The organism is Geomonas agri, assembly GCF_020179605.1.
In the GTDB taxonomy this organism is placed as follows: domain Bacteria; phylum Desulfobacterota; class Desulfuromonadia; order Geobacterales; family Geobacteraceae; genus Geomonas; species Geomonas agri.
Map to the genome: position 1 here is coordinate 1,151,262 of NZ_JAINZO010000001.1, position 97,124 is coordinate 1,248,385.

The 97,124-nt window shown below is 61.1% G+C and carries 85 protein-coding genes, 2 tRNA genes and 1 riboswitch (1 of these 88 only partly in view); of the genes, 60 read left to right on the forward strand and 27 right to left on the reverse strand.

Going from position 1 to position 97,124, the window contains the following annotated elements; translation table 11 throughout:
* Window positions 1-1,148, reverse strand: partial view of a cache domain-containing protein gene (locus K7R21_RS05005; protein WP_224982178.1) — the 5' portion only. Its footprint begins 841 nt before the window's first position; the window shows 1,148 of its 1,989 coding nt (coding positions 1-1,148); it begins with the start codon at window positions 1,146-1,148; its stop codon lies off the left edge, out of view.
* Window positions 1,145-2,512 (reverse strand): sigma-54-dependent transcriptional regulator, encoded by a 1,368-nt coding sequence (locus K7R21_RS05010; protein ID WP_224982179.1) that lies wholly within the window; start codon window positions 2,510-2,512, stop codon window positions 1,145-1,147. Before K7R21_RS05010 ends, K7R21_RS05005 begins: the two co-directional genes overlap by 4 nt.
* A gap of 269 nt (window positions 2,513-2,781) precedes the next feature.
* Here K7R21_RS05010 and fdnG point away from each other — a divergent pair, with 269 nt between their 5' ends.
* From fdnG to K7R21_RS05040, 6 genes are all read left to right on the forward strand, one after another.
* Complete coding sequence (gene fdnG / locus K7R21_RS05015; protein WP_224982180.1) at window positions 2,782-5,811, forward strand: formate dehydrogenase-N subunit alpha; 3,030 nt, start codon at window positions 2,782-2,784, stop codon at window positions 5,809-5,811.
* Window positions 5,808-6,647, forward strand: coding sequence for a 4Fe-4S dicluster domain-containing protein (locus K7R21_RS05020; RefSeq protein ID WP_224982181.1), 840 nt, complete (start codon window positions 5,808-5,810; stop codon window positions 6,645-6,647). Before fdnG ends, K7R21_RS05020 begins: the two co-directional genes overlap by 4 nt.
* Entirely contained in the window at window positions 6,648-7,850 is a 1,203-nt protein-coding gene (gene nrfD / locus K7R21_RS05025; protein WP_224982182.1) for an NrfD/PsrC family molybdoenzyme membrane anchor subunit, read from the forward strand.
* A 152-nt stretch (window positions 7,851-8,002) separates the two neighbouring features.
* Window positions 8,003-9,406 (forward strand): formate dehydrogenase accessory sulfurtransferase FdhD, encoded by a 1,404-nt coding sequence (fdhD, locus tag K7R21_RS05030; protein WP_224982183.1) that lies wholly within the window; start codon window positions 8,003-8,005, stop codon window positions 9,404-9,406.
* A 73-nt stretch (window positions 9,407-9,479) separates the two neighbouring features.
* Window positions 9,480-9,653 (forward strand): twin-arginine translocase TatA/TatE family subunit, encoded by a 174-nt coding sequence (gene tatA / locus K7R21_RS05035; protein ID WP_224982184.1) that lies wholly within the window; start codon window positions 9,480-9,482, stop codon window positions 9,651-9,653.
* Between the two features lie 177 nt (window positions 9,654-9,830).
* A complete protein-coding gene (locus K7R21_RS05040) occupies window positions 9,831-10,292 on the forward strand; it encodes a bacteriohemerythrin (RefSeq protein WP_224982185.1) in 462 nt (153 codons plus the stop codon).
* Between the two features lie 269 nt (window positions 10,293-10,561).
* Here K7R21_RS05040 and K7R21_RS05045 read toward each other — a convergent pair whose 3' ends face one another.
* A complete protein-coding gene (locus tag K7R21_RS05045) occupies window positions 10,562-11,317 on the reverse strand; it encodes an SDR family oxidoreductase (protein ID WP_224982186.1) in 756 nt (251 codons plus the stop codon).
* A gap of 284 nt (window positions 11,318-11,601) precedes the next feature.
* On the opposite strand from K7R21_RS05045, the gene K7R21_RS05050 reads away from it, so the two are divergent.
* From K7R21_RS05050 to pdhA, 4 genes are all read left to right on the forward strand, one after another.
* A complete protein-coding gene (locus K7R21_RS05050) occupies window positions 11,602-12,459 on the forward strand; it encodes a DUF302 domain-containing protein (protein ID WP_224982187.1) in 858 nt (285 codons plus the stop codon).
* Between the two features lie 4 nt (window positions 12,460-12,463).
* Window positions 12,464-12,817 carry a DUF488 domain-containing protein gene (locus K7R21_RS05055; RefSeq protein ID WP_224982188.1) on the forward strand — a complete coding sequence of 118 codons (354 nt, stop codon included), beginning with the start codon at window positions 12,464-12,466 and terminating at the stop codon, window positions 12,815-12,817.
* Window positions 12,818-12,883: 66 nt separating this feature from the next.
* Window positions 12,884-14,821 carry an aconitate hydratase gene (locus tag K7R21_RS05060; protein WP_224982189.1) on the forward strand — a complete coding sequence of 646 codons (1,938 nt, stop codon included), beginning with the start codon at window positions 12,884-12,886 and terminating at the stop codon, window positions 14,819-14,821.
* Window positions 14,814-15,791, forward strand: coding sequence for a pyruvate dehydrogenase (acetyl-transferring) E1 component subunit alpha (gene pdhA / locus K7R21_RS05065; RefSeq protein ID WP_224982190.1), 978 nt, complete (start codon window positions 14,814-14,816; stop codon window positions 15,789-15,791). Before K7R21_RS05060 ends, pdhA begins: the two co-directional genes overlap by 8 nt.
* A gap of 115 nt (window positions 15,792-15,906) precedes the next feature.
* Here pdhA and K7R21_RS05070 read toward each other — a convergent pair whose 3' ends face one another.
* The 3 genes from K7R21_RS05070 to K7R21_RS05080 form a co-directional block, all read right to left on the reverse strand.
* Complete coding sequence (locus tag K7R21_RS05070; protein WP_224982191.1) at window positions 15,907-17,640, reverse strand: cation:proton antiporter; 1,734 nt, start codon at window positions 17,638-17,640, stop codon at window positions 15,907-15,909.
* The gene (gene secF, locus K7R21_RS05075; protein WP_224982192.1) at window positions 17,640-18,602 is read right to left on the reverse strand and encodes a protein translocase subunit SecF; all 963 of its coding nucleotides are present in this window, start codon (window positions 18,600-18,602) and stop codon (window positions 17,640-17,642) included. The genes K7R21_RS05070 and secF overlap by 1 nt, the downstream gene beginning before the upstream one ends.
* Before the next feature lie 291 nt (window positions 18,603-18,893).
* Window positions 18,894-19,235, reverse strand: a complete 342-nt coding sequence (locus tag K7R21_RS05080) for a hypothetical protein (protein WP_224982193.1) — start codon at window positions 19,233-19,235, stop codon at window positions 18,894-18,896.
* A gap of 198 nt (window positions 19,236-19,433) precedes the next feature.
* Here K7R21_RS05080 and K7R21_RS05085 point away from each other — a divergent pair, with 198 nt between their 5' ends.
* From K7R21_RS05085 to K7R21_RS05095, 3 genes are all read left to right on the forward strand, one after another.
* On the forward strand, window positions 19,434-20,420 hold the full coding sequence (locus tag K7R21_RS05085) for an alpha-ketoacid dehydrogenase subunit beta (protein WP_224982194.1): 987 nt from the start codon (window positions 19,434-19,436) through the stop codon (window positions 20,418-20,420).
* 9 nt (window positions 20,421-20,429) lie between these two features.
* A complete protein-coding gene (locus K7R21_RS05090; RefSeq protein WP_224982195.1) occupies window positions 20,430-21,941 on the forward strand; it encodes a 2-oxo acid dehydrogenase subunit E2 in 1,512 nt (503 codons plus the stop codon).
* Window positions 21,942-22,235: 294 nt separating this feature from the next.
* On the forward strand, window positions 22,236-22,631 hold the full coding sequence (locus K7R21_RS05095) for a response regulator (RefSeq protein WP_183346240.1): 396 nt from the start codon (window positions 22,236-22,238) through the stop codon (window positions 22,629-22,631).
* 37 nt (window positions 22,632-22,668) lie between these two features.
* Here K7R21_RS05095 and K7R21_RS05100 read toward each other — a convergent pair whose 3' ends face one another.
* Complete coding sequence (locus tag K7R21_RS05100) at window positions 22,669-24,288, reverse strand: methyl-accepting chemotaxis protein (protein ID WP_224982196.1); 1,620 nt, start codon at window positions 24,286-24,288, stop codon at window positions 22,669-22,671.
* 226 nt (window positions 24,289-24,514) lie between these two features.
* On the opposite strand from K7R21_RS05100, the gene K7R21_RS05105 reads away from it, so the two are divergent.
* Together K7R21_RS05105 and K7R21_RS05110 are read left to right on the forward strand one after the other, a co-directional pair.
* A complete protein-coding gene (locus tag K7R21_RS05105) occupies window positions 24,515-24,952 on the forward strand; it encodes a PaaI family thioesterase (RefSeq protein WP_224982197.1) in 438 nt (145 codons plus the stop codon).
* 163 nt (window positions 24,953-25,115) lie between these two features.
* Window positions 25,116-25,538, forward strand: coding sequence for a hypothetical protein (locus K7R21_RS05110; protein ID WP_224982198.1), 423 nt, complete (start codon window positions 25,116-25,118; stop codon window positions 25,536-25,538).
* 3 nt (window positions 25,539-25,541) lie between these two features.
* On the opposite strand, the gene K7R21_RS05115 is transcribed toward K7R21_RS05110, so the two are convergent.
* A complete protein-coding gene (locus K7R21_RS05115; protein WP_224982199.1) occupies window positions 25,542-26,579 on the reverse strand; it encodes a rhomboid family protein in 1,038 nt (345 codons plus the stop codon).
* A 147-nt stretch (window positions 26,580-26,726) separates the two neighbouring features.
* Between K7R21_RS05115 and K7R21_RS05120 the strand changes: the two genes are divergently transcribed.
* Window positions 26,727-27,290 (forward strand): pyridoxamine 5'-phosphate oxidase family protein, encoded by a 564-nt coding sequence (locus K7R21_RS05120; RefSeq protein WP_224982200.1) that lies wholly within the window; start codon window positions 26,727-26,729, stop codon window positions 27,288-27,290.
* Between the two features lie 20 nt (window positions 27,291-27,310).
* On the opposite strand, the gene K7R21_RS05125 is transcribed toward K7R21_RS05120, so the two are convergent.
* A complete protein-coding gene (locus K7R21_RS05125) occupies window positions 27,311-27,490 on the reverse strand; it encodes a putative signal transducing protein (protein ID WP_224982201.1) in 180 nt (59 codons plus the stop codon).
* A gap of 28 nt (window positions 27,491-27,518) precedes the next feature.
* Window positions 27,519-28,028 carry a DoxX family protein gene (locus K7R21_RS05130; protein ID WP_224982202.1) on the reverse strand — a complete coding sequence of 170 codons (510 nt, stop codon included), beginning with the start codon at window positions 28,026-28,028 and terminating at the stop codon, window positions 27,519-27,521.
* A 476-nt stretch (window positions 28,029-28,504) separates the two neighbouring features.
* Here K7R21_RS05130 and K7R21_RS05135 point away from each other — a divergent pair, with 476 nt between their 5' ends.
* Window positions 28,505-28,861, forward strand: coding sequence for a response regulator transcription factor (locus K7R21_RS05135; RefSeq protein WP_224982203.1), 357 nt, complete (start codon window positions 28,505-28,507; stop codon window positions 28,859-28,861).
* A gap of 458 nt (window positions 28,862-29,319) precedes the next feature.
* Window positions 29,320-30,189 (forward strand): type 2 periplasmic-binding domain-containing protein, encoded by an 870-nt coding sequence (locus K7R21_RS05140; protein ID WP_224982204.1) that lies wholly within the window; start codon window positions 29,320-29,322, stop codon window positions 30,187-30,189.
* Window positions 30,190-30,301: 112 nt separating this feature from the next.
* Here the strand turns inward: K7R21_RS05140 and K7R21_RS05145 are convergent, their stop codons facing one another.
* The 3 genes from K7R21_RS05145 to K7R21_RS05155 all read right to left on the reverse strand — a co-directional run bounded on the left by K7R21_RS05145 (window position 30,302) and on the right by K7R21_RS05155 (window position 34,156).
* Window positions 30,302-30,703, reverse strand: a complete 402-nt coding sequence (locus K7R21_RS05145; protein WP_224982205.1) for a bacteriohemerythrin — start codon at window positions 30,701-30,703, stop codon at window positions 30,302-30,304.
* Window positions 30,704-30,770: 67 nt separating this feature from the next.
* Window positions 30,771-32,777, reverse strand: a complete 2,007-nt coding sequence (locus tag K7R21_RS05150; RefSeq protein WP_224982206.1) for a cache domain-containing protein — start codon at window positions 32,775-32,777, stop codon at window positions 30,771-30,773.
* Window positions 32,777-34,156, reverse strand: coding sequence for a sigma-54-dependent transcriptional regulator (locus K7R21_RS05155; RefSeq protein ID WP_224982207.1), 1,380 nt, complete (start codon window positions 34,154-34,156; stop codon window positions 32,777-32,779). The genes K7R21_RS05150 and K7R21_RS05155 overlap by 1 nt, the downstream gene beginning before the upstream one ends.
* A 369-nt stretch (window positions 34,157-34,525) precedes the next feature.
* Between K7R21_RS05155 and K7R21_RS05160 the strand changes: the two genes are divergently transcribed.
* The 7 genes from K7R21_RS05160 to K7R21_RS05190 all read left to right on the forward strand — a co-directional run bounded on the left by K7R21_RS05160 (window position 34,526) and on the right by K7R21_RS05190 (window position 43,980).
* Window positions 34,526-34,870, forward strand: a complete 345-nt coding sequence (locus K7R21_RS05160) for a hypothetical protein (protein ID WP_224982208.1) — start codon at window positions 34,526-34,528, stop codon at window positions 34,868-34,870.
* A gap of 54 nt (window positions 34,871-34,924) precedes the next feature.
* Window positions 34,925-35,401 carry a DUF3124 domain-containing protein gene (locus K7R21_RS05165; protein WP_224982209.1) on the forward strand — a complete coding sequence of 159 codons (477 nt, stop codon included), beginning with the start codon at window positions 34,925-34,927 and terminating at the stop codon, window positions 35,399-35,401.
* A 34-nt stretch (window positions 35,402-35,435) separates the two neighbouring features.
* Window positions 35,436-38,150 carry a cation-translocating P-type ATPase gene (locus K7R21_RS05170; protein ID WP_224982210.1) on the forward strand — a complete coding sequence of 905 codons (2,715 nt, stop codon included), beginning with the start codon at window positions 35,436-35,438 and terminating at the stop codon, window positions 38,148-38,150.
* Between the two features lie 18 nt (window positions 38,151-38,168).
* Window positions 38,169-40,148, forward strand: coding sequence for a monovalent cation:proton antiporter family protein (locus K7R21_RS05175; protein ID WP_224982211.1), 1,980 nt, complete (start codon window positions 38,169-38,171; stop codon window positions 40,146-40,148).
* Window positions 40,149-40,283: 135 nt separating this feature from the next.
* Window positions 40,284-42,788, forward strand: a complete 2,505-nt coding sequence (locus K7R21_RS05180) for a glycogen/starch/alpha-glucan phosphorylase (protein WP_224982212.1) — start codon at window positions 40,284-40,286, stop codon at window positions 42,786-42,788.
* A 154-nt stretch (window positions 42,789-42,942) separates the two neighbouring features.
* Complete coding sequence (locus K7R21_RS05185) at window positions 42,943-43,440, forward strand: chemotaxis protein CheW (RefSeq protein WP_224982213.1); 498 nt, start codon at window positions 42,943-42,945, stop codon at window positions 43,438-43,440.
* 357 nt (window positions 43,441-43,797) lie between these two features.
* The gene (locus K7R21_RS05190; RefSeq protein ID WP_224982214.1) at window positions 43,798-43,980 is read left to right on the forward strand and encodes a hypothetical protein; all 183 of its coding nucleotides are present in this window, start codon (window positions 43,798-43,800) and stop codon (window positions 43,978-43,980) included.
* A gap of 153 nt (window positions 43,981-44,133) precedes the next feature.
* Here the strand turns inward: K7R21_RS05190 and K7R21_RS05195 are convergent, their stop codons facing one another.
* From K7R21_RS05195 to K7R21_RS05215, 5 genes are all read right to left on the reverse strand, one after another.
* Window positions 44,134-45,684, reverse strand: a complete 1,551-nt coding sequence (locus K7R21_RS05195) for a Ppx/GppA phosphatase family protein (protein WP_224982215.1) — start codon at window positions 45,682-45,684, stop codon at window positions 44,134-44,136.
* 86 nt (window positions 45,685-45,770) lie between these two features.
* Window positions 45,771-46,295, reverse strand: a complete 525-nt coding sequence (locus K7R21_RS05200) for a helix-hairpin-helix domain-containing protein (RefSeq protein ID WP_224982216.1) — start codon at window positions 46,293-46,295, stop codon at window positions 45,771-45,773.
* Between the two features lie 44 nt (window positions 46,296-46,339).
* Window positions 46,340-46,861: a SixA phosphatase family protein gene (locus K7R21_RS05205; protein ID WP_224982217.1), complete on the reverse strand. Its 522-nt coding sequence runs from the start codon at window positions 46,859-46,861 to the stop codon at window positions 46,340-46,342.
* Window positions 46,862-47,293: 432 nt separating this feature from the next.
* On the reverse strand, window positions 47,294-47,590 hold the full coding sequence (locus K7R21_RS05210; protein WP_224982218.1) for a hypothetical protein: 297 nt from the start codon (window positions 47,588-47,590) through the stop codon (window positions 47,294-47,296).
* A gap of 9 nt (window positions 47,591-47,599) precedes the next feature.
* Window positions 47,600-47,842 carry a hypothetical protein gene (locus K7R21_RS05215; RefSeq protein ID WP_224982219.1) on the reverse strand — a complete coding sequence of 81 codons (243 nt, stop codon included), beginning with the start codon at window positions 47,840-47,842 and terminating at the stop codon, window positions 47,600-47,602.
* Between the two features lie 308 nt (window positions 47,843-48,150).
* Between K7R21_RS05215 and K7R21_RS05220 the strand changes: the two genes are divergently transcribed.
* A complete protein-coding gene (locus K7R21_RS05220) occupies window positions 48,151-49,443 on the forward strand; it encodes an amidohydrolase (protein WP_224982220.1) in 1,293 nt (430 codons plus the stop codon).
* Window positions 49,444-49,689: 246 nt separating this feature from the next.
* Here the strand turns inward: K7R21_RS05220 and K7R21_RS05225 are convergent, their stop codons facing one another.
* Complete coding sequence (locus K7R21_RS05225) at window positions 49,690-51,246, reverse strand: DUF3300 domain-containing protein (protein ID WP_224982221.1); 1,557 nt, start codon at window positions 51,244-51,246, stop codon at window positions 49,690-49,692.
* 100 nt (window positions 51,247-51,346) lie between these two features.
* Window positions 51,347-53,740, reverse strand: a complete 2,394-nt coding sequence (locus tag K7R21_RS05230; RefSeq protein WP_224982222.1) for a PAS domain-containing hybrid sensor histidine kinase/response regulator — start codon at window positions 53,738-53,740, stop codon at window positions 51,347-51,349.
* Window positions 53,741-54,144: 404 nt separating this feature from the next.
* On the opposite strand from K7R21_RS05230, the gene K7R21_RS05235 reads away from it, so the two are divergent.
* Genes K7R21_RS05235 through K7R21_RS05245 form a run of 3 tightly spaced genes read left to right on the forward strand, consistent with a single transcriptional unit; the run spans window position 54,145 to window position 56,799 of the window.
* Window positions 54,145-55,194, forward strand: a complete 1,050-nt coding sequence (locus K7R21_RS05235) for an energy-coupling factor ABC transporter permease (protein WP_224982223.1) — start codon at window positions 54,145-54,147, stop codon at window positions 55,192-55,194.
* A gap of 37 nt (window positions 55,195-55,231) precedes the next feature.
* A complete protein-coding gene (gene cbiQ, locus K7R21_RS05240) occupies window positions 55,232-56,044 on the forward strand; it encodes a cobalt ECF transporter T component CbiQ (protein WP_224982224.1) in 813 nt (270 codons plus the stop codon).
* Window positions 56,041-56,799: an energy-coupling factor ABC transporter ATP-binding protein gene (locus K7R21_RS05245; RefSeq protein ID WP_224982225.1), complete on the forward strand. Its 759-nt coding sequence runs from the start codon at window positions 56,041-56,043 to the stop codon at window positions 56,797-56,799. The genes cbiQ and K7R21_RS05245 overlap by 4 nt, the downstream gene beginning before the upstream one ends.
* Window positions 56,800-56,876: 77 nt before the next feature.
* Here the strand turns inward: K7R21_RS05245 and K7R21_RS05250 are convergent, their stop codons facing one another.
* The gene (locus K7R21_RS05250; protein ID WP_129126184.1) at window positions 56,877-57,077 is read right to left on the reverse strand and encodes a cold-shock protein; all 201 of its coding nucleotides are present in this window, start codon (window positions 57,075-57,077) and stop codon (window positions 56,877-56,879) included.
* Window positions 57,078-57,345: 268 nt separating this feature from the next.
* Here K7R21_RS05250 and K7R21_RS05255 point away from each other — a divergent pair, with 268 nt between their 5' ends.
* Window positions 57,346-57,807 carry a YaiI/YqxD family protein gene (locus tag K7R21_RS05255; protein WP_224982226.1) on the forward strand — a complete coding sequence of 154 codons (462 nt, stop codon included), beginning with the start codon at window positions 57,346-57,348 and terminating at the stop codon, window positions 57,805-57,807.
* Window positions 57,808-58,060: 253 nt separating this feature from the next.
* Complete coding sequence (locus tag K7R21_RS05260; protein ID WP_224982227.1) at window positions 58,061-59,407, forward strand: molecular chaperone DnaJ; 1,347 nt, start codon at window positions 58,061-58,063, stop codon at window positions 59,405-59,407.
* A gap of 76 nt (window positions 59,408-59,483) precedes the next feature.
* Here the strand turns inward: K7R21_RS05260 and K7R21_RS05265 are convergent, their stop codons facing one another.
* Both K7R21_RS05265 and K7R21_RS05270 read right to left on the reverse strand, forming a co-directional pair.
* Window positions 59,484-60,620 carry a trans-sulfuration enzyme family protein gene (locus K7R21_RS05265; protein WP_224982228.1) on the reverse strand — a complete coding sequence of 379 codons (1,137 nt, stop codon included), beginning with the start codon at window positions 60,618-60,620 and terminating at the stop codon, window positions 59,484-59,486.
* On the reverse strand, window positions 60,617-61,762 hold the full coding sequence (locus K7R21_RS05270; protein WP_224982229.1) for a trans-sulfuration enzyme family protein: 1,146 nt from the start codon (window positions 61,760-61,762) through the stop codon (window positions 60,617-60,619). The genes K7R21_RS05265 and K7R21_RS05270 overlap by 4 nt, the downstream gene beginning before the upstream one ends.
* Before the next feature lie 71 nt (window positions 61,763-61,833).
* Window positions 61,834-61,940: riboswitch (SAM riboswitch) on the reverse strand.
* A 444-nt stretch (window positions 61,941-62,384) separates the two neighbouring features.
* Here K7R21_RS05270 and K7R21_RS05275 point away from each other — a divergent pair.
* The 10 genes from K7R21_RS05275 to K7R21_RS05320 all read left to right on the forward strand — a co-directional run bounded on the left by K7R21_RS05275 (window position 62,385) and on the right by K7R21_RS05320 (window position 75,207).
* Complete coding sequence (locus tag K7R21_RS05275; RefSeq protein WP_224982230.1) at window positions 62,385-62,939, forward strand: MucR family transcriptional regulator; 555 nt, start codon at window positions 62,385-62,387, stop codon at window positions 62,937-62,939.
* Between the two features lie 632 nt (window positions 62,940-63,571).
* On the forward strand, window positions 63,572-66,052 hold the full coding sequence (locus K7R21_RS05280) for an AMP-binding protein (RefSeq protein ID WP_224982231.1): 2,481 nt from the start codon (window positions 63,572-63,574) through the stop codon (window positions 66,050-66,052).
* A 24-nt stretch (window positions 66,053-66,076) separates the two neighbouring features.
* Window positions 66,077-67,330, forward strand: a complete 1,254-nt coding sequence (locus tag K7R21_RS05285) for a spinster family MFS transporter (protein ID WP_224982232.1) — start codon at window positions 66,077-66,079, stop codon at window positions 67,328-67,330.
* A 26-nt stretch (window positions 67,331-67,356) separates the two neighbouring features.
* Window positions 67,357-68,055 (forward strand): outer membrane lipoprotein LolB, encoded by a 699-nt coding sequence (locus K7R21_RS05290; RefSeq protein ID WP_224982233.1) that lies wholly within the window; start codon window positions 67,357-67,359, stop codon window positions 68,053-68,055.
* A gap of 246 nt (window positions 68,056-68,301) precedes the next feature.
* Window positions 68,302-68,586 (forward strand): hypothetical protein, encoded by a 285-nt coding sequence (locus K7R21_RS05295; RefSeq protein WP_224982234.1) that lies wholly within the window; start codon window positions 68,302-68,304, stop codon window positions 68,584-68,586.
* A 134-nt stretch (window positions 68,587-68,720) separates the two neighbouring features.
* A complete protein-coding gene (locus K7R21_RS05300) occupies window positions 68,721-69,785 on the forward strand; it encodes an AI-2E family transporter (RefSeq protein ID WP_224982235.1) in 1,065 nt (354 codons plus the stop codon).
* A 54-nt stretch (window positions 69,786-69,839) separates the two neighbouring features.
* Window positions 69,840-70,766 carry a hypothetical protein gene (locus K7R21_RS05305; RefSeq protein WP_224982236.1) on the forward strand — a complete coding sequence of 309 codons (927 nt, stop codon included), beginning with the start codon at window positions 69,840-69,842 and terminating at the stop codon, window positions 70,764-70,766.
* Between the two features lie 31 nt (window positions 70,767-70,797).
* On the forward strand, window positions 70,798-71,499 hold the full coding sequence (locus tag K7R21_RS05310) for an ABC transporter ATP-binding protein (protein ID WP_224982237.1): 702 nt from the start codon (window positions 70,798-70,800) through the stop codon (window positions 71,497-71,499).
* Window positions 71,496-74,030: an ABC transporter permease gene (locus tag K7R21_RS05315; RefSeq protein ID WP_224982238.1), complete on the forward strand. Its 2,535-nt coding sequence runs from the start codon at window positions 71,496-71,498 to the stop codon at window positions 74,028-74,030. Before K7R21_RS05310 ends, K7R21_RS05315 begins: the two co-directional genes overlap by 4 nt.
* Before the next feature lies 1 nt (window position 74,031).
* On the forward strand, window positions 74,032-75,207 hold the full coding sequence (locus tag K7R21_RS05320; RefSeq protein ID WP_224982239.1) for a lipocalin-like domain-containing protein: 1,176 nt from the start codon (window positions 74,032-74,034) through the stop codon (window positions 75,205-75,207).
* 280 nt (window positions 75,208-75,487) lie between these two features.
* Here the strand turns inward: K7R21_RS05320 and K7R21_RS05325 are convergent.
* Window positions 75,488-75,563: transfer RNA gene (locus K7R21_RS05325), tRNA-Ala, on the reverse strand.
* 338 nt (window positions 75,564-75,901) lie between these two features.
* On the opposite strand from K7R21_RS05325, the gene K7R21_RS05330 reads away from it, so the two are divergent.
* From K7R21_RS05330 to K7R21_RS05365, 8 genes are all read left to right on the forward strand, one after another.
* On the forward strand, window positions 75,902-78,796 hold the full coding sequence (locus K7R21_RS05330) for an EAL domain-containing protein (RefSeq protein ID WP_224982240.1): 2,895 nt from the start codon (window positions 75,902-75,904) through the stop codon (window positions 78,794-78,796).
* Window positions 78,797-78,898: 102 nt separating this feature from the next.
* Window positions 78,899-78,983, forward strand: a tRNA-Leu gene (locus tag K7R21_RS05335).
* Window positions 78,984-79,127: 144 nt separating this feature from the next.
* Entirely contained in the window at window positions 79,128-79,457 is a 330-nt protein-coding gene (locus K7R21_RS05340) for a type II toxin-antitoxin system RelE/ParE family toxin (protein ID WP_224982241.1), read from the forward strand.
* A gap of 1 nt (window position 79,458) precedes the next feature.
* The gene (locus K7R21_RS05345) at window positions 79,459-79,779 is read left to right on the forward strand and encodes a helix-turn-helix domain-containing transcriptional regulator (protein WP_224982242.1); all 321 of its coding nucleotides are present in this window, start codon (window positions 79,459-79,461) and stop codon (window positions 79,777-79,779) included.
* 254 nt (window positions 79,780-80,033) lie between these two features.
* Window positions 80,034-80,603, forward strand: coding sequence for a hypothetical protein (locus tag K7R21_RS05350; protein ID WP_224982243.1), 570 nt, complete (start codon window positions 80,034-80,036; stop codon window positions 80,601-80,603).
* Window positions 80,604-80,651: 48 nt separating this feature from the next.
* On the forward strand, window positions 80,652-81,164 hold the full coding sequence (locus K7R21_RS05355) for a lipocalin family protein (RefSeq protein WP_224982244.1): 513 nt from the start codon (window positions 80,652-80,654) through the stop codon (window positions 81,162-81,164).
* A 19-nt stretch (window positions 81,165-81,183) separates the two neighbouring features.
* Window positions 81,184-82,980 (forward strand): cytochrome c3 family protein, encoded by a 1,797-nt coding sequence (locus K7R21_RS05360; RefSeq protein WP_224982245.1) that lies wholly within the window; start codon window positions 81,184-81,186, stop codon window positions 82,978-82,980.
* A 19-nt stretch (window positions 82,981-82,999) separates the two neighbouring features.
* Window positions 83,000-83,167 (forward strand): hypothetical protein, encoded by a 168-nt coding sequence (locus K7R21_RS05365; RefSeq protein WP_224982246.1) that lies wholly within the window; start codon window positions 83,000-83,002, stop codon window positions 83,165-83,167.
* 99 nt (window positions 83,168-83,266) lie between these two features.
* Here K7R21_RS05365 and K7R21_RS05370 read toward each other — a convergent pair whose 3' ends face one another.
* Window positions 83,267-83,851, reverse strand: a complete 585-nt coding sequence (locus tag K7R21_RS05370) for a superoxide dismutase (protein ID WP_224982247.1) — start codon at window positions 83,849-83,851, stop codon at window positions 83,267-83,269.
* Between the two features lie 308 nt (window positions 83,852-84,159).
* On the opposite strand from K7R21_RS05370, the gene K7R21_RS05375 reads away from it, so the two are divergent.
* From K7R21_RS05375 to K7R21_RS05400, 6 genes are all read left to right on the forward strand, one after another.
* Window positions 84,160-85,401 (forward strand): efflux RND transporter periplasmic adaptor subunit, encoded by a 1,242-nt coding sequence (locus K7R21_RS05375; RefSeq protein WP_224982248.1) that lies wholly within the window; start codon window positions 84,160-84,162, stop codon window positions 85,399-85,401.
* Window positions 85,402-86,127 carry an ABC transporter ATP-binding protein gene (locus K7R21_RS05380; RefSeq protein ID WP_224982249.1) on the forward strand — a complete coding sequence of 242 codons (726 nt, stop codon included), beginning with the start codon at window positions 85,402-85,404 and terminating at the stop codon, window positions 86,125-86,127.
* Window positions 86,124-87,353: an ABC transporter permease gene (locus K7R21_RS05385; RefSeq protein WP_224982250.1), complete on the forward strand. Its 1,230-nt coding sequence runs from the start codon at window positions 86,124-86,126 to the stop codon at window positions 87,351-87,353. Before K7R21_RS05380 ends, K7R21_RS05385 begins: the two co-directional genes overlap by 4 nt.
* Before the next feature lie 31 nt (window positions 87,354-87,384).
* A complete protein-coding gene (locus tag K7R21_RS05390; RefSeq protein ID WP_224982251.1) occupies window positions 87,385-88,866 on the forward strand; it encodes a TolC family protein in 1,482 nt (493 codons plus the stop codon).
* A gap of 82 nt (window positions 88,867-88,948) precedes the next feature.
* Window positions 88,949-89,206 carry a hypothetical protein gene (locus tag K7R21_RS05395; RefSeq protein WP_224982252.1) on the forward strand — a complete coding sequence of 86 codons (258 nt, stop codon included), beginning with the start codon at window positions 88,949-88,951 and terminating at the stop codon, window positions 89,204-89,206.
* Between the two features lie 135 nt (window positions 89,207-89,341).
* Complete coding sequence (locus K7R21_RS05400; RefSeq protein WP_224982253.1) at window positions 89,342-90,118, forward strand: tRNA threonylcarbamoyladenosine dehydratase; 777 nt, start codon at window positions 89,342-89,344, stop codon at window positions 90,116-90,118.
* Window positions 90,119-90,157: 39 nt separating this feature from the next.
* Here K7R21_RS05400 and K7R21_RS05405 read toward each other — a convergent pair whose 3' ends face one another.
* The gene (locus K7R21_RS05405; RefSeq protein WP_224982254.1) at window positions 90,158-91,153 is read right to left on the reverse strand and encodes a DUF72 domain-containing protein; all 996 of its coding nucleotides are present in this window, start codon (window positions 91,151-91,153) and stop codon (window positions 90,158-90,160) included.
* 213 nt (window positions 91,154-91,366) lie between these two features.
* Between K7R21_RS05405 and K7R21_RS05410 the strand changes: the two genes are divergently transcribed.
* The gene (locus K7R21_RS05410; RefSeq protein ID WP_224982255.1) at window positions 91,367-92,023 is read left to right on the forward strand and encodes a methyltransferase; all 657 of its coding nucleotides are present in this window, start codon (window positions 91,367-91,369) and stop codon (window positions 92,021-92,023) included.
* Here the strand turns inward: K7R21_RS05410 and K7R21_RS05415 are convergent.
* The gene (locus tag K7R21_RS05415) at window positions 92,020-92,352 is read right to left on the reverse strand and encodes a phage holin family protein (RefSeq protein ID WP_224982256.1); all 333 of its coding nucleotides are present in this window, start codon (window positions 92,350-92,352) and stop codon (window positions 92,020-92,022) included. The two genes, K7R21_RS05410 and K7R21_RS05415, sit on opposite strands and share 4 nt — an antisense overlap.
* 343 nt (window positions 92,353-92,695) lie before the next feature.
* Between K7R21_RS05415 and iorA the strand changes: the two genes are divergently transcribed.
* From iorA to K7R21_RS05435, 4 genes are all read left to right on the forward strand, one after another.
* Entirely contained in the window at window positions 92,696-94,450 is a 1,755-nt protein-coding gene (iorA, locus tag K7R21_RS05420; RefSeq protein ID WP_224982257.1) for an indolepyruvate ferredoxin oxidoreductase subunit alpha, read from the forward strand.
* Window positions 94,447-95,028, forward strand: coding sequence for an indolepyruvate oxidoreductase subunit beta (locus K7R21_RS05425; protein WP_224982258.1), 582 nt, complete (start codon window positions 94,447-94,449; stop codon window positions 95,026-95,028). Before iorA ends, K7R21_RS05425 begins: the two co-directional genes overlap by 4 nt.
* A gap of 193 nt (window positions 95,029-95,221) precedes the next feature.
* The gene (locus K7R21_RS05430) at window positions 95,222-96,526 is read left to right on the forward strand and encodes a phenylacetate--CoA ligase family protein (protein ID WP_224982259.1); all 1,305 of its coding nucleotides are present in this window, start codon (window positions 95,222-95,224) and stop codon (window positions 96,524-96,526) included.
* Between the two features lie 12 nt (window positions 96,527-96,538).
* The gene (locus tag K7R21_RS05435) at window positions 96,539-96,970 is read left to right on the forward strand and encodes an ACT domain-containing protein (RefSeq protein ID WP_224982260.1); all 432 of its coding nucleotides are present in this window, start codon (window positions 96,539-96,541) and stop codon (window positions 96,968-96,970) included.
* The last annotated feature ends 154 nt before the right edge of the window (window positions 96,971-97,124 follow it).

Genomic DNA, 97,124 nt, shown 5'->3' on the forward strand with positions numbered 1-97,124 from the left:
TCGCGCGAGTCGATGGTGCTCTTCACGTCCCGCTCGCCCGCCGCCACCCGCCGCGTCAAGAGCTCCAGTTCCTTGATCGGCTGCGCCAGCTTCCTCCCAAGGAAGCCGGACATGGACACCCCGGTCAGTCCGCTCAAGAGAAGCACGAAGCTCAAGAGGACGGCCATGTCGGTCTTGACCGCAGAGTAGTGGCTCTCCAGCATCCCCACGTAGAGCGCACCTATCGGGACCCCTTGCAGCGACAGGATCGGCTCGTAAGCGGTCAGGTACCAGTCGTTGACCACGAATGCCCGTCCCACCCACTTCGCCCCTTTCAGGAGGACGCGGTCGTACACCGGTGCCGAGAGCTTGGTACCGATGGCGCGGCTGCCGTCGGTATTGGGGACGTTGGTGGCGATCCGGACGTCGCCCTGGAAGATGGTCGAGTTGCCCACGTCGCGGCCGTTGGACTTGGCCCCTTCGTAGACGACGGTTTTGATCTTGTCCACCAGCTTCTTGTTGTTGTTCAACAAAACGCCGCCGTAGAGAGCGCCCACCACGTTGCCGGCCTGGTCCCGCACCGGGGCAGCAACAAAGAGGAACATGGCGCCGTTGAGCGGGGTTGGCGGGGTCGGATCGGACTTGGTCCCGGCAACCTGGACGTGCGCCTGGCGCACCAGTTCCTCACCCTCCAGTGTCAGTTCCGCAGTCGGGATGATGGTGGTGCCGCTCACCAGCTCTCCCTTGAGCGCCCTCACTATGAACTGGTTACGCATTTTGTCGTCGCCAAACTGCTTCGGGTTATTGGCCCGGAAGATAACCTTGCCCGAGGCGTCCACCGCGGCCAAAACGTCCAGGTGCTCGCTTTTGCGCACCGGCGAAAGGGTGGCGGCCAAGGCACGCTGGTCGGCGGCGATGACGGTCTCGGAGGTCCTGCCGAAGGAGGCGGAGAGCTTTACGGCATCGTAGAGACGAGTCAACTCGTTCAGGTAGGCCTCCCGAGCGACTGAGAGGTCGTAGCGCACCTTCTCCTGGGCTTGGGCGGCCACCTTAGCGCTCAGGATGAAGACGCCGGCCATCCAGCAGATCAGGATGGCGATCGCCAGCGGGATCAGCGTGGCGACCGTGAGCTTGGTCTTGATTGGAAAACGGAGCCTAGGGATATTCATGAGGGGATGGTGATCTCGTATTCCGCGATCTTGCGATCGAGTGTCTTTCTGGAAATCCCCAGGATCTCGGCGGAACGGCTCTTGTGGTAGCCCGTGCCGAGCAGGGTGCGCTCGATGTGTGCTTTCTCCATGTTCTCCAGAGACACCAGTTGTGGCTCGGCTGGTGCCGCAGCAGCTTTTTGTTGCCTACGCCAGATGGGGAGTTCCTTGGGGGTCACCAGCGGGGTGCGGGCCAGGATGACTGCGCGCTCCATAACGTTTTCCAGCTCGCGGATGTTGCCGGGCCAGTCGTAACCGCACAGGATGTGCAGCGCCTCCGGCGTGACGCCGGTCACCTCCTTCTTCATCTTGAGGCTGTATTTCTTCAGGAAGTGCTGGGCCAAGGGCTCGATGTCGTCCTTTCTCTCGCGCAGCGGGGGGAGGGGGATGTTGATGACGTTGAGGCGGTAGTAGAGGTCCTCGCGGAACCTGCCGGCGCGCACCTCCTCCTCGAGATCCTTGTTGGTGGCGGCCACGAAGCGGATGTCGGCGCTCTTGGCACGGGTCGCGCCCACGGGGATGAAGTCGCGCTCCTGTATCACGCGCAAGAGCTTTGCCTGGATGGGGAGGCTCATGTCGCCGATCTCGTCCATGAACAGGGTGCCGCCGTCGGCCTCCTCCAGGAGTCCCTTCTGGTGCGTGATGGCACCGGTGAAGGCGCCGCGCACGTGCCCGAAGAGTTGGCTCTCCAAAAGCGTTTCGGTGAGGGCGGCGCAGTTGATGGAGAGGAAACGGCGCTCGCGCCGGGGGCTGTTGTAGTGGATGGCGCCGGCGATGAGCTCCTTGCCGGTGCCGGACTCGCCCAGCACCAGGATGTTGGCCTCGCTGGCCGCCACCTGCAAGGTGAGGTCGTAGGTCTCCTGGAACACGGCACTTCTGAAGATGATGGCGTCCTGCAGGATGGGCTTGCCCAACTCGGTCTTGAGCGCCCGGTTCTCCTGCAGCAGTTGCTCCTTCTCCAAGGCGTTTTTCAGGACGCTCAGGATCTTCTCCTTGGGGAAGGGCTTGGTGACGTAGTCGTAGGCCCCCAGCTTGATGGCCTCCACCGCGGCATCGATGGTGCCGAAGGCGGTCATGATGATGACGGGAAGCGATGGCCTGAGTTGCTTGACCTCCTGGAGCACGCTGATGCCGTCCAGGTCGGGCATCCTGACGTCCTGCAGGATCAGGTCGGCGTCGCCGAGATCCCCCTCACGCAGCCGGCGCAAAAGCTGTGCACCGGCGTTGAAGGTCTCCACGGAGTACCCCTGGGTCTGCAACAGCTTCTTCAGGTAGATGAGGATCCCTTCCTCGTCATCGCAGATGAGAATTCGTTCTTGTGTCATTTTGGGGCGTTCCTCGCTTCATTACCGCGCCGTTGCTGGAGGAGTCGTCTTGGACAAAATGTCACACATTTTGACAAAACGACGCATTTGTTAATTAATATCAATCTTTCTAAAATTCCCGACTGGCGCTGACAACATTATCATTTCGAAGGTTTACGGTACACAACTATTTTTATAGTAAACGTTTACGCGCTGGCATGGCAATTGCCGTATACGCGGTGCTTATCCAGCGTCGACGACGTTTATCATGGAAAAAGGAGAGATTCAACATGGCAGTTTCACGACGGGAGTTTCTGCAGGGGGGGGCGGCTGCGGCGGCACTGATCCTCTCCGGCAAAAAAGCGGAAGCGGGCGGCGCAGACGCTCCGCAGATGCGCACCAAGGGGCTGAAAAGCTCGACCACCATCTGTCCTTTCTGCGCGGTAGGTTGCGGGCTTGTGGTGCATACCAAGAACGGCAAGATCGTGAACATCGAGGGGGACACCCAGCACCCGATCAACCAGGGTGCACTCTGTTCGAAGGGTAGCGCGCTGTTCCAGGTGGCCAACAACGAGCGTCGCCTGCAGAAGGTCATGTACCGCGCCCCCGGTAGCGACAAGTTCGAAGAGAAGTCGTGGGACTGGGCCCTGGAGCGCATCGCCCAGAAGATGAAGGACACGCGCGACAAGTCCTTCAAGGCCAAAGAGATCAACAAGAAGGACAACAAGGAGTACGTGGTCAACCGCACCGAAGGGATGGCATTCCTGGGCGGCGCCGGTCTCGATAACGAGGAGTGCTACCTCTGGAGCAAGTTCGCCCGCTCCATGGGGGTCGCGAACCTCGAACACCAAGCCCGAATATGACACTCCGCTACAGTCGCCGGTCTGGCGGCTTCGTTTGGACGTGGGGCAATGACCAACCACTGGATCGACCTGAGAAACGCTGACGCGATTCTCGCCATCGGCTGCAACCCGGCCGAGAATCACCCGATTTCCATGAAATGGATCGAGGCGGCCATGGACCAGGGCGGCAAGCTGATCGCCGTCGATCCCCGCTTCACCAGGACCGCCTCCAAGGCGGACCACTACGCGCAGATCCGTCCGGGCACCGACATCGCCTTCCTGGGCGGCATGATCAACTACGCGCTGCAGAACAACATGATTCACGAGGAGTACGTTCGCGAGTACACCAACGCCACCTTCATCGTGAACGACAAGTACGACTTCAACGAGGGCATCTTCTGCGCGTTCGACGACCAGGAGAAGACTTACGACGCCAAGGCCTGGGCCTACGCCCTGGACGGCTCCGGCAACCCGAAGCGCGACCACTCCATGAAGGACCCGCGCTGCGTGTACCAGCTCCTGAAGAAGCATTACTCCCGCTACACCGTGGACATGGTCTGCAACATCACCGGCACCAAGAAGGAAGATTACCTCGCCGTCGCCAAGGCCTACTGCTCCACCGGCCGCGCCGACAAGGCGGGCACCATCCTCTACGCCATGGGCATCACCCAGTCCACCCACGGCTCCCAGAACGTCCGTGCCACCGCCATGCTGCAGATGCTTCTGGGCAACATCGGCATCGCCGGCGGCGGCGTCAACGCGCTGCGCGGTGAGTCCAACGTCCAGGGCTCGACCGACTACGGTCTGCTCTTCCACCTGCTGCCGGGCTACCTGAAGTCCCCGGAGTTCGACAACGTCGACCTCAAGGCATACCTGGAGAAGTGGACCCCGAAGACCAAGGATCCCAAGAGCGCCAACTGGTGGGGCAACACCCCGAAGTACACCGTGAGCCTCCTGAAAGCCTGGTACGGCGACAACGCCACCAAGGAAAACAACTTCTGCTACGACTACCTTCCCAAGAGAAGCGGGAACTACTCCTTCACCAAGCTGATGGAGAAGATGGGCAAGGGTGAGCTGCAGGGCCTGGTCTGCATGGGCCAGAACCCGGCTGTGGGCGGCCCGGACTCCCTCAAGACCCGCGAGGCCCTGGGCAAGCTGGACTGGCTGGTCACCGTCGACCTCTGGGAGACCGAGACCTCCATCTTCTGGAAGCGCCCCGGTGTGAACCCGAAGGACATCAAGACCGAGGTCTTCATGCTGCCGGCAGCCTCCTCCGTCGAGAAGGAAGGTTCCATCTCCAACTCCGGCCGCTGGGCGCAGTGGCGCTACAAGGCAGCCGAGCCGGTTGGCGACGCCAAGAGCGACCTCTGGATCCTGAACCAGTTCGCAAAGCGCATGAAGAAGGCCTACGAGAAGGGTGGCGCATTCCCGGAGCCGATCACCAAGCTCTCCTGGAACTACGGCCAGGGTGACGAGCCGGAAGTGCACATGGTGGCCAAGGAGATCAACGGCTACTTCACCAAGGACATGACCATCGTCGACAAGGACAAGACCCTGGAGTTCAAGGCAGGTGACCAGGTCCCGATGTTCAAGTACCTGCAGGATGACGGCTCCACCGTCTCCGGCTGCTGGATCTACTGCGGTTCCTACACCAAGGAAGGCAACCAGATGGCGCGTCGCGACCTCGCCGACCCGACCGGCCTGGGCATGTACCCGAAATGGTCCTGGGCTTGGCCGGTCAACCGCCGCATCATTTACAACCGCGCCTCGGTCAACCCGGCCGGTGAGCCGTTCAACCCGAAACGCGTCGTCATCACCTGGGACGCTCTCGAGAAGAAGTGGAAAGGCGACGTGCCCGACGGTCCCTGGCCGCCGATGAAGGACGACAAGGAAGGAAAGTACCCCTTCATCATGCTGGCGGAAGGCCATGGCCGTCTCTACGCACTGGACATGAAGGACGGTCCGTTCCCCGAGCACTACGAGCCGATCGAGAGCCCGGCCAAGAACCTTCTTTCCAAGACCCAGACCAACCCGGCCGTCAAGATTCCGGCCAACATGACCAGCGATACGGCGAAGTTCCCGTACGTCGGCACCACCTACAGGATGACCGAGCACTGGCAGGCAGGCGCCATGACCCGTTCGCTCCCCTGGCTGGTGGAACTGGTCCCGACCATGTTCGTCGAGATTTCCCAGACGCTCGCCCGCGCCAAGGGGATCAACAACGGCGACATGGTGAAGGTAACCAGCGAGCGCGGTTCCATCGAGGCGAAAGCACTGGTCACTTCCAGGCTGAAGCCGTTCAGCGTGCAGGGGAAAGAAGTTGAGCAGGTTGGTCTCCCCTGGCACTTCGGTTATGCAGGTCTGGCTACCGGCGACTCCGGCAACGTCCTTACACCGTCGGTCGGTTGCGCGAACACAAGCATCCCCGAATTCAAGGCATTCCTCTGCAACATCGAGAAAGGGGGTAAACGCGCATGAGCAGCGAGAACCAAGATTTCAACAAAAGCAAAGCATTCTTGATCGACATGACCAAGTGCACCGGCTGCCGCGGTTGCCAGGTCGCCTGCAAGCAGTGGAACCAGTTGGGCGCAGAGAAGACTGAGTTCTTCACAGGCGAAGGCTACCAGAATCCGCCGCTCATGTCGGAATACACCTTTACCCGCATTAAGTTCCGGGACTACGAGAAGAACGGGCAGAACGAGTTCGCCTTCTACAAAGAGATGTGCATGCACTGCAACGAGCCGGCCTGCGCATCGGTCTGCCCCGTAGGCGCCTTCAAGAAGACCAAGGAAGGCCCGGTTACCTACGACGCGGATCGCTGCATCGGCTGCCGCTTCTGCATGGTCGCCTGCCCGTTCGGGGTGCCCAAGTACGAGTGGAGCAAGGCGCTGCCGCTGGTGAGAAAGTGCACCGGCTGCTACTCCAGGGTGAAGGAAGGGCTGAAGCCGGCCTGCGCCACCACCTGCGTCTCCGCCATCACCTACGGCAACCGCGAGGACATGATCAAGGAAGCCAACAAGAGGATCGCGGCGCGTCCCGAGAAGTACCTGAAGAAGCTCTACGGCTCGGAAGAGGCGGGCGGCACCTCGGTCATCTACCTGACCGCGCTTCCCTTCGACGAACTCGGCTTCAAACCGGTCACCAAGCGTCCGCTCCCGTCCTACACTTGGCAGGCACTGCGTCTGGTCCCGGGCATCTTCCTCACCGTCGGCAGCTCGCTGTCGCTGCTTTCCTGGTTCAACCACAGGAAGGAGAGGATCGCCAAGGAAGAGGAGCAGAGAAAATCCGGCGCTACGCCGAAGGAGGAGAGCTAGATGACCGCTGCAAAGATAATCGCTAACGAGATCAAGGGCTACCACCGCTTCGTGCAGTTCCTGATCGTCCTGGTGGCGCTGGGCGCGCTCGCCTCCCTGGCCCGCTTCGTGTTCGGCCTGGGTGTCACCACCAACCTTAACGACACCTTCCCGTGGGGCCTCTGGATCTCCTTCGACGTCGTCACCGCGGTACCGCTCGCGGCGGGCGCCTTCACCCTCGGGGCCATCGTGCACTGCTTCCACATCAAGAAGCTCGAGCCGCTGGTACGTCCGGCCATCGTGACCGGCTTCCTCGGTTACTCCCTGGTCTGCGTCGGTCTGCTGCTCGACCTGGGGCAGCCGCAGCGCGGCTGGCACACCCTGGTGTACTGGAACCCGCACTCCCCGATGTTCGAGGTTTCCATGTGCGTCATGGCGTACACCACGGTGCTCTTCCTCGAGTTCCTGTCGCCGGTGTGCGAGAAGTTCGGCTACCACGTGCCGATGCGTCTGCTACGCACCCTGGAGATGCCGCTGGTTGTCGCCGCGGCCTCCATCTCGACCCTGCACCAGTCCTCGCTGGGCACTTTCTTCCTGATCGCGGTCGATAAGCTGCACAGCCTCTGGTACAACCCTCTGCTGCCGCTGCTGTTCTGGCTTTCCGCAATGTGCGCCGGTATCTCCATTATCATCGTGGAGGCCACTATGAGCCACAAGTACATGGGGCAGCCGGACGAGGGCGAACTGCTTGAGACCCTGGCAAAGATCCTCCCCTGGGTCATCACCGTGTACCTGACCGTGAAGTTCTTCTCGCTGTTCGCCCTGACCCAGGGCCCGCTCTTCAACCGTCCCGGCCTGCTGGTGCTCTTCGTGGTCGAGGTTGTCGGCGGCATGATCATCCCGCTCTTCATGCTGATGAGCAGGAAGGTTCGTGAGGACGGCCGCCTGCGTGCCACCGCTGCCTGGATGGTGATCGCCGGCATCATCCTGAACCGCTTCAACGTCTCCATGTTCGGCATGGAAGCACCGGGTACCTTCTACTACCCGTCCTTCATCGAGAGCCTGGTCACCATCGGCATCATCGCTGCGCACATCCTGTTCTTCGTGCTGATCGCCAAGTACTTCCCGATTTTCGAACACCATCCGGAGACCGTCGACTACTCGATTCCGGACCACTTCCACAAAACCGAGAAAGGCCACGCTCACGGTGCGGCCAAGGCCTAGTACTAGTTGCAGCAATCATTTGAATCTTACGCAGTAACAGCTTAGAAGTACGAGGAAACCCTCCCATAGTCCCCTCTCTCGCCCATGGCGGGGGAGGGGCCGGGCGGGGGACGGCACAAGCTCAAGCCAGATCAGATTCAAGGAGTCCGCAGGTGGCAACCATTTACAGTTTCAAGAAGGGCGTCATGGAGCAGGTGGAAGGTGGGGTGGTCAACGAGTACCCCCTGCAGCTGGTGGTGAACGGGCGCGAGATGGCGACCCTGATCGCTTCACCCCACGATCTGCGCTTCCTGGTCGCCGGTTTCCTGCGCCTGCAGGGCTTCGTTTCCAAGGTTGACGACTTCCTGGCGCTGGCCATCTGCCAAGACTTCGGCGCCGCCAGCGTCACCATCCGCGGCGAACTCCCCGAGCGTCTCAAGCCGGTACTTACTTCCGGCTGCGGCACCGGCATCAGCTTCAACATGCCCAAGCCGGTCGAGAAGTCCGGCCCGTCCCGGGTTCACGCACCCGAGACCATCTTCGCACTGATGAACCAGCTGGCCCAGAAGTGCGAAGGGTACAAGAACCACGGCGGGATGCACTCCGCAGGTGTGGGGAGCGACACGCTCATCCTGCATGCTGAGGACATCGGCCGCCACAACACCATTGACAGAATCGCCGGCGAGGCCCTGCTGAAGGGGATCTCGCTGGCTGGAACCATATTGGTTACTTCGGGGCGCGTCTCCACCGAACTGGTCGCCAAGGCTTCGATGCTGGGGATCGACCTGATCGCCTCGCGCACCTCGCCAACCGACATGGCGGTGAAGATGGCCGAGGACGCCGGCATCACCCTGGTCGGCTACGTGCGCACCGACAGCTTCAAGGTCTATACCCATGCGGAAGCCATCAGCACGTCCGGCCCGGAGAAGATCGCCGGCGTTACTGGCGTCATCCTTGCCGGGGGAGCTTCCAGCCGCATGGGGAGCAACAAGGCGCTCCTGCCGCACAAGGGGGGACGTTTCATCGAGAGCATCTACCGGGAACTCGCCGAGATCTTCCCCGAGGTGATCCTGGTGACCAACACCCCGGAACAGTACCAGTTTCTCCCTTGCCGCAAGGTAGCCGACCTGTACCCGGGCATGGGGGCATTGGCCGGCATCCACGCGGGGCTTGCCCAGGCCAACACCCCGAGCGTCTTCACCGTCGCCTGCGATATGCCGCACCTCGACCCGGCCCTGATAAGGCACATCGCCGGGCGCCGAGGCGACTGTGACCTGGTGCTCCCGAAGAGCGACCACGGTTACGAACCGCTGCACGCCCTGTACAACAAAAGCGCGCTGTCGGCCATGGAACAGTGCCTGGAGCAGGGGAAGCGGCGCATCGTCTCCATCCTGCCGCAGCTGAAGGTGAACGAGATCCCCGCCAGCGAGGTGGCCGGGTTCGACCCGGCCTTCGATTCCTTCAGCAACATCAACACCCCGCAGGAATACTACGAGTTGAGAAACGGCGACAAGGCAAGGCCGGGCAATACCGACAGCCTTCCCACCGTCGCGCAAGCACAGAAAGCGCAGGCCTAGCCCAGGGGGCAGCCTGAACCAAGAGGCGTCAACGCAACAGCTCCCCGGCGCGGGAGTTCAAAGGAGAAGGTAAATGTTTGGATTCGGTATGCCGGAAATGATCATCGTACTCGTGATAGCTCTCGTGGTTGTCGGCCCCGCCAAGCTGCCGCAGCTCGGTCAGGCACTGGGGAGCAGCATCAAGAACTTCAAGAAGGCCTCCGCAGGCGACGACGTGGTCCAGTTGAACGAGGAAAAAAGGGCGTAAGTTTCGCCTTGCACACAATACTTTCAAGGCCCTGGGCTTCTCCGGGGCTTTTTTTTTAACGAAAGTCCTCAAGCAAAGAGGGATGTCTGCCGATTTAAGGTGTAACCGGTCAAGAAACCGGTTCTGCGGTTTCGGCGGCGCTTGCAGCTGCCGTGGCGTGACAAGGAGACGGGATAAATGTTGACGCAGTGGCACGAGGACATGGCGACGGGGAGCGAGGCGGTGGACAAGCAGCACAAGGAACTGCTACGCCGTGTCGACGACCTGCTCAAGGGAGCCAAGAGCAGGAAGGGCGCCGAAGAGATCGGCAGGCTGATGTGGTTTTTGAAGAAGTACGTGAGGTGGCACTTCCGGGATGAGGAGAAGCTGATGCTCGAAGCCGGCTATCCTGGCCATCATTCTCATAAGACGCAGCACGAGATCTTCTTCCGGGAGGTGTTGCGCCTAGAAACGCTTCACGCCGAGCAGGGGGACAATACCCTGATGATCGTGGCCGTCATCACCGCGATGTGTGAATGGCTTCGTTCCCACTTCAACAAGCTGGACAAGGAATTCATCGACTTTCTTAAAGACACCGGCCAGAACGGGAACGGAAAAGGGGGACACCACGAGAGTCCCGAGGGGAACGGCGAACAGTAGCCTGGCCGCTCCATCTGATGGATGGCGGCACGCCCGGGGCGTTGCGGAACGAGCACGAGAATAACTAGCAAAGGGGAGCACCGATTGAACGGGCTCCCCTTTCTCGTTCAACGCCAGGGCTTGGTGCAATCCCCTCTCCCCCCGGGAGAGGGTGGCCGAAGGCCGGGTGAGGCTGCTACCTCCGGTTACACGGTCGCTTTGTGGCACCCCCCTCACCCCGCCCTCTCCAGGAGGGAGAGGGGGAAATCCCACCCAAAAAGATGAAGCTTCTACGACCGGTGCACCGCCAGCGGTCCCCAGGCCTGGTGCACCGACATCACCTCAACGCTGTTGATGTTGACCCGGGCCGGCACCGAGGCCACCCACACCACGATGTCGGCTATATCCTCCGCTCGCAGCGGTTCGGTTCCGGTGTAGACCCGTTGCGCCTTTTCGTCTTCCCCTTTGAAGCGGACCTTGGAAAACTCGGTCTCAGCCATGCCTGGTTCAATGTTGGTGACCCGCACCGCGGTGCCCAGCAGGTCGGCGCGCAGGTTCCTGGAGAACTGCTGCACGAAGGCCTTGGTGGCTCCGTAGACGTTGCCGCCGGGGTAGGGCCAGCTTCCAGCCACTGAGCCGATATTGACGACGTGGCCACGATTTCTGGCCACCATCCCTGGGAGGATGGCGCGTGTGCAGTACATCACTCCCTTCACGTTGGTGTCCACCATGGTCTCCCAATCCTCAAGCGACGCCTGGTGCGCCGGTTCTAGCCCCAGGGCCAAACCGGCGTTGTTGACCAGCAGGTCGACTTCCGCGAATTCCGGCGGCAGCCCGGCGCAGGCAGCGGCCACGGCCTCGCCGTCGCGCACGTCCAGCGTCAGCGTGTGCACCTGCGTCTTGCCGGCAAGTTCCTGTTTGAGTGCCTGCAGTTTGTCCGCGCGCCGGGCCGTCAGTACCAGTTTCCAGCCCAGATCGGCCAGCGCACGTGCGCAGGCGGCTCCAAATCCCGAAGATGCTCCTGTAATGAAGGCACACTTTTCCATTCCTATTCCTCCTGAGGCTAGTCGCGCTGTTCCGCGCGCTATCTTAGTTGAGATTTCCGTCCAACACAAGTCGTAGCTTCCCTTGCCGACAACCTGGCCGCATCTGTTCACGCCCTTGTTGGCCGGCAGCAAGAGGGTATTATTTTTCGGCCATTTTCCCATGAAAAAGCCTGCTGCGGTCATTGCCGCCCCTCGACAATCGGGTAAAGTATTCCAGTTATTCCACTTGGGGGATACAATATCTAATGAGCCCTGCGGGGCAGAGTGAGCGGGAGGTGCACGCCATGCGCAAAATCTCTCATAGCTGTGAAGTACACGCTGCGCTTGATACCGTATGGAAGCTTCTTATCGAGAAAATGGAACAGCCGCATTCCTACCTGCCGGGGGTGACCCAGTCGCGCACCCTGCAGCACTACGGCAACGGTCTGCTTCGCGAGATAAAGGGGGAGGGGCTGCTGATTACGGAGAAAGTGGTCCTCGACAAGACTCACGGCGAGGTACGCTACTTTCTCCTGGAACACCCCCTTTTCACTGGACGTGTGGTGAACCGTGTGGTGCCATCATCGGTGCAAAGCCCGGTGGCTCCGCAGGTGCTGACCATAGAGGTCGATTGGGCGCCCAAGGACGACCAAGCCGAACGCATGATCCGCAGCGACCTGCCGGAGCAAATTCAAAGAGAGGTGATCAGCTTGAAAGAAAGAGCGGAAGCAATGGAAGCACAAGAGTCGAAGCCGCTGACGACCCCATACGCCTTTGGCATCACCATGGCGCTCCCCTTTGCCGATGCACTCCCGAGAGTGCATCAGGAGTTGCAGCGGGAAGGATTCGGGGTGCTGTTCGAGATCGACGTGAAGCAGAAGTTCAAGGAGAAGCTCGACAAGGAGTTCCGTAACTACCACATCCTCGGGGCCTGCAACCCCGGTCTGGCGTACCAGGCCTTCGGCGTGGAGATAGACATCGGCACGCTGCTTCCCTGCAACGTGGCCGTCTACTCGGTAAGCGAGTCACGCACCGTGGTGATGGTGATGGATCCCGTTGCTGGGCTCTCCCTGGTGGGGAACAGCCAACTGAACGAGCTCTCGGTCACGGTCAAGCAGAGCTTGCAGCGGGTTATGGCGGGGCTGCACCCATTCACGGGGTGAGGCCATGATCCGACTCAAGAGAATATACGACGAGCCGTCCGCGCAAGACGGCGTGCGCGTGCTGGTAGACCGGCTCTGGCCGCGGGGCATCTCCAAGGACAAGGCGCACCTGGACCGCTGGGAGAAAGAACTTGCTCCCTCGGACGAGTTGCGGCACTGGTTCGGTCACGACCCGGAAAAATGGCAGCAGTTTCGGCAGCGCTACCGCCACGAACTGGCGGGGCAGGGGGCGCTGCTCCAAGAACTCGTTGCACTTGCCGCAGGCAAGACGCTGACCCTGCTCTACGCGGCAAAGGACGAGGAGCACAACAACGCAGTCGTACTGAAGGAATTAATGGAGGACTCCAGCATCGGCTGATCAGGGGGACAGGCACCTGCGGAGCCAGTCCCCTGCCGTGGCAACCCGCGGCTTTTGGAGGCTAAGATGGGAGACAATCTGGCAAGAAAGATATTGAAGGAACACCTGGTTGAGGGGAAACTGGTGCCGGGGCGGGAAATCGCGATCCGGATCGACCAGACCCTCTTGCAGGACGCCACCGGCACCATGGCCATGCTGGAATTCATGGCCACCGGTATCCCCAGGATCAAGGTAGGGCTGGCGGCGCAGTACGTCGACCACAACCTTCTGCAGACCGATAATAAGAACGCTGACGACCACGTCTTCCTCGCCACTGCGGCGCAGAAGTTCGGGGTCAACCTCTCCAAGCCGGGCAACGGCGTTTCGCACCAGGTGCACCTGGAACGATTCGGCGTACCCGGCACCACGCTCCTTGGAGCCGACTCGCACACCCCTACCGCCGCGGGGCTCGGGCAACTCGCCATCGGTGCGGGCGGACTCGACGTGGCCCTTGCCATGGCGGGGTACCCCTTCCACCTCACCTGCCCGAAAATCTTCGGAGTGAAGCTGACCGGGCAGTTGCAACCGTGGGTTTCGGGGAAGGACGTGATCCTGGAACTGCTTAGGCGCCACACGGTGAAGGGCGGGGTAGGGAAGATAATTGAATATTATGGTCCTGGCGTCGCCACCCTGTCGGCCACCGATCGCGCCACCATCGGCAATATGGGGGCGGAGCTCGGCGCGACCACGACCGTGTTCCCAAGCGACGAGAACACTCGTGCCTTCCTGGAGGCACAGGGGCGTGCCGATGTCTGGCGCGAGCTTTGCGCTGACGCGGACGCGACCTACGACGAACACGACGAGATCGACCTGTCCCAGGTGGTGCCGTTGATCGCCTGCCCGTCGTCACCGGACAACGTGGTGCCGGTCTCCGAGATCGAGGGACTCAAGGTGGACCAGGTCATCGTGGGGAGTTCGGTCAACTCTTCCTTCCGCGACCTGATGACCGTCTGCCGCATCCTTGAAGGGCGCCGTATCGCATCGGGCCTCACCTTCCACATCAATCCTGGCAGCCGGCAGGTGCTGGAGAACGTGGTGGCCCAGGGCGGTTTCATGATGCTCCTGCTCGCCGGCGGTCAGGTGCACCAGCCCGGTTGCCTGGGCTGCATCGGCATGGGGCAGGCGCCCGGCACCAACCAGGTCTCGCTGCGCACCTTCCCGCGCAACTTTCCGGGGCGCAGCGGCACCAAGGAAGACCGGGTCTACCTCTGCTCACCGGAAACCGCTGCCGCTGCGGGCGTCTTCGGCGTGGTTACCGACCCGCGCAAGCTCTCGGAACTGCTCCCCTGGCCGGATGTGCGGAACCCGGTCCGCTACCTGGTGGACGACTCGGGCATCCAGTACCCGCCCGAAGACGGCAGCTCGGTGGAGATCGTCACCGGGCCCAACATCGTCCCGTTCCCCGAGTTCCCGGCGCTGCCGGACCAGCTCGACGTCGAGGTGATCATCAAAGTCGGGGATAACATCTCCACCGACACCATCATGCCGGCGGGCAACAAGGTGCTCCCGTTCCGCAGCAACATCCCGGCTATCAGCAAGTTCGTCTTCGAACAGGCCGACCCGGAATTCGCTGTGCGAGCCGCCGAGAAAGGTGACGGCGCCGTTGTGGGAGGTGAAAACTACGGCCAGGGATCATCGCGCGAGCATGCCGCACTTGCTCCGCGCTACTTGGGCATCAGGGTGAAGATCGCCAAGAGCTTCGCCAGGATCCACCGCTCCAACCTGATCAACTTCGGCATCGTGCCGCTGGTCTTCAAAGACCCAGCCGACTACGACCGCATCAAGCAGGGGGACCGCATCACCATCCCGCGTCTGCGGGAGTTGGTCGGAAGCGGCGCCACCGTGGTACCGATCCAGGTCAACGGTACCGAGATCATGACCATTTTGCAGGCATCGGAGCGGGAACGCCGCGAGCTGGTGGCTGGTGGACTGCTCAATTCAGTAAAGGAGGAGAACCATGGCTGACACCCTGAGGGAGTTGCTCTCCGAGGAAGAACTGCTTGGTTTCTACGAGCAGATGGTGCTCTGCCGCGAGTTCGAGGAGAGCTGCGCAGAGCAGTACTCCAAGGGGCACATCACTGGCTTTCTGCACCTGTACTCTGGGCAGGAGGCGGTCGCCGTCGGCTGCACGGCCGGGCTGCAGGGAAAAGACTACATTCTCTCTGCCTACCGCGACCATGCCCAGGCCATCGTGCGCGGCGCCGATCCGAAAAAGGTGATGGCCGAGCTCTTCGGCAAGGCGACCGGCCTCTGCAAAGGGAAGGGGGGGTCCATGCACCTGTTCGCGCCGGAGCTAAATTTCATGGGCGGGTACGCCATCGTGGGAGGGCAGTTCCCCATCGCCACCGGGCTTGCATGGGGGAGCCAGTTGCTCGAGGAGGACCGTGTCACTGCGTGCTTCTTCGGCGACGGCTCCATGAATCAGGGGACCTTTCACGAGTCGCTGAACTGGTCACGCCTTTGGGACCTGCCAGTGCTGTTCGTCTGTGAGAACAACTTTTACGGGATCGGCACCGAGGTCCACCGCGCGTCAGCCCAGGCGGCGCTGCACCGGCGCACCTGCGGCTACGACATCCCCAGTGAAAAAGTGGACGGCATGGACGTGATTGCCATGTACCAAGCCACCAAGCGGGCCGCGGAGTGGGTGAGGGAGCGGCAGCGTCCCTACTTCATCGAGGCTGTCACCTACCGTTTCCGCGGCCATTCCATGTCCGACCCCGCGAAGTACCGCAGTTCCTCCGAGACCGATGTCTGGAAAAGCCGCGATCCGATCGTCAACCTGTCGCGCCGGCTCCTGGAGGAGGGGATAGCAACCCAGGAGCACCTGGACGAAATCACCAAGCGCTGCCTGGCTCGGGTCGAGGAAAGCGTTCGCTTCGCCGAGGAGTCCCCCTGGCCTGAGGACCCCACGGTATGGGAGGATATCTACGTTTGACGCCCACCTGATGGCGCCCCTTCCCGGGGCGCCATTCCTGCCTTTTCAGCCATGCCGCCCGCTTCTCTGCATAAAACCCCTTTAGCCCCTCGGTTAAAACCGGCTGGCACTTCATTCAGTTGCCGACTGAGGCCAACTCAGCACGGACCCGATCACGCTGCCGGTCGATCTGCTCGTCGGTCGCCCCCAACCCCCGCAACATGTGCTCGGTCATGTTCAGAGCGATCTCTCCTTCCCCTGAAAAGACTGCGTTGGCTCCGGCACGGTACAACGTCGGCATGTCCCTGAGGTAGTTGGTCCTGGCCAGGATGCGCAGCTGCGGGTTTAGCTGCCGTGCCAACCGGATCACCTCCTCTTCGCCACGCATCCCCGCCGAGGTGAGTACCAGCGCCACGGACTGTCCGAGCCCGGCCGCATCAAGGGTCTCCCTGAGGGTAGCGTCGCCGTACAGGGCACCTACTCCTTCCTGTTGCAGTTGCCGCACCGTGTGCAGGTTCATTTCCACGATGAACGGTTCGATGCCGTTTTCCGACAAAAGGCTCGCCAGGGTTTTGCCTGTGGGGCCGTAGCCGACTACGATAGCGCGATCGCTGCTCCAGGAGATGGTCCCATCGACGCGTTCGCCGGCATAATCAGGGCGGGAGCGTCTCTCCAGCCATTGCCACAGCCGTGTCCCTTTCGCCTGTCGCTCAAGCCAAGGGATGGTGCGATACAGAAGCGGGTTCAAGCTGATGGAGATAATGGCCGCGGCGACGAGGGTGTTGGCGCCGCTTTCTTCCAGCACCCCGAGGTCCCTCCCTACCGAAGCCAGGATGAAGGAGAACTCCCCGATCTGCGCCAGGGCGAAGGCAACCGACAGGGCTACCCGTGGGGCGTAGCCAAGGGCAAACATGATGGCTACGGCGGCAAGGGGCTTACCAATGATGATGATGGCCAGTACGGTGAGCACGAGGCCAGGCTGCTGCATGAGGTGGGCAGGATCGAACAGCATGCCAACGGAGACGAAGAACAATACGGCAAAGGCGTCCCGCATCGGCAGCGCCTCGGTCGCTGCACGGAAGCTGAAGTCGGACTGTTTCACCACCATGCCCGCCAAGAAGGCGCCTAACGCCATGGAGACGCCGAAGAATTTTGCCGACGCCACCGCGATTCCCAAGGCCAGCACCAGCACGGTCAGGGTGAACAGTTCGCGGGAGTGGGTTTCCGCCACGTGCTCCAGGATACGCGGGATCACCTTGCCGCCCCCCCAGAAGGTGACAACGATCAGCAGCGAGATCTTCAGCAACGCCAGTCCGACGGCGGCAGGGATGCTGCCGCCGTCGGTTGCCTGCGGCCCGAAGAGGACCGGTAGTATCACCAGCAAAAAGACGGTCAGCAGGTCTTCGACGACGAGCCAGCCGACAGCGATGTGCCCGGCGGGGGTGTGCAGTTCGTTGTTGTCGACCAGGACCCGCAGCAGGACGACGGTACTCGCCACCGACACTGCCAGGCCGAAGATGATACCGGCTGGCCAACTCCATCCCAGCCCGACCGCAACCGCTGCGCTCAAAAGGGTCGCCACCACGCTCTGGCCCAGTGCACCGGGGACGGCTGCGCGTTTTACCTCCAGCAGTTCCTTGAAGTGAAACTGGAGGCCAACCCCGAACATCAGCAGAATCACGCCGATTTCAGCGAACTGTTCAGCCATGTGCCGGTCCGCCACGAACCCCGGCGTGTAGGGACCAACGGCGATTCCCGCCAGCAGGAATCCGACTATGGAAGATAGACCGATCCGGTGCGCCAGGTAGCCGAAGCACAGGGCGGCGACGAAGCCGCCGGTAACGGTCATGATCAGGTTGAGATCGTGCATCAGGTTCTCCTTTGAGTGTTATCACTCTCCGGCGCCCCGGGTGTTTCACCGCGGGTCTGCCTTTTCGCCTCGTCCCTTCGCTCCAGTTGCAAAACGATCGGGCTTGCGATGAAGATGGAGGAATAGGTCGCAATCACGATGCCGGCAACGAGGGCCAGGGCGAAATCGCCAATGGCTTCGCCCCCGAAAAGATATAACGATATGGCGGCCAAGAACGTGGTGAGCGAGGTGATGATGGTTCGCGGGAGTACTTCGTTGATACTCCGGTTGAACAGTTCCCCCTTTGCTTCCAGTACCGACTTGTTCAGGTTCTCTCTGATACGGTCGAAGATCACCACCGTGTCTGTCAAAGAATACCCGGCGATGGTCAGAATGGCAGTGATGAAAAGGAGGTTGACCTCTTTATCGAGGAGATAGAACAGCGCGATCATGGCCAAGACGTCATGCAGTGTGGCCGCCACGGCTCCTATTCCGAAGTTGAAGTCGAAGCGCCAGGCAATGTAGAGAATGATGCCAACCATGGAGAGTGCCACAGCCTGCAGTGTGTCTTTCTTTAGCTTGTCGCCGATGGATGGACCCACTTCGTTGGAGCTTTCAACCACGAACGTGTTGTCGGGGAACTCAGTACGCAACCGGCCGGTTATGGTGTCAGCCACGTTTAGTGATTCCGTACCGGACTTACCGACCTTGATCAGGAGTCGGTTACCGCCGCTGATCTCCTGGAGGTTGACCTCCTTGTGCAACTCCGCCGACAGGGCCTTGTGCACCTTTTCCTGCCCGACTGGACGGCTGAATGCAACCTGGACCGAGGTCCCGCCGGAGAAGTCGATCCCCATATTGGCCTTGTTGGTTGCGATCTGGAGTGCCCCGAAGAGGCCGATGCTGGTGATAACCGCTGAGATTGCAAAGCTCATCTTGCACTTGCCGGTGAAGTCTATCTTGGTGTTACTGACGAATTGCATAGTCATAGCTCCTAGTACCGGGGAGATCCCCGGTCCTGACAGTTGGACAGCGACTTATCGCGGAAGATGCCGGCCCAATGGTGGCAAAGTCGCGCAATGGCGCAGGACGTCGCACGATGTACACGGACGCACACGGACGCACGGACGCACGGACGCACCGCGGTAGCACCTGGACGTGCAGCGCCGCCTGAGCGAACGGAAGTCAGGCTAATCTCCCTCTGGGCGCTGGTTTGCGCGGGATAACTAGCTTGGTCGTTTTTGGGCCGGTTGTATAAGGATAGGGAAGATGTGCTAGGAAACCGGAGGAGCTCTGGCTGGAGTGGTAGCGCGATCAGCGGAGACGAAGGTGAAAGTGGGGAGGGCGGATACGGTCTTGGTGCCGATGAGGCTGGGCAACTTGGCACAAGCTACTGCCAATGCCGCCAGTGGAGATGCGTGGGCCGCTTTGAGCGACTGGTGCCCCTTTGTGGAGTGGAGCAGGCAGGCATCGTGGGAACTGTGAGCCAGGTGTTTGGCGGACAGCAGGGGAGTGTCGCACCACGGATTCGGTACGATGATCCCTTGAGAGACAAAGAAGACTGCGACGGCCAGAACCAACGCCAGCAGGTTTATTCGCGATGTCGACCGTTTCATGACCAAATTCATGCCTGCGAACCTATCGTACTTGCTGTGTCGTTGCAAGACTTTTGCTTAGTGGTTGTGTAGACATGATCCCGTGAGCTGCAACTGCCCGAATTTGATGTCTCCATCGTTGTGTTCGGTTAATGCTTTGATAGTATTGGAACCTTGTGTTGCGAAAAGTTACATTACCTGCGCTAACGGAGATGATGTATGGCTGAAATGACCTATCGGGACGCCATCAACCTGGCGCTCAAAGAGGAAATGCGGCGCGACAAGACGGTTGTTACCTACGGCGAAGACGTGGCGCTGTACGAGGGGGCCTTCAAGGTGACTCGGGGGCTTTTGTCCGAGTTCGGGGAGTTGCGGGTACGGGACTGCCCGATATCCGAAAACACCATCGTCGGGGTTGCGGTCGGCGCCGCCATGGCCGGGGTGCGCCCGGTGGCCGAACTGATGACGGTGAACTTCGCCTTGCTCGCCATGGACCAGATCGTGAATCATATGGCCAAGGTGCGTTACATGTTCGGGGGACAAACGAAGGTCCCCATGGTGATCCGCATGCCGGGGGGCGGGGGGAGCCAACTCGGTGCCCAGCACTCGCAGAGCCTGGAAAGTTATTTCATGCACTGCCCAGGCATGCTGGTGGCCTACCCGGCGACGCCGGCGGATGCCAAGGGACTCCTGAAAACGGCCATCCGCGACGACAACCCGGTCATCTTCCTGGAGCACGAACTTCTTTACAATAGCAAGGATGAGGTTCCGGAAGACCCGGAGTTCCTGGTTCCGTTCGGCAAGGCGGCTGTGATGAATGAAGGGAACCAGGTGACCCTGGTAGGGTACGGAAGAATGGCCATCCTGGCACTGCAGGCCGCGCTGCAACTGGCAAAGGAGGGAGTTTCCTGCGAGGTGATCGACCTGCGCACGCTGGTACCCCTGGACATGGAGACGGTACTCGCCTCGGTGCGCAAGACCGGGCGAGCCCTGGTCATCGAGGAGTGCTGGAAAAGCGCGGGGCTTGGGGGGGATATCGCATCCCGTATTTACGAGGGGTGCTTCGACACACTGCTTGCACCGGTGAGTCGCATATCCGGGCTGGACGTGCCGATGCCCTATTCGCGCAAGATAGAAAAGCTCTGCATCCCGCAGCTGGAAGGGATCGTGCAGGGCGTACATGACCTTCTTAACGAACCATACTGAGGAGCCGCCATGAACGAGATCGTCATGCCTAAACTCTCCGATACCATGACCGAGGGGAGGCTGGTCGGTTGGAAGAAGCGGGTAGGAGACGAGGTGCGCCGCGGAGAGGTGATCGCTGAGGTGGAAACCGACAAGGCGAACATGGAACTCGAAGCCTTTGTGCCTGGAGTGATGCTGGAAATCAAGGTCCAGCCCGGCGAAATGGTGCGGGTCGGGACGGTGATCGCCGTGGTCGGCAAGGCCGGTGAAAAGAGTGGTAGTGCCCCCTCTGCTGAAGCGGGTCCGCTGTCGGCCGGTGTTAGCGAGCCAGAGGCCGCCCCACAGACCCAAGAGGAGACGCAGGGACAGGGGACCGAGGCGGCCGAGGGGGCATCGGCTGAGCAGGGGCATGGGGGCGCCGCGCCCAAAACGGAGCCGGCCCGGAAGGAGGATCTCGAGGTTCAGGAGGGGGAACACCAGGCTCCGGCCGCACCTCCTGTTCCTGGAGAGGACACGACCCAGCCGGCAGCGGAATCCCCGGGTGCGCCCACGCAATACATCCAGACTAGGGCACCGTCCCCCGGCGGGGCCGCACCCGAGGCCATCGCCCCGGGACGAGAACGGGCCGCGCCGGTGGTACGCCGCCGCGCCAGGGAACTCGGCATCGACCTGGCCCGGGTGCGGGGCACCGGCCCGGACGGACGCATCCTGCTCCAGGACCTGGAGCAGGATGGGGAGGGGGGCAAGCCTGCGCAGGGGGGCGAGGCCGGACGTGCGGCGCAGCCTGAAGGCCAGCCACAGGTGCAGGCGGTTCAGCCGACGGTTGAAGCCGCGCCCACCGAGACCAGGGCCCAGGGGCCAAGGCTGGTACAGGAAGTGAAGGCGATGTCCAGGCTGAGGGCGGCGGTTGCCAAAACCGTTGCAGAATCATGGGCGCATATCCCCCACTTCACCGTCACCATGGACATTGCCATGGACGATGCGGAATCGGTGCGGCGCCAGTTGAAACAAAGTGGCATGCGCATCACCGTGAACGACATCATCGTCAAGGCGGTGGCGCTCGCGTTGGTGAAGTTCCCCCAGATGAACGCGAGCTTTAGCCAGGAAGGTTTGCAATTTCACGGGGAAGTGAACGTCAGCGTGGCGGTGGGGGTCCCCGAGGGGGTGCTCATGCCGGTGATCCATGGCTGCCAGGATCTTTCCCTGCCGGCGATTGCCCAGGAAGCCGAGCGGTTGGTCCAGCGCTCAAGGTCCGGCGCCCTAACCGAACAGGAGATGAATGGCGGAACCTTTTCCGTCTCCAACCTAGGCATGTTCCAAGTGAGCAGCTTCAGTGCCGTGATCCCGCCTGCCCAGGCGGCGGTGCTCGCGGTTGGGGCCGTGGTCGACGTCCCGGTGCTGCGCTCGGGCGTGCTGGCCAGCGCCAAGGTTATGAAAGTCACCCTTTCGGCTGACCATCGTGTCGTTGACGGAGCCTACGCCGCACAGTTCCTTGTTGAACTGCGGGACGTGCTGGAAAACCCGGTGCGCCTGCTCATGTAACCGAGAAGGGGCAGGCCTCCGGCCTGCCCCCTGTCCTTCACCCTCCCCAAAGCCCTGCACACTGTCATTTCCTGGTTTCTAGGTAATTAGTTGCTGGTCTCTCTTTTCCCAGCCAGCCGACATTCCGTCTTTTCTTGCCTGCCCTACAAAAAACGTCCAGCCCCAGCAGGCCCTTTTTTTTATTATCGAGCTAAAGAATGGTTCCCATGAGCCGATAGAGAAAAGTGCCGCAGGGCAAAACACTCCCGAAGGAGTGTCTGGGGCTGAACACACACCAAGAACTGGGGGAGAGCTATGAAGTGCTTGATAGTAGATGACGAGGCTTTTTGCCGTGACTTTGTCGCCACCTTGCTTAGCGCGACGGCGGATTGTCACCAAGCCACCAGCGGCATGGAGGCTCTCGAAAAATACAACGCCGCCCTGGCGAGTGACGAGCCGTTTGACCTGGTGATCATGGACATCATGATGCCGGGCATGAGCGGCCACGATGCAGCCAAGGCGATCAGGCATATCGAGAAGGAGCAGAAACCGGCCAAGCGGGTGAACATCGTGATGTTGACCGCGCTGAATTCCTCTAACGATGCCATGGAGTCCTTCTGCAACGCACAGTCGGCGGCCTACCTGGTGAAGCCGGTTTCCAAGGAAGGGCTTTTCAACGTGCTGTCCAAGCTCGGATTGATGAAGCGCTAGCACCATTACCGGGGGGAGCTGCAACTCCCCCCGGTCACTACGCCACCTTGAATTGGGTCACCAGTGTGCCCAAATCGTCGGACAGGCTGGCCAACTCGGCGGCAGCCATCGACGATTCCTGGGATCCCTGGACAGTGAGCTGCACTACCTCGGAGATCCTGGTGATATTGCCGGTTATCTCGCTGATGGTGGCAGTCTGCTCCTCCGCCGCGGTGGCGATCTGGTTCACCTGCATGCTTACCGCGTTGATCTGGTCCAGGATCTCCTGCAGCGCCGCACCAGACTTGGCGGCTTCCTCGGTCCCCTGCTGCACCTCGCGCACACCTTCCTCCATCGCCAGCACAGCTCCTTTCGTTTCACCTTGAATCGCCTTGATCATCTCGCCGATCTCCCGCGTCGCCTTGGTCGTCCGCTCCGCCAGAGCTCGCACCTCGTCGGCGACCACCGCAAAGCCGCGCCCCTGCTCACCGGCGCGGGCCGCCTCGATGGCAGCGTTGAGGGCCAGCAGGTTGGTCTGGTCCGCGATGTCCTCGATGGTGCCCACGATGGCGCCGATCTGGTCGGAACGGGCGCCGAGACTCTCTACCGTTCGCGAGGTGGCGTTGACCCGGTCGGCAATGCGATTCATCACCTCCACGGTCTGAGCCACCACTTGTGCCCCGGTCTCCGCTGCGCTGCTGGCCTGCTTGGAGTTACGGGCAGCTTCGTGGCAGTTGAGCGCGATTTCGTTGGATGTGGCCGACATCTGCTCACTGGCGGTGGCGACCGTCTGGGCCTGACAGGCGACCAGTTCGGCCCCGCTTGCCATCTGCTCGGAACTGCGCTGCAGCAGGCTCGATGACGCTGCGATACCGCTTGATATGTCACTGGTTCGGGTCACTACGTCACGCAGGTGCTGCAAAATGCTGCCAATGGCAGCCATTAGCCGGCCTGTTCTCGCAGTATCGTCGGTCTCGACCTTAGCCGTCAGGTCGCGTTGCGCGATGCGCGCGGCGGTAACTACGGCAAGTTCGAGGGGAGCGGTAACGCTCCTGTCCAGCCACAGGGCACTGAGAAACGCGGCGCCGATGGCGACCAATAGCAGTGCGAGGATTGTTAGCCGGGCGCTTCTCACACTTGCCGGAGCCTGGGCCTGAATGACTTCGTGGGCAGTGACGGCAGCGCCAAATTGCGCAAGCATTTCCTGGACCTCGCCCCGGCGCCCCTTGAGGTCCCGCAACGCCTGGAGCGCCATCTCCTTGTCTCCCAAGTTTATCAGCTGTGAAGCCCTGCTGCGAGCCGATTGCGCCGCGGCTACCTTGGCAGACAAAGCCTGAAGCAGTGCCTTGTCCTTGTCTGTGGCGGACATAGTTTTGAGCTTGGCAAGCTGTTCGGCAATCGTCTTCTCGGCAGTTCCACTGGCGTTCAATTCGGAACGTGCTGCCGTCACCCCCCCGCTCGCCAGCGCCTCGGCCAGCCGCTGCCCGGCAACGGCGCTCGCGGCCCCGATCTCAGCGATGGCCCGCGTCCGAGCGACTTGTCCGTCGGCCTGGCTTACCGCGCTACTGGCAGCGACACTCATGCCGTACAAAGCGGTGACTGCCAGGATAACCGACACCACGCTGCTGATGCCTACGCCGACGAGGAGTTTGGCCCTGAGGTTCAAGTTGGTGCGCATCCCTTGCCTCCTGTGACTGCCGGTGTATTGAGAAAAATTAAAATAAATTCACAGTATAGGGTGGGATGCCGCCCTGTCAAGGTGGCGTGACAGGGCGGGAGGGGGCTTACTTCCCGGTAGCGGACGTGTGTCGGGAACGGCGTCATTTGTCTTTGCAGCCGACTCATCCCTGTGTTAGGTTGCGCCAACAGGTGCGGCTTGAAATGACCGTAAAGGAGTTATTGATATGGATGAGAAACTGAAAGAGGCGATTTTTCGACAGGTTGAAAGTGAACCTTTCGCTCAGGCGTTGAAGATGGAGTTGGTAGAACTCGATGACGGTTTTTCTGCCGTGGAGATGGCTTACGATACGGCGACTATGAACAACATGTTCGGCCGGGCCCACGGAGGCGCGATCTTCTCGCTGATCGATGAAGCCTTCGAGACCGTCTGCCAGACCGTCGGCAGCGTCACCGTTGCCCTCAACGTCTCGGTGAATTACGTGGCGAGTCCGGAGGTAGGGGCGAGGCTCAGGGCCGAGGCACGTGAGGTGAACAGCACCAGGAAAACAGCCAGCTACGATATAAAGGTGCATGATCAGGACGGCATGCTCATAGCGGTATGCCAGGCACTGGCATATCGAACCGGCAAGCCGTTACCGTTTCTCACAGTGACGCAGGTGTAGTCTCCGAACTCAGCCAGTAGTGACAGGAAATCAGCGACAGAGTTATAATGGTCATGATCCAGTTCGATGTGAGTGTCATCACCAGGCATAGCGTGTTTTATGGCCGGGATAGATGAAACAAATGCGGGCTGGAGAGGAAACCTGTAATGGTTGAGGAGGAGTTATGAAAAGAACTTTTCTGATCCTCGTGGCGCTGTTGTTGATCGGCCTCAGTGGTCGTACTGCTGCGGCAGAGGTAAACCTCAGCATCAACATCGGTCCGCCAATAGTGATTGGCGCACCGTCGGCCATGGTCATGGTGCCGGGGACCAGGGTTTATTTCGCGCCCGGGTTCGAAGCTGACATCTTTTTCTACGGCGGCTATTGGTGGTCGCCGCGCGGCGACCGCTGGTATCGGGCCGGCGACTATGACGGGCCGTGGCGCATGGTGTCACGCAGTTCGGTACCGCGCCCCGTGTACCGAGTGCCGAAGGAGTACCGCGAGATGTACGGCAGGGAACGCCACATCCCGTATGGTCAATGGAAGAAGGAACGAGGAGGACACGGCAATGGCGGCGGCCGCGGTCATGGTCGCGGCCACGACTAGCCGTCAGCCGGACTGGCTTATGGCCAGCCACCAGGCGTAAAGCACCACCGAGGCGCTGGCCAGCGCGAGCAGAGCGTTGGCCAGACGTCCCGGCCTGCCCACGTATCCCACCAGCAGTTCAGCGACAAACCCGAACAGACAGCCGAACATGAACCCGAAGAGGTGAGCGCCCAAATCCGTCCTTTCCCCTTCAGTGCCCAAGAGTACCAGTAGCGACAGCGCCGCGGCGATAGGAAGCGGCCAGCGCCTGCGCAAGTGGTGCCGGTAGCGCATCATGGTGAGGGCGCCCAGGATGCCGACCGCGCCGAAAACGGCCGTCGAGGCGCCCACCGAGGTGTGACTGGGAAGCTGGAAGTAGGCGTTGGCCAGGTTACCGCAGACGCCGGACGCGAGGAGCAGCGTCCAGGCCATCCCCGAGCCCAGATCCCGGCAGAGGTAGACGATGAAGACCCCGCCGATGGCGAGGTTGCTGACAAGGTGCAGCGCATCGGCGTGCAGGGTCAGTGCCGTCACCAGGCGCCACCATTCCCCCTTGAGGATGAGGCCGGCATGGGCGTTGCCGATGTCGAGCCAGTCGACGGGGTAGTGGCCGAGGACCTTCAGGTCCAGGTTGGTCAGATTGTGGAAGGTGGCCAAGAGAACCAGGATGGAAAGGGTCGGTAGGGTGTTCTCCTTCATGGGGTGCACCGGCGGCAAAAACGGCGGCCAGTTGCGGTTCTCCTCGACGTAGAGGTTCAGTTCCCGGCAGGCGGCGTCGTAGTTCTCCGGTGCGACCCACACCTGCCATCCGCGCGGTCCCGGCTCCAGCCTGCACTCGATGAAACGCGACTCCAGCACCAGCGCCCACAGGCGGGCCTGGCGCAGGGACAGCTTGCGCCCCCGCTCCTCCACCCGCCAGACCGGAACGATACGCCAATCGTCCTGGGGCTCTACGCTATGTTCCTGCTCCTCGGTCATGCCGGGCAGTATGTCAGATCCTTCCCGCTCCGTCATCAACAAAGGGGATGTTGCATCGCAGGTCTCTTCTCCCTGTCGCTCCATGTTGCTTTTACCTGCCGTTGGCTCGCTTTAAAGGCGGCCAGGCCCCTTCCTTGACTATTTTTCTCCCAGTGCTAAAAGAACGTAATGCTGACGCACGGTTAAATCAAGGGGGGCTGACGGAAAGATTGATCCCAAGGAGAAACGAGGATGCGATCCAGAGTCAGGCTGACGAAAGCAGCGGTCCCGCAAGCGATGCGGCTTCTTGGTGAACGCAGCGGCGCTCCCGGCGGCAGGAACCGTCATCCCTCGCGCAGGTGGCCGATCAGGATGCGCTGGCATCGCCGGCTGATCCGCCTTGGCAAGAGGAGGTACGTCAACATGATCACCGATAAGATACGGGAACTGGCCGAGCGGGTGGGATATGCCTTCGTAGCCAGCAGCGATACCGGCGGCCATCCGCACCTTGCGGCAGGCAGGGGCATCGTCCTGTTCGAGCCGAACAGGCTGGTGTTCGAGTCCTGGTTCTGCCCAACCACGATGAAGAACCTGAAGGAGAACCCGCACGTCTCGGTGGTGGTTGCCGACGATACAGGAAATGGTTACCAGTTCGTGGGGAAGGTGGAGAAGGCGACCGACACCGCGGTCTTGAATGGATATGCCCCTGAACTCGAGCCTGCCGGACTGCCGCAGGTGCAGTGGAGGCTCGAGATCAGGGTAGAAGGTGTGATGGCTTTTACTGCCGATGCTCATTCGGACCGCCCGCTCGGGTAGCTGGCGGCCCGGAGCCAGGTTCACTTCGTCTTGAGGAGCAGTTCCTCTGCCCTGGGCAGGTCTTCCTCCGCTACTGCGATTTCACCGCTTACATCTTCCTTGGCCAGGCCCGTCACGAAATACTCGACCCCGCCCTGTTTCAGCACCGCCTCGACGCGGGCCAATTCGGCTTCGCTCTTGGCATCGTAGAACTTCACCATGGTCATCCTCCTTGTGGGCTGGTGCGCCTCACAGGTGCGAGGGGGGCTGAACGGTCAACTCCGCCTCTCTCGCAGCGCGTTCGCGGCTGATCCTGCTGCGCGGGCTCTCCAGTGCACGGTCAATGGACCATCGGCCGGCACCGAAGATCATGATGTTCACCGCCACCGTGATGGCGAGCAGCTGGAATTCAACACCCGGCGACAGCTGTTTGCCGCTCCACGTGGTCAAAAAACCGGTGTCGTAGTTGAGGACCCCAAGTGACGCCAGCATCACCATGATCACAGCAGCGGCTGCGATACGAACGTAGGCTCCCAGCATTAGTGCCATACCTCCGAAGAACTGGGTCATGATGATGAGAACTCCGACTACTTTCGGCATCCCCATCTGTGTGGTCATGACAGCCATAGCCGGCTCAAAACCCAGTCCCCAAAACCATCCTAGCAGATTTTGTGCACCATGTAGAAACATCACGAGCCCCAGTCCCACTCTTAGTATCGTTCCTCCCCAGCTGTCGTTGGTCAACAATAACCTCTCCATTTTCAGTCCTCCTTTTGTCGTGTTATCGCTTCACGCCCTTGGTTCAGTTTCACACCGGTACAGTGCTGCCCCCTAGAATTTTGCTTAGCAAATTCTAATCATATCCCTTGCAAAAGCAAGAGGAGACTTTCCTGTTGAACAAGTGGGTCATGTTGCCTCACGCCCTACGTCATTTAGCGCAGGGGTGGACGGGATTTGGCGTAAAGACTGGGCTGCTAGCGGCGGATTTGTGGATTTCTTCGCCGCGCGCGGTCGCACCTGCTAACGGTCGGATTAATTTCACTCTTCCGGGAAGGCAGAAATCAACAAAGATTTCTCGGAGTTGGCCGCTGGATCAGCGGCCTGATTTTTAATAATCGGTTTGGTCGCCGACATATGTTCGAATTTTGCACAATTTGGGCACGTTTTAGGCAAATATTGTGGTCAAATGCCCACTCGGCGCGGTCAGTACTCAATTGAATGCATTGGGGTGTGAAATGAAGAGAAGGGTCCTGATAGTTGATGACGTAGCAGATATCAGGCATATGCTGCGTTTCATGGTTGAGAGGGAAGGGCACGTCATCGTGGCCGAAGCCGCCAACGGTGTCGAGGCAGTCGAGAAGTATCGCGAGCATCGCCCCGACGTCACCATTATGGACATCGACATGCCGCTGATGACCGGCGTCGAAGCTGCGCGCGAGATCCGCGACATGGGCGGCAGCACGCGGATCGTGTTCTGTAGCGGGGGGTACTCCAAGTTCGAGACTCCGCCCCAGGAACTACGTAGCGAAGGAAGCACGTTCCTGCGCAAGCCGTTTCTCCCCGCACAGTTGTATCAGGCGCTGGCTGCCTGATCTGTACCTTTATGTGATGCTGTAATTGCTTGTCATGCATTGTTCTGTATCGGTTGCAATGGTTTAGTGTGATGCATTGTCATGGATTGATGTAATGTGGTGAATGCAATATTCTTTTAATATTTCTTTCTCGTGTTATGGAGACCTGTAGTTTTTGATGTGACGGCCGTAACGGCCGCAAATGTTATCTGGTAATTGAAGTTAGCTGCAGTTAGTGGTAACCGGGAGCCTGTTCAGGCTCCCATTTTTTTCGCCCTCACGACTTTATTCACGACGTCCTTTATTTTCGGTACCTCATGAAACGGGTGCTGCTCTGCCACTGCTTCGCGCCGGCTGCCAATTTGATGTATGCGATTTGCACCAGCTTGTGCTAGGGTAGTGCTTTGCCAAGCGGCGGGCGCGCAGCCCATTGCGTCTGCCAAGAGAAATACAATGAATGGTAGGGTGGGTATTTCATCATGACCTCAGAACATCTGCAAAAAGTTAGTGATCAGCTCGACAAGCTCCACGGTCATGCCTACTTCCGGGTCGAAGAAGGGACGCTCAAGGAGAGCCTGACCGGATTAATCCTGGACGTTGTCGAGGGTGATCTCGCCGAGCAGCTGGCGAGTGGTTCTTTCGACCTGGAGGTCTCCGTCGGTGTCCAGGAAGGGGACGACGAACCGACGGTCGACTTCCGCGTCGATCGGCCCGGAGTCATCTACCGCTCCGATGCACCCATTTCACGTCTCAGTGTCGCAGCGCTGGAAGACCTGGCCCGGTACCTTGAGCACTTGGTGCATCAGGCCCAGGCGGCGCCGGTCATCGGGGAGAAGGAGGCCGGCGGCAACATCGTGCGCAAGAAACAGGACCACGATCACCACGAAAAAGAAGCGGCCGCAGCCCGTCTCAAGGTGACACCGCAGTGGTTGAAGAGCGTGATACCTTGCACCGATTACAGTTACGACGAGATAGACGGCAAGAAATACATCCGGGAGTACTACTGGTCCCGCGAGCTGATCGAACGTCTTTTCAAGATCAAGTCGAGCAAGACCACCCCGGAGGATCTGCAGTACGTGGCCAAGGAGTGCTGCGACGGCGATGCCGATTGGGCGCGCGACCTGATCGCCCGGCTCAAGTCACCCAACCGCCCGGAGCAGCAGCAAAAGGATCAGCCGCAGAAGAGTCAGCCCCAAAAGGAAAAGGAAAAGGGCACCGGCCAGCAGCAGGCGAAACCGGCGGCAGGTGATCGTCCGCGCAATCGGTCCCGGCACCGGAAGTCCTTCCGGCACGGCAAGGACGGCGCCCGCAAACCCGAGGGGGCGTCCGAGGCCAAGAAACCGTCCTGATCCACCCGATTCCGATTCAAGCGCTGCTCACGTTCACAAATGAAAAGGTCCCCCTCGTTGCCCGAGGGGGACCTTTTTTGTTGCTTCAGCATGTGCAGGGTACAGCGCCGCTTTACTTCTCGCGCAGGTACTTGGCGAAAGCGGTGTCCACTTTCTTGATGTGCTGGATCAGCCAGTTGGCCAGGGTGCGGTTGGTCTGGATCACCAGGGGGAGGGTGGCCCCCTCATCGCGGAAAGAGCGGGTCAGTTTGTCGACGTCGTTGATAAATGCGACGTGCTGCGCCTTGTGCGCCGGATAGTCGGGATAGTCGCTCCCCTTTTGCAGTTTCTCCTCAGCTGCGAAATGTTCCTTTACATAGTCCTCGAGAAAGACCAACAGCTTGAGGACTTCCTCGTTGCCTTTCCCCTCGTTGCAAGCGGTCAGCAGGCGGTCGAACCTCCTGAAGATCTCCTTGTGCTGTTCGTCGATCTCGGTCACGCCGATGGCCAGGTCACTGGTCCACTCGATGTTCATGTCGTGCTCCTTTTGGGTATGTCTGTAGTCGTGGCAATGCGCACGGGAAGCTGTAGCTGCCGCAGCGTCAGTGCTCGCTTTCTGCCGGGGCGAGCGGGTCCACCCCCGGCAGCTCTATTTCGAAGCAGGTCCCCATTCCTGGGGTGCTCGACACCCTGATGTCACCGCCGTGGTCCTTGACGATGCCGTAGGAGACCGAGAGGCCGAGGCCGGTACCGGTGTCCTTGGTGGTGAAGAAGGGGGTGAAGATCTTCTCCAGGTGCTCGGGCGATATTCCCTTGCCGGTATCGCGGATTTCCACGATGCAGCCGTTGCCCGGACCGTGCTGGCGGGTGGTGAGACGGAGCGTCCCGCCGTCGGGGAGCATGGCCTGTACCGCGTTCAGGATGATGTTGCTGAATACCTGGCGCAACTGGTCGGTATCCCCGGTGACCGGCCCCAGATTCATGTCGTATTCCCATTTCACCGAGACCGCATCCATGGGAACCTGATGTCTGATCTGTGTCACGATGTCGTCCAGAACCTCGTGCACCATGAACTGGCGCTGGTTGAGCGACTTCTGGCGCGCGAAGGTCAACAGGTTCCCCACGATCTTGGCCATCCGCTCGGTCTGCTGGCTGATGATCTCGACCTCCTCGCGGTTGGGGTGCTCGTTGGGGAGACACATCTCCAGCACCTCGGTGTTGCCGCGGATGATGGCCAGCGGGGTGTTGATCTCGTGCGCCACGCCGGCGGCGACGATGCCGAGGTCCGCGAGTTTCTCGGCGCGCGCCAGGTCGGCCTGGGTCTGCGCCAAGAGCTTGGTCTTGTCCGAAAGCTGGGCGGTGCGCTCCTCTATCTTCAGCTCCAGGGCGCGGTGCAACAGGCCGATCTCCGCCTCCTGGCGCCCGAGCGCCCGCGTCATCAGGTTGAAGGCCTCGGCCAGGTCGCCAACCTCGTCGGTCGACTGCACCTCGATCTGCAGGTCGCGCTCGCCGCGGGCCACCCGGTGCGCCAGCTTCTCCAGTTCCTTAATCGGGCGCGCCAGGAGCGTGCCGATGAAGCCGGAGACCGCGATGCCGATCAGCGAGGTTATGAAGAGCACCAGGTACAGGATCGAGTTGACGCTCTTTTGCATGTGGGTGTACGGCTTCTCTAGCATGCCGACGTATAGGGAGCCGATTGCCTTGCCTCGCAGGTCGATGATCGGTTCGTAGGCGCTGAAGTACCACTCGTTCACCACGAAGGCGCGGTCAATCCACTTCTTCTTCTCCTGGATCACCTGCTTGTAGACCTGCTCCGAGACCCGGGTGCCGATCGCCCTGGCCCCGTCGGTGGTGCGCACGTTGGTCGCGATGCGGGTGTCTCCGAGGAAAATGGTGGCGCTTCCGACGTCGGTACCCTTGAACTGGACCCCCTCGTAGACGATCTCCTTGATCTTGTCCACCAGGGCGTTGTTGTTGTTGAGGAGGATACCGCCGTAGAGCGCGCCGATCACGGTGCCCGAATTGTTTCTGAGCGGGAAGGCGGAGACCATGACCATCCCGGAACGTTCCGTCTTGTCGGCGCGCGGGCGGGCGTGCGGGGTGGAAATGAGGGGGATGGTGGCGCGGTTGGTGAGGGCGATTCCCTCTCTGCCTAGTTCCTCAGGCGTGAGTACGGTGGTTCCCGTTACCGCGATCCCCTTGAGCGCCTGCTCCACGAAGTAGGAGGACTGTCGGTCCCCTTTGAGCTGCGGGCTGTGAGCGCGGAAAAGCACGCGTCCGGAGGCGTCGACCGCGGTGAGCATGTCGAGGTGCTTGGTCTCCATGCGGCTGCGCAAAAGGGACTGGATGTTCTTTTCGCCGGCGACGATGGAGTTGGCGTTGTAGGGGTTGGTCGCGGTGAGGTCCATCAACTCCCGGATATGCTCAAGCTCGTTCCGGTACACCTCGCGCGCCGAGTTGAGGTCGGTGCGCACCTTTTCCTGGGCCTGGCTGGCGATCTTGTCGTTGATGATGTAGAGGCCGGCCAGGGAGCAGATGAAGAAGGCGACGAAGAGTGGGGCGACAGAGCCGACGGTGAGTTTGGCCCGGATCGGGAAACGCCTGAGCATCAGCGGGCGCCCTCGTCTTCAAGGCCGTACTCCTCGATCTTTCGGTCCAGGGTACGCCTGGCGATTTCGAGGATCTTGGCGGCGCGACTTTTGTTGTTGCCGGAGGCCTTGAGGACGTGCAGGATGTGTTCGCGCTCCACGGTCTCCAGGGAGACCAGGCGCTTGCCGCCGTCCTGCCTGGTTTCGGGAAGCTCGGGGGGAGTGCGCCAGACCGGAAGGGTCTCGGCTGTGATGGTGTTGCCGCGGGTCAGGATGGCGGCGCGTTCGATGGCGTTCTCCAACTCGCGAATGTTACCGGGCCAGTTGTACGACTTCAAAAGCTGCATCGCCTCGCGGGTGAAGTCGTTGATGTCGCGCTTCATGCGTGCCGAGTACTTGGCCAGGAAGTGTCGCGCCAAAAGCTCGATGTCGTCGCCGCGGTCCCGCAAGGGGGGAAGGTGCAGCGAGATCACGTTGAGCCGGAAGAAGAGGTCCTCGCGGAAGCGCTTCTGACGTACCTCCTCCTCGAGATCCTTATTGGTCGCCGCCAGAAAACGGATGTCGACGCTCTTTGCCTTGGTGTCGCCGACGGGGATAAAGTCCCCCTCCTGCAGCACGCGTAAGAGTTTCGCCTGGATGGCCGGACTCATGTCGCCCACCTCGTCCAGGAACAGCGTGCCGTGGTTGGCCGCCTCCAAAAGCCCCTTCTGTGCGGTGATGGCGCCGGTAAAGGCCCCCTTCACGTGGCCGAAGAGCTGGCTTTCCAGCAAGGTATCGGAGAGGGCGGCGCAGTTGATGGTGAGGAAGCGTTCCTTGGCCCTCGGGCTGTTATTGTGGATCAGGCTGGCCACCAGCTCCTTGCCGGTGCCTGATTCCCCGAGGATTACCACGTTGGACTCGCTCTGGGCCACCAGCATGGCCATGTCGTGCACCCGTCGGAAGGTCTCGGAGCTGAAGATAAGTGGTGTGGACGCGGACGGGATGCCCAGTTCGTCCTTGAGGGCGCTGTTTTCCTTGAGCAGTTCCTTGCGCTCCAGCACCTTTTCCAGGATGCCGAAGATCTTTTCCTTGGGGAACGGCTTGGTGACGTAGTCGTAGGCCCCCAGTTTCATCGCTTCGATGGCTGAGTTGATGGAGGCGTAGGCGGTCATCATCACGACCGGGACGTCCAGCTTCATCCGCTTCACGCGCTGCAGTATTTCCAGGCCGTCCAGGTCGGGCATCTTCACGTCAAGGAGCATCAGGTCGCCGTCATCAAGTCCGCGGTTTTCCAGGCAGTTCATCAAGGAGGTGCCGGAGCTGAATACCTCGAGATCCAGCCCCTTGGCCGATAGAATCTTGCTCAGGTACCTGAGGATCTCGACCTCGTCGTCGCAAATGATTACCTTGCCGTTGTACATAATTCTTGGTCACCTATAGTCTTGGGGCTGCTGGTACTTGCGGGCGCGCTGCCGGGCCCACGCGACTGCCCCGGGTTCTGTAGACATCGGATCACTATCTTTCGCCGGAGCCTTTCTTGTCAAGGGAAAACCTAATCAAGAGCGGAGCAGCGCCGGTCTCTGTCTCTCGGCTGAGAGGGCGCCGAAGAGCCTTGTTTGAATCAGGTGTGGCACCTGCCGCTCGACGCTAGGTCGATACCGTCATTGGATCGCAAAGGTTTAGATAATACCACGTTATCCTTTACATAACTATGATGTTACGAATTATGTTACTTTGCTACATCTACGCTATGAGATCACGCTACAAAATTGCAGCGACAGGGAGCTTTCATGATTTTTTTTGCTATTCTATTTAAAGCCATTGTTTGGATCGTCGTCTTTCGTTCGGCGCTCAGAAGCGATGGAAGAGGGATGCTGTTCCGTGCCGCAGCGATCGCTGTCGCACTTACCGTGGTGGACAGATTCAGCGTAGCAGCCAACTTGCGCCTTAGCGCGCACCTGCTCACCCTGTTCCTTTACCTGCTCATGTCTTTCAGCCTCATCCCCGCCGCATGGAAGATCCGAAACATCCTGGTGTCCCTGGCGTGCGGTACGGTTGGGACGCTGGGCGCACTGGCCGGGGTGAATTTTGCCATGGATCTCGTACGTGGCCTGGTTCCATTTCTGAACCGCTAGCCCCCGGCCACGCCTGCTATACTGCTCCGGTCATTGCCTGAAATGGAGGAAGTCATGCGTCTTGCCGCATCTTTAATACTGTTCGCCCTGCTAGCCGTCCCGGTATCCGGTTGGTCCGCGTCGGACCAGGTCCACCTTTCCAAAGGGCAGACCGTGTACGTCCCGGTCTATTCCAACGTCTTCAGCGGCCCGCGTAGCCTGCCGTACCAACTGGCCGCCACCTTGAGCATCAGGAACACCGACATGGATTCCTGGCTGCGCATCACCGCCATCGATTACTACGATACCAGTGGCAAACTCCTGCGCCGCTACCAGGACAAGCCGCTCTCCCTGGCGCCGCTGGCTAGCACCTATGTCCACATCGAGGAAAAGGACGTGGCGGGCGGCTTCGGCGCCAATTTCATTGTGAAGTGGCAGTCCGACCGCACCATCAACGCGCCGATCATCGAATCGGTCATGATAGGCGCCACTTCAGGCCAGGGGATTTCCTTCGTTAGCCCCGGACAGGTGATTCGTCCGGGCATCAGGTAGTCTGCCGCCGCATGTTCGTGCGTGAGGAGCAGCCGTGACTGCACCGGGGATACGCCAGCGCAACCGCCCTGACCAGCCAGCGCAGCTTCAACCCCCTTGGCACAGCCTCGAGCCGGACGAACTCTATCTCCGCCTTGAAACAGGTGCGGAGGGGCTCGACCCTGCCGAGGCGGCGCTACGGCTCAACCGCTTCGGCGCCAACGAACTGACCGCCGCTCAGCCGCTCTCGCCCTGGCCTGTCTTCTTCCGGCAATTCAAAAACGTCCTCATCGTCATCCTGTTCATCGCCGCCTTCCTCTCGGCACTGCTCGCCCATGCCGTCGAGGCGGTCACCATCGCGGTCATCGTCGTTTTCGCGGCACTGCTGGGATTCTGGCAGGAGTACCGGGCGGAACGGGCCCTTGAGGCCTTGCGACGCATGGCGGCGCCCGATGCTGCTGTACTGCGGGGGGGGACCGAGGTGACGGTGCCGGCTCGGGACCTGGTGCCGGGCGACCTGCTCCTGTTGCGCCCCGGCGACCGGGTCGCCGCCGACGTAAGGCTCACTGAGGCCTTCAACCTCCAGCTTGACGAGGCGGCGCTGACCGGTGAGTCGCTGCCGGTCGACAAAAAGGCCGCGCTGATCTTCCATGAGGACACACCGCTTGCCGAGCGCGGCAACATGGTCTACGCCGGCACGGTAGTGAGTTACGGCCGTGGCGCTGGGATTGTGGTCGCTACTGCTATGCACACCGAGTTTGGCGGCATCGCCAGGATGATTACCGGCATCGAGACTAGCCGGACCCCGCTGCAGGAAAACCTGGACCGGGTCGGCAATCTTCTGGCACGTGCCGCCCTGGTCGCGGTCGGCGTCATTGTCGTCGCCGGGTTGCTACGCGGCGAAGCGTTCGTAGAGATGCTCCTCTTCGGAATTGCCCTCGGCGTTGCGGCGGTACCCGAGGCCCTTCCCGCCGTGGTCACCATCTCGCTCGCCCTGGGCGTGCAGCGCATGGTCAAGCGCCACGCCCTGATGCGGCGCCTAGCGGCTGTGGAGACCCTGGGAAGCACCACGGTGATCTGCTCGGATAAAACCGGGACGCTCACCAGGGACGAGATGACGGTGCGTCGCCTGTATTGTGCCAATCAATGGTACGAGCTCTCCGGCGCCGGCTACGCCCCGGAAGGAGATTTCTCCGCACAGGGAAGGGTGGAGTTACCGAGCGTGGCGCTGGTCGAGCTGCTGCGCGTGGGCGTGCTGGCGTGCGATGCCAGGGTGGTCTGGGACGAGGCTGCCGGGCGCTGGACGGCGCAGGGGGATCCCACCGAGGCGGCCCTGGTGGTGGCCGCGGCCAAGGCGGGGCTGTCCCAGGCCGAGCTTGCCGCCCGCTATTCGCGCCTGGACGAGATCCCCTTCAGCTCGGAGCGCAAGCGGATGACGACACTGCACGCTGAGGGGCCGGCCCTGGTCGCCTGCGCCAAGGGCGCCCCCGAGGTGATCCTCTCCGCCTGCGTCACCCAGTTGACTGTGGAGGGGGAGCGCCCGCTTGACCAGGCGTCGCTTGAGGAGATCGCCAAGGCCGCCGCCGAGATGGCCACCGGGGCCCTGCGCGTACTGGCCATTGCCAGCAAGCACGACACCGACCGCGCCGAGGCCGAGAGTGGCATGACCTTCCTCGGCTTGGTGGGGATGATCGATCCTCCCCGTCCCGAGGCCCGCGCCGCCATCGTAGTCTGCCGCGAGGCCGGCATCCGCCCGGTGATGATCACCGGGGACCATCCGGTCACCGCCGCTGCCGTGGCGCGGGAGCTGGGGCTTTTAGACCAGGGGTGCGTCATCACCGGCGCCGAGCTGGAGCGGATGGACGACGCGACCCTGGAGCGTCAGGTTGGTGACATCCGCGTCTACGCGCGGGTCTCCCCGGCGCACAAGCTCCGGGTCGTCGCCGCGCTGCAAAAGCAGGGCGAGGTGGTTGCCATGACAGGCGACGGTGTTAACGATGCACCAGCGCTCAAGAAGGCGGACATCGGCATCGCCATGGGGATCACCGGCACCGCGGTCAGCAAGGAGGCCGCCGCCATGACCCTGACCGACGACAACTTCGCCTCCATCGTCGCCGCGGTGGAGGAGGGGCGGGCGATCTTCGACAACATAAAGAAGTACCTGATGTACCTGCTCGCTTCCAACACCGGCGAAATCGGCCTGATGATGGGCGCTATGCTGGCGGGGCTGCCACTGCCGCTGGGCGCGGTGCAGATTCTCTACGTGAACCTGGCCACCGACGGTCTCCCTGCCCTGGCGCTCGCGGTCGACCCCGCCGAACCCGGCCTGATGCGCCGTCCCCCCAGGGACGCGTCACGGGGGATCTTCCGCCGTACCGTGGTGACGCTGATCCTGGTGGGGGGAGCCTGGTCGGCGCTGGTTAACCTGGCACTTTTCGCCTGGGCCCGCGCATCCGGGTGTTCCGATGCCGAGGCCATGACGGTCACCTTCGTGTCGCTGGTGTTGATCCAGTTTTTCAACGCCTATAGTTTCCGTTCGGACCGCGATTCCATCTTCAGGCGCCCCTTCGCCAACAGGTGGCTGAACCGCGCCGTCCTCTGGGAGATCTGTCTGCTTTTGGTGGTGGTCTACCTGCCGGCCATGCACCGCCCCTTCGGCACCTTCTCCTTGACACTGCCGGACTGGGGGCTCATCATTCTTGCTTCGGGATCGATCGTCCCGGTCCTTGAGCTGGCCAAGTGGTATGCGCGACGCCGCGGCGCCGCTTAGAATATAGAGCGAGGTTACATGGATTTTCACGGTTTACGCGACATCGTCGTGCTCTTCGGTCTAGCCCTGTTTACCGTGGTAGTACTGCGCAGGTTCAAATTCCCCTCCATCATCGGCTTCCTGATTACCGGCGTGCTGGCCGGCCCTTACGCCCTTGGCTTCATCAGGAACACCCGCCAGGTCGAGCAGATGGCGGAGTACGGCGTGGTGCTCCTGCTGTTCACCATCGGCATCGAGTTGTCCCTGAAGGAATTGATGCGCATCCGCCACATGGTGTTGCTTGGTGGCGGTCTGCAGCTTGTGCTGACCATTGCCGCCGTTGCCGGGTTGGGCGCCGTGGGGGGATTCCCGCTGTCCCAGGCCGTCTTCTTCGGCTTCCTGGTGGCGCTCTCCTCGACTGCGATCCTGATGAAGCTGATGATGGACTCCGGCGAAATGGACACGCCCCAAGGCAAGGCCTCGCTCGGCATACTCATCTTCCAGGATCTCTGCATCGTCCCCCTGATGCTGTTCACCCCATTCCTGGCCGGCGGCGGCAGAGGGCTCGCCGACATCGCCGTCGTCTCGGCCAAGGCAGGAGCCGTCATCATCGGCGCCCACTACGGCGCCCGCTTCGCGGTGCCGTGGCTCTTCGAACAGGTGGTGAAGACCAGGAGCCGCGAGCTTTTCGTGCTCTCCATCATCTTCGTCGGCATGGGGACCGCGTGGATTACGGCGCAGGTGGGGCTCTCGCTGGCCCTCGGGGCTTTCATCGCCGGGCTTGCCATCTCGGAATCGGAGTACAGCCACCAGGCGCTCAGTGACATAATGCCTTTCCGCGAGGCCTTCATGAGCCTCTTTTTCATCTCGGTCGGCATGCTGTTAAAGCCCGCCATCCTGTTCAAGTTCCCGCTGCTCCTGCTCGGCCTGGTGCTTTCCATAATCGTGGTCAAGGCGCTGCTCGCCTCGGCGGCCGGCATCGCCCTCGGACTCCCCATGCGCATCGCCCTCATCGCTGGGCTGTCCCTGGCCCAGATCGGCGAGTTCTCCTTCGTCCTGTCCAGCAGCGGGCTCAAGTACGGCCTGCTCACCCCGGAGACTTACCAGCTCTTCCTGGGTGCCTCCATTGCCACCATGGCGCTCACGCCGCTCTGCATGAAGCTGGCCGGGCCGGTGGCTGACTTCCTGACTGCCACGCTGCCGCACTCCTGGACTCGCGGCCGGAGTAGCCTCACGCAAAACGGCGACAAGGCCGGCTACCGGGACCACGTCATCATCGTCGGCTACGGTGTCAACGGCAAGAACTTGGCGCGTACCTTGAAGAACCTGGAGATCCCGCGCGTCATCGTCGAGACCAACCCCTTCACGGTGCGCGGCCTGAGAAGGGACGGGGAGGAGATCATTTTCGGCGACGCCTCAAAGCCGGAGATCCTGGAGCACGCCGGCATCCACGACGCTCGTATCGTGGTGGTGGCCATCTCCGACGCCGCGGCCAGCCGGCGCATCGCGGCGCAGGCCCGGTCCATGAACGCGTCCATTCACGTCATCGTGCGCACCAGGTACCTGCTGGAGATGGAGCCGTTGTTCCGGCTGGGGGTGAACGAGGTCATTCCCGAGGAGTTCGAGACCTCGGTGGAGATCCTGTTTCGCGTGTTGAAGCGTTTCCTGATCCCGCAGGACGTGATCGAGGACTGCATCGCGGAGGTCAGGCGCGACGGCTACGACATGCTGCGCAGCGTGAGCAAGCGCCACAGCCATGCCGTCGGCATCGCGGGCTTTCTTTCCGGCGCCGAGATCGGCAGTTTCCGGGTGCGCAGGAACGCACCCATAGAGGGTGAGCGTCTACGGGGAGGGATGCTGCGATCCCAATCCGGGGCCACCGTCGTGGCGGTCAAGAGGGGGGACGATATCGCGGCCAACCCCGACCCGGTCTGGGAGTTTTTGGAGGGGGACATCGTACTTCTCCTCGGCACCCCCGACCAAATGCGCGCCGCCGCTAAGCTTTTCGAGCCGGCCTGAGACCGGCGCAAGGAACGTCCGAACTCCCAGTTGCGTCTTGCCCCGCTTCAGTAACCACACCTGCACGCCGAAAGGTGTAGAATGTACCGTCCCCTCAGGGGGCCCCACTCATTTAAACCAAAGGAGTTCTCGCTTATGCACGACAAGGAAAAGAATATCCTTTGCCCCCAGAACGTCAGTGAGCTGGAGGCGCTCCCCATGGACGCCGACGGCCTGGTCAAGGATTTCATACATCACTACTTTCACCACCTGGGGCGCGACAAGTTTTGCCGCAACATCCGCTACCACTATCAGGCCATCGCTTATACCATCCGCGAGCGACTGATCGAGCGCTGGAACAACACCCGCTATGCCTATATCAACGCCAACACCAAGACCGGCTACTATCTATCCCTTGAGTTCCTGATGGGGCGTGCCCTGGGCAACGCCGTCCTCAACCTCGGGCTGGATGAGCCGGCCGCCGAGGCAATGCAGCAGCTCGGGCTGCACCTGGAGGAACTGGCCGACCAGGAGATCGACGCGGGCTTGGGCAACGGCGGCCTTGGGCGCCTGGCGGCCTGCTTCCTGGACAGCTGCGCCACGCTGCAACTGCCCGTGATGGGGTACGGCATCCGCTACGAGTACGGCATGTTCCGCCAGCGCATCGAGGACGGCCGCCAGGTCGAGGAGCCTGACCACTGGCTGCGTGACGGCAACCCGTGGGAGATGGAGCGCCCCGAGTACACCCAGCGGGTCCGCTTCGGCGGGCGCTGCGAAACCAGGCGCAACGAGGATGGCACCGTGAGCTTCTGCTGGCTCGACACCCACGACGTGATCGCCGTCCCGTACGACCTCCCCATCCCCGGTTACCGCAACGGGACCGTCAACACGCTGCGGCTCTGGAAGGCCGCTGCCACCGACGTTTTCGACCTGGGGGAGTTCAATGCCGGCAGCTACACCGAATCCGTCGCCATGAAGAACGAGGCGGAGAACATCACCATGGTGCTCTACCCCAACGACGCCAGTGAAAACGGCAAGGCGCTCAGGCTCAGGCAGCAATACTTCCTGGCCTCGGCCAGCTTGCAGGACGTCCTGCAGCGCTGGATCTCGCGGCAGGGTAAAAACTTCGAGCACTTCGCCGAGCGGAACTGCTTCCAGCTGAACGACACCCACCCAAGCTGCGCCGTCCCGGAGTTGATGCGCCTGCTCATGGACGAACAGGGGCTCACTTGGGACGAGGCGTGGCAGATCACTACGAAGACCATGGCCTACACCAACCACACCCTACTCCCGGAAGCCCTGGAGAAGTGGTCCGTGCCACTGTTCAGGCAGCTTTTACCGCGACTTCTCGAGATCATCCTCGAGATCAACGCGCGCTTCCTGGGCGAGGTCGCCAGCCGATGGCCCGGTGACAGCGACCGACTACGCAACATGTCCATCATCGAGGAAGGTGAAGTGCAGCAGGTCCGCATGGCGTACCTGGCCATCGTAGGGAGTTTCTCGGTAAACGGCGTGGCAGCCCTGCACTCCGAATTGCTCGTGCAGGGGCTGTTCCGCGACTTCTACGAGCTGTGGCCCGAAAAGTTCAACAATAAGACCAATGGTGTCACTCCCCGCCGCTGGCTGGCGCGCTGCAACCCAGGACTCACCAGGCTGCTTGCCTCCAGGATCGGCGACGGTTTCGTGGCCGACCTCTCCAGGATCTCTGAGGCTGTTGGTTTCGCCGACGCCCCGGAGTTCCGCAGGGAGTGGCATGAGGTGAAAAGGGCCAACAAGGAACGGCTGGCGGCCCTGGTGCAGGAACAGTGCGGCGTCACCTTCAACCCCGACAGCCTCTTTGACGTCCAGGTGAAAAGGATCCACGAGTACAAGCGCCAGCTTCTGAACGTGCTGCACGTGATCCATCTCTACGACCGCATCAAGCGCGGCGATACCGACGGCTGGACCGATCGCTGCGTGCTGATCGGCGGTAAGGCGGCGCCCGGCTACTACATGGCCAAGCTGATCATCAAGCTAATCAGCAACGTGGCGCGGGTGGTGAACGACGACCCTGTGGTTGGGGACAGGCTCAAGGTGGCCTTCCTGCCCAACTATCGCGTCACGGCGATGGAGGTGATCTGCCCCGGTACCGACCTTTCCGAACAGATTTCCACGGCGGGCAAGGAAGCCTCCGGCACTGGCAACATGAAGTTCATGATGAACGGTGCCATCACCATCGGCACCCTGGACGGCGCCAACATCGAGATCCGGGAAGAGGTGGGGGACGAGAATTTCTTTGTCTTCGGTCTCACCGCCGAGGAGGTGGAACGGGAGCGGCGCAGCTACAACCCAGCCGGCATCGTGGCCGCCGATCCAGATCTGGAGCGCGTGATGCAGCTGCTCACCAGCGGGCACTTCAACATGTTCGAGAAGGGGATCTTCGATCCCATCGTGAAAGCGATCATGAGCCCGCAGGACCCCTGGATGGTCGCCGCCGACTTCCGCAGCTTTGTCAGGGCGCAGCGACAGGCTGCCCAGGCCTACCAGGACCGGGAGGCGTGGGTTCGAATGAGTATCGTCAACAGCGCCAGAAGTGGAAAGTTTTCCACCGACCGGACCATCTCCGAGTACAACGAGGGGATCTGGCACCTACGTCCCGTGGACCCGGGTGCCGCAGGCTAGCGAGTAGAACTGTGTCAACTTCTCCTCAAGATTCCTTTGTGGCTGCCGATACGTCCCACAAAGTGTCGAGATACTCGACGTGACCGCGGCACCTGTGCAGTCCGCGTGTCGGAAGCTATTTGAGAGATAGATCCAGAAAACCTCGGAGGAATACATGTCTACCGCTAATTTGCCGATTAAAAAGGGTGAGTCGAGCAACGAGCTGATTCAACTGGTGAGCTTCAACCTGGGCGCAGAAGAGTATGCCGTCGAGGTACTCAAGGTGCGCGAGATCATCAGGATGACTCCCATCACCCACATTCCCAACACCCCGCCCAGCGTAGAGGGCATTATAAACCTGCGCGGCAAGGTCATACCGATCATCTCGCTGCGGAACAGGTTCGGCATGTGCAGCACCGACGACGACCAGCACACCAGGATCATGGTGATGGACATCGACGGCAAGCTCATGGGCTTCATCGTCGACGGCGTTTCCGAGGTGATCAGGATATCCAGCGGCGAAATCCAGCCCCCGCCCAGCATCGCCGCGGGAGGCGTCGACCAGGACTTCATCTGCGGCGTTATCAAGCATGGCGAGCAGTTGCTGCTCATGCTGCAGCTCGACCGCATGTTCACCAGCGCTGAGCAGGACGCCTTCGCCAGTTTCGGGTAGTGATACCGACTGAAATTACTGTAACAAGAAGGGGAGGGAGGCTGTGTCTTCCTCCCTTTGCCGTGGTGGTCGAATCGGTAGCGCGTGCCGGTGTAAACCTGTAAAGAAAATCGACGCAAATTAGCGCTAAAAGTGTCGGGATACTTTACAGTCGGCGGGGGTGCCCCGATGAGGTATGCCGGAGCTGGCGCGAGCAGCGTATCACCCCTTATATTCCCGGTGGTTTGCCGAGGAGATTGCAGGTCTGGGGGTGTCAAGTTTATGGCACTGTCTATGCTACTATCCGGATAAGTCGGCGGCAGTTCCTTTCGTGATGTGCAGAGCACAGAATTTCCGCCGATGGAGGAGGTGGCCAGTATGGAATACTTAAGCTACGGCCACGAAAGCATCATCTACATTGTCGTTATTTTAGTAATTTGCCATCTGCTTCTTGATGTGCTGCCGGTGTGGTTCAAGCGTGCGCGCCACCTCCTGTCATCGGTGCCGGTCAGGATAACGGGCGGACTGTTGATCATTATCATCTCATTCTTCCTATTGTAGATCGCCGAGGTTCGGCTGAGGACGGCTGGTAGAACTGGAAAGGCCGGGAATCTTCTTCCCGGCCTTTTTGCGTTGGCAGGCAGACGATGTTTAGGGGGTAGCTGTCGTGCGTAGGGTGCGGGTTTACCAAGGCGGGCGCGTGAGTGGTCGCCACTACATGGTGGCCACTTGCAGGTGCGGATGTGACTGGAAGTCGAGCTTTAGGCGGCAGGATTCCTGGAGCAGGTCGCTTTTTGCCTTGGCGCCGTAAAGCTCCACCGACATATCCTCGTCTCCGCCCAGGGTCAGCCGCAGCAGGTCTTTGTCGAGCACGCAGTCGAGCTGCTGCACCACGGCATTGCGGCGCCGGTCCAGCCCGTCGCAGAGCCTGAGGATGCCGCCCAGCCGTGAGACCAGGAGCTGGTCAGCTGCGGAGAGGCGGGTGTACTCGTCGTGCTTTTTTTTGGGCATCGACTTGCGGTGGTAGCGGGCGATGTTGGCCATCAGCTCGCGCTCACGCGGGGTGAAACCGAACAGGTCGGCGTGGCGAATCAGGTGATAGGAATGCTTGTGATGGCTGGAATAACTGATGAAGTAGCCGACGTCGTGCATGATGGCGGCTGCTTCCAAAAGCCTCAGTTCCTTGTCGCCCCAGCCGTAGCGTTTTGCCAGCGCCAGAAAAATCTGCCGGGAGAGCCTTGCCACCTGTAGGGCGTGCCCCTCGTCAGAGTGGCAGGAACGGGCGAACTCCAGGGTACCCTCGCGCCAGGAACGCCGCTTTTTTTCCGGCAGCAGGTTGCGGCGGCGCAGGCCGCGCAGGATGAGCCCCTCACGGATGCCGCGCTCGTTTACCTTCAGGTGGTTCACCTGGAAAAAGTCCATCAGCTCGTCTACCGCCGTGACGCCGGCCACGATGATGTCGGAACGATCGGGGTTCAGTCCCGGAAGGGCGCGGCGCTCCTTATCGCTCTTTCTTGCCAGCATGGCCAGAAGGTGCACCAGCTCGCTACGAAGCAGTTCGTAGCCGTGCAGGGAGTCGAACTTTTCGCCACGGGCGGCGGCCACCATGGCGGCGATGGAGGTGACGGTGCCCCCCGAGCCGACCAGGCACTGCATTCCGGTGCGTTCTCCCGTGTAGGCGGTTTTCAGCGTTTTGCGGACGTGCTTGCGCAGCTTCTGGTGTTCCGCCTGCTGCACCGGATCGCTCTTCAGAAAGCTCTCGGTCAAGAAAACGGCGCCCAGTTCCAGCGACAGCATCTCCTCGGTGTGCGCTCCCAAGGCCGAGATGAGCTCCAGGCTGCCGCCTCCGATGTCGAAGATCAGGTGCCGCACACCCTCGAGTTCGAAGTTGTGCTGGGCGGAGAGGGCGGCCAGTTCCGCTTCTTCCTCACCGCTGATCACCTCGATCTTCAGGCCGGTCTGCTCCTTCACGGCGGCAACCAGTTCGCGGCCGTTGCTTGCCTTGCGTACCGCGCTGGTTGCCACTGCCTCGATAGAGGTGACCCGGTAACCGTCGATGATCTTTTTCTGACGCGACAGCGCCTCGATGGCGCGATCCCAGGCCGCAGCGGATATGGCACCGGTCTGGTGCAGTCCTTCGCCCAGGCGCACCAGCACCTTCTCGTCGTCGAGGATCTTGTACTTGCCGCTCCCCGCGGTCTCGACGATGATGCTACGGATCGAGTTGGTCCCGATGTCGATGGCGGCCATCCGGTTCTGTCTCAACGGCTACTCCTTAAGCGTGATGGGATGCCACGATTGTATCAGGGCGGGACGGATATTGACAACCAGTGAGGGCATAAGTGGTGACGCTACGTCAGAGCCTTCAACACGGTCTTTCTCGCTTTCTTGAAGCCCTTGCGCACCTTCTTCAGGGTGGCATCGTCGAGGCCGGTGACTTTCTTTTCCGCCTTGCCCAATATCTTTGCGATACGTCTTGAGCGTTTGTTGCCGAAATCGTGCATCTGCAGCAATGCGTTCTCGATTCTTTCCAGATCCGCCCCGAGTTTTCTGCCGCACTTTTCAGAAATCTCCCCGGCGAACCGGTCCCGGGTCGCTTGGGCCAGGTTTTCTACTTTTTCCCTCATCCCGGCCACCCGCTGCTGCATGAGCTGAACCGGGTCCGGCCGATCGTCCTGCTCCAACCCGGCCAGTTCCCGGGCCTGTTGCAGTATCGATGCGATGTGGCGCCGGTTCACCCCGCGCACCTTGCTCAAACCTTCCTCTCCTGCCTGCGCTATCTTGGCGAAGCTGTCGAAACCCGCGTCATACAGCCTCTTGCCCAGTATCGCGCCGACGCCTTTCAGCCGCCTGAAATCCGCTGTCGACTGGACCATCTTGGACACTCCTTGTGCGTTGTTTGCCCTGCCTCGTTTCCGGGTCAGCCTCCCTGCCGCAGGCGGTCGAGCGCCTTGCCCCTGGAGGTGACGATCCTGCCGGTTCCGGTAACCAGTTGCAGGAATAGTGGTTCGCTGCTGCCGCTGGCGCTTCTCTTGAACGATACGGTCCCACCCTTAGGGAGGGTAAGTGATGCTTCTTCCCCAAGCAGTGCCTGCGTCACCAGTCCCAGGTCCGGCTCATGGCCGACCAGGACGACCTCGGTTACCTGGGGGTAGAGCTTGAGCAACTCGTCGAGTCTCTCCGGGCGGAACCCCGGTGCGAGCTGAGACGCCACGATGAGTTCGCGCTTGTAACGGAGTTTTTCCCCCAGGATGTCCGCGGTCTGCACCGCGCGCACTAGCGGGCTGGTCAGCACCAGGTCGGGCTCGATTCCGAGGGTGGCGAGGCTCTTGGCTACCCTGCGGAAGCGTCTTCTGCCGCGGCGGGTGAGGTAGCGGTGCTCTTCGGGCACCTCCGGCGTTCTCTCAATGGCTTCCGCGTGTCGCACTATGTGGATGATCATGGTCGGCCCCCTGGATTAGGCAACGTTAAAGACTTTAGCGAATCTCTTTCAAATTGCAACCTGCTGTCTGTACGAGTTGACGGCAGTGTTGGGGCACTATGCCGCAACCGGGCTACAGTGGCAGGGGCAATCGTGTGAGTACGTGGGGCAAATCTGAAGAGAGATGCAGATGAGGTCGTGGAGAAAGGTCCCCTCCCGGTGAGGGGAGGGTACCTATGGATAATGGGTAAGGACAGGATATCTGAGTGCAGGAGGTGGAGTCAGCGTACCAAAAGCTGTTCCAGATTGTTTTTCATCGCGGTGGATATGGCTTCGGAAGGGACGGAGCCGCCTATACCTTTGTTCATTACCGTTCTCCTCCTGTGGCTAACGGCGCAACGATGGCAGGGGAATCTTGGTTGTTGTGCCCGTGGTGGTGACGGTGTTGTCGAGCTACCGGTAGGAGAGCATCTCCTTGCCGCAACCGGTGAGGAAATCGAAGACCTCGCCGCGACTGACCAGGAAGCGGGGCATGTCCTGGTTCATCAGGTCCTCCAGGAAGTGGAGGGTGAAGGCATCATCCCGCTCCAGTTCGTTCATGACCGCTGCAAGTAGCGGCAGGATGTCGTACAGGTCGTCCCGGTTGAAGGGGGCACTGTCGCCAGGTCCGGAGAACTTGGCGTCGAACCTGGTTTCGGTGACCTTCGGGTACTTGTACTTCAGATCGGAGGCGAGGATGGTCACTTCCATGGTGTCCTCCTAGTGGCATCCGCACCTGGCTGCGGTGCAGGCGCTACGGCAGGCCGGCTGTTGCTGTACCGACTCGCTGTGCTCCTCGTAGCTATCCAGAGAGGCCTTGGTTATGAACCAGCCCTGGTCGGAGAGGGTTCCCTGCAGAGCCTTCTGCTTGAGCAGCATGAGCACCCGGGTTTCCGTGGTAGAGAGTTCGATGGCAGCTTCGGCTGCGGTGACGTGTGCAATCCCGTCGATGATCTCGGTCATGGCAACTCCTCCTTCGCCGTACTGCTTTACATGGAGCATGCCAGTGGCAGATCCTTCGCCCGAATAGCCGAAAAAACAAACGGTTAGGATCTGGTGACATAGCCAGGGCATGTCTGCGCACTGCTCATGAAATAGCCATCCTGCCTGTTCGAGGGCAGGGAAAATGCGCTGCAGAGCGGCTGTAGTGCCAATCCCGGGTCTGCAGCCGTGATTTCGATGTGTCAGGTGCAACCTGATATCGGAGTTGATAACAAAGGCCAGACATAGTAACCTGCACCGGTAATTCATCACGGTAGCTGAGAGAATTTATGCCGACACAATTGCAGCTCCAGACAGTGAGCGGGCAGGTGGAAGCCGAACTGCCCTCGCTTGTGGAGATCTACAAGCATCTTCACGCTCGTCCTGAACTTTCCGGGCAGGAGCGCGCCACCGCCTCGCTGCTGGCGGGTGAGCTCAAAAAGCTGGGCTTTAGGGTAACGGAAGGGATCGGCAGGTACAGTCGGTTCGACTGGCCTGGCTTTGGTCTGATGGCGGTGCTGGAGAATGGACCCGGCCCGACGCTGCTGATGCGGGCTGACATGGATGCGCTGCCGGTGCAAGAGAAGACGGGACTCCCCTACGCCAGCACGGCACGGGCGATCTACCGGGACGGTAGCGAGGTTCCCGTGATGCACGCGTGTGGGCATGACGTGCACGTGTCCTGCCTGCTGGGCGCTGCGCGAGTGTTGGCGACGGCCCGGGAGTGCTGGTCCGGCACGCTGGTCCTGGTGGGCCAGCCTGGCGAAGAGGGAGGGGACGGCGCGCAGGCGATGATCGACGACGGCGCCTACCGGCTCTGCCCCAAGCCGGATTTCGCGTTGGCCCTGCACAGTACCCTGTTCCTGAAGGCCGGTACCGCGGGGTACGCACCGGGCAACTTCCTGGCCAGCTTCACCGAGGTGGAGATTGTGGTGCGCGGCGTGGGGGCGCACGGTTCCGCGCCTGAGCACGGCAAGGACCCGGTCGTGATGGCGGCCCAGTTGGTACTCGCTCTGCAGACCATCGTGAGCCGTGAGATCACCCCCCACGAGCCTGCCGTGGTCACCGTCGGGTCCATCCACGGCGGCGCCGCCTGCAATGTCATTCCCGAAGAGGTAGTGCTGCAACTGAGCATCAGGAGCTACGACAACCGGGTTCGCGACAAAATCCTGGACTCGGTGCGGCGCATCTGCACAGGTGTGGCCCTTGCCGCCGGAGTCCCGGAGGAACGCTTTCCCGTTGTTTCAGTCCTCGCCTGTCATCCTGCTACCTACAACGATCCGGCCCTCGCCGAGCACGTGGCAGAAGCACTGCGCTCGGCGCTCGGGACGGACAATGTGGTCCGCTCAGCGGCGAGGATGGTGAGCGAGGATTTCGGTTCCTGGGGGCTTGGTGGGGCGATCCCGATCTGCATGTTCTGGTTGGGGGCTGCCGATCCTGTGCTGTTCGAGGAGGGGCTGCGGCAGGGGGGGGCAATGCCGTCGCAGCATTCGCCGCTTTACGCGCCGCTGCCGGAACCGACACTGCGGGCGGGCGTCAAGGCGCTGGTCGCGGCGGCCTGCAAACTGTTGCCGGCGGGGTAGGGGAGAGGGAGGGACGGCAAATCTCCCCGGCCTCCTTCACCAAGCGGGGGACTCCGGGGCACGTTCCACGCTTTGTGACATGTTTCCGTCATGGTCCCGGTGCTGCCGGATCAGAAGAACCAAAAGAAAGGGGCGCATCTTGCGATGCGCCCCTTTCCATTTTTCTTGCCTGCTGTCACATCTCTAGGTCCGAAGAGGGGGGCGAATGATTATTCGTCCCTATGTGGCCTCTCGAGCGAAAAGGTATCAGCGCTCCTCGCCGCGCTGCAAGGCTCGGCCCCCTTGGGATTCACCGCGTCCCTGCGATTCGCCGCGCCCACGACCTCCCGGCTCAAACTCCCGTGCCGGCCGTGTCGGTTCGGCAGGCTCGGTCTTGGGCGCCGGTGTTGCTGCCGGTGCCGGTTTCGGCTTCTCGACCCGCGGGGTGACCGGTCGCACCGGAACTGCCGGGGCTGCCGGAATTGCTGCTGGTGCCTTGACTGCCGGCTCTGCCGCAGGAGCGTGGGGAGCGGCGCCGCGTGCTGCGGGAGCGGTCGTTGTCGGCGCCGGTATCGTCGCGGCGCCCGGTGGCTGCACGCCTGGGCGGTTCACCGGGCGGGGTTCCCTGCGTCGGTTCTCTTCCCGGTTCTCGCCCTTGTCCGGGCGTCCTTCCTTGGTGGCGGCCGGTGCCGGCTGTTGCCTGCCGGGTTGCGCCTGGGGCTGTTCTTTGGGCGGGGTCGGCGCAGGTTGCCGTTGTGCAGCAGGTGGGGGCGCACCAGGCTTGGCCGGCTTCGTCGCCGGGGCTGGTACGCCTGGCGCTGGCGCCGCATCACGGCGGTTCCACGGCTCCCTGCGTCGCTCGGTTGCCGGTTGCCCCTGGCCGGCGCGCTGCTGTTCGACCTTGCCCGGGCGCGGCTGTTCAGCCCTCGGCCGGCGCGGTTCTACACGCACTGGCGGCATCCGCCCCTCATCCCGGTGCTGCCTGGTTTCCACGCGTAGTTGTTCCCGGTACTTGCGGGTGTCACGCTGCACCACACGCTGGTTGATGGTGATGGTCGCGGCTCGCCTGTTTATGTAGATATTCTGACGGTCGCGGATGTAGGGACGCGAGCGAGTGATCCATCCGCTACCACGCCAGCCATGGTAGTAGACCCTGCGCTCGCGCCAGTTGCAGTCGCGGTTCAACCACGGGCCTATGGTAAAGCCGACACTGAAGGTGATGAAGGGGGAACTGGGGTAGTAGCGTTCCACGTAGACAACGTTTGGGTCGTATACCGGGACGTAGACGTACTCAGGACGGGCCGGTACGATCCGGATGATGTCACCCTCAAAATAGACCTGCTGCTGCGGCGTCGAGAACAGGTTCCCCTCGTCGTAGGCGAAGCGGCGTAACCTCTGGATAGCGTCCATCACGTCCTGTGGCTGTTCGATGTACGCCTGGCCCACCGACGCGGTCCACTGGTACTCCCGGTCCATCATGTACAGAACCTGCGGGTAATGGGCCACTGCGCGTACACTGATGTCCCAAGGTTGGTAGTCGATGCGCGGGGTGTCGCCATAGAGCCTGACGAAATTGGCAGCATCGTGGATCTGGTCCACGAAGGTCGCTGCGGGAAGGATCTGGGCTATCAGCGGGTCCGGGTAGAGCGCGATCCGGGCCAGCAGGTCATCCAGTTCCTCGGGATAGAGGAGGTCGTCGTTCAGGTAGCCATCCTGGTCCGACATCTGGTAGTAACCCGGCTCCGACTGTGCCTGAACCGGCGCGGTAGTGACAGTAACCGGAAGCAGTACTGCCATCAGCAGGATGATCAGTATCCTTTTCATAGCTCTCTCCTAAAGAGGGGTTGCCTTTGGTCACCGGTCCAGTCTAGCAGAAGCGGGCAGGCATGGCAAAACGGAAGCGTGCCGCGACAGGCGGCTGTGGTCAGGCGGCGCGCATCTCTATGATCTTGGCGTGCAGCCTTTCCATGTCGAAGGGTTTCTGGATGTAATGCAGTTCGTGGTCGGTGCTGATACCGTACTTGGTGATGATGTCCGAGGAATAGCCGGTCATGAACAGCACCTTGGTTTCCGGACGCAGGTCGGTTATGCCGCGTGCCATGTCCAAACCGTTCATCTCCGGCATGATTACGTCCGAGAGCACCAAGTCGATGTCGTGGTTGGGCTCACCGCAGATGGAGAGGGCAACGTGCGGGGTGGCTGCCTGGATGACCCGGTACCCGATTTTTTCAAGCATCTGGGTCGCCATGGTCCGCATCATGTCATCGTCCTCTACCACCAGCACGGTCCCGGTGCCGTGCAGCGTCCCTGGCACGTTGTGAGCGGCAGGCAGTACCTCTGCCGTCAGCTGGGGCAGGTAGATGTGGAAGGTGGTGCCGCGCCCGGGCTCGCTCTCCACATCGACGAAGCCACCGTTTTGGGTCACGATGCCGTACACCGTGGCCAATCCCAGGCCGGTACCTCTGCCTACCTCCTTGGTGGTGAAAAACGGTTCGAAGATCCGCTTCACCAGTTCCCGGTCCATCCCGGTGCCGGTATCGATGACGCTCAGGCAGGCGTACGAGCCGGGCTTGGCGTCCAGTCGGTAATCGCAGAAGGCTTCGTCCACCTCCACGTTCCCGGTTTGTATGGTGAGCACTCCGCCGCCGGGCATGGCATCCCTGGAGTTGACGGCCAGGTTCATCAGGATCTGGTCCACCTGTGAAGGGTCGATCTTGACCGTCCATAGTTTGGGATCGGGAATGAAGTTGAAGCGGACCTCCTCGCCGATCAGCCGGCTCAGCGCCTTCTCCGTTTCCAGACAGTGTTCGTTCAGGTTCACTGCCCTCGGGGAGATGATTTCCTTGCGGGAGAAGGCGAGCAGCTTGCGCACCATGTCTCGGGATCGTTCGCCTGCCTTGATGATCTCCTGCAGGTAGACCCAAAGCGAGGTAGTTTCGACTGTTTCCAGTTGGGCCAGTTGCGCATAACCCAGCATCACGCTCAGCATGTTGTTGAAGTCATGTGCCACACCCCCGGCCAGTTGCCCGATCGACTCCATCTTCTGCGAATGCCTGAGCTGTGCCTCGATCTTTCTGTGCTCGGTGATGTCGATGCCGAAGCAAAGGGTGCCGATGCGCACCCCCTTTTCGATGATGGCGCTGTTGCGCCAGGAGACTGTGCGCATCGCCCCGTTCTTGGTGACGATCTGCCCTTCGCAGGCGTCCATGCGTTGCTGGTCCGTTCCCTTGTGCGGAGTGCCGCACATCTTGTAGAAGGCCTCCGCCCCCATCACCGTTTCAAACCAGTTCTGCCCCGCCAATTCTTCTTGGCGGTAGCCGGTGACCTCCTCGGCGGTTCTGTTGAACAGGGTGACTCTTCCCTTGAGGTCGAGTCCGAGGATCATGACACTGGCGGCCTGGATCAGGTTCTCGGTGTACTCCTTGGCGGACCGGAGCGCTTCCACAGCTGCTCTGCGCTCGGTGATGTTCACCACGGAAAGGACGGTGCCGGCGATGCGCCCTTCTTGGTAAACAGGGGTGGCGCCACAGGCGATGGTGACCGTGGAGCCGTCCTTGCACAGCATATCGGCCTCGAAGTGGAGCAGGCCGGCAAGCCCGGTGGCCACCCGGTGCAACTGCTCGATCACCATGTCACGTGACTCTGGGCAGACCAGCTCCGAAATCCTCTTGCCCATAAGTTCTTCGGGAGAGTAGCCGCTGGTCTCGGTGCAGCGCCCGTTGAGCATGCCGATGGTGCCGTCCAGGTTAAGCACGATAAGGGCGTTGGCGCTGTTCTCCATGACCTTGATAAGGAAGTCGTAGGAGTCCTGCAACTGGCGGTTGGCTCGGTTTATGGCTCGGAAGGGAAGCAGAATGAAAACTATCACGGCTATGCTGAGCCCCAAAACCGCCACCATGACGGATTTCTTCAGGATGGGGCGAAGGGACCGGCTGATCTCGACGCTGCCGATCACCTTGTCGCCGTAATGAATCGGCTGCGAGCGCATGATGACCGGGGTGTCCGGATCGTAGCCACTCGCTGCAAGCACGTGTCCCAGCGAGTCGAGGACGCGATGCTTCTCCTTTTGGCCGTGGGTGCCATGGTGGGAGAGCAGGGCTTCCAGGTGGTGCGCATCACCGTTACGTGAGTCGGGGGCCAGGTCGCCGAGACCGGTGATGATCCCAGCATTTATTTCGGCCTCGGTCTCGAGGCTGCCGACGGCGTATTGGTAGCTGATGGCGAAGTAACCGAGGGGGAAAAAGAGTGCTACGAAGAAGGCGAGTAAAACCGTGTAGTTGGCTGTGAAGTTGACTGTTTGTTTCTTAGAACCAGTCATGGCAAGCGCTCCTTGCGCGGCAACCAAATCAGGATCTCATGCTCCGGCGATAGGGCGCAGTCACCTCCCTCAACCACCAGTCGCGGAGATTAGCATCATTTTAGGAAAAAGAGAAGTACATTGTCGGATTTCACCTAAAATCATTCATCAAATTTCGGCTGGTACTGTGTCAGTTGCGAACACCCCATGACTTGTACTTTTTAGGTCGTAGCACCTGTATGATGAAGCGGAATGGAGCCGTATATCGGCCTGAGACAGATCTTGTTCACCGAGATACTGTATACGCGTCTGGGGTGGCAACTGGGGCCATATGCGTTGACAGCACCCGGGGCTTCTTGTATAAGAGCCGTGTTACTGAATTGAAATTCGTGCTACCACACCTGTGGGGCACGGGGAGGAAGATCATGCACATGGCGGACGCTCTGCTCTCGCCCACGGTAGGCGCGGCCATGTGGGCCGTATCCGCGGGTGGCGTCGCCGTCGGCTCGGCGCGGTTGTGCCGGGAGCGTGACGATCGCCTGGCGCCGCTCATGGGCGTGCTGGGGGGCTTTCTCTTTGCCGCGCAGATGATCAACTTCTCCATCCCGGGCACCGGGTCGAGCGGCCACTTGACGGGGGGGCTGCTCCTTGCCATCCTGCTGGGACCCAGCGCCGCCTTCCTCACCGTCGCTTCCGTCCTCATGATCCAGGCCTTTTTCTTTGCCGACGGCGGTCTCCTTGCCCTTGGCTGCAACATCTTCAACCTGGGCATGATCCCGGCGCTGCTGGTCTACCCGCTGTGCTACCGCAGGCTGATCGGTTCCGCACCGGGGCGCCGGCGCGAGGTGGCGGTGACCATGTTCTCGGCGCTGCTCGCCATGCAGCTGGGTGCGCTCTGCGTTGTGCTGGAGACGGCGGCGTCCGGCATCTCCGCGCTTCCTCTGGACAAATTCCTGCTCCTGATGCAGCCCATTCACCTGGCTATCGGTCTGGTCGAGGGGGCGGTGACGCTCGCCGTGGTCTCCTTTCTGCGCAAGGCCCGCCCCGAACTGCTCACCAGGGGCAATACCCCGGGGGGTGTTTCCGGTCGGGTGGTACTCGTTTCGCTGCTGGCCTGTGCCCTGCTCGTCGCCGGCGGCCTGTCCCGCTTCGCCTCGGTGAAACCGGACGGGCTGGAGTGGTCCGTCGCCAAGGTGGCCGGGGCGACAGCTCTCTCCGAGCACCGCACCGGTCTGGGCGCCTTCATGGCGAACCTGCAACACACAACCGCCCGTTACCCCGACTACCAGGTCGCTCCTGCGGCCGTGCCGCCCCAGGCGCCCGCCGCTGCGCCTGCCGCAGCCCAGGCCAATCCTGCAGGCAAGGGGAGCGCGCTTCCCGGTATCGTCGGCACTGTCGTCACTATCATGCTGGTTTCCGGTGCGGCCTTGCTGCTGCGCAGGTCCAACCGTGGAGCGGTAGTCCCCGAGGCGTAGCGGTGACCGGGCTTCGACCGGCGAGGATGGGAGCCTGATGGCATCGGTAAACGGGGCTTTGCTTGATCTGAAGCGGCTGGACCAGCTCGCGGGGGAAGATACTTTCGTGCACCGGCTGGATCCTCGCGCCAAGGTGCTCGCCACCCTCGTCTTCATCGTATGCGTGGTTTCCTTCGGCCGCTACCAGGTTTCCGCCCTGATTCCCTTCTTCATCTTTCCCGTCTGCCTGATCGCTGCCGGTCGGCTGCCCGCCGGCTACCTGGCAGCCAAGGTTGCCCTGGTTGCTCCCTTCGCCATCGCCGTCGGCATCTGCAACCCCTTTTTCGACCGTACCGTCCTCGCGCACCTGGGCCCGCTGGAGATTACCGGCGGTTGGCTCTCCTTCGCCTCCATCGTCGTGCGCACCGCGCTTACCGTCACTGCCGCGCTCACCCTGACCGCTGTTACCGGCTTTGCCTCCATCTGCCGTGCCCTGGTTCGTCTGGGCATGCCCAAGACCTTCGCCATGCAGCTTCTTTTCCTGTACCGCTACCTGTTCGTGCTGGCGGAGGAGGGGGGGCGGGCGTCGAGGGCGCGCGAGCTGCGCTCCTTCGGCCGCAAGGGACGCGGCATGGCCAGCTACGCCTCGCTTTTGGGGCACCTGCTGTTGCGCACCTGGCAGCGCGCCGAGCGGATGCACATGGCGATGTTGGCGCGCGGCTACACTGGGACCTTTCCCGCGGCGCAAGGGGGGCGTTTCGGCGCGCGTGAAATCCTGTTCGTGCTTTTCTGGAGCACACTCTGCATCACCATGAGGTTGTACAACGGCGCCGAACTGCTCGGGACGCTGGTAACGGGGTATCTGCCATGAGCCACCACATTCTCGAAATCGACCACCTGCGCCACGTCTATCCCGACGGCACCGAGGCCCTGCACGAGGTGACCTTCAGCATCTGCCACGGCGAGTCGGTGGCCGTGATCGGCGCCAATGGTGCCGGGAAGTCCACGCTGCTGGCGCACATGAACGGCCACCTGCTGCCTCACTCCGGCGAGGTGCGCATCGGCCACGTCCCGGTGGACCGTACCAACCTCAACGATGCGCGGCGTACCGTGGGCATGGTCTTTCATGACCCGGACGACCAGCTCTTCATGCCGACTGTGTACGAGGACGTCGCCTTCGGGCCCATGAACCTTGGCTTGACCGGCGCCGAGTTGCAGAACTGCGTGGCCGATGCGCTGCGCCGGGTCGACGCGGAACACCTCGCGGGCAAGGCACCCTACCATCTCTCCGCCGGGGAGAAGAGGCGGGTGGCCATCGCCACGGTCCTCTCCATGTCGCCGGACATCCTGGTCATGGACGAGCCGACCAACGGGCTGGACCCGTACGCCCGCCGGCAACTGATTGGGCTCCTGAAGGATTTCCACCACAGCAAGATCATCACCAGCCATGACCTGGACATGGTGCTGGAGGTCTGCGAACGGACCGTGGTGCTTTCGCAAGGGGTGGTGCGGGCCGACGGGCCGACGCTGGAGATTTTTCGGGACGAGGCGCTGCTCAGGGAGTGCCGGCTGGAAAAGCCGCTCTCGATGCAGGGGTGTCCGGTGTGCGGCGCGCAAACGCGCTGAGAAGAGAAGGGCGCAAATAAAGAAAGCCCCGGATTTCTCCGGGGCTTTCGTAAAGTTCTACGCTATGTAATTTGGGATTAAACCCTGCTGACGTTCGCAGCCTGGAGGCCTTTCGGTCCCTTGACGATTTCGAAGGTCACGCTGTCACCCTCGGTGAGGGATTTGAAGCCGTCGCTGTTGATAGCGGAGAAGTGAACGAAGACATCCTCGCCGTTCTCCTGCTCAAGAAAGCCAAACCCCTTGCTGTCGTTAAACCACTTTACAGTACCGTTTACCATTTACTTACTTCTCCCATATTACTTCTTTTTGGTTTTAATCCACGGGTATTCGAGGACGCGTAACCTTAGCACCCAAAAAATCACGTGTCAACCAATTTTAAATTAGATTTAAAGTTTTTTGCTTTAGTATACAAAACCGGCCGCATTGACACGGGGAGCGCGCTGTAGTAGCGTTCCTCGACCTGAGAGAGAGCGGACACAGCAGATCACACTGCTATGACTGAGAATCGACAACTGCTACTGCTGCAAGAACCAAGGACGTGAGCCTATGAAGATCTGGATCGATGCCGATGCCTGCCCGAGGGTGATCAAGGAGATACTGTTTCGCGCTTCCCAGCGCCTGAAGGTGCCGGTCTGCCTGGTCGCCAATAGCGACCTTTCCCGGGCGCATACCGCTTTGATCACCTCGGTGCGTGTCGCTGCCGGCTTCGACGTCGCCGACGACTACATCGCTGAGCACGCCGACGCCAGCGACCTGGTTATTACCGCCGACATCCCGCTGGCCGCGCGTGTGGTCGAAAAGGGGGGCGTGGCGCTCGACCCGCGCGGCGAACTCTATACCGAGGATAACGTCGGCGAGCGCCTCACCATGCGTAACCTGATGCAGGACCTGCGCAATGATGGGCTGCTGCTTGGTGGTCCCGCGCAGTTCAACCAGACCGATCGCCAGCGTTTCGCCTCCGCACTGGACCGGCTCCTGACCCGCATGGTGCGCGGGGATCGTCCCTGACCTCACAGACCCTCCTGTCCGCTTTACCGTCACCTCTCTGACCTGCACAGTTCCCTCTCCCCCTGGGAGAGGGGCAGGGTGAGGGTCGGTTTTCTTGTTTGAGTCAGCGCCTGCCTTTGTCACAGTCTTTCATTCTCCCTGAATCTACATTTCCCTCAGTGTGATAAAATCTTTTGTAACTCTGGTTCAGGTCGTGTTAATGTCTGCTCAAAAATGACAGCTTGTCAATATAGCTTGCAACATTGCGACGCCTATGACTGCACACTATCAACAAAGGTCCACCGAGGAAATTGAACTCGACCAGAAACGCGCCGAGCTGGCCTACCTGCGCGCCCGGCATGCCGAGGCCGCCGCAGTGCTACACCAGTTGCGCGAGGAGATTGCCGGCTTCGAGAGAAGTTACCAGCAGACGCTGGGGCGGTGCATGGCCGAATTGGAGAGGTTGGAGGAGCAAATTGAACGCCTTTCCGGTAGTTATGTCCCCCCCGAGGCGGATGACGTCGAGGAAGCGACCTGCCGGCGTGACGAAGACGATGCCAGCGATGGCCAGACCTATCAGCGCGGCAGGTCGTTTCGGGGCGAGGGACAGGCACGGGGGCGGGTCTGGAAAGCCGACGAGGGCGACATCAAGACCCTCTATCGAGAGGTAGCCAAGGCCATCCATCCTGACCTCGCCGGGGAGGGCGCCGGCTCGCTGCGGCACGAGCTGATGCTGAAGGCGAACAAGGCCTATGCCGAGGAGGACCACCGCACCCTGCGCGAGATCCTCAGGAACTGGCGGCGGCATTTCCCGGAACAGGCGGAGCAGAGCGATCTGAGGGCCGAACTGGCGCGGCTCAAAAAGCAGATAGCTGTGGAGATCGAGGCAATCCGGGAGATCAACGAGCAGGTCGAGCAGTTGCGCGGCAGCTATGTGCATCGTTTCAAGCTGCGCGTCGATGAAAGCGCAGCGGCCGGTAGCGATCTTTTCGCCGACCTGGTAGCTGCAGCCGAGATAAACATCGCCCGGGCCCAGCGGCGCCTGGCGGCCTTGCAGGGGGAGAAAGGCCGGGTGCGGACGCACGGTGCCACCAAGCGCAGCCGCGTGGTAGCTTTCGCCAACGACCTGACCTGCGGTACCCTGTATCTTCGCGACCTTAGCTCGACAAGCTTCAACGCCTGGAAGAAGGCTGGCCCTGCCATCGGCCCGGTGCAGGTCTACCTGGACCAGGCCCTGCGCCTGGACGTGAAAGAGGGGGCGAGCCTGAAGCTGAAGTCTTTGCAGGTGCTTAGTCCCGAGGACTTGCAGGCGCTCTTTCTGTACGACGTCTGCGACGCCGACCTGGACAGCATCGTTCACCTCTCTGGGTTGGAGGAGCTTTATCTGTGCGGGCCGGAACTGACCGACTCGGCGCTGCTTAGCATCTCGACCCTGGCCAACCTGAAGCGGATTTACCTGTACCAGACCCGGATTTCTGACCGCGGCCTGGTCTACCTGCAGGGGATGCAGGGGTTGCAGGGCCTGACCAGCAGCGGTAACAGCATCACCGACGAAGGGCTTGCGGTCTTCCAGCAGGCAATCCCCGGGGTGAAGACGGTGAGCTTTAAGTGGAAGAGGTGAGGTAAGGCAGGGACGGTGTGCGTGAAAACTGAAATGAGAAAAGCCCGGGAGATGACCTACCCGGGCTTTTTGCATCTTAGGCGTTGAGAAACCTCGCCATGTCGGCGATAAGGTCGTCCGGGTCCTCGAGCCCTACCGACAGGCGCACCAGGGTGTCCTTGATGCCGCGCGCCTCGCGCTCGGCCGGGGGCATCGCCGCGTGCGACATCTTGGCCGGGTAGGAGAGGATGCTCTCCACGCCTCCGAGGCTCACCGCGAAGGCTGCCAGCTTTACCCCTTCCAGCAGGCGTTTGGTAGTGTCGTAGCTGGTGAGCTCGAAGGAGAGCACGCCACCCGGGCCGCTGGCCTGCCGGGTGTGGATCTCGTAACCGGGGTGGTCGGGCAGGCCGGGATAATAGACCCGTTGCACCTCTTTTTGCTCCCCAAGCCAAGCCACTATTTTTCGGGCACTTGCCTGGTGTTCCTCCATGCGGACCTTGAGGGTTTTTAGCCCGCGCAGCACCAGCCAGCAATCCTGCGGCCCGAGCACGGCACCGAACGCATTCTGGATGAAACGTAGCCGCTGCCCCAACTCCGGGTCCCTGGCGATTGCGAAACCGCAGATCACATCGGAGTGGCCGTTCAGGAACTTGGTGCCGCTGTGGACCACGATGTCGCAGCCAAGCTCCAGTGGTCGCTGCAGGTACGGCGTCATGAAGGTGTTGTCCACGATTGTGAGGATGCCGTGCTCCTTGGCCAGCGCGACCGCCGCGGGAAGATCGGTGATCTTGATCAGCGGGTTGGATGGGGTCTCCAGGTAGAGCGCCCTGGTTTCAGGGCGGATGGCCGCGGCGATGGCGGCATTGTCGGTCGCGTCAACAAAGGTCGCCTCCAGCCCCCACCCCTTGAACAGGGTGGTGAGTAGTCTGAATGTGCCGCCATAGACGTCCTCGCACACGACCAGATGGTCGCCCGGCTGGAACAGCAGCAGGGTAGATGCGGTGGCCGCAATCCCCGAAGCAAAGGCCAGGCCTACGGCTCCCTTTTCCAGCCCTGCTATCGCCTCTTCCAGCGCCTCGCGAGTTGGGTTGCCGGAGCGGGCGTAGTCGTAGCGCCCGAAACTGTCGATGGAGCGCTGCGCGAAGGTCGACGAGAGGTAGATGGGGTGGCTGACGGAGCCGTGCTCGGCGTCGATCGGATCGAGCCCGTGGATCAGTTCGGTGGCGAATTTCATGCGTCTTCTCCTTCAAATGCCTGCGCCAGGTCGGCGATCAGGTCGTCCTTGTCTTCGATCCCCACCGAGAGGCGCAGCAACAGGTGGTTGATGCCGAGCCGCTGCAGCTTCTCCGGCTCGATGTCGGCGTGGGTCTGCACCTGGGGGAAGGTAATCAAGCTCTCGACCCCGCCCAGGCTCTCGGCGAAGGAGATGAGCTGCGTCTTCATCAGGAGCTGGTTCACCAGCGCCGGATCGGTCACCTCGAAGGCGATCATGGCGCCATAGCCGCCACACTGGTTCTGCATCAGCTCGTGCCCGGGGTGACCGGTGAGTCCGGGATAATAGACCCGGCCGACCTGGGGATGCCGCTCCAGCCACTGCGCCAGGGCCAGGGCGTTTTTCTGTTGCCGGTCCATGCGCAAGCCGAGGGTTTTGATGCCGCGGATGGTGAGCCAGGAATCCTGCGGGCCAAGCACAGCGCCGGCGCCGTTTTGGTGGAAGTAGACCTTTTCCGCCAGGGTCGCGTCCTTCACCGCCACCAACCCGCAGACCACGTCGTTGTGGCCAGCCAGGTACTTGCTCCCCGAATACACGGTGATGTCGGCTCCGAGGTCGAGGCAGCGCAACAGGTACGGTGTCAGGAAGGTGTTGTCGACGATGCAAAGCATATCGTTGGCCTTACACAATTCCGAGAGGGCACGGACGTCGGCAACCTTCAGGAGCGGGTTGGTGAGCGATTCCACGAACAGGGCGCGGGTGTTGGGACGGATCGCCTGTCGTACCAGCTCGACGTCGCTGGTGTCGACATAGCTGAAGCTCAGGCCGAACTGCTGGAACAGTTTCTCGAACAGGCGGTAGCTACCGCCGTAGAGGTCCTCGGTAACGACAAGGTGGTCACCCTGCTGGAAAAGGAACATGAGGCTGGTGATGGCGGCCATGCCGGAGGCGTAGGCGAAGCCGCGGCTGGCCCCCTCGAGCTTGGCCAGCCCTTCCTCGAGGGCCTGCCGCGTGGGGTTGCCGGAGCGGCTGTAATCGTATCCGGTGCTCTGTCCGAGGCCGGGGTGGCGGAAGGTGGCGGTCTGGTAGATGGGGACGGTGACCGCGCCGGTCCGGCTCTCGCGCTCCAGGCCTATCTGTGCTACGGTTGTTGCGATGTTCATCGTAGCCTCCAAATGAAAAAGTCCCCTTCCGGGGTCGGAAGGGGACTTGTCACTATGGCTCGGTCCGCACTTCCTTATCTTTCGGAACGTTTCCGCTCCGCAGGATTTGGCACCTTCCCCCCGTGGGGAGGTTGCCGCGATGTCACAGGGCCAGTCCCTCGATCGCTCTAGATAAGTAATGCTATTCGGTTTTAAGGGGTGCTGCTTTAACCAGTGTCTTAGTAATACTGGGATGGTCGGGTTTTGTCAACCGCAAAACTCGACTCTTTGACTAATGTAAAAGTTATTTTTGGCAAATCTTTACCTTAGCGTTCCGCTCGTGTTGTCGGTCTGCGCCGCTACGGTTAAAGGTCTGGGAGGAGTCTTGATGCTATTTGTGGGGCTTGTTCTATATCTGGAGGAGAGGTGACAGACACATTATCTTTCATAGCGAAATGCGATCGAACATTCTGTCGATTCCTTTTGTTACCTTACTGACATCCGGCGATCATATTGCCTGTCATTGATGCGCATCTGTGGCTTTACTGGCTGACACAAATAAAGTTTATTTTGTGGATTTGACAATGCAGCGAAACCTGCCACTATATTTCCAAGCAGATAATGATCTATGGAGGGATAATCAATGGCAACTTTGGTAGAGATCGCGGCTCAGATCGTAGCGTCACACGCGTCTAGCACTCCGATGACTTCTGATCAGCTTATATTCGAAATCAGCAAAGTGCACAGCGCCCTCAAAAACCTTGAAGCTGGTGAACCTGTCGAGGGTGTAGAGGAATCGAAGCCTTCTATGAGCGTTAAAGAAGCGTTCAAGAAAGGTGAGGTTGTCTGCATGCTGTGCGGCAAAGGGGGCTTCAAGACGCTGGCGCGTCACCTGAACACCGCGCACGGTATGAAACCGGGCGAATATAAGAAGCAGTTCGGCATTCCCGGCAAGCAACCGCTGGCGGCTAGGAACTACTCCGAGGCGCGCAGGAAAATGGCGCTGGACCGTGGCTTAGCCGACAATCTCGCCAAGGCGCGCGGCGTGCGTATGGCCAACATCGAGGCCAAGAAAGCCGTTCCCGTCAAGGCAGCCAAGCCTGCCACGGCCGCGAAGGCTGCCAAGCCAGCCAAAGTTGCCAAGGCTCCTAAAGCGCCTAAGGCGCCCAAAGAAAGCGCCAAGGCCAAGGTGGCCTGATCGTCCCCCTGACGTTGTGAAAAAGCCGCTCCCTCACGGAGCGGCTTTTTTCGTTTTGGGTAGGCTAGACGAACGAAGGTTTCTACCTTGCCATGAAAGGAGACGTCATGGCTACCAAGGCACATCTCCTCTGTCTCCTCTTCGCAAAGGGGAGGACGCGAATTCAGGTTCCGGGCTTCGTGGACTGCTGCAGACAAGTTTTTTGCGAATCTCCTGATTGGACCTTCACAAAGGGGGATGCGAGTTAAGGAACCGAGCTTCGGGGCAGCTAACAAGATCTTTCAGAATTTCCCGATGGGCCTTTGCCGAGGGGAGACTGGCAGCGCTGCACGTGAACCGGGCGTTTCCCCCTTTGCGAAGGGGGGCGGGGGATTTACTCCTTTTATATTGGTTTTTACCTTCCCCTTCGGTTAAACTCGCCTCCCCCCCGGCAGTTGCTCAAAGCTCGACCATTGATTACTCACTGCTTTTGCATGGTTGCCAAAGCGATGCGCGCGTGTGACAATGCTTCCTTGGGAAAAAGACACGGATGAAGTAGTGTCAGTAGGTGGTGCCGCCGGGTCTTTCGGGTTCAAAGTAGTGATGTATATCGTGAAGCTGCAACTGACATGCGCCGCCTACGGGAGTCAGATATGCGGACACTGGTTGATCTATTCCATAGTTTTGCGCAGTGGGGTGACAAAACCGCCTTGGTGAACCGTACCGGCGTACGTCGCTTCGCTGTCTCATATCGGGAACTTTCGGTTCTTTCCCTCAAAATGGCCGCGCTGCTGGCACAGCACGGCGTGGAGCCGGGGGACCGCGTCCTCCTATGGGGACCGAACTCGTCCTGGTGGGGTGTGGCCTACTGGGGCATCATCATGCGCGGCGCCATTGCGGTGCCCGTCGACTTCATGTCCGACCGCGGCCGCGCCGAGTCGATCCTGAAGCTGACCCAGGCCAAGGTGGTGCTGCAAAGCCGCTTCAAGCCGGAGCGGCTCCAGGTCGACAACTCCCTGCTTCTGGAGGATCTGAAGTACCTTCTGGAAGACGTGGTGCCTTACCCGGACGTGGTACATCCCGCGCCCGACGACATCGCCCAGCTCATCTACACCTCGGGGACCACCGGCAACCCGAAAGGGGTGATCCTGACCCACAAGAACCTGGTGGCCAACATCCTGCAGATCAACCAGCAGGTTCCCATCATCACCCCCGAGTTCTCCTTCCTCTCGCTGCTGCCGCTGTCGCACATGTTTGAGCAGATGGGGGGCTTCTTCACCCCGCTGTACCGCGGAGGCGCCGTCATTTATCCGCGCACGCTGAAGCCTTCCGCTATCATGGAGGCCTTGGGCGAGGAAGACGTCTACGTCGTCATGTCCGTGCCGCGCCTGATGCAGCTTTTGAAGACCACCATTGAGCGCGAACTGACCGAGAAGCACCTCTCCGGCGTCTTCGCCGCGTTGGCCAATTTCGGGGCGGGGCTCTCCAAGCCGGCAAGGAAGAAGCTCTTCTTCCCGGTGCAGAAAAAGTTCGGCGCCCACTTCACCGTTTTCGTTTCTGGCGGTGCCCCGCTTGACCCCGATGTGTTCCGCTTCTGGGACAGCATGGGATTCACCGTTCTCGAGGGATACGGGCTTTCCGAGTGCGCGCCGGTGCTCTGCGTCAACACCATTGACAAGCAGGTCGCGGGCTCGGTGGGGCCGCCGCTTCCCGGTGTCGAGCTTCGGCTGGACGGCAAGGAGGTGGTGGTCAGGGGGGACAACGTCTTTCCGGGCTACTACCAGAACGAGGAGGCCACCCGGGGCGCCTTCACCACTGACGGCTGGTTCAAGACCGGCGACCTGGGCGAAATCGGGCCGGACGGCTGGCTCACCATTAAGGGACGCGAGAAGGAGTTGATCGTCACCGGCGGTGGGGTAAACGTCTACCCCGACGAGCTGGAGGCAGTGCTCAACAAGGTCCCCGGCGTCAAGGAGTCCTGCGTCATCGGTCTCGACCGTGGCGCGGGGGAAGAGGTGCACGCGGTCCTCTTGCTTGACGAAAGCGGCGTGAAGCCGGACGAGATCCTCGCCCGCGCTAACGCCCAATTGGACACCATGCACCAGATCACCGGCTACACCATCTGGCGCGAGCCTGAGTTCCCCAAGACCACCACGCTCAAGATCAAGAAGTTCCAGGTCAAGGAGCAAGTGAAGCAGGGCGCCGCCGCGGGGGGCGCCGGGGCCACCCAGGACCACCTGGTGAACCTCCTGGCCAAGGTGACTGGCGCCGACCCGGGCACGATCAATGAGGACTCGCTCCTGGTCGCCGACCTTGGGCTCACCTCCATCGGGCGACTGGAACTGGTCAACTACCTGGAGCAGGAATTCCGCCTCGATATCGAGGACTCCCAGATCGGGCCGCAAACCAGGGTCTCCGAGGTGCGCCGCATCATCGCCCGACGCGAGAAGGGGCGTCGGCGCGGCCACTACCGCTTCTGGACCAACACGGCGCCGGTGCGCGCGCTGCGCATGCTCGGTGACGCGATCCTGAACTACCCCCTGTTCCGGCTCTTCGTGAAACTGGAGGTGCGCGGACGCGAGAACGTCGAGCACTTGAACGGGCCAGTGATCTTCATCGCCAACCACCTGGGGTACTTCGACCAGCCCTCGCTGATGTTCGCGCTCCCCAGGGAGGTCCGCTACCGCACCGCGACCGCCGCCTGGGAAGAGTTCTTCTTCGGCGACTACCACGGCCTGGAACTCTGGTGGCGCCTGGCAGCGTACCAGTACGGGACCCTGTTCCTGAACCTGTTCCCGCTGCCGCAGACCAGCGGCTTCTCCACCGCCGTAAAGTACATGGGGAAACTCACAGACTGCGGGCTGAACACGCTGATCTTCCCCGAGGGGGGGCACTCGCACGACGGCGCCATGCAGGACTTCCAGCTTGGCCTGGGCATCATCGCCAAGGAGTTGGAGATCCCCATCGTGCCAGTGAAAATCGTGGGGACGGACAAGATCCTCCCCCCGAAAACGACCGCCATCCCCAACCGGGGTACGGTGACGGTCAGCTTCGGGAAACCGCTGCACTTCCGGTTCGAGGAAGCAGCCGAGATCGTCGCGCGGGCGCAGGCCGCAGTAGCTGAAATTCAATGATGTTGTGATGAAGGAGTGTGTCGGATGAAGGAACCCATTTCCCTGGCTTATCGCCGCTACGCCCTCGGGCTGCTCCTGGCGGTGAACCTCTTGAACTACATCGACCGACAGGTGCTGTTCGCCGTCTTCCCGCTGATCAAGGCGGACCTCTCCATAACCGATACCGAATTGGGCCTGCTCGGTAGCGCCTTCATGGTGAGCTACATGGTGATCGCCCCCGTGTTCGGCTGGCTGGGCGATCACTGGAACCGGGTCAAGCTCGCCTCGACCGGCGTGGTGATCTGGAGCTTCGCCACCATCCTGGCCGGCTTTGCCCCCGGCTACCGGTCGTTGCTCGCCGCCCGCGCCACGGTCGGGGTAGGGGAGGCGAGCTTCGGCACCGTCTCGCCGGGGCTGATCGCAGACTTCTTCGAGAAGGAAAAGCGTGGCAGCGTCCTTTCCTGGTTCTACGTCGCCATCCCGGTAGGGAGCGCCCTGGGCTACCTGTTGGGGGGCGTCCTCGGCCAGCGTTTCGGTTGGCACTCGGCCTTTCTGATGGTCGGCCTGCCCGGGCTTTTGATCGCTGTGCCGCTCTGGTTCCTACGCACCCCCGAGCGCCAGGCCGGCACAGCGGCCGGACCAGAGGGGGAGGGGAGTGGAGGTCTCACCGGCTACCTGCAACTGTTCCACAACCGCTCCTTCGTCACCAACACGCTGGCCATGGCCGCCATGACTTTCGCCATCGGCGGGTTGGCCCAGTGGATCCCCACCTTCCTGTTCCGCACCCACGCATTGAACGTGGAGAAGGCCAACCTGATGTTCGGCGCCGTGACCGTGGTGGCCGGCATCCTGGGCACCTTGGTCGGGGGCGTTCTCGGCGACCGCTGGCAGAAGAAGAGCAGCAAGGGCTACCTGCTGGTCTCGGGGTGGGGCTTTTTCATCGGCGCCCCCTGCGCCGCATGGGCCATTCTCGCCGGTGACGTCCCTTCCTGCATGGCGGCCATCTTCATGGCCGAGTTCTTCCTGTTCCTCAACACCGGCCCGCTCAACACTGTTATCATCAACGTGACTAATCCCGGCATGCGTGCCATGGCCTTCGCGGTCAACATCTTCTTCATCCATGCCTTGGGCGATGCCATTTCCCCATCCATCCTGGGATGGTTCTCGGACCAGTGGGGGCTGCGTAACGCACTGTTATCCACCCCGCTGGTGATGGCCCTGGCCGGCGTCTTCTGCTTTGTCTGCGGCCGCTACGTCGCCCACGACATGGCGCAGGCCGAGCCGGCCCCCGAATCCTGAACTCCATGTACCGACCCGAGGTTCCCGTGACTGCTCATAACCGTTTCCGTTTCTTGCTATTGCTGTTGCTGATCTTTACTGCGACCCTTACCGGTTGCGCCACCGCGAAGAAGCCGCTGACCGGGCTGGTGCCCGGCCGCGCCATTTCCACACTGCAGTCCTCGGTGAGCCTTTCGGCCTCTTCAGGAGAGCACAGCAGCGCCGGCCGGGGCTACCTGGTCTACCAAGCGCCCGACCTGTACCACCTGCTCATCCTGTCCCCGTTCGGGCAGACCATGCTGGAGGCCTTCGGAGAGAGCGACCGTTTCACCTGTGTCATCCCTTCCAAGCAGGTCGCTTTCACCGGTCTGCTTTCGGAGTTGCCAGAACAGAGCTCGCTGAAGAGCCTGCAGCTGTTCCGCTGGGTGATGGCGCCTCCGCCACTGCCGCTGCCCGGACCGCTTAAGCAGAAGGTGGATGTTGCCGGGACTACCTATTACTTTGACGAAGTGGGGATGCTAGAGCGCAAGGTTGCCCCTTCCGGCGACCAGGTGCGCTACCAGGACTATCAAAGCGTCGATGGTGTCCCCTTTCCCGAGACCATCGAGATCCGTAGTGCAGCCGGGGGCGAGGTCCGCATCGTCTTTGACGAACCGCAGCTGAATGCGCCGTTAGATGCGTCGACATTGAAGCCGGAACTGTCTGGAATGGCGGTCTATCCTTTGACCGAGTTCAGGGCCATGTGACTCCGTAGGTTGACCGCGCCCGGTTCTTTGCCATAATTAGCCCTTGGTTGTGTTTTTGACGGCAGTTCGATCAGAAGGAATTGTTGTTGCTGCAGCTGCAGTTGCTGAGCCGTTCAAAACAAAACTTTTAATTATATCCGTCTCTTGCTATCCTTACTCTCAGGACCGGCGAGGTGTATGGAAAGAACGGTCAGCAGCAGAAGCAGATTCAGCTCACCGGCAACCAACCCTTCAGGAGTCGACGCCATGAGACACGCACGTTCAACGCTACTCGTAATCGCTCTGCTGTCACTCAGTGCCTGCACCATCTTCGAGGCGAAACAGCAGCCCCAGGTACAGCCGGCAACGGTGAAAGAACTCTCCGTCCCGGTCGGTAAGAATTGGAAGGTGGTCGAGGAACCGCCCGTTCTGGGCAATGAACGGCGTGATCGCCTGCCGTTCCAGACCGAGCAGTCGGTCCAGCCCGAAGGCGACCAGCGTCCGACTGCCGCGCCCGAAGATAAGGGGCGCAAGATCGAGACCACCCGCTAACTACGTCACCCTTACCCGTCAGGCGGGCGCCCCGGCGCCCGCCTACATCAAGGACCGATCCGGTCCAGCCATGGCACTTCCCGAAGCACCCCGGTAATCCAGCAACGCCCAGACCACCCTCCAAAGGGAGCCCGATGGACAGAAGACTCTATCTCAGCATACTTGCGGCCTTGTTCACTGCTGCTGCCGTAGTCCTTATGGTTATCCTGGCCGCCCCGGTCCTGAAGCCGCTCGCTTGGGGCCTCATCATCGGCGTAGCTACCATGCCCCATTACAACCGCGTCCTGCGACGCAACCCGGAGCATCCGAATCGTTCCGCCGGCATTATGGTGCTTGCTGTCGCGATCTGCTTCGTTCTTCCTGTAGCCGCACTGGTGGTCACCGCGGCGATCAACGCACCTGACTGGTACCAGCAGGTGGTGCAACTGGTCCAGACGGTCGCTAAGACCGGCACCACTAATTTCGGCCACTATCCCGTGGTGCAAAAGGTCATGACGTTGGTGGACCGGTTCAATATCGACTTGGCCGGCCTCGGCGGCAAGATCGCTTCGACCAGTTCAACCGTCATTTTGGGGCTTGCCGCCGACCTGGCGCGCAACATGTTCAGCTTTCTCGGCACCCTTGCCATTGCACTGTTCATCCTTTACTTCATCTATCGCGACGGCGAGCGTGTGGTTTCCGCGTTCATCGGCAGGCTCGCTCCCGATCCGCGCAAGGCCCAGTACTACGCCTCCCAGGTCCGCTCCATCACCACCGCGGTGACGGTGGGGACGGTGCTTACCTGCGCCACCCAGGGAGTACTCGCCGGGCTTGGCTACTGGGTGGCTGGGGTGCCGGCGCCGATCTTCTGCGGGGCGCTCACCGCCATCGCCGCGTTGGTCCCCGTGGTGGGCACCGGTGTGGTATGGGTGCCGCTCGTGGTCGTCCTCGCCCTGAACGGCTCGTACCTCGCCGCAGGGTTGCTCGCCGCCTGGTGCATCATCTTCGTCGGCATCGCCGATAACGCCATTCGCCCCCTTGCAATCGGCGCCTCCAGCGACATTTCGACTCTCGCCGTTGTCCTCGGCGCCATCTGCGGTGTGGTCAGCATGGGGCTGCTCGGACTGATCGTTGGACCGGTCATCTTCGCCGTCCTGTTCTCGCTTTGGGATGATGCCGTAGCCGACGCCGATGCGGCGAACGAAGCAGAAATCCCCTGATTGCCCGCGCTTCCAGTCGGCTGCACAGGCGGGAGGCGGAGGAGGTCGTGTCGTATGGTAGCTAGCAAGACGATTACCAGGGTGACCCTGAGCGCTCTGGCTCTTTTGATCGCCGTTTTATGCTGCCGTCTCGCGCTGGCTGCCGAAGCCGAGCCTTCGGGAGAGAGAGCCCTTCTTGCCAAGTACGCGGCTATCAAGGGAAAGCTGGACAAGAATCAGTTCGGCGCCCCTATCTACCTCGAGTCCACCGAGGGACAGGACTCGGTGCGGGTCGACATGTACGGCGTCTTCCACTACCCCTTCGAGACCGTGCGCGATACGCTGCAATCCCCGGCGGCGTGGTGCGAAATCACCCCCTTGCACATCAACATCAAGGCCTGCGTCTACAAGACCACCAAGCAGCAGACCCAGTTGACTCTTTACAGTGGCCGCAAGTACTTCCAGCCTCCCTCCGACGCCTACCCGCTGAAGCTGTCCTTCCGGGTCGGCGCTAGCCGCGCTGATTACTTCGACCTCTCCCTGGTGGGAGAGGAAGGACCTTTTGGCACCCGTGATCACCGCATTGGGGTGCAGGCGGTTCCCCTGGAGGGCCAGGCGACCTTCCTCCATTTCAGCTATACCTATAGCCACGGCACCATGGCGCGTATGGCCATCAAGACCTACTTCGCTACGCTGGGACGGGACAAGGTGGGCTTTACCATGGTAGGGGAGGACGGGAAGCAGACCTACATCGACGGCGTCCGGGGCGCGGTGGAACGCAACACCATGCGCTATTACCTGGCCCTGCAGACCTACCTGGATACCCTGAAGACTCCGGAGGGACAGCGTTTCGAACAGCGCCTGAACCGCTGGTACGACCTGACCGCGAAGTACCCTCGCCAATTGAAAGAGATCGACAAGGCCGCCTACCTGAGCAACAAGAAAATGGAGCGAGCCCAGCAGGAGGCCCTGCAGACAAAACAGGGAAAGCAGGGGGAGTGATCTAAGCTCCCCTCCAGGCAAAGGACATGCGATGGCAGAACCGATTGTCGAATTGAAGGGGATCGGCAAGAGTTTTCACGAGGGGGACCGGGAGCGGATCGTGTTCCGGGACGCTTCCCTCTCCATAGATCCCGGCTCCTGGGTGTTCCTGTTCGGGCGCAGCGGCTCCGGGAAATCGACCCTGTTGAACCTGGTGTCTGGCATCGACCTTCCCGACCACGGCGAGGTAAGGGTGGACGGCGCCGACTTGACCCGCCTGTCCGAGCGCGAGCGCACCCTGTTTCGCCGCAACCACATCGGCTTCGTCTTCCAGTTCTACAACCTGATACCTACGCTTACCGTCGAGGAGAATGTCCTGCTCCCCCTGGAGCTCTCCGGAACGCTGACCCCGGCTGGGCGCCGGCACGCGTCCGAACTCCTGGACGCGGTGGGGCTCGCTGACCGCGGACGCGCTTTCCCTGACCGGCTCTCCGGCGGAGAGCAGCAGCGGGTGGCCGTCGCCCGCGCCCTGGTGCACGCCCCCAAGCTCGTGCTTGCCGACGAGCCGACCGGCAACCTGGATGCGCAGACCGGACGCCAGGTGCTCGACCTGTTCCAGCGCCTGCTCCGCCCGGCCGGCACCACGCTGGTGCTGGTGACCCATAGCGGCGAGGTGGCATCCCTTGCCGACCGGGTGCTGAGCATCAAGGACGGCGTCCTCGTGGATGCGGACGTCCCGGGAGTTAAGGGATGATTCTGTGGCGCGCCGGGATGCGCAACGTGCTGCGCCACCCCTGGCTCACCGTGCTGGCCGTCCTGGGCGTGGCGCTTGGGGTAGCCGTGGTCACCGCGGTGGACCACGCCAACGAGGCTGCCCAGCGCGCTTTTCGCCTGGCAGCGGAAACCGTCGCCGGGCGCGCCACGCACCAGGTGGTCGGCGGCCCCACCTCCCTTGACGAAAACCTCTACCGGAAGATCCGCGTCGGGTTGCGCGTGCGCGGCTCCGCTCCCGTTGTCTCCGGCCACCTGCAGCTCGCCGGCCGTACCTTCCAACTGATCGGTATCGATCCCTTTGCCGAGCCCCCCCTGAGAAGCTTTTCCTCGCGTTTCGCCGACCGCGGCGTGTTGACCGAACTGATGACGCGCCCAGGCACCGTGCTGATGCTCCCGGAGAGCGCTACAGAACTGGGCCTGAAGCGGGGCGCAGCTGTTGCCGCCGACAGCGCCGGCATCCGGCGCCAGCTGGTACTGGCCGGGTTACTCGAGCCCCCGGACCAGGTAAGCCGGGTGGCGCTCGCCTCGGTGCTGGTGTGCGACATCGCCACCGCGCAGGAGTTGCTGGGCCTGGTGGGCCGTCTCTCCCGTATCGACCTGGTCCTGCCGGAAGGGGAGGAGGGTGCGAGTGTGCTCAAGGAGGTGCGCGCCATCCTACCTCCCGGCGCCGACATCGTCCCTGCCGGGGCCAAGGCCGGCGCGCTGGACCAGATGACCCGCGCCTTCCGGCTCAACCTGAAGGCGTTGAGCCTGCTTGCCCTCGTGGTCGGCATGTTCCTTATCTACAACACCATGACCTTCTCGGTGGTGCGCAGGAGACGCCTGATCGGGATGCTTCGGGCGCTCGGGGTGAGCCGCCGGGAAGTCTTCGTCATGATCTGCGCGGAAGCGCTCCTGATCGGGATTGCAGGCACTGTGGCCGGTTTGGCGGCGGGCGCGCTCCTCGGCTCGGAACTGACCCGGCTGGTAACCAGGACCATCAATGACCTCTACTTCGTGATGGAGGTGCGTCGGGTGCCACTGCTTCCAGGCGCGCTGTGGAAGGGGGCTCTGCTCGGCGTCGCCGCCACCCTGGCCGCCACCATGCCCGCCGCCCTTGAGGCGACCGGTGCGCCCCCGCGCGCGGTGCTGTCGCGCTCGCAGGTGGAGTCGCGCCGCCGGAGGCTCCTGCCGCTGGCGACCTGTGGCGGCTTTTTCCTGATCGCTGCCGGCTGCGGGCTGTTCCTCACCGAACGCGGCGGCATCGTCGGGGGCTTCCTCGGGCTCTTCGCCGTCATCGTCGGCTATACCCTGTTGGTCCCCGCCGCGGTCATGCTTCTCAGCGCACTGCTGCGTCCCCTGCTGGAACTGCTGCTCGGCTCCCTGGGCAGGATGGCGGCCCGCGGCGTCGTGGTGTCCCTTTCCCGCACCGGGGTGGCTACCGCGGCACTCGTGGTTGCGGTCTCTGCCGGGATCGGTGTCGGCATCATGGTGGGGGGCTTCCGGCTCACGGTGCAGAACTGGCTTAGCAATTGGCTGCAGGCCGACGTCTACGTGACCTCGGCGGACCGTGGCGGCGGCCGCTACCGTCCTCCGCTCGACCCCGCCTTGGTGGCCCGCCTCTCCGGGCTTGCCGGGGAGGCGCAGGTGACACTCTCGCGCCGGGTCCGCATCGAAGGCGCTGTCGGCGGGGTGGAGGTGTTCTCCGTTCAGGTGCCGCAGCGGACCTTCCTGCGTTACCCCTTCAAGGAGGGGGATCCTGCCCGCGCCTGGGACGCATTCCGTAGCGGCAGCGCGGTGCTGGTTTCCGAGCCCTACAGTTACCGGCATCACCTGCATCCCGGTGACAGCGTCACCCTGCGCACCAGTCGCGGCGAGAGGCGCTTCCCCGTTGCCGGCGTCATCTACGACTACGGCTCAGATACCGGCATCGTCATCATGAGCCGCGCCGGTTACGTCGCCAACTTCGCCGACCAGAGCGTCGACGGCATGTCCTTTACCGCCCGACCCGGGCTCAGTGTGGCGCTGCTTCTTGAGTTGGTACGGGCGAGGGTAGGTGGAGATCAGGTGATGGTGGTTTCCAACGCGCAGCTGCGCCAGGCCACAGTGGAGGTCTTCGACCGCACCTTTGCTATCACCGGGGTGCTGCGCATGCTGACCATGCTGGTGGCCTTCGTGGGGATCCTCTCCGCCCTCATGGCCATGCAGGTGGAGCGTGCCCGCGAGCTCGCGGTGCTGCGCGCCATCGGCCTCACACCGGGGCAGGTCTGGGGCGTGGTCTGCGGAGAGACGGTCCTGATAGGGCTCATTGCCGGGCTGCTGTCGCTTCCCCTGGGGATCGCCGAGGCCCTGGTGCTGATCTACGTGATCAACCTCCGCTCCTTCGGCTGGACCATGCAGCTTGCCATCACCCCCGCGCAACTCCGCGAGGCGCTGCTCCTTGCGGTGACGGCAGCGTTCCTGGCCGGCATCTATCCCTCGCTCAGGATCGCACGCACCTCGCCCGCCGTGGCCTTGAAGGAGGAGGATTAGCATGCGTCGGCTCCTCATCTTGACGGCTGTTGCGGTCTGCGCCCTGCTGCTGACGTGGTATTTCCGGTCTGCCACGCGGACTCCCGACAGCTCTCGACAGGAGACCTTCAGCGTCGCCCAGACCCTGGGTGGCGCCGCTGCGCCCGGGTACCTCCGTGCCGACAAACCGCGCCGGTTCACCTTTCCCGCCGATCACGGGCCGCATCCCGGTTTTCGCAACGAGTGGTGGTATTTCACCGGCAATCTGCAAACCCGCGACGGACGGCGCTTTGGCTACCAGCTGACCTTCTTCAAAACCGCCCTTACTCCCGCCGCCGTGCTGCGGGCATCTGCCTGGGGGACCAACGAGGTTTACATGGCGCACTTCGCGCTGACCGACGTGGCGGGGAAAAAGTACCGTTTCGCCGAGCGCTTCAGCCGGGCCGCACTGGGGCTTGCCGGCGCCGGTGGGAATCCGCTCTCGGTACGCCTGGAGGATTGGACCATGCTGCAGACGTCGCCTCGCCCGTGGGGAGTGCGCCTGACCGCTGCCGAGCCTGACTTCGCCGTCGACTTCGATCTGGTGAGCCTCAAGTCCGAGGTCCTGAACGGGGCAGGGGGGCTCAGTCGCAAGGGGGCGACGCCGGGCAACGCCTCCTACTACTACTCCATTCCACGCATGGCAACCTCGGGGACGATCCGTATCGGGACGCAGCGCTTCGCCGTGAGCGGGCTGTCGTGGCTGGATCGTGAATGGAGCACCAGCGCCCTGGAGCCGGACCAGGTCGGCTGGGACTGGTTCGCCCTGCAGCTCGACGACGGCAGGGACCTGATGTTCTACCAGTTGCGCCGGCGTGACGGCAGTAGCGATCCCTTTTCAGGCGGGAACCTGGTCGCTGCCGACGGCCGCAGCACGAAGCTCGCCCGCGACGAGGTGCAGTTGGAGGTGGTTAGTTGGTGGGCGAGCCCCGCCAGTGGTGCCCGGTACCCGGCGGTGTGGCGGTTGCGGGTTCCCGGACAGGGGATAGCTCTGGAAGTGGTCCCGAGGCTTCCCGAGCAGGAGTTGCTTACCGCGTTTCGCTATTGGGAGGGCGCAGTCGAGGTGCGCGGTTTGGATGGGAGTCCCGGCGGATCAGGATACCTGGAGATGACCGGGTATCAAGCGGCTGTCGAGGAAAACAAGGAACCGTCGCGCTGAGGCAGCGTGGCAGAAACAGAGGGGCCTGGCGTTGCAGGTGCCTGTCCGCCTGGTGGGACGCTCATTTCAGCCCTGCCGACTTCGCCAATCCCAAAGGGGACAGGCATCTTGCGGTGCCAGACCCATCCTTCGCATGACGGCACCAACACGGGCTAAGAGAGCCCTAAAAAGAAAAAGCACCTGGCGCTGTGGCCCGGTGCTTTTCTCGTTGAGTAGCTAATTGTGAGTAGTACGGAAACGAAAAAAGGACTTAGGAGAGTCCTAAGTCCTTTGTAAATGATGGTGGAGCTGAACAGGATCGAACTGTCGACCTCTTGAATGCCATTCAAGCGCTCTCCCAACTGAGCTACAGCCCCATCGAAGGAGTCCTGTTTATAGCAAACGGTGCTTTGACTGTCAATATATAATTCTTCACTGCTTGTAAAAAAGTTTTTAACGCACATCCGCCCTGGTTGCGGCTCTACGAGCTGTATAGGATGACTCTATCCTGTGTTAGACAGGTCAACTAAGGGGTTGGCGAACTCTGTCTTTCGATTCCTCCTATACAGCCATTAGCTTCTGAACCCGATAGGACATGAACAACTGCAGCCACATGGTGTGGACTTTTGACCACGGCTGCCTATCGACCGTTCACCAGATCCTGTGGTATTGAACTATCGGCCGAGCACTCTTAACCCCCGGGAGAGTGGCTGAGGTGAAATTCGATTCCAAAAATTCCTTCCAGAACACTGGCTCCGTAAAAACAATCCTCTCTAGAGCTGTAGTTACCGTCCTGGTGTGGACCCTGCTGCTGGCCCTCGCCGTGTGGTGGAACGTGCGCGTCGCCTACCAGCAGGCTTTCGAACTGGCCAGAACCCAAGCCCACATAGCACTTGCCAAGGACCTGGCCTTCAGAAAGTGGGCATCCAAACGCGGCGGGATCTACATGGAACTCGGGCCGCTGGTCACGCCGAGCCCCTTTCTGAATCACGTGCCTGACCGCGACCTGCAGACTACCAGGGGGGGGCAGTTGACGCTGAAAAACCCCGCCATGATCATGAACGAGATCACCCAGGAAGCGCCCCAGTTCAACGGTATCAATACCAGGATTACCTCCAGGTTGTACATCAACGCTGTCGACGCCCCGGACGAGTGGGAGCGAACCGCACTGTTCATCGTGGAGGGGACCCGCGAGACTTACCATAGCGCCACGCTTATCAACGGGAAACCCTACCTGCGCATGATGCAGCCCATGATCATGGAACAGTCCTGTCTCAAGTGTCACGCCTGGACCGGTATCAAGGTTGGTGAACTGCGCGGTGGGACCGACGTCTCTATACCGTTGGCGCCTTTTTATGCCGCGGCGGTGAAGCAGGCACGGGGCATCGTAATAAGTCACGGCGCTATCTGGCTTCTTGGTCTCGCTTCGGTCGGTTTCATCACGCGCCGTACGATCAGGACCGAGTTGGAGCGCTGCCAACAAGAGGCCCAGCTCAAGGAGAAAAACCTGGAACTGCAGGATTCCAGGCAGTACCTCTTGACCATTATTGATTTTCTCCCAGATGCGACCCTGATTATCGACAATCTTGGCAAGGTAGTGGGGTGGAACCGTGAACTGGCCAGGCTGACCGGCGTTCCCGCCGAAAAGATGATCGGTCGTGGCGATCTCGAATACTCACTTCCTTTCTACGGTCACCGGCGCCCCCTACTGATCGACCTGGCGTTGGATCCCAGCCGCGACGGCGAGGGGAGCTATGAAGGGTTTACCCGTACCGGTGACATTGTGCATGGTGAATGCTACGCTCCCGGCCTTAGTGAGACCCCTGCCTACCTGACCACCGCCGCCTCGGTGTTGCGCAACTCGAAAGGGGAGGTTATCGGCGCCATCGAGTGTATCAGGGACAAGACTGAGCAGATGAAGACCCAGAAGCGGATCAACCTGCTTGCCAAGATCTTCAATGAGAGCGGCGAGGCCATCGTCATTACCGACAGCGAAAACAGGATCATGGAGACCAACAGGGCCTTCGCCCAGTTCACCGGTTACTCCCGCGAGGAAGCATTGGGCAAAAACCCGCGAGTACTCAAGTCCGGCATAGAGGACAAGAAGTTTTACGAGAACATGTGGCGCTCCATCCTGGAAACCAACTACTGGCAGGGAGAGATCTGGGACAAGCGCAAGGATGGTTCCCTCTATCCCAAGTGGCTCACTATCACGGCCATTCGCGGCGCGGATAACGTCATAACCAACTACTTCGCGACTTTCTCGGACATCACCCAGCGCAAGGTCGCGGAGATGCGGATCCAGCAGTTGGCACACACGGATACGCTCACCTCTTTGCCCAACAGGCACACCTTGGTGGAGCGGCTGACCCAGTCTCTGGAACAGGCGAAGCGGGAACGACACTCTCTCGCCGTCCTCTTCATCGACCTGGATCGTTTCAAAATGATAAACGACACCCTGGGCCATCATGTTGGGGACTTGTTGCTCAAGGAGGTGGCGTCCCGACTCAAGGGCGCACTACGGGCCGAAGATGTCGTGGCCCGTTTCGGTGGAGACGAGTTCGTGGTAGTGCAACCCCGGATCCGGTCGCAGGTCGAGCCCGCGCATCTGGCCGAAAAAATTCTGAAGACGGTGGCCGCCCCCTATTTCCTGGATAACAACACGGTCTACACCAGTCCCAGCATTGGCATCAGCGTCTTCCCCAGCGACGGAACCACCGTGGCCGAACTGTTCAAGAACGCCGATGCGGCCATGTATCACGCCAAGGCTGCCGGGCGCAACACGTACCAGATGTTCACTAAAGAGATGCATACCGCCGCCCGACAGCGACTTGCCATCGAGAACAGCCTGCGCAGCGCCGTCGCCAATGACGAGTTCGTACTCCACTACCAGCCCCAGGTGGAACCGGTTAGTGGCAAGCTGGTGAGCTTCGAGGCGCTGGTGCGCTGGCAGAGTCCTGATAACGGCCTGGTCTACCCGGACCGGTTCATTCCTGTGGCTGAAGAGACCGGGATGATACTGGAGATCGGTCGGCAGGTATTTGAGAAGGCGTGCCGTCAGGCGGTGCGGTGGCGTGAAGCTGGGCTTCCGTTGGTACCGATCGCGGTTAACCTCTCGGCCCGGCAACTGCGGCAGCCAGATCTACCCGAGATGCTGTCGGCGATCATGAAGGAGTGCGGCGCTGATCCCGAAATGATCGAGCTCGAGGTGACCGAAAGCATGACCATGGAGCGTCCGGTTGAAAGTACGCGTATTCTTGGCGCGTTGAAGGCGATGGGCATTGGCCTCTCCCTCGACGATTTCGGCACCGGTTACTCGTCACTCAGCTACTTGAAGCTCTTCCCGGTGGACAAGCTGAAGATCGACCGCTCTTTCGTAAAGGATATCGAGGTCGATCCTGACGATGCCGCTATCGCCTCCGCGACCATCGCTATGGCGCATACGCTTGGCAAGAAGGTAGTGGCGGAAGGGGTTGAGACCGAGGCCCAGCTCGAGTTCCTGGTGCAGCATGGCTGTGACATTATCCAGGGGTATTTCTACAGCAAGCCTCTGACAGCAGAAGATGCCGAGCAGTATCTGGCGCAACGCGCACAGAAAGGGACCGTCTGACAGGAATGGCAGAAGTTAGGGAATCTTACTTGACCCGCGCTCTTTTTGTTGGTATAAGATGTGTCTCTTTTGCGGCGGGAACGCAGTTCCCGTTTAAAAGACGCCGGAGTGGTGAAATTGGTAGACGCACTGGACTCAAAATCCAGCGCCGCAAGGCGTGCCGGTTCGACCCCGGCCTCCGGTACCATCAACAAATAAGGGTTCAGCTTCTTAGAGGCTGGACCCTTTTTTCATATGACCTGCTCGCTTGCATTCTGCCGCCATGGTTGAGTGCTATCATCTTGTGGTTACGAAACATTTCTTGAGTTTGAGTAACATATAGGTTACTTTTATGATCGGGTGTCGCGTCGAAGAATACCTGCAAGAGGATGGCACCAGTCCATACGAGGATTGGTTCTTAACTCTGGATACGCTTGCCGCTGCCAAGCTTTCAGTTGCGAAGCTGAAAATGGAGCAAGGGAACCTCTCCAACGTGAAGTGGTTTCGCGGTATCGGTGAGTACCGTTTGGACTGGGGACCCGGATACCGCATCTATGTGGGGCGCGATGGCGACAGGCTCATCATCCTTTTAGGTGGCGGCACCAAAAAAGGGCAGCAAAAGGATATCGAGCGGGCCATCGTACTATGGAAGGAGTATCAAAAGCGCAAGAAGGAGAAGTAATATGGCTTTGACGCGTGATTTTAAAGAGACGGTAAAGAAGAGGGTGGAGCAGGATCCTGATTTTGCAAAAGCCCTTTTGCACGAGGCCATCGATCTTATGTTGGATGGTGATTCTGCCACTGCGAAACTCATTCTTCGCGATCTTATCAACGCGACGGTTGGGTTTGAGCAATTAGCCCAAGAGGTTCAGAAACCGTGTAAGAGCTTGCATCGTATGCTTTCCGCAAGTGGTAACCCCACCATGGAAAACCTGTCTGCCATCTTTGCCACCATGAAAAAGGCATTGCGTGTTCGGGTTGAGACCACGGTGACTGCGGTTTAGCCCCTTCATTCTATCTTCATGCCCCGCTCACTAGCGAAAGGCTTAGCTCTGAAGGGCTATGCCTTTAAACGGGCATCTGCCCAGGGAGAAGAGTCATGCCACCATCTGAGGCAAACACGGCACTCGCGGTTTGCCCTAAGTGCTCAGCACCGCACACGCCTGGTAGTGACACCTGCCCCAAGTGCGGGGTTATCTTCGCCAAGGTGCGGCGACGTTCGGACCAAGCGCCCTCACAGCCGGAGGTGGTCAGGTCGATGCCCTCTGCTGTTGCAAGCCGACTCGCTGCTCCCGGCGTGGTCGCTGCGCGCTGCGCTTTCCTCGCTCTCCTCGCCTTCTACAGTTTTCGCATACTGACCCATCCCATAGTCTCCAACTATGTCGGCGAAACCTTCCTGCACCTCGTCAATCTCCCCTTTCACGAGGCTGGGCACGTTCTCTTTTCGCCTTTGGGGCGCTTCCTCCAGGTCGCCGGCGGCACTATCATGCAGCTTCTGGTTCCGGCTGTGGTGGCGGTCTCCTTTTACATGCGCCGCGACCGGTATGCTACAGCCGTGGGTATCTGGTGGCTCGGAGAGAGCATGGCCGATGTCGCTCCCTATGCCGACGATGCGCGTGCTGGTCAACTTCCACTCCTTGGAGGTGTAACGGGGAGTGAGGTGGAAGACTATCACGACTGGGAGGTGATGCTGGGAAAGCTCGGCATGCTTCCCTGGGACCATGCCATCGGCACTTTCTTCTTCGTCGCCGGAGGTGCCGTCATGGCTGCAGCCATCATCTGGGGATTGGTGGTATCCTTTCGCCACACAGAAGCGGAGTCCTGCTGAGTCTTCTGATACTTTAAAACTGGAAGCTTTATCGGGGAGAGGGACGGGATGAAGAAATTATCGCTGTGGTTGACGCTGTTGTTGTCGGGGTGCGCGGGGATGCCTGAGCGTGTTAAGCCGGTCGATAACTTTGACGTGCAGAAATACCTGGGCAAATGGTACGAGATCGCACGTCTCGATCACTCCTTCGAGCGGGGCCTCAGCCGGGTAACCGCGGAATACAGCCTGCGGGAAGATGGCGGCCTCAAGGTAGTCAACCGGGGCTACCTGGCCAAAGAAAGCAGGTGGAAAGAGGCCATTGGCAAGGCATATTTTGTTGATGCTCCTGACAAAGGATACCTGAAGGTTTCCTTCTTCGGACCATTTTACGGTTCCTATGTTATAGTTGACCTCGACCATGACAGTTACCAATACTCCCTGGTCTGTGGTCCAAACACCAATTATCTGTGGATCCTGTCACGTAGTCCTGAGATGGAAGCTTCAGTCAAAGATCGGCTCGTTGCAAAGGCGGCAGCTCTTGGCTTCGACACGAGCAAGTTGATCTTTATCACCCACAACTAGAGTGCAATAGGAGGGGGAGATGGACAAACGCTTTCCTGGCCGAAAGAGTGCTGTAACCATGCTGCACCGCTGCCGGTTTCTCTTCTCGCTTCTTCCCGCTTTCTTGCTCCTCCTCATTTACGTCGTCCCTGCCCACGCCGCTGACTCTTGCACCGACTGTCATAGCGACCGCGCCAGGATGACCTCTCTTGGTTTTCCGCACCTCGCTGTGACCCCTGAAGAAGTGGAGCAGCAATCGGGAATGAATGCGGGATGTGTAGATTGCCACATGGGTGATCCTGCCAATTCAGACCGTACCGCCGCCCACCAGGGCATGGGGAGACTGCACCTGGTGCGCAAAAAGGGGCTGCTCGCCGAGACGACCGAACGGAAGGCTCCCCTGGAACTGACCGGCAATCCGATGACCCGCATCAAGAACCAGGTCATCAAAGACGGGAAGGCCGTCATCGATCCCAATGTCGCCCTGGTTCTGTACCATGACAAGCGTCTGGACAACCTTTCCCAGGATTTCTCAACTATCGAGCAGACCTGCGGTTCTTGCCACGCGAAGGAGTTCTCCGAGTTCACCCGGAGCACGATGGCGCAAAACGGTAAGCAGAGCCGCTACCAGAGCTGGAGCGATCCGCAGCGCGGTCCACATAACTGCGGCGTGTGGTTCGATGGCAACTATGAAAAGATTGCCCCCAACACCGCGGTTCCTTTCTCCAGGGAACAAAGCGCTCTCAACCAGCGCAGCTGCAACACCTGCCACGTCGGTTGTCTCGATTGTCACTATGATCCTCAGCCGCGGGATGCCAGCAATCTCAGGGCGGGGATGCACACCTTCAACAGGGTGCCGAAGCCAGAGAGCTGCTATGGTGGCGGCCGCGGCCAGATCTGCCATGCCGGCCCGGAAGAGCGCCGCCGAGGCGCCGGCTATTTCGGCGGAACTTACGCCAACCCCGAGGGAATGGAGCCGGACATCCACCAGGTGAAGAAGGTGGTCTGCCTGGACTGCCACGAGAACAGCGGCTCCAACCGCGGGCTGGGACATGCCATGGTTAAGCGGCAGGGGCGTTGCGACAAATGCCACGAGCGGCAACTCGCCAGCCACCAGAAGTCGCTGCACAAGTCGCTCGCCTGCGAGGCGTGCCACATCCAGAATGTCTCGGGGTACCAGGGGACCTATTGGGGGCCGGGAAAGCTGGCGGGGATGGAGACGCCATACTTCAAGTACAAGGAATATTACGGCATCATGAAGGAGCCGATCCTGATCCGCGACCAGAAGGGGCGCTGGATCCCGGTGAAACCGTTTCCGATGGCAGTCATGAACCAGAAGGAGTCTGCGCTGAAACCCGGGTTGCACTGGCGATGGCCTGCCGATCTGCCCGATCTGCAGCGCACCGACGACGCCTTCGGCTATGTCGGTCTCTTCGGCGGCCTCCCCGAAAACAACAAGGCCCTGCTCTGGATTCAGATGGACAAGGTGTCCCACAAATACGGGAAAAGCCGCTCCTGTGCCTCTTGTCATGATTTGGTTGACGGCGAACAGCGCCAGGTGGTGCAATGGGATTTCAGCGACGCCGGCGCATTGCCCTTCAGTGGCAGCCACACGGTGACTGCCGGGAAGAAGGGGCTATCAATACGCGACCCGAAATCAGAAAAGATTGAGGTCTCTGCCGGTTACCGGCTTTCCAGCCTGGCGCCGTGGTTCTATCTGAAGGACCGCTGGCACATCGACGGCGACTTCTCGCTGCCGTCGCTCAGGGATCGGGAACTGTACACCCGAGTCAGGGGAGATGTTGGCAAGGCGCGTACGGCGAAGGTAATTCATTGAAAGGGAATAGGGGATAGCGATGTTTGAAACGCAGTACAACGAAGAGATGGAAACCGAGGTAAGGCGGTTGGAGGCGAAGAAGCGGGCTGCGGAGGCGGGGCACCCCGAGTGGGACAATGCCTGCGCTTCTTGCGGTTGCCAGTTGGCCGGCACCGATGACCGGTTCTGTGAGGCTTGCCGCCGTTGACCATGCTGATGTGAAGAGTGCGTCAACAGCTCAGAGTAGCAAAAAGGGTCTCCTTCAGAGACCCTTTTTGTTTCTGGTAACAGGCACTGCAGGGAGACATTACATCTGCATCCTTTCCTCGGCCTTGGTCCACTCGATGTTCTGGAAGAAGGAGTTGATGTAGTCGGCGCGCTTGAGGCCGTAATCGGTCATGAAGGCGTGTTCGAAGACGTCCATCACCAGGATCGGTACGCAGCAGGCGGGGTGACCGACGTCGTGCTCGTTGATCCAGCAGTTCATCAGCTTGCCACTGTGGGCGTCTTGGTACAGAATTGCCCAGCCGATGCCGCGCATGGCCCCGACGGACTTGAAGTCCTGGACCCACTCGTCGTAGCTTCCGAAGTCCTGGTGCAAACGGGCCGCCAGCCTGCCGTCCTGGTTGATGGGCTGGTTGCCGCCGAGGTTTTCGAAGTAGAGTTCATGCAGTTTCATGCCGTTGAACTCCCACCCGAAACGCCTCTTCAGTTCCGCAAATGTGGGGTCGGAACCTTTGCCGTCCTTGCGCAGTTGCATGAGCTGCTCGTCGAGGGCGTTACTGTTTTTCACATACCCCTGGTACAGGGTGAAGTGGTTGTTGAGGAGCGCCTCGCTGAATCCGGGCATCCCGATCAGCTCGGAGTAGTCTTTTGCCGTGAACGCCGTCATATCTCTCTCCTTTGTTTGTAGTTTTCGACATTTGCAGCGGTTCCGCAAAAACACTGACCAATTGTACAAGGATGATTAGGGCTGTCAAATATTACCCGGGAGATCTGGAAGGCTCGGCGCGATATTGCCATAGATTATTTTCATTGACCGCGGGTCCTTCCGTGGTTAAAGTGACGGTTTGACTGTGGATTGCACATATCATCATTGTTTCATCTTTCTTGCACATTTAGCGGTTAGCCTGTCGCAGGTCTGATGTCGACAACATGCGCTGCAAAGACAGTCTCAAGAATCAATATAGAGGTGGACTCGTGAAAAGAATCGTAGGCGCCGTCATACTGTTGTCCATTCTGGGAGTGGCCGGCTACTTCTACTTCAAACAACCTCCGAAGGCGCAGTACAAGACCCAGAAGGTCGAGCGCGGCACCATCGCCTCCACAGTCTCCGCCACCGGTACGCTCAACGCCGTGGTCACGGTCCAGGTCGGTACCCAGGTCTCTGGCACCATCGCGAAGCTGTACGTGGATTTCAACTCGCCCGTGAAGAAGGGGCAGCCCATCGCCCAGATCGACCCGGCGTTGTTCAATTCCGCGGTGCAGCAGTCCCGCGGCAATGCCCTTAACGCCGAAGCCAATCTTGCGAAGGCCAAGGTGACCCTGGTGGATGCCAAGAGGACGCTGGGGCGCAACAGGGAACTCCTGAAGGAAGGGATCGTTGCCCAGAGCGACCTCGACGCCGCCCAGACCGCCTATGACTCCGCAGTGAGTGGCGTTAAGGCGGCCGAGGCCGCCGTGATGCAGACTCGTGGTGCATTGAAGCAGGCAGAAACCAACCTCAATTACTCAACCATCAGGTCGCCGGTGGACGGCACTGTCGTCTCCCGTAACGTGGACGTCGGGCAGACCGTCGCGGCCTCCTTCCAGACGCCGACGCTGTTCACCATCGCGCAGGACCTTACCAAGATGCAGATCGACACCAGCGTGGACGAGTCCGATATCAGCAAACTCAAGGTGGGGCAGAAGGCCACCTTCACCGTGGACGCCTATTCCGACCGGCAGTTCGAGGGGACCGTGGTGCAGATCAGGAACGCACCCGTGGTGACCCAGAACGTGGTCACCTACGTCACGGTCATCGCCGTGGACAACAAGGAGCTGAAACTGAAACCGGGCATGACTGCCAACGTCACCGTGGAGACCCTGAGAAAAGACAACCTGCTCAAGGTCCCGGCTGCCGCGCTCCGTTTCAAGCCGCGCTCCGACAAGGATAAGAACGCATCCGGCAAGACTGGCCCCGGTAGCATGAACGGTACCGGCGGTGGGCACGGCGCCGGTACCGGTTCCAAGGGCAAGCCCGGCGGCAAGGACGGCGGACAGAAGGTGTACACGCTTAGTGTAGAAGGGAAGCCGGTGCCGGTAACCATCACCACTGGGATAAGTGACGGCAGCTTTGTCGAAGTGCTCTCCGGCAACCTGAAGGAAGGCGACGACGTCATCATCGAGCAGGTGAGCCAGGATAAGAAGAAAAATGGCATGCCCATGGGACCGAGGTTCTAAATGGACGAAGTAGTCCGTCTTAGCGACGTCGTCAAGATCTACACCATGGGGGAGGAGCGCGTCGAGGCGATGAAGGGGGTCTCCTTCACCGTGCAGCGGGGTGAGTTCGTTTCCATCATGGGAGCCTCGGGCAGCGGCAAGTCGACCTGCATGAATATCCTGGGATGTCTGGATGTCCCGACGCGGGGGAGCTATTTCCTCGACGGCGTGGACGTAGGGAAACTTTCGGCCGACGCCCTGGCCGAGGTGCGCAACAAGAAGCTCGGCTTCGTCTTCCAGGGATTCAACCTGCTGGCCCGCACCACGGCACGACAGAACGTGGAGCTGCCGCTGGTCTACGCCCAGATACCGGCTGCCGAGCGGAGGACGCGTGCGTTGGAAGCACTGGAGCGGGTTGGATTGGCCGGCAGGGAAGGGCACTATTCCAACCAGCTCTCCGGCGGTCAGCAGCAGCGCGTCGCCATCGCCCGCGCACTAGTCAACCGCCCGTCCATCATCCTGGCCGACGAGCCCACCGGTAACCTCGATTCCAGGACCACCATCGAGATAATGTCCATCTTCCAGGAACTGAACCGGCAGGGGATCACCATCATCATGGTCACTCACGAGCCCGACGTGGCCGAGTTTACCAGCCGGCACATCATCTTCCGCGACGGCCAGGTCATCTCCGACCAGCCCTACCAAGCGAAGAGCGCCGCTGTGCCCGCGGAGGTGCCGCAACCATGACCACGCTCTACCAAAGCCTGCTCATCGCCCTGCGCGCCCTGCGCGTCAACAAGATGCGTGCGCTGCTCACCATGCTCGGCATCATCATCGGCATCGCGGCCGTCATCGCCATGGTCGCCATCGGCTCCGGTGCCAGCAAGATGATCTCAGACCAGATCTCCAGCATCGGCTCCAACCTGCTGCTGGTGCTCCCAGGATCGGTCACCTCCGGTGGCATGCGCTCCGGTTCCGGCGGCACCCAGACACTCACCTACGACGACGCCCGCGCCATCAAGGCCGAGTGTCCGTCGGTCGCTGCGGTCGCCCCTAACGTTCGTGGGTCCGGGCAGGTGGTCTACGGTAACCAGAACTGGTCCACCGTGGTGTACGGGGTGACGCCGGAGATGGTGGACGTGCGCGACTGGACCATCGTCGCAGGGCGCAACATAACCCAGTCCGATGTTGACGGCGCCACCAAGAACTGCTTGATTGGCCAGACCGTCGCTGATAACCTCTTCGGCGGCACCGACCCCGTCGGAAAGATCATCAGGATCAAGAAGATACCCTTCACCGTGGTGGGATGTTTGGGGAGGAAGGGACAGTCGCCCCAGGGGCAGGACCAGGACGACGTCATCTACGTGCCGTTGCGTACCGCGCAGAGGAAGCTGCTGGGAAGCCAGTTCCCCAATGTGGTCGGTTCCATCATGGTGCAGGCCAAGAACGCCGAGGTGCTGGACAAGGCCGAAGACGAGGTCACCGAACTCCTGAACCAGCGCCACCGGATCGGACCCAACCGCGAGGTCGACTACACCATCAGGAACCTGTCCGAACTCCTGGCGGTAACCGAGCAGTCCTCCAAGGTAATGTCCATCCTGCTCGGCGCGGTGGCGTCGATCTCTCTCGTGGTGGGTGGCATCGGCATTATGAATATCATGCTGGTCTCAGTCACGGAGCGCACCCGCGAGATCGGTATCCGCATCGCCATCGGGGCCAAGAAGCGGGACATCCTGCTGCAGTTTCTGACCGAGGCCGTGCTCCTTACCACCTGCGGTGGTGTCATCGGCATGTTGCTAGGGGTAGCGGGAGCGAAGCTCGTGGCAAGCTTCATCGGGTGGCCCACCCTGACCTCGGTCAACACCATCATCATCGCCTTCGCCTTCTCGGCAGGAGTCGGGGTTTTCTTCGGCTTTTACCCGGCACGCAAGGCGGCGTCGCTCAACCCGATCGACGCACTGAGATACGAGTAACCGTTTATCAAGCTGGTTGAAAGGATCGCACATGAAGAGAAACAGGAAAACCGCGCTTGCCCTTTCCCTTGGCCTGGTGCTCGGCGCCGCCACCTCGGCCCTCGCGCAGCCCACCGTCAACCTGACGCTGAAGGATGCCATCAAGATGGCCTTCGAGAAAAACCTCGACCTGAAGGTGGAACTGTACAACCCCGCCATGGCCGAGGCCGACATTCGGCGTAACCTGGGGATATACGATCCGCTGCTGACTTTGGGCATTGACTACGAGCGCAGCAACAGCAGCAACTTCCTGACTTTCCGGCCGCAGCCGATCGATCAGGTCACCGCGAACGCCGGGGTGAGCCAGCTCCTGCCCACCGGCACCGTCGTCGGCGCCACCGCGCAGAGCGGCTGGATCAGCAATTCCGCCAAGTACTACTCCAACGCCGTCGACCTCACCTTGCAGCAACCGTTGCTCAGGGGCTTCGGGCAGGAGAACACCGAGCTCGCCATCAACGTCTCCCGTTTCACCAAGGGGGAGACCATGAACGTTTTCCGGACCCGGCTGAGCGATACCGTCGCCAAGGTCCGCAACGACTATTTCCAGCTCTACAACCTGCTCGAGGTGCTCGAGGTGCGCCGCACCTCGCTGGCCCTGGCCAAGCGCATCCTGCAGGACGACCAGGGACGGGTCAAGGCGGGCGTGCTACCGGCCTACGAGCTGCTCAATTCCGAATTCCAGGTTGCCACCCGCGAAAAGCAGGTTATCGACGCGGAGCGGGCGGTCCGGGACCAGATGGACGTGCTGCGGGTTGAACTGCAACTTCCATCCACCGCGGAGATCGTTCTTGCGGACCAGCCCTACCGCGGCCGCTACAACCTCGCAGAAAAGGAGGCACTGGACGGTGCTTTGGGCAACCGCCCCGAGCTTGCCACCCAGCGCGACGTCATCAAGATCAATGACTTGCAGCAGCGGGTGGCGAAGAACCAGACCTTGCCAGCACTTACCCTCAATGCCAGCGTCGGCACCGGTGGCTTCGACCCCCGTTTCCTGCGCGGTATGGAGAAAACTGCGACCATCGACGAACCGAGCTGGGGGGTGGGGCTGCAGTTCAGCTATCCCTTGGGCAACCGGGCCGCGGAGAATGACTACATCAGGAAAAAGCTCACCTTGGAACAAGCCCAGACCCAGCTGCAAAACCTTGAGTCCGGCGTGGTGCGGGACGTAAAGGCGGCGCTGCGCCTGGTGGCGGCAAGCTACACCCAGCTTGATGTAACCGCGCGCGGCACGGCCTATGCCGAGGACAGGCTGCGTGCCTTCCAGAAGCGTCACGATGTTGGCCTTGCTACCACCAAGGACGTCTTCGATGTCGAGAACGACCTGGTGACTGCCAAGGGGAACCAGATCCAGGCCGTGGTGGATTACAACAACTCGATCACGCAACTGTGGCGTGCGACCGGGGAGATCCTGAACCAGGAAGGGATCAGCGTGACCGACACCGATGCCGATCACCTGTACCAAAAGATGAAGTAGTCACCGCTCCGGAGCACCTGTTTGCCACCCGCACGATCCACGCTACAATTGGCGAATGTTAATGTTGAAGGTGGAGGTGGCTATGTCAAGGGTGCGCTACGAGCACGTTCATCAGATCAGGTTCACTGCGGTTGGTGCCAAGACCGTTGCCGACCTCATCCGCACTTTTGACGAGAGCCTGCAGCTTTTCAAACGGTGGGAAGAAAAAGGAATAGAGCTTGACCCGCATGGCGTAGGGAGCAACTATGCCATTTTTTATACCTACGATGAAGAAGTCGCCAAGCAGGAGGGGTTCGAACGGATACGGACCGAGTCGGGAAACCCGCTGCCGCGGCGTTGATGGTTGGCAAGAGGGACAGTGTTAAAGGGGACGGGCACCTGCGGAGCCTGTCCCCTTTTTGCTTCCAACGGACGCCCCACCTATGAGATACTTTGCCGTCACCATCTCCACAAAAGCGTCAAAGGCAAAGGAAACATGTCCCATCTGCACCGTTTTTCCCGTACCGAACTCCTTATTGGACCTGCTGGACTCGATAAACTCAAAAACTCGACCGTCGCCATCTTCGGTTTGGGCGGGGTAGGAAGCTACGCCGCCGAAGCACTGGCCCGTGCCGGGGTAGGGCGCCTGGTCATCGTCGACTTCGACGAGATCTGCCTCACCAACGTCAACCGCCAGTTGCACGCCATGGACGGCACCGTGGGTAAGGCCAAGGCGGTGGTCATGGCCGAGCGCATGCGCCTGATCAACCCGCAGGCGGAAATCGTTCCTTACCATGACTTCTACTCCGCGGAGAACAGCGACTTCCTGCTCCACGACCACTACGACTACGTGGTCGACGCCATCGACCACATCACCAGCAAGCTGCACCTGATTCGCACCTGCCGCGAAAAGGACATTCCCATCATCTCGAGCATGGGGGCAGCGGCCAAGCTTGACCCGACCAAGATAGGCGTCGCCGATATCTCGCAGACGCACAAGTGCCGCATGGCGCGTTCTGTGCGTAAGCTCTTGAAAAAACAGGGGATTGAAAGCGGTGTAAAGGTGGTCTTCTCGACCGAGGAGTACCGCGAGCAGGTGGGAAAGGACGGCGGCTGCAAGGGGAACTGCATCTGCCCCAATAAGGACGATCAGAAGTTCTCTTGCGAACACCGCCGCGTGATACTGGGGAGCGTTTCCTTCATCCCCTCCATCTTCGGGCTGACCATGGCGGGGGTAGTGGTGAATGACCTGCTGGCGGCGCAAGGTGCCTAAGGCGTTAAGTGCCGAAATCAGACCTTTTTGTAATATTCCTTACCCCTCTACCTCATGCCCTTCCCCCCGGAGGGGGGAGGTTGGGAGGGGGGCAGCTTGGACTGCACGCAAGCCCCCTCCCTGGCCCTCCCCCTCCGGGGGAGGGGAGTGAGGCCTCCCGCACAGGTCCCGCATCTCTAGAGCGTTCCTAGCCGCGCAGCCGCTGCGACAGTTGTTGAACATGATAAAAGTGGTCCGCGCCGTCTCGTTTAGCCGCATGGCGTCCCGCGCAATTTCTTTCAGCTCGCTTTCCTGATACATATACTCGTCGGCCGGCGCATCGCTATGCCAGCTGTCGCCGTTTCTACCGTGTAGCCTGAAGTAGGCGATACCCGTGGTGGCTGCGGGATGGAAGGGGGCGGTGGAGAGATTGCCGAACTGCGGCTCGTCGCAGGTGATGTAGGTGATCTTGTGCTCTTTGAGGAAAGCAAGCATGTCGTCCCGGTGCTGCGAGGTGAACCAGCTGCCGTGGCGGAACTCGACAGCGATGGGGATCCCCGCCATCAGATCCTTACAGTAATTCAGGTAGTCCAGGTTGGCCTTCTTGTAGCCGAACCAGGGCGGGAACTGGAAGATGACGAAGCCCATCTTGTGTGCCTGCCGAAGCGGTGCCAAGGCTGCCACCAGCGCCTGCGCCATGGCCCTGAGCAGCACGGGCTCGGCTACGTGCAGATCCTCCCGCTCCAGGTCGCCTGGTGCCAACATGGCGCGCAACTCCTGCTGCAACCGGCGCGGATCGATGTTGTGGCCGGTGAGGGCGGCGAAGGCCTTGACGTGGAACAGGAAGCCGGGGGGCGTCCGCTCAACCCAGGCCTGCACCATCTCGCTAGAGGGAATCTGGTAGTAGGAACTCTCGATTTCAACCGTGTCGAACTGGCTTGCGTAGAACTTCAGGCGTGCCTTGGGGGTGGAGGCGCCGTGCGGATAGAAGGCGCCGCTTTCGATGAGGCTATTTTCGGTCCAGGAGCAGGTACCGATGCGGATCTTTCCTCCCATGGTTTCTCCGTGGTGCCGGGTAGATAGGGCACTCTCCTGTCCACGCCCCCTCGCCCTTCGGGATAGGGTGGGGGGAGGGCGTTGCAACTGGCAATCATCTCTCTCTGTGGCGTCGCCCTCACCCGCCCTGCGGGCACCCTCTCCCGGAGGGCGAGGGGATGTCTACACCCCAATCTGCCGGGTGGCGAGGGGAGCAAAAGGAAAATCTATTCAATGGATCGATCTTCAAAAAATCGACTGACCCTGCACATGCTGGAGCACTTTCCCAGCGACGCCCTCTTTGACCGTATCGCTCGCGCCGTCTGCCGAGCCGGGTGTCTGCCGCGTAAGGAACTGTACGAGGCGTGGGAGGTGGCGCGGCGGGTGCACCGACGTTTTCGCGGCGGACGGGTGGTGGATCTTGCCGCCGGGCACGGCTTGTTGGCGCAGGTACTGCTCGTTCTGGACCGTGAACTCCGTGCTGGCATCGGTGTCGATCTGCGCATCCCGCAAAGTGCTGAACGGCTAGCCTCAGAGATCAGGGCGGAATGGCCCGCTGCTGCCGGCCGGTTCACCCTCCTGGAGCAGGATCTGAACCTGGTCGAACTGCACAGCGATGACATTGCCGTTTCCGCCCACGCCTGCGGCTCTCTTACCGATCTGGTCCTGGCCAGGGCGGCTTCCGCCCGCTGTCGGGTGGCGGTGCTACCCTGCTGCCACGACCTGCGCAGTTGCGATGACGGCGGCGTTGCCGGCTGGGTTGACGGACCGCTTGCCGTCGACGTCACCCGTGCCGCGTGGCTGCGCTCGCAGGGGTACCGGGTCTACACCCAGACCATCCCGCTCGACATTACCCCCAAGAACCGCCTGCTGATGGGCGAGCCGCTCTAGAAAATCGCGTTCAAGATGAAGTTGACCACCGACAGCACCAGGCTGAACAGGAGTGCCCACAAGAAGCCGTCCACCGTGAAGCCGCGCACCAGGGCGCTGGTCAGCATGATGAGCAGCGCGTTGATCACGAAGGTGAGCAGCCCCAGGGTTAGGATGTTGAATGGCAGGGTGAGCAGCATCAGCACTGGCCTGATGAAGGTATTGATGAGGCCGAGCACCACTGCCGTAATCAGCGCCGCGCCGAATCCGGACAGGTGCACCCCCGGCAGGAAATAGGCGGTAATGACGATCGCCACGGCGTGTACCAGCCACTTCACTATAAAACCCACGTTGAACCTCCTTAGTCTGTAGCCAAAAACAACCCGCCTATTATACCCGATTCTCTTTTACGACCAAGCTCTGTGTGAGTCCTCTGGCAAGGGTGACACTGGCTTCGTTTTGGGATGTTGTTTAGGCTCCTCAAAACGATGTTCAAGCTGACAGTAAACATCACCTCTGCCGCCCCTTGAAAAACTGTCCGCAGCTTCACACTACCAGGGAAAGTCGTCGGCTAAACCCGCATAAACATTGATTATAGCGATTAACTTGCTCCTATAAACAAGTTGACAGCGCGGGCAATACTCGGGTATATTTCGCCGACTCTCACATTAATACACAGAGGATACGCAACCCATGAAGGAAATTCTTTCCGGCAACGAAGCCATTGCCAGAGGCGCATACGAGGCAGGGGTGAAAGTTGCCTGTGCCTACCCCGGCACCCCTTCCACGGAGATCCTGGAAAACACCATCCGCTACCGGGAGATCGACTCCTCCTGGGCCACCAACGAAAAGGTTGCCCTCGAAGTCGGCATCGGCGCCTCCTTCGTCGGCGCCAGGTCGCTGGTGACCATGAAGCACGTTGGCGTCAACGTCGCCGCCGACCCCTTGTTCACGCTCTCCTACACCGGCGTCAACGGCGGCCTGGTGCTCGTCTGCGCCGACGACCCCGAACTGCACTCCTCCCAGAACGAGCAGGATAGCCGCAACTACGCCAAGTTCGCCAAGGTTCCCATGCTGGAGCCTGCGGATTCCCAGGAATGCCTGGAGTTCACCAAGCTCGCCTACGAGATATCTGAGAAGTACGACACGCCTGTCCTGCTGCGCACCACCACCCGTATTTCTCACAGCAAATCGGTGGTCAACATGGGCGAGCGCACCGACCTCGTCCGTGAGGCGAAGATCGAGAAAAATGCCGCCAAGTTCGTGATGCTGCCGGGCAACGCACGCGTACGCCACGTTGTGGTCGAGGACCGCACCGTGCAGCTCTCCAAGGACGGCTGCAGCATGCCGATCAACCGGGTCGAGATGCGCGAGGGCAAGATCGGCGTCATCACCTCCGGCATTGCCTACCAGCACGTGCGCGAGGCGCTCCCGGAGGCTTCCGTGCTGAAACTGGGCATGGTGCACCCGCTTCCTTTCGACCTGATCCGCGAGTTCGCTGCCAAGGTGGAGAAGCTGTACGTGGTCGAGGAACTGGACCCGTTCATCGAGGAGCAGGTGAAGGCGATCGGCATCCCGGTCATAGGCAAGGAGATCATATCGATCTGCGGCGAGCTCACCCCGGGCAGGGTGCGTAAAGCCTTCGGCCTGCCGGAAAACGCCGCGACTGCCGTCGAAAAGCTCCCGGGGCGTCCCCCCAACATGTGTCCGGGCTGCCCGCACCGCGGCGTGTTCTATACCCTGAACCAGCTGAAAGCCTACGTTTCCGGCGACATCGGCTGCTACACCCTGGGCTTCATGCCGCCGCTGTCCGCCATGGACACCTGTGTCTGCATGGGCGCCTCCATCGGCATGGCGACCGGCGCGGTGAAGGTGCTTTCCCCTGAGGAGAGGAAGAAAGTGGTTGCGGTCATCGGCGATTCCACCTTCCTGCACACCGGCATCAACGGCCTGATGGACATGGTCTACAACAAGGGCGCCGCCACCGTGATCATCCTGGACAACAGGATCACCGCCATGACCGGCCGCCAGGAAAACCCCGGCTCAGGGCATACGTTGATGAACGATCCCACCAACGCCGTGGACTTCGAGCTCCTGTGCAAGGCGATCGGCGTCAAGAACGTGCGCACCATCAACCCCCTCGACCTGGACGAGTGCCGCACGGTGATCTCCGAGGAGATGGAGCGCCCCGAGACCTCAGTCATCATCACCGACAAGCCCTGCGTTCTCATCAAGAGGGAAGGCATCTTCAAGGCCGGCGCACCGCTGCAGGTGGTTGAGGAATCCTGCACCGGCTGCCGTGCCTGCCTCAAGATCGGCTGCCCCGCCATCGAGTGGGTGCCGTCCAGCGGCAAGAAGGGCAAGGCGCACATAGATCCGCTTTTATGCAACGGTTGCGACGTCTGCAGCCAGCTGTGCAAGTTCTCTGCGATTCAGGAGGCAAAATGAGCGACAAGGTAACCAACATCGTCCTGGTAGGCGTGGGTGGCCAGGGCATCCTGCTCGCCGCCGAGATCCTTTCCGAGACCTTCATGCTGGCAGGCTTCGACGTCAAGAAGAGCGAAATCCACGGCATGTCCCAGCGCGGCGGCTCCGTCGTGTCTCACGTCCGTTACGGCAAGGAAGTCTTCTCCCCGATGGTTCCGGAAGGGGAGGGGGACATCCTTTTCGGCTTCGAGCTGATGGAGAGCTACCGCTACCTGTCCCTGCTGAAGCCCGGTGGCGCCGTGGTGGTGAACGATCTCTGCATTGCGCCCCCTGCCGTGCTGGTTGGTCAGGAGAGCTATCCTGCCGACATGGCGCTGAAGATCCAGGAGCTTTGCCCGGACTGCCTGCTGGTGGACGGCCAGAACCTTGCCATCCAGGCGGGCAACGCACGCGCGGCCAACACCGTGCTGCTTGGCGCCGTTTCCAAGCGTCTCGACATCGAGGAGAAGTACTGGATCGAGGCCATCGAGAAGATGGTGCCCAAGAAAGCGCTGGAAGTGAACCTCAAGGCCTTCGAAATGGGGCGCGGACTTAAATAACGGCTTCCCTCACCTCTGCCCCTCTCCCGGAGGGCGAGGGGGTGGACGCTGCTCCTGTCTGACCTTAAGAATCCTTCTCCCCCCGGGAAAAGGTGCCCGAAGGGCGGATGAGGGCGCCGCCACCCTGGACGAATTTGGCCTAACAACGAAGTAGGGGCGAATAATCATTCGCCCGGTTCTAAGGAGCACAAGCATGTACTTCAACGAGGAGTTCGAGACACTGCCGAGGGAAGCGCTCCAGGCGCTGCAGCTCAAGAGGCTGAAGGCCATGGTGGCCCGGGTCGAGAAAAACGTTCCCTTCTACAAGGAGGCACTCGCCAAGGCCGGCGTCAGCTCCGATTCTATCAATTCACTCACCGACTTGCAGCGACTCCCGTTTACCTACAAGCAGGACATGCGGGACTCCTACCCCTACAACCTGTTCGCGGTGCCGATGGAGGACATCGTCCGTATCCACGCCTCTTCCGGGACCACCGGCAAACCGACCGTGGTCGGCTACACCAAGAAGGACATTGAGACCTGGAGTGAGCTGATGGCACGCTCCTTCGTCGCGGCCGGCGTGCACAAGGGTGACATCATTCACAACTCCTACGGCTACGGCCTCTTCACTGGCGGCTTGGGCGCGCACTACGGCGCCGAGCGGCTGGGCGCCTCGGTCATCCCGATGTCTGGCGGCAACACCAAGAAGCAGATCATGATCATGCAGGACTTCGGCTCCACCGTGCTCACCTGCACCCCGTCCTACTCGTTGTTCATGGCCGAGGCCGCCAAGGAAGAGGGGATCGATTTCCGCGACCTGAAACTGCGCGTCGGCATCTTCGGCGCCGAGCCCTGGTCCGAGGAGATGCGCCGGGACATCGAGACCAAGCTGAACCTCTCCGCCGTCGACATCTACGGTCTCTCAGAGATCATGGGACCGGGCGTCGCCATCGAGTGCTGCGAGGCGAAGAAGGGGCTGCACGTCTGGGAGGACCACTTCATCCCCGAGATCATCAACCCGGAAACCTGCGAGGTGCTTGGCGAAGGGCAGATGGGCGAGCTGGTCATCACCACCATCACCAAGGAAGGGATCCCGCTGATACGCTACCGGACCCGCGACATCACCTCTATTACCTACGAGCCGTGCGCCTGCGGCAGGACCCATGCCCGCATCGCCCGCATGAGTGGCAGAAGCGACGACATGCTCATCATTCGCGGCGTCAACGTCTTCCCGTCCCAGATCGAGGCGATCCTCATGGGTGTCGAGGGGGTCGAGCCGCACTACGTGCTCATCGTGGAAAGAAAAGACAACCTCGACACTCTCGAGGTTCAGGTCGAGGTGGGCGAGAATATCTTCTCCGACGAGATCAAGCACCTGCAGGCACTGTCGGCCAAGATCGAGAAACAGATTAAGGAGATGTTGGGTGTAACCTGCCGCGTCAGGCTGGTGGAACCGAAAAGCATCACCCGCAGCGAAGGAAAGGCAAAACGCGTCATCGACAACAGGAACAAGGCCTAAGGAGGGAACGTCATGCACGTAGAACAGATCTCCATTTTCATCGAAAACAAGTTCGGACGTCTGGCCGAGGTGACTCGCATCCTGGGCGACGCCGGGGTCAACATCCGCACCCTGTCCCTAGCGGATACCTCCGATTTCGGCATTCTGCGCCTGATCGTAAACGACACGGAAAAGGCGAGGACCGTGCTAAAGGAGCGCGGCTTCACCGTGAGCAAGACCGAGGTTGTCGCGGTCGAGATACCGGATCGTCCCGGCGGGCTCGCTGACATCCTCCAGGTCTTGGACGCTGACGGTATCAACGTCGAGTACATGTACGCCTTCGTAGAGCGCTGCGGCGAGAACGCGGTGATGATCTTCCGCTTCGACGAGACCCAGAAGGCGATCGCCACCCTGACCGGCAAGAACTTCAACGTGCTGCCAGGGGAGAGGCTGTATAGCATGTAGGTGGGTATAAGGTGAGCGGGCGGCGATAAGCTCCCTCCCCCGGAGGGGGAGGGTTGGGGAGGGGGAAACCTCGTCCCTTTGAATCGTGGCCCCCCCCCCCCCCCCCCCCCCCCGGGGGGGGGGGGTTTTGGGGCCCCGAAACAACACAGAAGCC

Coding starts and splice junctions, on each gene's coding strand:
- K7R21_RS05010 (WP_224982179.1), bottom strand. CDS start 2,512: ATGACACAAGAACGAATTCTCATCTGCGATGACGAGGAAGGGATCCTC.
- K7R21_RS05020 (WP_224982181.1), top strand. CDS start 5,808: ATGAGCAGCGAGAACCAAGATTTCAACAAAAGCAAAGCATTCTTGATC.
- nrfD (WP_224982182.1), top strand. CDS start 6,648: ATGACCGCTGCAAAGATAATCGCTAACGAGATCAAGGGCTACCACCGC.
- tatA (WP_224982184.1), top strand. CDS start 9,480: ATGTTTGGATTCGGTATGCCGGAAATGATCATCGTACTCGTGATAGCT.
- K7R21_RS05040 (WP_224982185.1), top strand. CDS start 9,831: ATGTTGACGCAGTGGCACGAGGACATGGCGACGGGGAGCGAGGCGGTG.
- K7R21_RS05045 (WP_224982186.1), bottom strand. CDS start 11,317: ATGGAAAAGTGTGCCTTCATTACAGGAGCATCTTCGGGATTTGGAGCC.
- K7R21_RS05050 (WP_224982187.1), top strand. CDS start 11,602: ATGCGCAAAATCTCTCATAGCTGTGAAGTACACGCTGCGCTTGATACC.
- K7R21_RS05055 (WP_224982188.1), top strand. CDS start 12,464: ATGATCCGACTCAAGAGAATATACGACGAGCCGTCCGCGCAAGACGGC.
- K7R21_RS05060 (WP_224982189.1), top strand. CDS start 12,884: ATGGGAGACAATCTGGCAAGAAAGATATTGAAGGAACACCTGGTTGAG.
- pdhA (WP_224982190.1), top strand. CDS start 14,814: ATGGCTGACACCCTGAGGGAGTTGCTCTCCGAGGAAGAACTGCTTGGT.
- K7R21_RS05070 (WP_224982191.1), bottom strand. CDS start 17,640: ATGCACGATCTCAACCTGATCATGACCGTTACCGGCGGCTTCGTCGCC.
- secF (WP_224982192.1), bottom strand. CDS start 18,602: ATGCAATTCGTCAGTAACACCAAGATAGACTTCACCGGCAAGTGCAAG.
- K7R21_RS05080 (WP_224982193.1), bottom strand. CDS start 19,235: ATGAAACGGTCGACATCGCGAATAAACCTGCTGGCGTTGGTTCTGGCC.
- K7R21_RS05085 (WP_224982194.1), top strand. CDS start 19,434: ATGGCTGAAATGACCTATCGGGACGCCATCAACCTGGCGCTCAAAGAG.
- K7R21_RS05090 (WP_224982195.1), top strand. CDS start 20,430: ATGAACGAGATCGTCATGCCTAAACTCTCCGATACCATGACCGAGGGG.
- K7R21_RS05095 (WP_183346240.1), top strand. CDS start 22,236: ATGAAGTGCTTGATAGTAGATGACGAGGCTTTTTGCCGTGACTTTGTC.
- K7R21_RS05100 (WP_224982196.1), bottom strand. CDS start 24,288: ATGCGCACCAACTTGAACCTCAGGGCCAAACTCCTCGTCGGCGTAGGC.
- K7R21_RS05105 (WP_224982197.1), top strand. CDS start 24,515: ATGGATGAGAAACTGAAAGAGGCGATTTTTCGACAGGTTGAAAGTGAA.
- K7R21_RS05110 (WP_224982198.1), top strand. CDS start 25,116: ATGAAAAGAACTTTTCTGATCCTCGTGGCGCTGTTGTTGATCGGCCTC.
- K7R21_RS05115 (WP_224982199.1), bottom strand. CDS start 26,579: ATGGAGCGACAGGGAGAAGAGACCTGCGATGCAACATCCCCTTTGTTG.
- K7R21_RS05120 (WP_224982200.1), top strand. CDS start 26,727: ATGCGATCCAGAGTCAGGCTGACGAAAGCAGCGGTCCCGCAAGCGATG.
- K7R21_RS05125 (WP_224982201.1), bottom strand. CDS start 27,490: ATGGTGAAGTTCTACGATGCCAAGAGCGAAGCCGAATTGGCCCGCGTC.
- K7R21_RS05130 (WP_224982202.1), bottom strand. CDS start 28,028: ATGGAGAGGTTATTGTTGACCAACGACAGCTGGGGAGGAACGATACTA.
- K7R21_RS05135 (WP_224982203.1), top strand. CDS start 28,505: ATGAAGAGAAGGGTCCTGATAGTTGATGACGTAGCAGATATCAGGCAT.
- K7R21_RS05140 (WP_224982204.1), top strand. CDS start 29,320: ATGACCTCAGAACATCTGCAAAAAGTTAGTGATCAGCTCGACAAGCTC.
- K7R21_RS05145 (WP_224982205.1), bottom strand. CDS start 30,703: ATGAACATCGAGTGGACCAGTGACCTGGCCATCGGCGTGACCGAGATC.
- K7R21_RS05150 (WP_224982206.1), bottom strand. CDS start 32,777: ATGCTCAGGCGTTTCCCGATCCGGGCCAAACTCACCGTCGGCTCTGTC.
- K7R21_RS05155 (WP_224982207.1), bottom strand. CDS start 34,156: ATGTACAACGGCAAGGTAATCATTTGCGACGACGAGGTCGAGATCCTC.
- K7R21_RS05160 (WP_224982208.1), top strand. CDS start 34,526: ATGATTTTTTTTGCTATTCTATTTAAAGCCATTGTTTGGATCGTCGTC.
- K7R21_RS05165 (WP_224982209.1), top strand. CDS start 34,925: ATGCGTCTTGCCGCATCTTTAATACTGTTCGCCCTGCTAGCCGTCCCG.
- K7R21_RS05175 (WP_224982211.1), top strand. CDS start 38,169: ATGGATTTTCACGGTTTACGCGACATCGTCGTGCTCTTCGGTCTAGCC.
- K7R21_RS05180 (WP_224982212.1), top strand. CDS start 40,284: ATGCACGACAAGGAAAAGAATATCCTTTGCCCCCAGAACGTCAGTGAG.
- K7R21_RS05185 (WP_224982213.1), top strand. CDS start 42,943: ATGTCTACCGCTAATTTGCCGATTAAAAAGGGTGAGTCGAGCAACGAG.
- K7R21_RS05190 (WP_224982214.1), top strand. CDS start 43,798: ATGGAATACTTAAGCTACGGCCACGAAAGCATCATCTACATTGTCGTT.
- K7R21_RS05200 (WP_224982216.1), bottom strand. CDS start 46,295: ATGGTCCAGTCGACAGCGGATTTCAGGCGGCTGAAAGGCGTCGGCGCG.
- K7R21_RS05205 (WP_224982217.1), bottom strand. CDS start 46,861: ATGATCATCCACATAGTGCGACACGCGGAAGCCATTGAGAGAACGCCG.
- K7R21_RS05210 (WP_224982218.1), bottom strand. CDS start 47,590: ATGGAAGTGACCATCCTCGCCTCCGATCTGAAGTACAAGTACCCGAAG.
- K7R21_RS05215 (WP_224982219.1), bottom strand. CDS start 47,842: ATGACCGAGATCATCGACGGGATTGCACACGTCACCGCAGCCGAAGCT.
- K7R21_RS05220 (WP_224982220.1), top strand. CDS start 48,151: ATGCCGACACAATTGCAGCTCCAGACAGTGAGCGGGCAGGTGGAAGCC.
- K7R21_RS05225 (WP_224982221.1), bottom strand. CDS start 51,246: ATGAAAAGGATACTGATCATCCTGCTGATGGCAGTACTGCTTCCGGTT.
- K7R21_RS05230 (WP_224982222.1), bottom strand. CDS start 53,740: ATGACTGGTTCTAAGAAACAAACAGTCAACTTCACAGCCAACTACACG.
- K7R21_RS05235 (WP_224982223.1), top strand. CDS start 54,145: ATGCACATGGCGGACGCTCTGCTCTCGCCCACGGTAGGCGCGGCCATG.
- cbiQ (WP_224982224.1), top strand. CDS start 55,232: ATGGCATCGGTAAACGGGGCTTTGCTTGATCTGAAGCGGCTGGACCAG.
- K7R21_RS05245 (WP_224982225.1), top strand. CDS start 56,041: ATGAGCCACCACATTCTCGAAATCGACCACCTGCGCCACGTCTATCCC.
- K7R21_RS05250 (WP_129126184.1), bottom strand. CDS start 57,077: ATGGTAAACGGTACTGTAAAGTGGTTTAACGACAGCAAGGGGTTTGGC.
- K7R21_RS05255 (WP_224982226.1), top strand. CDS start 57,346: ATGAAGATCTGGATCGATGCCGATGCCTGCCCGAGGGTGATCAAGGAG.
- K7R21_RS05260 (WP_224982227.1), top strand. CDS start 58,061: ATGACTGCACACTATCAACAAAGGTCCACCGAGGAAATTGAACTCGAC.
- K7R21_RS05265 (WP_224982228.1), bottom strand. CDS start 60,620: ATGAAATTCGCCACCGAACTGATCCACGGGCTCGATCCGATCGACGCC.
- K7R21_RS05270 (WP_224982229.1), bottom strand. CDS start 61,762: ATGAACATCGCAACAACCGTAGCACAGATAGGCCTGGAGCGCGAGAGC.
- K7R21_RS05275 (WP_224982230.1), top strand. CDS start 62,385: ATGGCAACTTTGGTAGAGATCGCGGCTCAGATCGTAGCGTCACACGCG.
- K7R21_RS05280 (WP_224982231.1), top strand. CDS start 63,572: ATGCGGACACTGGTTGATCTATTCCATAGTTTTGCGCAGTGGGGTGAC.
- K7R21_RS05285 (WP_224982232.1), top strand. CDS start 66,077: ATGAAGGAACCCATTTCCCTGGCTTATCGCCGCTACGCCCTCGGGCTG.
- K7R21_RS05295 (WP_224982234.1), top strand. CDS start 68,302: ATGAGACACGCACGTTCAACGCTACTCGTAATCGCTCTGCTGTCACTC.
- K7R21_RS05300 (WP_224982235.1), top strand. CDS start 68,721: ATGGACAGAAGACTCTATCTCAGCATACTTGCGGCCTTGTTCACTGCT.
- K7R21_RS05305 (WP_224982236.1), top strand. CDS start 69,840: ATGGTAGCTAGCAAGACGATTACCAGGGTGACCCTGAGCGCTCTGGCT.
- K7R21_RS05310 (WP_224982237.1), top strand. CDS start 70,798: ATGGCAGAACCGATTGTCGAATTGAAGGGGATCGGCAAGAGTTTTCAC.
- K7R21_RS05315 (WP_224982238.1), top strand. CDS start 71,496: ATGATTCTGTGGCGCGCCGGGATGCGCAACGTGCTGCGCCACCCCTGG.
- K7R21_RS05320 (WP_224982239.1), top strand. CDS start 74,032: ATGCGTCGGCTCCTCATCTTGACGGCTGTTGCGGTCTGCGCCCTGCTG.
- K7R21_RS05340 (WP_224982241.1), top strand. CDS start 79,128: ATGATCGGGTGTCGCGTCGAAGAATACCTGCAAGAGGATGGCACCAGT.
- K7R21_RS05345 (WP_224982242.1), top strand. CDS start 79,459: ATGGCTTTGACGCGTGATTTTAAAGAGACGGTAAAGAAGAGGGTGGAG.
- K7R21_RS05350 (WP_224982243.1), top strand. CDS start 80,034: ATGCCCTCTGCTGTTGCAAGCCGACTCGCTGCTCCCGGCGTGGTCGCT.
- K7R21_RS05355 (WP_224982244.1), top strand. CDS start 80,652: ATGAAGAAATTATCGCTGTGGTTGACGCTGTTGTTGTCGGGGTGCGCG.
- K7R21_RS05360 (WP_224982245.1), top strand. CDS start 81,184: ATGGACAAACGCTTTCCTGGCCGAAAGAGTGCTGTAACCATGCTGCAC.
- K7R21_RS05365 (WP_224982246.1), top strand. CDS start 83,000: ATGTTTGAAACGCAGTACAACGAAGAGATGGAAACCGAGGTAAGGCGG.
- K7R21_RS05370 (WP_224982247.1), bottom strand. CDS start 83,851: ATGACGGCGTTCACGGCAAAAGACTACTCCGAGCTGATCGGGATGCCC.
- K7R21_RS05380 (WP_224982249.1), top strand. CDS start 85,402: ATGGACGAAGTAGTCCGTCTTAGCGACGTCGTCAAGATCTACACCATG.
- K7R21_RS05385 (WP_224982250.1), top strand. CDS start 86,124: ATGACCACGCTCTACCAAAGCCTGCTCATCGCCCTGCGCGCCCTGCGC.
- K7R21_RS05390 (WP_224982251.1), top strand. CDS start 87,385: ATGAAGAGAAACAGGAAAACCGCGCTTGCCCTTTCCCTTGGCCTGGTG.
- K7R21_RS05395 (WP_224982252.1), top strand. CDS start 88,949: ATGTCAAGGGTGCGCTACGAGCACGTTCATCAGATCAGGTTCACTGCG.
- K7R21_RS05400 (WP_224982253.1), top strand. CDS start 89,342: ATGTCCCATCTGCACCGTTTTTCCCGTACCGAACTCCTTATTGGACCT.
- K7R21_RS05405 (WP_224982254.1), bottom strand. CDS start 91,153: ATGGGAGGAAAGATCCGCATCGGTACCTGCTCCTGGACCGAAAATAGC.
- K7R21_RS05410 (WP_224982255.1), top strand. CDS start 91,367: ATGGATCGATCTTCAAAAAATCGACTGACCCTGCACATGCTGGAGCAC.
- iorA (WP_224982257.1), top strand. CDS start 92,696: ATGAAGGAAATTCTTTCCGGCAACGAAGCCATTGCCAGAGGCGCATAC.
- K7R21_RS05425 (WP_224982258.1), top strand. CDS start 94,447: ATGAGCGACAAGGTAACCAACATCGTCCTGGTAGGCGTGGGTGGCCAG.
- K7R21_RS05430 (WP_224982259.1), top strand. CDS start 95,222: ATGTACTTCAACGAGGAGTTCGAGACACTGCCGAGGGAAGCGCTCCAG.
- K7R21_RS05435 (WP_224982260.1), top strand. CDS start 96,539: ATGCACGTAGAACAGATCTCCATTTTCATCGAAAACAAGTTCGGACGT.